Here is a 109900-nt window from a genome sequence, read left to right as displayed (position 1 = left end):
AACCGAAGCGGCGCCGCGGTTCACTCCGCCGCCGGTGCACCCGTGCCCGCCGCCGAGTCCAGCGGTCCGTCGGCCGGCCGACGCCGCCCGGCGGGATCCGTGTACAGGTCGTTCAGCCGCTGCACGTGCGCGGCCACCGCCTGGCGGATGCCGAAGACACGCTTGCGGGCCCGCGCGCCCCATCCCGCCGGGGTCTTGCGGAACAGCGGCCGGAACAGGCCGGTGTTCTTCAAGAAGGCGTTGCGCGGGTTGAGGTCGGCCTCGCCCATGCGATCGGGCAGCCCAGCGGCGATGCGCCGGGCCACGGCCCGGCGCAACCACACGTGACCGGCCAGGAAGATCCCGGCCACCGCCAGCACCGCGACCAGCAACCGCACCGGCAGCCCGGAGGCCCAGTCCGGCTGCTCCTCGACCAGCCAGGTTCCGAGCGCCGGAAGCGCCTCCGCACCGGCGAGGTAGACGACGCCCCCCGCCAGCAGGGCCAGCACCGCCGCCCACACCGCGTCGCCGATCAGCACGCCGCGGCGCCAGCGGGCCATCGCCGCCTGGATGAACGGCACCAGCTCCCCCTCGACCTCCTTGGTCAGCGCGTCGAGGATGCCGACGATGCGGTAGCCACGACCGATCTCGACCTCGGAGATGCGGCCATAGATCTCCGCGAGGTCGGCGTCCGCCTTGGCTTCGTAGCGGGCCCGGCGCGCCTCGTCCTCGATCGTCCCCGCCGACGCGCGGTCGTAGGTGCCGTAGAAGCGGCCGCTCACCAGCCCGGCCTGGGCGACGGCACGCTGCCACGCCCCGAACACGGCCTCGGCGTTGTCCTCCTTGGCCGTCGTGTCGATCTGGTTAAGGATGTAGAGGAACTTGCGGGCGTCGGCACGCCGCACCGTCTTGGACACCAGCAGGCGCAGCGTGTCCTGCATGGCCCCCGGCTCGGGGTGCCGGGCGTCGAAGAACACCAGCACGAGGTCGGACAGGTCGATGATGTGATCGACCAGCCGCAGCACCGACCGGCGCTGGTCGTCGGCATCGAAGCCGGGTGAGTCGATGATGATCTTGCCGCGGACCCGCTCGCTCATCAGCGTTTTGAGCTGGAGGTAGCTGTCGATCCGCTTGCCCTCGCCGGCCGCCACCTTCTCCACCTCGTCGGAGATCCGGTAGAAGGGGAAGCGCGGATCGGCGTTCAGGGCGGTTCCGGGCAGCGCCTCGTGCTTGGTGTCGGCGCCGTAGCAGATGACGGTGAACTTGTCGTCGACCGCCTGGTTGCCGGTGCCTTGCAGGGGATGGCGCAGGTAGCTGTTGATGAACGTCGACTTGCCAGCCGAAAAGGTGCCGAGGATGGCGATCATCGGCCACCACGGAATGCGCGTCGCCAGCGATTCCTCGCGCGTCAGGAGACCCAAGCCATGGAGCAGCCGGTCGAACTCCCGATAGGTCGGAATGACCGGCAGGAGGTTCGGGTTTTCCGTCTTGAGATGCGCTTCCAGGCCGGATAGGCGGTGCTGCAGTGCTTGCCTCGGGGTCATACGGACCTACGCGTCCTCTTGGTTGCGCCCTTGCGTGCGACCGGCCGCGCGGCCGGGCCTACGATTTAGCACGGCCGGCCTGCCCGCGCCGGGGAAATCTGCTGTGACGACGGCGCCGCCGCGGTGTGCGGACGGTGGCCCCGCCACGCCCGGCGGCGCCGGAGGACACCCGTTCCCCCGGCGCCCCGGGCAATGCCGCCCCCCGGCCGGCCCGGGCACAAAGCCCGCCGGCCGGCGAGGAGCGCGCCCGACCGGGGTGGCGCGAACGGGAGGCGTGGGTGGTGGCGTGTCAGTTGGTGGCGGGCGGCAGCACCGCGGCGACGCGGCGTCCCACCTGGGCGGTGGCCTCGTCGGCCGCGAGACGGGCCCGCGCATCGGCCAGCCAGGGCGCCGCGGCCTCCGCGGCCGGCCCCGTCAGCAGCGACACGAGGTCCGCGGCGGCGGCCAGTTCCCCGCGGTCCAGCATGGTGCCGGCGCGCGCCACCAGGGCCGGTGTGCTCTGGGCGTCCGCCGGGGTCTGGGCCACCGGCAGGCGCAGCACTCCGGCCACCCCGGTCATCCAGCCCATCATGCGGCGGCCGAGGCCGCTGGTCCCGCCGTCGGCGAGGTCGGCGCCGACGATGTCGGGCACCATCCAGGCGAATCGCTCGGACAGATCGGACCGTGTCGGGATGCCCGACGCGGCGTGCGACGCCAGCGGCTCGAGCGCCTTCGCGGTCGCCTCGTCGGCGATTCCGGACACCTTGACCGCGGCCAGCTCCGCGGCGAACGGACCCGACCCGGCCAGCGCGCTGCGCAACTGGTTGGCGGCCACCGCCCCTGCCACCTGGGCGGCCGGCAGCGCGGCGAACTTCTCGTCGATCGCGCCCACCGAGGCCTCGATCTTGGCGATGCGGTCGCTGAGAGAGGCGTCGGCCGACGCGGTCACACCCAGAGACTTCTCCAGAGCGCCCACCCGGGCCTGGATCACGTCCACCTGAACCGATTTGGCCAGGAAGTCCGGCGACCACAGCGGCGCGGTGACCGCGACCCCGGCCCCCAGGATCGCCAGGAGCGCCGCCGCCACGGCGACCGCCCCGGCGCCGCCGCCGGACGACGGGGCGGCGGGGGGAACGGGGGCCGCACCAACGGGCATGGCGGCGGGCATGGCGGCAGGGCGCGCGTCGGGTTCGGCCGCGGAGCTGGCCATCGAGATCTCGGAGGAGGTCATGTCGGGCTGGGCCTTCTGTTCGATGGGCGGTTGGACCGCCGCCGCCACCGCGTCCGGGACGGCCGGGGTGGCCGCCGCCGCGCCGGAATCCGGCGAGTCGGAGGGGGAGGCGGTGGTCGGTGTGTCGGTGGAGACGGCCGCGGGCTCGACCGCAGCGTCGACCGCGGGGTCCTCGGCCGGGAGGTCGGCCGGATCCAGGGCGGGCGCGCCGGTCGCGGCCGCGGGGGGCTCGGCACCGTCGGTTTCGAGGGGCGCCGGGGGGGGCGCCGGGGGGGCCGCCTCGACCGGCGCCGTGGCGGCCTCGTCCGACACCGGCGCCGCGGCGGCGTCGGTGGCCGGCGGGAAGGCGGCGTCGAGATCGGCGCCGTCGACGGCCAGGCCCAGGCGATCCGCCGCCGCCCGCACCTCGGCCTCCCGCGAGGCCGGGATCGAGGCTCGCTTCTTCCATCCCTGCACGGTGCTGACCGGAACGCCGAGCTTGTCGGCCATCGGGCGGATGCCGCCGAAGCGCTCGATCACCCGCTCCACCGCGGCGGCGGCCGGGCTGGCGGCGCCGGCGGTGCCGTCCGTCTGATCCTGATCGGTATGGGCGGTCATGGGTCACCTGTTCGGTCTGTTTGCACAAGGGCCGTATGATGACGAGCACGACCCGACCGCCGCTCCGCCACCCGGCGTGCTCCAGCGACGCCCCGCGCCGCAGGGCGCGACGGGGGTGTCACCGGCGCTCGCCGCGCCGTACCGACCGCGTCGGTCGCCATGGCGATCCGGGCGCGGGCATCGGATGGGGACAGGTGTACCGTACGGGCATGAAGTGTAACAGCGCACCCGTCCCTAGGGGAGAGGAAAATACATGCAAACACCGATGTTTCGGCCCGACATTCCAATACACGTGACGGTCCGCGATGACGGGGCCTGAGATCAATATCACAGGGAGCAACCGCCTCCGGCCTCGCGCATACACCCCTGTTCACGTATCCTCGGCACCATGGGTGCGGAGGGGCCGGGGATCGCCACGCCGTGGTTGAGTTCGCGCCGTTGCCTCTGTATTTGTCGCGCCGAGGCCAGAGGCGCTGTTCACACCTCACTACGGAGCGGACCGATGAGCGAGACCGAGAATCTGACCACCACCGGCCCGACGGACACCTCCGCCACCGCGGCCAGCCCGGCGGCCACCCCGGCGCCCGCGCCGCAGCCCGCACCGCGCAGCGGCGGCGGCGCCGGCACCGTGGTGGTGTCGCTGCTGTTCGCCGTGGTGGTGAGCGCCGCGACCGTCGCCACCGCGCCGCAGTGGTCGCCGGAGGTGTTCCGAGCGCTGGGCGTGCCCGACCCCATCGCCGCCCCGTTCCAGCGGCTCGACGCCGCCGACGCCAAGTTGGCGGAGTCGTTGGGCGCACTGGAGGCCCGGGTTGCCGCCATGGGCAGCAAGCTCGACGGTCTGGCCGGTGCCACCGACGGCGAGGTGACCGCGGGCGCCGACCTCCGCTCGGCCGCCCTGGCGCTGGCGGTGGGCGAACTGCGCACGGCGCTGCGCCGTCCCGCCCCCTTCGACGTCGAGCTGGCGACCCTGCGCGCCATCGCCGGCGGTGACGCCGAGGTCGAGGCGATCGTCGCCGGCTTCGCCGACCGGGCCACCGGGGGAATTCCCGTGCACAGCCAGCTCCGTGAGCAATTCCCCCAGGCCGCCGCGGCCATCGTCGCGCCGTCACCGGCGGCCGGCGATGTCGCCCGCGAGGCGAACTGGTACGCGCCGTGGCAATCGGTGGTCAGCCAGCTCCGCTACCTCGTGCGCCTCGACACGCCGCCGGTCGACAGCGCCTTCGCGACGGTGCAGCGGGCCCGCGCCCGGCTGATCGCCGACGACCTCCCCGGCGCCGTCGACGAGCTGTCGTTGCTGCCGGTGGCCGACGGACCGGCCAAGGAGTGGTTCGAGGCCGCCACCGCCCGCGTCGCCGCCGACCGCGGCGCCAACGCGCTGACGACCCTCGCCCTCGCCCGGATGACGGCGAAGTAAGCAAGCCGCCCGATCGCGCAACGGCAAAAGAGCCGCCGGACGCCCCGGCGGCTCTTTTGTCCGTGTCTTCTCTTGCTGGTCTTGCTGCGATCTCCCGGGCGGGACCGCCCGTCAGTCGGCGTCGACCCGGGTGAACCAGCGCCGGCTGCGCAGCCAGCCGCTGCGGCGGGGCTTCCAGCCATTGGCCAGCATGATCTTCTTCACGCGTTTGCGGGCCTCGTCCTCGCTCAAGCCGTTGGCACAGAACTTTCGCAGGAACGCGACGCTGTCGGTGAACTCCCGCTTGTCGATCTTGCCGTCTTCGGCGAATCCATCAAGAATGTCGCGGATGCGCTTCTCGGCTTCGGTTTCAAAGACGTAGCCGGAATCCTGAGCCACGCCCAGCATGATCTGCCGGCCGTCGTCGAGACCGATCTCAAACCGCATCACGCCGTCTTCGAGGATCTTCTTTTCGGTGTCTCGGGCGATGAATCGGTTGTCGAGCGCCTGCACCTTCACGTACTCGGCGAACCGTTTCCTCACCTCGTCAGGAACCGCCATAACTGCCCTCGATCGAATTACCGCAACCGCGGTCTTGCTATACCCCGAAAGCCTGCTGCGTCGCGAGCGATAAGTTTGGGGCCGTGGCGCAGGCTTTGCCGTGATAGGCACGCATCCCGGCGGTGTCAAGGCACGGCGTATGCCCCGTCGTACGCAGCCGGCGTATGCACGCCGGCCCATGGTTGTCTCCGCACATACACCCCCCCCCTTTGCTCCCGCCACGGAGCAACCGGCGGAGACGCCTTCTCCCAATGCGCGTTGGCGCGGCGGCGCCCGCGGACGCATCTGCAAGGGCAGGCATGCACCAAGGCAAGGGGAACGGCATGGCCCATCGGCTCTGCGCAGCTTTCGTCATCGCGACCGGCGTGGCCCTGGCGGCGCCCCCGGCCCGCGCCGCGGCGTCGGAGGACCGCTTCGAGGCGTTCAATCGGACGATGTTCGCCTTCAACGGCGCCGTCCAGGACGCGCTCCTCGTTCCCGCCGCCGATGCCTACCGGAGCCTGGTGCCGGCGGCGGTGCGGCGGTCCGTGGCCAACGCCTTCGCCAACCTGCGCGAGCCGGTCACCGCCGTGAACAGCGGCTTCCAGGGCGACGGCGCCAACGCCGCGGCGGCGGCGGCCCGCTTCGTCATCAACAGCACCGTCGGGGTGCTCGGCCTGTTCGACGCGGCGACCGGGATGGGCGTGACCAGCCGCCCGGAGGATCTCGGCCAGACCCTGTGCGCCCACGGCGTTCCCGAGGGCGGCTATCTGGTGCTGCCGCTCGCCGGCCCGACGACCCTGCGCGATCTCGCGGGATCGGCGATCACCCTGGCCGCCGGGGCGTCGCTGTTCGGCGACGGCTATCTCGGATTCGTGGCCGCCGACCGCTCCCTGGAGTCGGCGGACGCCATCGCCGCCGTGCGCCGCGAGGAGCAGTTCGCCCTCGACCCCTACGTGTGGCAGAGGAGCGCCTACCGGCAGCTTCGCCATGCACGCTGCCAGGCCGGAGCCGAGGCGCCGTTCGCCATCGCCGGGGACGGCGACGTCGGCGCGCCGGTGATGCCCTGACGCCGCTCCCCGGCGCGGCCCCCCCCCGAGGGGCCGCCCCCCGCCCTGCGCCGGCGGTGCCGCCCGCTCAGATCGCCGGATCGTAGGTGATGCGGCTGACCCGGGAGCTGCCGGGCCCGACCTCGTGGGTGCCGAACCACCAGCTGCCGATCAGCCCGCCGGCGATGGCACCGATCACCGTTCCGCGCCCGGCCAGGACGTCCATGGCCAGCGCGCCGGCAATGATGCCGACGCCGACCGCCAGCGCATGGTCCGGCGACAGGCCGAAGATGCTGGGCGGGTCGGCCTCGATCGGGGCCTGGACCGGAGCGGGCGCCTGCTGCGCCTGGACGGCGACGGGGGCGATGGCCAGGGCGCCGGCGACGGCAAGGGCAAGAACGCTGCGCATGATTGGGTCTCCCGTGTTCGTTGGCGCGTCCGATCCTAGCACGTGCACGTGAAACCGCCATGTCCTCACCGCCATGCCCTCGCTGGCGCTCGCGGAGTCGCCGGGCGCCCGCCGCCGCTCACAGGCGGGTGGCGCCATCGGGCGCGGGCGGCGCTCCGGGTGGCGCTCCGGGGGACGCGCCGGGAGGGGGCGGCGGGGCGGGCTTGTCGAGGCGCCGGATGATGATGTCGCCGTCGGGCGTCACTTCAGGCGGGGCATAGGAGGGGAGCTGGTTGATCCATCCTTGCAGGGCCTGAAGCAGCAGGTCGAGGGCCCGCCGCGCCTTATCGCCGGGGGAGTCGTCGCCGGGCGGCGCGCCGACGGGGGGCCCGCCGTGCCCGTCGGTCCCGGGCGCCACGGCGGGCGGTGCCGGCGGCGGCCCCCCGGGTTCCACGGCGCCGGTCGGCGCCGCCGTCGTCAGCAGGATGCCGATGGTCAGGATGGACAGCGTGCGCATGGTCGCCTCCTTCTCGCGATTCCCTTGCAACAGCCGGTGAAACAGCCGGGCACGGCGTCCGATCCCCACCCACGCCGCCCCCGGCACCGGCCACCGGCGCGAGCCCCCCGTCCACCGACCCTACATCAAAGTAGAACCGGCGCGCAGCTTTGGGCGCGCGGCGGCTCTGCTTGCGTTCCCTTGACCGGTGCTTGCGCCCGGCCCCGGCCACGGGACGATCGCGGCGCGTTCTCCACGGAAACCTTGACGGCCCGGCGCCTGGCGCGGCGCCGGTTGCCCGCCCCCGCGCCCCTGGCCGTCCGGCCCCAGGCAAGAGCCCGCCGACCGTTTCCCTTTGGTTGGTCAATGAATTGTTATAGATTTTCCTTGCTTGCGCGCAAAGGCTGTGCCAATAATCATCGGGATAAATGATAATCGTCCTGATTGTGGTTCAAGCATTGGGGATGCGCAGTCGATGAGCGACTCATCCGTGCGGAAGCGGGGACGGCGCGGATCGCCGGAATCTTGGTCTGTCGATGCCCATGTGGGGCAGCGGGTCCGCATGCGCCGCACGCTCCAGGGCATGAGTCAGGAGAAACTCGGCGAAGCCATCGGCCTGACCTTTCAGCAGGTGCAGAAGTACGAGCGCGGCTCCAACCGGATTTCAGCCGGAACTCTCTATCGCCTGAGCCAGGTTCTGGACGTCCCCGTCAGCTTCTTCTTCGACTGCTACGACGATCCCCGCGCCCCCGCCACCGGCGGCGCGGTCGAGCCGGCGGTCACCGCGCACAACGGAGAGATCAGCCGGCGCGAGGCCCGTCTGCTGCGCCTGTGGCGGTCGGCGCCGCCGGCCGTGGCCGACGAGATGCTGGCCCTTCTCTCCGCCCTCTCGCCGGATGGCCGCGAGGGCGCCGAAGGCGCGGGCGGCGGCGGCGAGGTCGCCGACGATCTGGTTCCCACCTTCCCCACCCGCGCCTCCGGCCGCCGCGCCGACGGGTCCGGCAAGCCCGCCGCCAAGAGTCAGCGCGACGCCGGCAAGCCACGCCGCCGCCATGGCGCCGTCTGGGACCCGGCCGACATCTACCGCGCGTCGAAGTCCCCCGCCGCCAGCGAGTGACGCCGCGGCGGCCGGGCGCCGGCCGGGCCGGTCAGGAGCGGGCCGGTCAGTAGCGCAGGATGGCCGCCACCGTGGCCTCGGGCGGGAGGTCCGCCTTGGCCACCGCGTGCACCGTCCCACCATGCAGCAGCGTGTCCGCGGTCGCCTTCTCCAGCAGATCGACGACGTCGCCGTCCGGCGCCCCGACCGCCGTGACGACCCGCCCCGCGGCCTCGTCGTAGCGCCCCCACATCCGGCTCCCCTCCTTCGCCAGCAGAAGCGTGGCGACGCGCCCTTCCACGCCGACCCGCACCACCTCCTCCGGCCGTGTGACGGCGCGGCCGCGCTCCCCGGCATCGGCCGCCACCGCGCGGTACCGCTCGAGCGCATCCTGCCGGTCGCGGTCGAACAACGGCTCGACCAGGCGGTACGCGCGGCGGTGGATCTCGCCGAGGTCCAGGGCATCGGGGTTCACCTCGATCCCCCCCTCCAGCAGGGCCGGACCGCTCATCGCCTTGCGGACGTGGCCCTGGACCTCGGCGTCGCCCACCAGCACCAGGGGCCCCTTGAAGCCGGTGGCGTCGAGGTGGCGCTGCACGGCGCCGGCCAGCCGGCGCAGATACTCCACCTGGTGGGCCTGCCGCAGCGCCTCGGGCGATTCGCCGAAATTGTGGGTCTTGACGGAGTTGACGGCGACGTTGCGGCGGTCGTGGTGGCGCATGTGGCCGGGGGAGTTGACGATGTTCTTGTCGTAGTCGGACTCCGCGTCGACGGCGGCGGCACCGGCGGGCAGGTCCGCCGCCTCCTCGCACACACCGTGGCGGGTCGCCGTGTAGAGGCGCGCACCGTCGGCGGTGGCGGCCAGGATCATGAAGCTGCCATCGGCCGCCAGCAGAGGCAGCAGCGGCCGGACCGACAACGCGGTCGAGACCACCACCTCCTCCGGCAGGCCCATGGGGACGCGGTGCGCCTCGAACAGGTCGCGGGCCACGAACAGGGCCAGCCCGTCGTTCTGGTGGCGCCAGAAGGCGGCGTCGTCCAGCAGCCGGGCGGCCGGGGCGAGCAACGCCTCCGCATCGGGCCGCCGCACGCCCCGCTCGATCAGGCGTTGCACGGCATCCCCCAGCAGGTTCTTCAGGCGGATCGTGTCCTGGCGCGTCTCACGGCCCGCCGCGTGGGTGGGAAGGAACACCGACACCGCCGGGGCGGCGTCGACGGCGACCAGGCGGCCGAGGTCGTTCTTGGTGAACATGGGCATTCCCGTTGATCTGCGTGGGACCTGCCGCCTGCAACCGGCCGGCTTTCCTTTTGGTTCCGCCACCCAGACCGACGCGGTACGCCGATCGGCGGAGCGCTCGGGAGATTCCCGTTGCCCCACGCCCCCCGGCGCGGCAGGATCGAGCCCCGGGTGCATCCAGCGCCTTCCGGAGAACGACGGCTTGAGCCCGCGATGACCGACCGCCTCGACCTGCGCCTCTCCAACGACTTGGCGGAGATCCCGCGCCTCGCCGACGCGCTCGACGCGTTCTTCGAGGCGAACGCCCTGCCCGCGGCGCTGGCGTTCAATTTCAATCTGGCGTTGGACGAGCTGCTGACGAACGTGATTTCCTACGCGTTCCCGGCCGGCGGTCCGCACGAGATCATGGTCCGCGTGGCGCTCGACGGCGGCGTCGTCACCGCCGAGCTCAGCGACGACGGCCGGGCCTTCGATCCGCTCACCGAGGCCCGGCCGCCGGTGCTCGAGGGCGACATCGACGACCGCCCGATCGGCGGCCTCGGCATCCATTTCGTGAAAACCATGATGGACAGCGTGCGCTACGAGCGCCGCGGCGGGCGCAACCACCTGACCCTGACCAAGCGGGCGCACCAGGACCAGGCGGTGCCGGACTAGCCGGCGCCCGGGGGGGCCGCCCGCGGCTGGGGGCGGCCCGTGAGCGGTGACGAACCTACCAGGTCCGCACGGGGCCCACGTCGACGTGGACGAAACCGGAGCGCGGGTAGACCCCGACGCCGCCCGCCTTCATGGCCTTGGCCTCCTTGGCCAGCCCGCTGAGGCTGCGCCCGGGAAGCGCCAGGTCAACGGCCATCGCCTTGGTGTGGTAGCTTTCCTTCGCCACCCCGCGGGAGCGGCGGCGCGCCAGCGCGTTGGTGCGGCGCGACCGGTAGCCGCAGATCACCTTGAACGGCTCGTCGGTCCCCATGCGGCGGTGCAGGTCGGACATCACGGTGAGCAGCCGCGGGTCCATCCGGGTGACCAGGCCGGCCCGATGGTCCCGCAGGAAATGGTCGAGGCGCCGCAGGACGTCCTGCCGATAGGCCCCGTCGGCCCAGAACACGCCGTCAAAGTGTTCGCCGGTGTTGATGTTGTGCAACACCAGCCGCCGCTTCGACGGCACGGCCATTGCGGCGTCCGCCGGACTGGCCGAGAATAGCACCGGTGACGCCACGGCCCCCGCCGCGGCAAGGCCAACCATCAGGAATCGGCGACGCCCCATGGCCGGATCGACAAGATCCCCCCCCGCAAAGCTCATTCCCTTTCCCCTCTTTGTCCGATTGACCGAAGGATTTCCAAGAAAAGGCCTTTTGCCTTGCGTCCCTTCGCCGGGACGTCTTATGACCGTCGATCATGCGCATGGGAAGACACACTCTGACCGAACACCTATCCGTATAGGCGAGGGCATAGGCGGCGATCAACCCATTTTTGTCAAAAATGAAACCGAAGCGGAGGCAGGGCATAGGCCCGGACCGAAAGGGGTGGGGCATGCCGTGCAATGGTGCGAAGTGACGCCTGTCACATCGCAACCGCCATCTTCGACGTATATGTTTGAGAGAGCACGCCCCCGTGCCCAGTGCCGAGTGAGGACCCGATCATGACGCCGACTTCGTCGACGACCCGCTGGAGCCGCATCGCCAAGGCCTGCCTTGTGGTGCTTGCGCTGTCGGCCGCGGCCGCCACCCGGCCGGCGGCCGCCGAGACCTTCCGCGACGCCCTGGACGCCGCGGCGACGCGCCTCGAGCAGCGCGCCGCGGAACTGGAGGTCCTGGCCGTGCCGGCGTCCGTCCATGTCGGCCCCGGGCCGCTGCTGCGCAAGGGCGTGGTCGGCGAACGGGTGGCCCGCCTGTCGGGCCGGCTGGCGGATCTCGGCTATCTGCCGCCCGGCACCGCGACCGACGTCTTCGACGACACCCTGGACCTCGCGGTGCGGACCTTCCAGCTCGCCCAGGGCCTGAAGGCCGACGGGCTGGTCGGTGGGGCGACCCGGGCGGTGCTGGACCGCACCCCGCGCGAGGCGGCGCTGATGATGCGCCAGAGCGCGTCGGGCATGCGCGCCTTCCGCCAGACGGCGCCCGACAGCGTGCTGATCGTCAACCTGCCGAGCCAGACCGTGACCCTGGTGCGCAACGGCCGGTTCGAGCTGACCATGCGCGCCGTCGTCGGCCGTCCCTCGCGCGAGACGCCGCTGCTGGAGGACCGCATCACCCACGTCGTGGTGAACCCGACCTGGACCGTGCCGCCGACCATCCTCAAGCAGGACAAGCTGCCGAACCTGCGCCGCACCGGCAGCACCGGCATCACCGACGCCACCGTCTATCTGGACGGCGAGGCCGTGGTGCCGGAGACGGTGGACTGGACCGAGGTGTCGCCGCGCCGCGTGCGCATCGTCCAGGCGCCGGGCGACCACAACGCCCTGGGCCGCTTCCGCTTCAACCTGACGAACCCGCTCAACATCTATCTGCACGGCACCAACGAGCCGCGGCTGTTCGACCGCGACGTGCGCACCGTCAGTTCGGGCTGCGTGCGGCTGGAGGACGCCCGGCTGCTGGCCGAGCTGCTGCTGGCCGAGGTCGACGTGACGCCGGCGCGCATCGACCGCTACATGGCGCGCGGCGAGCCGATCTGGCTCAAGGTCAACCCGATCGACGTCCGCTTCGTCTATTGGACCGCGACGGTGGACGCCGCCGGCGAGGTGCGCCTGCACCCCGACGTCTACGACATGGTGGATGAGATCGCGGCCGCCACGCCGACGGTCGATCTGGCTCCGCCGCCGGCGTCCTTCCCGTCCACGCTGCCCGGCCCGGCCGGCGCCGGCATCCCCGATCACACGCCGGCGCCCGCGCTGCCAGCCGCCCTGCCGGAACCGGCGTCGCTGACCGCCCCGCCGGCCCCTCTGGACACCGCGCAGCGCCCGTCCTGACTCACGCCTCTCCCTGACTCACGCCTCTCGCGGGCGACGAGCGGCCCGCCCCCCCCTCCTCCGTGAGGGGGAGGCGGCCCTTTTTCAGGGGGCCGGCGGCTTGATCCGCCAGATCGCCGCCGGGTTCACCTGCGGGTCGAGCCAGACCTGCTGGTTCTTGCCGATCCAGGTGAAACGCTGGCCGGTGAACAGGTCCTCCACGTCGACGTGGGCGCCGTCCGGCAGCCCCAGTTCCCACAGCGGGACCTCGAAGGTGCAGCCGTGCCCGTTGTGCGGGTCCAGGTTCACCGCCACCAGCACCACGTTGTCCTTCGCCTCCGTCATCTTCCCGTAGTACAGCACGTTGTCGTCCCAGGCGTTGTAGAATTGCAGGTTCGACAGGAAGTGCAGCGCCGGATTTTCCTTCCGGATCGTGTTCAGGCGGGTGACGTAGTCCTTGATGTTGCCGGGGCGGTCCCAATCCCAGTGGCGGATCTCGTACTTTTCGGAGTGATTGTATTCCTGCTTGCCGGGATAGGGCTCGGCCTCGCAGACGATGTAGGGGCCGTAGAGGCCGTAGGCCGGTGACAGGGTGGCGGCCAGCACGGCGCGCGACATGTGGGCCGGCCGGCCGCCCTCGGTGAGGATCGGCGGCAGGATGTCCGGCGTGTTGGGGAAGAAGTTCGGCCGCATGTAGTCCTTGGCCTCGCCGTGGGCCAGCTCGTTCAGGTAGTCGGTCAGCTCCGGCTTCGTGTTGCGCCAGGTGAAGTAGGTGTAGGACTGGCTGTAGCCGACCTTGGCGAGGCGGCGCATGAGCTTGGGCCGGGTGAAGGCCTCGGACAGGAAGATCGCGTCGGGGAAGCGGTCCTGCACCTCGCGGATCATCCATTCCCAGAACGGGAAGGGCTTGGTGTGCGGGTTGTCGACGCGGAAGATCCGGCAGCCCTCGTTGCACCAGAACAGCACGACGTCGCGCAGCGCGTACCACAGGTCGGGGTAGGAGTCGCGGTAGAAGCTGACGTTGACGATGTCCTGGTACTTCTTCGGCGGGTTTTCGGCGTAGCGGATGGTGCCGTCGGGGCGCCAGTAGAACCATTGCGGGCTCTGCTGGATCCACGGGTGGTCGGGGGCGCACTGGATGGCGAAGTCGAGCGCGATCTCCAGGCCGTGGCCACGGGCCTCCGTCACCAGCCGGCGGAAGTCGTCCAGCGTGCCGATGGTCGGGTCGATGGCGGTGTGGCCGCCCTCGCGCGAGCCGATGGCGTAGGGCACGCCGGGATCGTCCGGCCCGGCGTTGAGGGTGTTGTTGCGGCCCTTGCGGTTGACCTTGCCGATCGGGTGGATGGGCGGGAAGTACAGCACGTCGAAGCCCATGTCCCGCACCATCGGCAGCTGGGCGATGACGTCGTCGAAGGTGCCGGGGCGCGACGGGTCGGGCGAGGCCGAGCGCGGGAAGATCTCGAACCACGCCGAACAGCGCGCCGCCGTGCGGTCGACGAACACCTCGAGCTGGCGGACGTAGCGCGAGAAGTACTGCCGCTCGCCATAGCGGGCCATGGCCTGGCGCGGCTCGTCGGACAGCACGTAGTCGATCACCTCCTGGCCGCGCAGGTCGTTCATGCGCTCGACCACCCGCTCCAGCGCCGCCCGGCCCTCGCCCTCCTGGAGGGTGGCGGAGTGCTCGATGAAGCGGCGGCCCTCGACGATCTCCAGGCCGATGTCGACGCCGGCGTCGTGCTTCTTCTTGAAGTCGGCGCGCCAGCTCTCCCACACGTCGCGCCAGGCGGCGACCGTGTAATAGTAGCGGATGTTGCGGGTCAGCGGCACGCGGCCGACCCAGCGGTCGTTCTCGAACAGGGCCATCGGCGTCTCGCGCCAGTCCGCCTCGTCCGCGGCGCGGTACTGGACGCACGTCCCCAGCACGAAGGTGCCGTCGGTGAAGACGTCGGCCCACACCTCCATGACGTCGCCGACCACGCGCTTGATGGCGAAGCGGCCACCGTCCAGCTCCGGCCACACGTCCTCGATGGCGATGCGGTCGGCCGCCACCTCGTCCATCCAGGCCTTGGCCTGGGGGTCCGGGGCGGCGCTGCCGGGGCCGCGCAGCTCCACTGCGGGGTGATCGACGCCGCGGGCGCGGAACACCCGCAGCTCCAGCGGCTTCAGCTCCAGCGGCCGGCCCGGCTCGAAGGGCTGGGCGGCGCTGTCCGGCGTCACGTCCTCGACCTCCCCGAACAGGCCGCCGGTCTCGGCCAGCAGCGGGCCGGGGTCGATCGGGTGGCTGCGCGACTCGTCGGGGTTGATCAGCACGATGGAGCAGCCGCCGGCGGCCCCGTCGGGCCGCCGCACCAGCCCCAGCACCGGGCTGTGCGGCGCCGTCGCCCGCCACTGCGGCCCCTCGGCGTTGAACGCCGGGGTGTCGCGCTTCATGGCGTTGACCTTGCCGATGAAGTCGCAGAGGTCGACCTTCGGCTCCTCCCAGTGCTCCGGCCGCGTCGTCACCACGTCGAGCTTGCGGGTGAACCCGTACTCGAAGCCCACCGGCATCATGACGCCGGTGGAGAAGCAGGCGGAGAACAGGTAGCTCATCTTCAGGTGGCGGGCCAGGCGCTCGCGGTCCTGGCTGCCCACCTCCGCCGCCAGACGGTCGGTGTCGTGGCTTTCCGGGAAGGCCACGGTGGGGGCGATGCGGCGGTAGGTCTCGTACTGGTCGAGCAGCCAGTCCGCCTTGAAATCCCACCACTTGGCCGAGTTGAAGAGGAAGTCGAAGCCGGCGCCGCAGAGGTCCTCGACCTGCGCCACGGTGCAGCCCAGGGTCTCGGCGAAGAAGGCGATCTCCGGATCAACCTCGTGGGCGGCCTCGATCAGCGCCCGCCACACCTCGGCCGGGACCTGGTAGGCGGCGTCGCAGCGGAAGCCCTTCACCCCCAGCCCGGCGTAATGGCGGACGTAGCGGCTCCAGTAGCCGACCAGCCCGGCGCGGGCCTGCGGCTCGTCGAAGTCCAGCTCCGCCAGGTCGCCCCAGATGGTGACGTGGCTGGGGTCGACGGGGTCGACGGCGCGCGGGCTGTAGAGCTCGCCGGCGGCGTCGCGGCGGTACCAGTCGGGATGCTCACCGGCCAGCGGGGCGTCCTTGGAGGTGTGGTTGACCACCAGGTCCAGCATCACCTTCTGGCCGTGGCGCCCGGCCTCGGCGACGAAGCCGCGGATCAGCGCGTCGGGCGGCGCGGAGTCGCCGCCCTGGAACAGATCGTTCAGCCGGTAGGGGTCCTTGATGGCGTAGAGGCTGCCGGAGAATCCGGGATAGTGGATCGGGTTGAGATAGACCCAGTCGAACCCCATCGCCTGGATGCGCGGCAGATGCCCGGCCCAATCGCGCACAGGCCCGATCAGCGGCGGAAACAGGTTGTAGATGCGCGGTCCGGCGCTGGCCATCGTCGGCGTCCTCCTGGTCCGTTGTCCCTCGTGAGGCTGAACCGCGTTCAGCCGTCGCTCGTGCAGGCGTGGCGCGTCCCGGCTGGGCCCGTCAGGTCGTGGCGGTGCTTAACGCCCCGGTAAGGGCGCGCCGCGATAGTCACGAAAGTGACGCAGAACAGCCCCGCTCGAGGCCCCCCGGTCAAACCCCCGCGACGCGGAGAAGTTCCCCGACCGGCCTCCCCCCGACCCCTCACCGGGAGCAGCCCCCATGGCAGATCGCAGCGACGGCCGCACCAAGGCCGACAGGATAAGGCTCAACGCCCTCGATATGAAGTCGGCTCATCTGCAGAATCGGACGGAGTACGAAAAGCGGCTGGCCTCCCTGCAGAAGGAGCTGCTGAGAATCCAGCAGACCTATTGGCACGAGAAGCGCCGTGCCATTGTGGTTTTCGAGGGCTGGGACGCCGGCGGCAAGGGCGGATGCATACGCCGTCTGACCGAGCCCTTGGACCCCCGGGGCTTTCATGTCTGGCCGATTTCAGCGCCGACTCCGGAGGAGCAGGGCAAGCACTACCTCTACCGGTTCTGGAACAAGCTGCCGGCGCCGGGCACCTTCGCGGTGTTCGACCGCTCCTGGTACGGGCGCGTCCTGGTGGAGCGGGTCGAGGGCTACGCCACCAAGGCGGAGTGGACGCGCGCCTACGACGAGATCGCCGCCTTCGAGCGCATGCTGACCGACGACGGGGTGCGCATCGTCAAGCTGTTCCTGCACATCACCCCGGAGGAGCAGCTCAACCGCTTCCGCGAGCGCCTGGTCAACCCCTACAAGCGCTGGAAGCTGACCGAGGAGGACCTGCGCAACCGCGCCCGCTGGGACGACTACGTCAAGGCCGCGCAGCGGATGTTCGAGCGCACCGCGGCCCCCAAGGCGCCATGGCACGCGGTGCCCGCCAACTCCAAATGGTACGCCCGGGTGCGGGTGCTGGAGCTGGTCACCGCGGCCCTGCGCAAGGGCGTGGACGTCGCCCCGCCGCCCATCGACCCGGCCCTGGCCGAGGCGGCGGCCGCGGTGCTGGGGGTGCGGCTCACGCCCGCGGGCAGCGCCGACGAGGGATGAGGCCTATCCCCCCGCCCCCGCCTCCCACAGGGTGCGGCCCAGCAGGGCCAGGCCGGTGGCGGCCATCACCACGGCGGCCAGCCCGTTGAGGAGGCCCGCCGCCCGCGGCCCCAGCGCCACCCGCGAGCGCGCGGCGGCCACGGCGTAGGCCGCCTTCACACCCCCCACCCCCAGCACGATGGCCACCACCACCAGGGCGACGTCGGCGGCGTCCAGCGAGTCCAGCTCCACGAAGGCCGGCAGGAAGCCCAGGTAGAACAGCACCGCCTTCTGGTCGGCCAGGGTCACCAGCAGCCCGGCCAGGAAGCTGCCGCCGGGGGAGCCCGCCGCCGCCGGGCCGCCCGCCGCGCCCCCGCCGCCCCGCCGCACCCACACCAGCGCCCCCAGCGCCAGCAGGTAGAGCCCGCCGGCGAGTCCCACCAGCGGCGACGCGCCGCCCAGCGCACGGGTCACGGCGCCAAGGCCGAGAATGGCCAGCAGGGCGAAGGCGGTGTCGGCGACGACGATGCCGGCCGCCGCGGCGAGGCCATGGCCCACCCCGCCGGCGGCGGCGCGCGCGGTCACCGTCAGCACGCTGACGCTGGGGGTCAGCGCCAGCACGGCCATGGCGCCGACCAGGGACAGGAAGACCAGCGGGCCCATCGCCGGGGCGGCGCGCTCAGCCCCCGGTGTTGACCACGCCGCCGCCGCGCCCGCCCGGGGCGACGCCGCGGCCGACGCCGTAGCGGCGCAGATGGTCCAGCATCGCCGGCGAGTCCCAGGCGGCCGCCCCCTCCAGCCGGGCGACCTCGCGCCCCTGCTCGTCGATCAAGAGCGTGGTCGGCAGGCCGCGCGGGCGCAGCGCCCCCATGCTGGCGTTGCCGGGGTCGAGGTAGAGGGGAAGGCTGCGCACGCCCAGCCTGTCGAGGAAGGGGGCCACGGTCTCGCGCCCGCCGCGGTCGACCGACAGGGCCACCACCTGGAAGCGCTCGCCGCCCATCATGGCCTGGAGGCGGTCGAGCGCCGGCATCTCCTTGACGCAGGGGGCGCACCAGGTGGCCCACAGGTTCAGCAGCACCACCCGGCCGGCGAAATCGGCGATGGTGACCTTGCGGCCCTGGCCGTCGACGAAGGCGAAGGCCGGCAGCGGCTGCGGCGCCGCCTCCTCCACGAAGGCCTCCGGCCCCTTGTCGCGCTGGGCCACCGGCTGCACGCCGGAGTCGCCGCCCAGGCGCACCACCGGCGGCGCGTCGGGCACGGCCGTCCAGGCGCCGACCGCCATCCAGGCCGCGGCTCCCACCGCCACCGAAAGGGCCACCGAAAGGATTGCGGAGACCGCCAAAGTCCGCATACTCACCGTCCTTGCTCCCTTCCCGACGTGTCCGGTCACCCCATGAGCGCCGAAAGCACCAAGCCGTCCGCCACCCCCTCGGCCGCCACCCCCTCGGCCACCGCCACTTCGGCGGCACCCGCGGCCAGCCAGATGTGGGGCGGCCGCTTCGCCCGCGGCCCGGCCGCCATCATGGAGCGCATCAACGCCTCCATCGGCTTCGACCGGCGCCTGGCCGACCAGGACATCGCCGGGTCGAAGGCCCACGCCGCCATGCTGGCCCAGCAGGGCATCATCACGCAAGCCGATGCCGCCGCCATCCGCGACGGGCTGGACCGCGTGCACCAGGAGATCTTGTCGGGGGCCTTCGTCTTCAAGACGGAGCTGGAGGACATCCACATGAACGTGGAGTCCCGCCTGGCCGAGCTGGTGGGGGAGCCGGCCAAGCGCCTGCACACCGCGCGCTCGCGCAACGACCAGGTGGCGACCGGCTTCCGCCTGTGGGTGCGCGACGCCATCGACCGCACCGACGCCGGGCTGACGGCCCTGCAGGCCGCCCTGATCGACCTTGCCGAGCGCCACGCCGACACGGTGATGCCCGGCTTCACCCACCTGCAGGCGGCCCAGCCCGTCACCTTCGGCCACCACCTGCTGGCCTATGTGGAGATGGTGGGGCGCGACCGCGGCCGCTTCCGCGACGCCCGCGCCCGGCTGAACGAGTGCCCGCTGGGCTCCGCGGCGCTGGCCGGCACCCCCTTCCCCATCGACCGCGCCGCCACCGCCGCGGCGCTGGGCTTCGACCGGCCCACCGCCAACTCGCTGGACGCCGTGTCCGACCGCGACTTCGCCCTGGAGTACCTGGCGGCGGCGTCGCTCTGCGCCATGCACCTCTCGCGCTTCGCCGAGGAGATCGTGCTGTGGTGCTCCGACCAGTTCCGCTTCATCCGGCTGTCGGACGCCTTCACCACCGGCTCCTCGATCATGCCGCAGAAGAAGAACCCCGACGCGGCGGAGCTGGTGCGGGCCAAGGCGGGCCGGGTGATCGGCGCGCTGGCCGGCCTGCTGGTCGTCATGAAGGGCCTGCCGCTGGCCTATTCCAAGGACATGCAGGAGGACAAGGAGCCGGTGTTCGAGACCGACGACACCCTGGCCCTGTGCATCGCCGCCATGGAGGGGATGGTGCGCGACATGACCCCCCAGCCCGCCGCCATGCGCCAGGCGGCCGAGCGCGGCTTCCTCACCGCCACCGACCTGGCCGACTGGCTGGTGCGGGTGCTGGGCATGCCGTTCCGCGAGGCGCACCATGTCACCGGCCGTGCCGTCAAACTGGCGGAGGATGCCGCCAAGGGCCTGTCCGATCTCACCCTGGAGGAGATGCAGAGCGTGGAACCCCGGATCACCGCCGACGTCTTCCAGGTCCTGACCGTGGAGGCCTCCGTCGCCAGCCGCCGCAGCCAGGGCGGCACCGCGCCCGAACGGGTGCGCGAGGCGGCCCGCGCCGCGCGGGAGCGCTTCCTGTGAGGCGCCCCGCCCCCCTGGCGCTGGCCACCGCCACCCTGGCCCTCGCCCTGGCGCTGACGGCCTGCGGCAAGAAGCCGGACTTCGTCGATCCCCCCCAGGGCACGGCGAACGACACCTTCCCGCGCACCTACCCGGCCCCCGCCACCCTCGACCCCAAGCCCGGCGAAGTCGCCCCCGGAGTGAGGTTTCCATGAGCCTGGACGCCTCTGGCGTGAGCCTGGACGCGGCCGGTGCCTTCGTCTACCGGGACGGCGTGCTGCACGCCGAGGGGGTGGCCCTGCCCGCGCTCGCCGCCGCCGTGGGCACGCCCTTCTACTGCTATTCCAGCGCGGCGCTGACCGCCAACTACCAGGCCTACGCCGGGGCGTTCGAGGGCCAGGCGGCCAGCGTGTGCTACGCCGTCAAGGCCAACTCCAACCAGGCGGTGATCCGCACCTTCGCGGCCCTGGGGGCCGGGGCCGACGTGGTGTCGGAGGGCGAGATGCGCCGGGCGCTGGCGGCCGGCGTGCCGGCCGGGCGCATCGTCTTCTCCGGCGTCGGCAAGACGCGGGGCGAGATGCGCGCCGCCCTGGAGGCCGGCATCCACCAGATCAACGTGGAATCGATCCCCGAGCTGGACGCGCTGAACGAGGTGGCGGTGTCGCTGGGGGTGACCGCCCCCATCGCCATCCGCGTCAACCCCGACGTGGACGCCAAGACCCACGCCAAGATCGCGACCGGCAAGAAGGAGAACAAGTTCGGCATCGACTGGGACCACGCGCGGGAGATCTACGGCCGGGCCGCCGCCCTGCCCGGCATCGACCCCGTGGGCATCGCCGTGCACATCGGCTCCCAGCTCACCGACCTCGCCCCGTTCCGCGCCGCGTACGAGCGGGTGGTGGAGCTGCTCCACGCCCTGCGCGCCGACGGCATCGACATCCGCCGCCTCGACCTGGGCGGCGGGCTGGGCATCCGCTACCGCGACGAGACGCCGCCGGCCCTGCCGGCCTACGCCGGCATGGTCCGCTCGATCACCGGCAACCTCGGCTGCCACGTGACGGTGGAGCCCGGCCGCTCCCTGGTCGGCGACGCCGGCATCCTGGTCGCCAGCGTGATCTATGTGAAGCAGGGGCTGCACCGCCGCTTCCTGATCGTCGACGCGGCGATGAACGACCTGATCCGCCCCACCCTCTACGACGCCCACCACGCCATCGTCCCGGTGGCCGAACCCGCCCCGGGGGCGGAGACCGCCCCCATCGACGTGGTCGGCCCGGTGTGCGAGAGCGGCGACACCTTCGCCCTGCAGCGCCCCTTGCCGGCGCTGCCCGCCGACGCCCTGGTCGCCTTCGGCTGCGCCGGCGCCTATGGCGCGGTGATGGCGTCGACCTACAACACCCGCCCCCTGGTGCCCGAGGTGCTGGTCAAGGGCGACCAGTTCGCCGTGGTGCGCCCGCGGCCCAGCATCGCGGAGATGCTGGCGGGGGAGCGGGTGCCGGAGTGGGTGGGGTGAGGGGGAAGGGGCAATCTCGGAGCACCACTTCAAAAAAGCTGGCGGCTTGGTTGTCATCAATGTCGCTACTGAGGCACGCCATCACTGACCTCACAGAAACTGTTTAAGTTCGCGGAGGAAAGACCGATGATTAAGCAAGCAGCTCGCGATATATTCTTCGATAAGCATCCAAGGCAAGCCCAATTAGCAGAGGCTTTGAACGAAGCATTTGACATTACCCACGGTAACATTTCGTTTGGACAATTTTTTTGGCTGTGCTCAGCAAACAATCATACCGCGGAACGATTTGGGTTTGTTCTCGAAGTACTTACTCTGTACTCTCCACACCAGCGGCCAGACGCTCGCTTGCTCACAGCTCTTGGGGAGATTCTGAGTAGTGATGATTTGCGTGACCGGACGGAGAAGGTGGTTGTTCTTATAGTTTATGAAGGTGACCAAGAGTATATGGACGCCCTTGTTGCCAATGAGACAGACCGAATTCTCGTTCCAATCTCTAGCAACGAGCTGTTGGATAAACAACGCGGCCCTTTTTTTGTTCGAAGCCGCATCGCCAAACGAGTTGGTCAATTTGACCTTTTTGGAATGTCTTCCCCAATCAAACATGACCGTTATTTTTACGGTCGTCAGCCGCTTGTTCAGGAACTCATGACTCGCGCGCTCGCGCGCCAGGAACAATCTGGACTTTTTGGACTGCGAAAAACCGGAAAAACATCTGTTCTTTTTGCTATTCAGCGACGTCTTGAAGCCACAAAATCAATATGTGAATATATAGATTGCCAAAATCCTGGCATTTATGGTGGACGTTGGTGGCAAGTTCTGGAGGAAATAACGCGACGCATCGTAGCGGCGGCCAAACGCCGAGCGTCAAATAGCGAATTTTCCTGGAATCCGTATTCATCAACAAATGCGGCAACCGAATTTTCTCGCGTTGCTAAACTGCTTTTGCAAAGCGACGACACGAATCAAATCGTTTTATTGCTTGATGAAGTGGAATTCATTACTCCAGGAATATCTAACAATCTAGGGCAGCACTGGGACTCTGATTTTCAACCACTATGGCAAACTATACGTTCTGTTTCACAGGAAACGGGAGGAAAGCTAACCTTCATTGTCGCCGGGGTAAATCCCTCGAGCGTTGAACAACCGAACTTTGGAGATGTCCCAAACCCGATATTCCAGCTCGCGGTGCCCTATTACCTCGAACCATTAGGAACAAGCAGCGTACGTGATATGGTTCGTTCGATTGGAAAATACTCCGGCGTCGCGTTCGAAGAGTCGTGCTTTAAATACTTGCAATCGGCATATGGTGGCCATCCATACCTAATCCGACTCGCATGCAGCGAAGCCGTCCGGTCGCACAATACTGCTCAAATCAAAACAAGACCGATACTTGACAAAAAGGTATTTGAGTCGAATGCAGCAAATATAAAGTCTAGACTTTCGCAGCCGATAAAAGATATTTTACTTTCTCTAATATGGTGGTATCCAGATGAATATGAGCTTTTGCGAGTTTTGGCTGAAGATCAGAATTTTGCCTCTGATTTTCTTAAAGAACATGAAGACATGAAGATTCGCTTTACAAAGTATGGGATTATTGATGAAAGCACATTAGATTTTTCTATGCTCGATATGCGTGATTTCCTTATTGAACATGGGACGGCATATAAAACGGCAATTTCGCCGTTTAAGAGAGGTGATCTGCCTCCCGAAGTTCTGCCGTCGGTTCCGAATCTTGATGATCTAGCCGCACTGTTCGAGCGACGCACTACTGTTGAAATGGGGCTGCGCACTTTACTTATCACAATTTTTGGATATGCTACGGCCTTCAATGACCATTCAATTACGAAATTAATTACCTCAGGACTGGGTGGCGGGCAAAAATCTAATGATCGGAGGCAATTGTTTGTTGGACGACGGCCACAGGATGCAATCAGTGAACTTTTCTTGTCAGATCTTAAGCCTATTTTCGTCAAAAACTGGAAAATGTTTCAACCATATTTCGGCCAAGATCCTAGCCGATTCGAAATGAATCTGGATACCATAAATATTGCCAGGAGAATTGACGCGCACACAAAACCGCTGACAGATACAGATAAGAGAAACTTCATGAATAGCTTCGAGTGGTTTTTGAATATACTGAGCAATGTTCCTGGCATTATTACAAATTCGACGTAGAGCTCGAATCTTTTCACGCAACTTCGCTGTGTTCTGGACACAGAGTTCGTTGCCATTTGCCGCAACCGGACTCCGGGGCTCCGAATTCAGGTTAACGGATTTTAATGTTGAGGATGGCTTGGAGGTAATCGGTGTCCCAGCCAGCCATCTTGCGGCGGAGTTTTATGCTGGTGGGTCTGGGTGTGGCGGCGGGCTTTTCGTTGGCACGTCGTAACCCGGAGCGTGGCCGGGCGGGTTCGGTGGCCTTGCGGACGAGGTCGGCGACAAAGTGGCGGACGACGGACCTTTTCAGGGCGCTGTGGCGTTTGAGCAGGCGGAACCGGTCTTCGTTGAATACGATGTCGAGCACCCAGTGCAGTTGGTTCTCGATGCCCCAGTGGCCACACACGGCCTCGGCCGCCACCCGGGCGGCAAGCGGGGCAGAAGTGATGTAATAGCGCGTGTCGGTGCGGCAGCGATCCTTCATTTCGGCCTTGCTGACCACCCGAACGATGGCGGCGACGGCGGGCAGGTGGACGTCCTTTCTCGGGCGTCGGTGGAGTCAGCTTCGCGGGCTAGTCTCCATCGAACAGGCTTGAAGGATGTGCTCCCACAAGACACGCAGCTTGCTCAGATTGTAGTCTGCCTTGGTGGCATTCTCAAAAAAGGCGGTAGCGTAACGCTCCTTGCCGACGAGTTCACCCTGATAGGCTTGGCGGCGCGGATTGAAGCCGGTCCAGCGGATTGCACAGGGTTCGCGCGGCCCGAACGCGAGGTCAAGAAAGCACTCGATGGCGACGGCACGCCCATTCACGTCCTCGAAGACCTCGCCGGATGGCCCGAGCGTCGGAAAGCGACTGAACGCGTCGAGATATGGCAGTGACACCGTCCGCATGTTGCGCGGCAGCTTCAGGCTTTGCAGACCTAATAAGGCCTCCTGACCTGCAGTGTCATTATCCAAGACGACGATAATCTTATTTTGTGCGTTTATAGCGGCGAGTCCCTTGCAAAAATTCACTAAGTTGCCGGTGCCAGTGAAGGGATAATTGTCCTTCATGTCCACGAAATTAAAGAAGTCCGCGACGTCAGGTGCGACGAGAGGCAGCGCGATTTTAAGGATATTAGAGTCCGACGAGCCCTCGGTAACAATCAAGAATTTGCTCTCATCGGGCAGTGGCTCGAACACTTCGTCATTCTCGACCCATCCGCCCGCAATGACATCGTGAACTCCCCAAATGAGTTCACGCTCCAAATTAGCGGGATTCTCGCCCAACAACCGAAGGGTCAGGTAAGGATCGAGGTTTTCGAAAAAGATACCGTTGTCACGTGTCGCGCCGCCCGAGAGGGTGGCCCCGATCCGTCTGAATTCTGGGTCGTTCAAGACGTATTGTGCAAATTCACCGAAGTCGAAGTCGCCGTCATATCCGTCGTTGCGGACCCGGTCGAGATCAACGGCGCAGAGCACCTGACGAAATGCATCAAAGTCGATATTCACCTTCGGATAATAGTGCGGTACATGCCGGAGCGCTTCAGCGTAGGCCGTCCGGCAGCCGTCGATGCTGAACCCGAGCAATTCAAGCCGAGGGATGACACGGCTCAGTTTCCGAGCATAAGCCGGAAGCACGACAACTTCGTTTTCCGCGTAGAAATATTCGGCTTCGGCAAGGTCGGCCTTTTCGAACAGCGGGGAGTGATTGCGAAAGAACGTGTTCTTTCCCCAGTCTAGTTCAAGATTCCCAAGGCGCAGTGCAATCATCGACCCCATAGACATTCCTTCGAACGTGGCTTCGAACTTCGGACTGAGTATTTTAACATATGCCACTGCAATACCGACAAGATCCGTTTCCCTCGCTGGGCACCCGATAGTGACGGGCCGCTTTCGGCAGCATCAATGATGCTGCTGAATGTCCGTTCCTAACGAATAGTGTTGAAAAAGTATCCATCAAGAACTTCATAGCCGGCTTGGCGTAACGATGCGTCGCTCCGTCAGGACTATAGGCAGTCTTTTTGCGTGATATGGCCACGGCAAGACGGAAAACTTGTCTTTCCGTCAGGCTCCGGAGCTTTTTCAACACTATCGACGAACAGCCGCCGACCTGTCCAGGCGATTCTGTTCATCCCTTGAAGTAAGGTTGTGATCGCCTCACTTTTGGGTGTGATCTGCCTGAGGGAGAGCACACCATGAGAGTGGAACTAACGGTCACCGCAAAGGGCCAAGTCACCCTCCGCCAAGCCGTGCTCGACCACCTCGGCGTCAAACCCGGGGGGCGGATCGACGTGGAACTGTTGCCGGACGGCCGGGCCGAGTTGCGGCCGGCCGGCGCCCGCGCCAACTTGGCAGAGCTGCGCGGCGCCTTGCGGCGCCCCGGCCAGACGCCGGTGTCGCTGGACGCCATGCAGGACGCCGTCGAGAGGGGCGACGACGCGTGAGGATCGCGGCCGACACCAACGTCCTGGTGCGCTTCCTTACCTGGGACGATCCCGCACAGGCGGCCGAGGCCGCCCGTGTGATCGGAGGCGCCGGGGCGGTGGTCATCCCGACGGTGGTGTTGTGCGAGGTGGTGCGTGGCCTGAAGCGGGCCTACCACACTTCTGCCGCGGACATCGTCCGCGTCCTGCGCCCCCTGGTCGCCAGCCGGACCGTTGAGACGAACCGCGCCGCCGCCGAGGCGGGATTGCGCATGCTCGACTCCGGTGGCGACTTCGCCGACGGCGTCAGTCTTTTCGAGGCGCGCAAGGCCAAGGCCAATCGTCTCGTCACCGTCGACCGCGCACTGGCGGTTCGGGGCGGGACCGACGCGGTGACCGTGCCGGGCGCCGCGTCGAGCTGACGGCCGGACGGGCCGGGCGAAACCTTCCCACGGGCAAACCCTGCCGGGCCAAACACCCTGGAAACCGGCGTCCGGCGCGCCCGACCCCTTGTCCTTCCGCGTCTGCCGCTGGCACACACCTTGCTTCCTTCGCCCACGAACGGCAAGCGCCGCGCGGCGGCAGGGGAGGATGGCCATGCACGTCTCTGATCGCGTTGCCCCCGTGGGCGACACCCGGGTCCCGGATCGGGCCAAGGCGCCAGGGGCGCCCGGGGCGGCGGCGGCCGGCGTGGCCAGCTTCGCCGATGTCCTGTCGGACGGGACCGGGGCCGCCGAGGCCCCGTCCCCGGCGGAGCTGGCGGCGCAGCGGGAGGCCGAGGAGATCGCCCGGATGCAGGGCGAGCTGGCCGCCTACAAGCGCGAGCGCGACGCGGTCGTGCAGGGCCGCACCACGGACCCGCCGGCGTACCAGGTGGCCCTGCCCGTCAACGCCCAGGGATACATGCCCTACGTGACGGTCGACCAGCAGAAGCTGATCGACCGCATCACCGACAGCTACCTCGGCCGGCCCGAACACGAGATGGACGAAATGTGGGAGGAGCTGAAGGCCAACAACGTGGCGCCGGACCAGTTGGCGCGCACGGCCCGCCACTTCATCAATCTCGACGGCGAGGTCGTCAACCGGGCGGTGGCGACGACGCCGCCCCGCCCCGCCCCGGCCCTCGCCGGCACCGCCTGGACGGCGTCCAGCGTCTGACGCCCCCCTTCACCCCGTCCCGCCGGCCCGCGCGAACACCGTGGGCGGCACGCCGACGTGGCGGGAGAAGGCGATGCTGAACGCGCTCGCCGAGCCGTAGCCGACCCGCTCGGCGACCTCGGCGACGCCGGCCCCGTGCCGGCCCAACAGGTCCTTGGCCAGGGCCATGCGCCAGTGCAGCAGGTAGGCCATGGGCGCCAGCCCCACGGCGCGGCGGAAGCGGTCGAAGAACACCGAGCGGGAGAGCCCCGCCTCGCGGGCCAGTTGCGGCACCGTCCAGGGGGCGGTGGGGCGCTCGTGCAGGCGCCGCAGGGCCACGGCCAGGCGCGCGTCGCCCAGCCCGCGCAGCAGGCCGGGCGGACCGGCGTCGCCCGCCCCGGACCGCAGTGCCCCGGAACGCAGCGCCCCGGACCGCAATGCCCCGGACCGCAGCGCCTCGATCAGCAGCACCTCCAGGAGGCGGGCCAGGATGACGTCGCGGCCGGGGCGCCGCTGCCGCGCCTCCTCGTCCACCAGCTGGACCAGGGTGGTGAGCCGCCGGTCGCCGCGCACGTGCACCAGCCGCGGCAGCAGCGACACCAACAGCGCCGCGTCCGGCGCGCCGAAGGCGCAGTAGCCGACCTGCATCCGCACCCCGGCCGGCTCCCCGTCGCCATCGGCGCGGTCCCCGTCGGCGGCCCCCAGGTGGAAGACGCCGGGGGCGACCTCGACCGGCACGCTCACCAGGGGTTCGGGCGGCGGCGCGAGGCTCGACGTCGCGAAGTCCTGGGCGGCGGGGATCAGGACGAAGTCGCCCGCCTCCAGGACGACCGGCGGGTGCCCGTCGGCGGCCAGCCGGCAGGCGCCCTCCAGCACCGCGCAGTAGAAGGGGCGGCCCGCCTCGGCCCGGCGCACCCGCCAGGCGCCGCGGGCCGACACCAGCTTGGAGAAGGCGGCGGCGGGCTGCAGCAGCTCGACCACCTGGGCCAGCGGATCGGTCACTTCCGGACTTTCGCTCATGAAACTCGGATTGTCGATGATAGCGCGTCCGGCCGGCGGCGCCTATCCTTCCTGTCACACGGGGCCGGGATGCCGGCCCCCCTCATTCCGACAGGAAGCGTCATGCCCACCGTCCTCATCACCGGCTGCTCCTCCGGCTTCGGCCTGGAGACCGCACGCCACTTCCTCGACCACGGCTGGTCGGTCGTGGCCACCATGCGCACGCCCCACGACGGCCTGCTGCCGCCGTCGGAGCGGCTGCGCATGCTCCCCCTCGACGTCACCGACGCCGACAGCATCGCCCGCGCCGTGGCGGCGGCCGGGCCGCTCGACGCGCTGGTCAACAACGCCGGCATCGGCGTGCTGAACGCCCTGGAAGGCCTGCCGATGGCGACGGCCCGCGCCGTGTTCGAGACCAACACGCTGGGCACCATCGCCATGACCCGCGCCGTGCTGCCGCAGTTCCGGGAGCGCCGCGGCGGCGTGGTGGTCAACGTCACCTCCAGCGTGACCCTGAAGCCCCTGCACCTGCTGTCGGTCTACACCGCCAGCAAGGCGGCGGTGAACGCCTTCACCGAAAGCCTGGCCCTGGAACTGGAGCCGTTCGGCGTGCGCGTGCGCCTGGTGCTGCCGGGCCGGGCGCCGGAGACCCGCTTCGGCGAGAGCGCCCGCACCCGCATGGCCGAGGGCATCCCCGAGGCCTACGCCGCCCTGGCCCAGAGCGTCTTCGCCGGCTGGCAGCAGGACACCACGGTCACCACGGCGCGCGACGTGGCCCAGGCGGTGTGGCGCGCGGCCACCGACCCCGCCTGCCCCCTGCGCCTGCCCGCCGGGGCCGACGCCGAGGCGCTGGCGGCCTAGGCCGGGAGGGGCGCCGGCCGGGGGGCGCCGGTCAGGGGATGCGGGTCAGCTCGCCTGGCGGACCAGCGCGCCCCAAATGACCAGCAGCATCAGCGCCGCGCCAACCGCCACCGCCGCGGCGAAGGCCGGGCGGGAGACCACCCGCCCGGCCAGCGCCGCCCAGCCCACCGCCACGGACACCGGCAGGTACAGCACCACCGCCGTCACCAGCCCCGGGGAATAGCGGTCGTAGAGCACCGTGGTGGCGAGGTGGAACACGGCGTTCCAGAACAGGTTGCCGCTGGCCCAGCACAGCAGGGCGAAGGCCGACAGGGCCGAGGGCCGCCAGGCCGCCCAGGCGGTGAGGCCCAGCAGGATCGCCATGAACGCGCCGTTGTTGGCCAGGAACTGCCCGCCCGTCATGGCGCTGCCCAGCACATGGGTGACCCAGTCGGGGAAGCCCGCGGCGTACTCCTCGGCGATGTGCGGCGCGAAGGCCGCCGGCATCAACCAGACCAGCCGGTGGAAGCGGGGCGTGGCAACCGGCGCGGACGACACGGACATGACGGCTCCCGACGGGCGGCGCGGATGGCGACGGGGACATGGCTACCGCCGCACCGCCGGACACGCAAGGGGGCCGATCCAGCCGCCGCCGCCCGGCTGGAGGTGCCGTTGCCTCTCACACCCTCTCCCGGGGCGGGAGAGGGCATGCCCTCATGCGATCGCCCTGCCCCTTCCCGAGGCCCCCCTACCCCAGCGCCAGCCGGGCCAGGGCGGCGGCGAGGCGGGCGGAGTCGGCCGGCGTGGCGGGCAGGCCGAGACGCAGGCGGTCGGGGCGGTCGGCGAAGCGGCGCACCAGGATGCCGCGGCGGCCCAGACCGGCGTGGATCTCCGCCGCGCGGGCGTCGCGCACCAGGCGGTACAGCGGCGTGCCGCCCTCCACCGCCAGGCCGGCGGCGGCCAGCTCGCCGTCCAGGGCGTCGGCCGCCGCGGCCAGCCGGGCGCGGGCGGCGTCGGCCCACGCCGCGTCGGCCAGCGCCGCCGTGCCCACCGCCAGGGCCGGGCCGGCCACCGCCCACGGCCCCAGCGCCGCGGCGATGGCCGCCGCCAGGGGCGGGGCCGCGAGCGCGAAGCCCAGGCGCAGCCCGGCCAGCCCGTAGAACTTGCCGAAGGAGCGCAGCACCACCAGACCCGGCCGGCCGGCCGCGGCGGCGACGCTGGCCGCGGGCACCACGTCGGCGAAGGCCTCGTCCACCACCAGCCAGCCGCCGCGCGCCGCCTGCGCCGCCGCGCGGGCCAGCAGCGCGCCGGCGGGCAGCACCCGGCCGTCGGGGTTGTTGGGGTTGACCACCACCACCACGTTGGCGTTCCCGCCGTCCCCGTCGAGCGATCCCACCATGGTCACCGTGTGCCCGGCGGCGGCCCAGCCGCGGGCGTGCTCGGCGTAGGTCGGCCCCAGCACCGCCACCCGGCCCGGCGGGCGCAGCCGCGGCAGGGCCTGGATCAGCGCCTGGGTGCCGGGGGCGGCGGCCACATGGTCGGCGCCCGGGGCGCCGTAGGCGGCGGCCGCGGCGGCGCTGAGCGCGTCCGCCGCGGCGCGGCCGGGCAGCCGGGTCCAGGCCGCGGCCGGCAGGGGCGGCAGGGGGTAGGGCCAGGGGCTGATGCCGGTGGACAGGTCCAGCCACGGTTCCGGCGCGCCGGGAAAGGCGGCACGGGCCGCGTCCAGGTCGCCGCCGTGCGCCACCACTCCCCCCGGCGCCATCTCCTCGGCCGCGCTCATGGCGGGCTTGGTCCCCTCGTCGGTTTGCGCCATCATCCCCCGCTCCTGTCCCCCCTGCCCGTCGCCCGCCCTGCCCCCGTCGCCCTGCCGGAGATCCCGTGGACGCCCACCTGTCCGTGCTCGCCGCCGCCCTCGTCCTGGAGGCGGCGGCGGGCTACCCCGAGCCGGTCCTCGCCCGCATCGGCCATCCCGTCATGTGGATCGGTGCCCTCATAGACCGCCTGGACCGCGCGCTCAACCACGACGGTGCCGCGCCGTGGCGGCGGCGCCTCGCCGGGGTGCTGGCGCTGGGGGTGCTGCTGGCGGTGGTGTGGGCCGCCGCCACCGCCCTGGCCGGGGCGGTCCGCCCCCTGCCCTTCGGCTGGCTGCTGGAGGCGGCGCTGGCCTCCACCCTGCTGGCCCAGCGCAGCCTGCACGACCACGTGTTCGAGGTCGCCCACGCCCTGCGCCTGGGCGGGCTGGAGGCCGGGCGCACGGCGGTGGGGCGGATCGTCGGCCGCGACCCGGCCAGCCTGGACGAGCCGGCGGTGTGCCGGGCGGCGGTGGAGAGCCTGGCCGAGAACTTCTCCGACGGGGTGGTGGCGCCGGCGGTGTGGCTGGCGCTGGGCGGGCTGCCGGGCATCGCGCTTTACAAGGCCATCAACACCGCCGACAGCATGATCGGCCACCGCACGCCGCGCCACGAGGCCTTCGGCTGGGCGGCGGCGCGGCTCGACGACCTGGTGAACCTGCCGGGCTCGCGGCTGGCGGCGCTGCTGATCGCCGCCGGGGCCTGGCTGGCGCCGGGGGCCGACCCCGGCGCGGCGCTGGCCGCGGTGCGCCGCGACGCCCGCCACCACCGCTCGCCCAACGCCGGCTGGCCGGAGGCGGCGATGGCCGGGGCGCTGGACCTGCGCCTGGGCGGCCCGCGCACCTACGGCGCCACCCGGATCGTCGACGCCTGGATGGGGCCGGGCCGCACGGCGGCGACGGCCGAGGACATCGACCGCGCGCTGGCCGTCTACCGGCGCGCCTGCGTGGTCCTGCTGGGGGCGTGCGCGCTGACGGCGCTGGCCGTGTGAACGGTCAGTCCTGGCGGTAGTTGGGCGATTCGTTGGTGATGGTGATGTCGTGGACGTGGCTCTCGCGCAGCCCGGCGTTGGTGATGCGCACGAAGGTGGCGCGCGTCTTCATGTCGGGGATGGTGGCGTTGCCGGTGTAGCCCATGGCCGCGCGCAGGCCGCCGACCAGCTGGTGGATGACCGCCGACACCGGGCCCTTGTAGGGCACCCGGCCCTCGACGCCCTCCGGCACCAGCTTCATGGTCGACACCTCCTGCTGGAAGTAGCGGTCGGCCGAGCCGCGCGCCATCGCCCCCACCGAGCCCATGCCGCGGTAGCTCTTGTAGGAGCGGCCCTGGTAGAGGATGACCTCGCCCGGGCTCTCGTCGGTGCCGGCGAACAGGCTGCCCAGCATGGCGCAGTCGGCGCCGGCGGCGATCGCCTTGGCGAGGTCGCCGGAGAACTTGATGCCGCCGTCGGCGATCACCGGCACCCCGGACGCGCGGCAGGCCTCCACCACGTCCATGATGGCGGTGAGCTGGGGTACGCCCACCCCGGCGATGATGCGGGTGGTGCAGATCGAGCCGGGGCCGATGCCCACCTTGACGCCGTCGGCGCCGGCGTCGATCAGCGCCCGGGCGGCGTCGCCGGTGGCGACGTTGCCGGCGATCACCTGGGTGTAGTTGGACATGTTGCGCGCCGCCCGGACCTGCTCCAGCACCTTGGTCGAGTGGCCGTGGGCGGTGTCGACCACCAGCACGTCGACCCCGGCGTCGAACAGCGCCTCGGCGCGCCGCAGGCCGTCCGTCCCGGTGCCGGTGGCGGCGGCGACGCGCAGGCGGCCCTTCTCGTCCTTGCAGGCGTTGGGGAAGGCCTGGGCCTTCTCGATGTCCTTCACCGTGACCAGGCCGATGCAACGGTAGTCCTCGTCGACCACCAGCAGCTTCTCGATGCGGTGCTGGTGGAGCAGGCGCTTGGCCTCCTCCTGGCTGACCCCCTCGCGCACGGCGACCAGCTCCTTGGTCATCAACTCGCTGACCGGCTGCTTGGGGTCGGTGGCGAAGCGCACGTCGCGGTTGGTGAGGATGCCCACCAGCGTGCCGGTGCCGCGGGCGTCCATGCTGTCGACCACGGGAATGCCGGAGATGCGGTAGGCCGCCATCAGCTGCAGGGCGTCGGCCAGGGTGGCCCCCGGCGTGATGGTGATCGGGTTGACCACCATGCCGCTCTCGTACCGCTTGACCTTGCGGACCTCCTCGGCCTGGCGCTCGACGTCGAGGTTGCGGTGGATGGTGCCGATGCCGCCGGCCTGGGCGAGCGCGATGGCCAGGGCGCTCTCGGTCACCGTGTCCATGGCCGAGGAGATCAGGGGGATGGCCAGTTCGATCGACCGGGTCAGCCGGGTGCGCGTGTCCACGTCACCCGGCAGGACCGAGGATTCCGCCGGAACCAGAAGGACGTCATCGAACGTCAACGCCTCGCGGATCGCCATATCGCGCGCCATTGCCCGTCTCCCCGCTAAATGTTGCGGCACTATACACAAGGAGGTCGGCTTGTGAAGGGCCAAGCCCCGGCCCGCCGCCGCCACCGGCCCGCCGCCGCCGCAGTCCTGCCATGCCGCGGCCCGTCCCCTTATCCTTGGGGCGCATCCCCTTGGGTCAACACCAGCAGCGTCTTTTCCTCCAGCTGTTCCGGCGTGAACGGCTTGGCGATGTAGGCGGACACGTTGCTGGCCAGGGCGCGCTCCACCGCCTTGCGGGTGGCCAGCGCGGTGACCATCAGGAACGGCAGGTCGGGGCGGGTCGCACGCACCTGTTCCAGCACCTCCAGCCCGCTGACCTGGGGCATCATCCAGTCGCAGACGATGAGGTGGTAGCGGTCCGGGTCGGCGGCGAAGCGGTCCAGGGCGTCGCGCCCGTCCACCGCCGTCTCCACGGTGCCGATGCCCAGCTCGCGAAGCACCGACTCCCCGTAGGCGCGCAGCCCCTCCTCGTCGTCGACCAGCAGGACGGTGACCGCGGCGAGGTCCAGGAACGGCAGCCCCAGGGCGGCCAAGACGCCGCGCAGCCAGGCGGCGCGGGGCGCCCGGTCCTTGGCGCCGCCCGCCGACAGCAGGAAGGGCCGCAGGAAGCGCGGCCGGTGGACCTGGCGGTACAGCACCCGGGCCACGGCGACACGGCTCCGGCCCTGGCAGAAGGCGTTGTCGGCGGCCAGCTTCAGCAGATCGAGGACGCGGTCGGGGGGCGGGTCGGCCTTCGCGGCGAAGGGGGCCAGCAGGCGCTGGGTGCGGATGAACGCGCTCTGGATCTCGTCGAGCTGGTCGGCCAGGGCGGCGCGCTCGTCCTCGGGAAAGGGGGAGGCCAGGACCAGCCGCTGCACCCCGGCCAGGCCCTTCAGCTTGCCCACCCGGTCCTTCCAGCAGTCGAGCAGGCGGCCGGCGAAGTCGCGGCTCTCGAAATACTGCTTCAGGTAGGCGTCGACCGCCCGCGCCGAGGTCGCGGCCAGGGGCATCGCCTTGACCATGAACAGGATCTCCAACCTCTCCACATAGCTGCGGCCCTTAACCAGCTCCGGCAGGGTGTCCTCGTTGATCAGCAGGGACATCCGCCGCTCGATCGAGGCCGCGGTGCGCGGCCCGCCCAGAAAGCCATCCGGGCCGCGCAGCCGGTCCGCCAACGCCCCCAGCGCCAGGGCCTCGCGCTGCACCGTCTCCACCACCAGGAGGTCGCCGCGGCTGGTCGTGGTCAGGCGGTCGGGGCGGCCGAGCGTGCGGCGCAGCGCCACCAGCAAGCCGTCGGTCAGGGCGGGCGTCGCCGTCCGGCGCATCAGCCGCTCCAGATCGCGCAGCAGCGCCGGCGCGTCCTCCTCCAGGGCGCGGTCGCCGGTGACCAGGGCGGTGATCGCGTCGACCAGGATGTCGAAGGGCAGGTCGCCGGCGACCGACGCCATGCCGGCCTCGCAGCGCACGATCTCCCCCAGCAGGCGGTCGATCGGGGCGAGGGCGTCGGCGTCTCCGGTGCCGGCGGCCAGTTCGACCAGCAGCGCCGCCTTCTCGGCGAAGGTCCGGCTGGCCTGGAGGTGCTGGGTCAGCGCGGCGTCGGCGACGAAGCGGGCCTGGAACGCCTGCGCCGTCGCCAGAACCCGGCCGATGGTCTCGCCGTAGGACGCCGGGGTCAGCGTCGGCACACTCCACTCCTTGACCCGCTCGCGGGTCAGCCGGGCGACGTCGTTGACCAGGTGGTCGATGGACCCCATGGCGCGCTGCATGGTCCGGTCGACCTGCTGCAGGATGCCGACGAACAGCGGCTGGTTGGACAGGGTGGTCTGGTGGCGCGGCCCGTGCAGCACCTCGGTCGGGGTCAGCGCGTTCTCGTTGAGCAGGCGCTCGCAGAACCGGCCGATGCTCTCCCGGGCCTGGGGCGTGTAGAGGTCGTCCGCCGCGCGGCACTCCAGGGGCTCGCCCGGGCCGTCGGCATCGCGGTCGCCATCGGGCGCCTGGGGCAGGTCGCTGTCCGACGCCATGGTCAGCCTCCACTCGGCGGGTCGAAACGGATCATTGGGCGATCAGGGCTCGGACCGCGGCCACCAGCGCGTCGGGACCGACGGGTTTCATCAGCAGGCGGCGCGACGGCCCGGCGGTGAGCCCGCGGGCGGCGGCGCGCGAGGCGTAGCCGGTGAGGAAGAGGATGGGCAGGTCCGGGTTCCGCTCCGCCAACGCCCGGGCGAGGTCGGCGCCGTTCATCCGCGGCATGGCGACGTCGCTGACCACCAGGTCGAACAGCCCGCCGCCCTCGTCGAAGCGCTCCAGCGCCTCGACCCCGTCGCCCGCCATGGTCACGACACAGCCCGCCTCTTCCAGCACCAGGCGCAGATAGGACCGCACCGACTCCTCGTCGTCGACCAGCAGCACCGCCGCGGTCTCGCCCTCCGCCAGGGTGGCGGTGGTGGCGGCGGCGTCCGCCGCCGGGGCGGGGGCGGCGGCCGGCAGGTACACCGAGAAGGCGGCGCCGCGGCCGGGCTCGCTCTCCAGCTCCACCGCGCCGCCGGCCTGGCGCGCGGTGCCGTAGACCATCCACAGGCCGAGGCCCGTGCCCTTGCCCGGTCCCTTGGTGGTGAAGAACGGCTCCCAGATGCGGTCGCGCAGGTCGGCGGGCACGCCGCCGCCGGTGTCGCTGACGCGGAGCACGGCGTAGCGGCCCGGCCGCACCGCCTCGTGGCGGGCCAGGAAGGCGGCGTCGGGAACGACGCTGTCCAGGGTGACCGTCAGGGTGCCGCCCTCCCCCATGGCGTCGCGGGCGTTGATGGCGAGGTTCAGCAGGGCCTGGTTGAGGGTCACCGGGTTGGCGACGGTGCAGACCGCGGGGTCGCGGATGTCCAGCACGATGTCGATGCCGGCGCCCAGCAGGGGTTTCAGGAAGACCCTGAGGTCGCCGAGCAGCGCCGACAGCCGGACCACCTCGGTTTCCTCGGCCGGCCGGCGCCGGCTGAAGTCCAGCAATTGGCCGGTCAGCGCGGCGGCGCGGTCGGACGCCTTGGCGATCTCGCGTGCGCAGGTCAGCACCCGGACCGGCTCGTCGGGGTGGCGCTCGGCCAGCCGGGCGAAGCCGCCGATCGCGGTCAGCAGGTTGTTGAACTCGTGGGCGACGCCGCCGGCCATCCGGCCCACCGCTTCCATCTTCTGCGCGCGCTGCATCTCCCGCTCGGCGTGCAGGCGGTCGGTGACGTCGGTGAGGGTGGCGACGAATCCGCCCTCCGGGATGGGCGAGCGCCGGACCTCCAGGAAACGGTCCCCCACCGCCAGCGGGGCGCGGCGCCCCGCTTCGGCGCCGGTGTCGGGGTTCGGGCCGGGGTCCAGCGCCGCCGCCACCGCCGGACTTCCGGTGTGGGCCAGGAGGTCGGCCAGCGGCGTGCCGAACACGACCAGCACCTCGGGCACGCCGAGCAGCCGGGCGAAGTCGTCGTTCCAGGCGGCGAGCCGGCCGCCGGCGTCGACCATGCAGATCCCCTGGCTGATGCTGCGCAGGGTCGCCCGCAGCCGTCCCGTCTGCCCCGCCAGCTCCTCCTCGCGCAGCTTCAGCTCGGTGATGTCCATGAGGATCTTGACGATGCCGCCGCTGCCGGTGGCGTGCTCGCTGATGCGGTACCAGCGGCCGTCCGACAGGCGCCGGTCGACCGGCCCGCCCGGGGCGAGGTGGCGGCGCATGCGATCCTCGATCCACGATCCCATGTCCTGGCGCGCGTCCTCGTAGCCGCCGCGCTCCGCCGCCACACGAAGGATCTCCTCGAACGACACGCCCGGCACCAGGACGTCGGCGATGGTCGGGTAGGCCTGGCGGTAGCGCGCGTTGCACAGCAGAAGCCGGCCCTCCGGGTTGAACAGGACGAAACCTTCGGAGACGCTGTCCAGCGCATCGCGCAGCAGGGTCTGCAGGAAGCGCGCCTCGATCTGCGCCAGGGTCTCCGCCGTGACGTCGACCCCGGTCCCGCGGTAGCCGAGAAACCGCCCCTCGGCGTCGTGCACGGGACGCCCGCTGAGGCGCAGGATGCGCGTGCCCGCCGCCCCGCCGGGCAGCGTCACCTCGAGGTCGCGGAAGGGGCGGCGGGCGGCGATGTCGGCGGCGGTCTCCCGCCACGACCGGGCGTCCTCGACCAGCCGGCCGAGGTCCCCCAGCGACCGCCCGAACGCCGCGGCGGGGTCGCCCTCCAGAAGCGCCGCCAGGCGCTCCGACACATAGGTGTAGAGGTGGTCGGGCCCGGTCTCCCAGAACCAGTCGGAGGCGGCCTCGGCGAAGTCGCGCAGGCGCTGCCGGCTCTCCTCCAGATCGCGGCCGGCGGCGGCGACCAGGCCGGCGGCGCGGTCCACCGCAGCCGCCGCCCCCAGCGCCCGGCGGATGATGACGAAGGCCAGCACCGCCATCGCCGCCATGACCAGCAGCACCGACGGCACCATGCGCTCCATCATCAGCGCTCCCGGCTGCGACGGCTCCCACCGGACATGGCCGATCACCGCGCCGTCCGGGCCCGCCAGGGCCACCCCGCCGCGGCTCTCGTCGCCGCTGCCACCGGCCGCCCCGGCCACGAACCGCAGGCCGTCGAATCCGAACGCGGCGCCGACCCCGGCCAGCGCGGCGCCGTCGAGCCGGCGCGCGAGCACCAGGACGGCACCCGGTGCGTGGCCGTCCGACGCGTCCACGGCGGCCAGCAGGACGAGGTCGTCGGCGCCCGCCACCGCCCCGGCCGCACCGGCCGGCGCCGCCACCGTACCGGACACCGCCCCCTGGCCGCCCCGGGCGCGGCCGACCAGCCGCCGCGCCCCGGGGCCGAGTCGCGCGAAGCGGTCGGGGCCGACCGGCCGGCCCAGCCGGGTGGCGGTCAGCACGGCACCGTCATCGCCGATCAGGAAGGTGTCGGTGGCGGCGCGCTCGTGGCCGCCCAGCGGCTCCGTGACGCCGCCGGGCCAACCGGCGTGGTCCGCCGCGGCGACCTCCAGAATCCGGCGCTCGCCGGCGAGGACCGAGCGGACGACCCGCGCCGCGGTCTCCGCGGCGATGCGGTCCTGGCGCTCGGCGGCGAAGGCCAACAGGCCGAGGATGGCCGTCATGCCCAGCACCAGCAGCAACAACCCGGGCAGGACGATGGTCCGGGCGCGCACCCGGCGCGGCGCGGCCGAGCCGGTGCCGAGCCGGTCGCCCTGCCCAAGGGATGAAGTCACGTCCACCGTCCGCTCCGCGTCCGCCGCGTCCTCCCGCCGACTCGCGGGTGTCGCCCGTCTGTAGGGCCCCACCCGTTAACATCGTGTTGCCCGGGCGGACCGGCGCGGCGGTCGGGCGGCGGTGGCGGCGGTGGCGGCGGTCAGGCGGTCAGGCGGTCAGGCGGTCGCCAGCATCGCCGCGGCGGCCTCGACGGCGGCGGCGGCGTAGGGGCGCACCCGCGGCGCGATCTGCGAGGGATGGATGCCCGGGCCGAGGATGCCGACGCCGACCGGTTTCATGAACTCCAGCTGCAGGCCGATCAGGCTGCCGACCACCGCGTGGCCCATCACCAGGCCGTGATCGGTCTCGCCCCGTTCGATGATGCCCAGAGCGACCACCGCGTCGATGTCGTCGCGCATCAGCAGGCGCTTGACCGCCAGTGGCTTTTCCATCGACCCGGGGACCCACACCTCGGCCCCCACCGACAGGCCCAGGCGCCCGGCCACGCCGCGCGCCTCGTCCAGCATTTCCTCACCCTGCGCACGGTGAAACCGGCCGAGCACGATCCCGATGGTCGCCACGTCGTCACTCCCTCTCCAGCCGCGGGCCCGGCGGCCCCCGTCGCCGGGCACTCTAGTCGCCGCACCGGGGCGCGGCAATCGCCCGGACACCGCGCCAGGCGCGGCAATCGCCCGGACACCGCGCCCGCTGTGTTACCGCGCCGACACGCGGCCGGCGGTCGCATTTGCATTCTGCAACGGGCGCTGGACCGAACGTGGACGAAGGACTATGCTCCGCGCCCGGGGAACACCGGACGGGGGGGCGAGCCATGCCGCTGGAGATCGAGCGGAGGTTCCTGGTCGCGCGCGACATCACCCATCTCTGCCACGGGGGCGAACGCATTCTGCAGGGCTATCTGCCCTGCGTCAGCACCCAGACAGTGCGCGTCCGGGTGGTCGGCGCCAAGGCGTTCCTCACCATGAAGACACGCCCGGCCGGGGGCGTCCGCACCGAACTGGAGTGGGAGATCGGCGCGGCGTTCGCGACCGAGGTCCTGCGCCACAGCTGCGCCGAGGCCCGGCTCGAGAAGACCCGCTACCGCATCCCCCACCAGGGGCTGGTGTGGGAGGTCGATGTCTTCCACGGTGCCAACAGCGGCCTGGTGATCGCCGAGGTGGAGCTGGACCGGCCGGACCAGCCGCTGCCCCTGCCCGACTGGGTGGGCCGCGAGATCACCGCCGACCGGCGCTTCGGCAACTCGGCGCTGAGCCGGCGCCCCGTCGACGCCGCCCTGCTGGCGGCCTGATCCTCACGCCGGCGGTGACCCGCGCCGCGCCGCCGCCCACAGGCGGGCGGCGATGGCCACCGCCACCAGCAGCAGCGCGGCGACGAAGCCGGCCACGCCGGTCCATCCCCACGCGCTCCAGAACAGGCCCCCGGCGTAGCCGGCCAGGGTCGATCCCATGTAGTAGCTGAAGAGATAAAGGGCCGTGGCCTGGGCCCGCGCGGTGCGGGCGCGCTGACCGATCCAGCCGCTGGCGATGGCGTGGGCACCGAAGAAGGCGAAGGTGAAGAGCGCCAGCCCGGCGACGACGGCGATGACCGACGGCGGCTCCATCACCACCAGCCCGGCCAGGGTCAGCACGACCGCCGCCAGCAGCACCCGTCCGGTGCCATGGCGGCCGGCCAACGCGCCGAACCAGGGCGAGCCGACCACGCCGGCGACATAGACCAGGAAGATCGCCCCCACCGCCGCCGGGCGCAGGTCGAACGGCGCCGCCATCAGCCGGAACCCGGTGTAATTGTAGATGGTGACGAAGCCGCCCATCATCAGGAAGGCCAGGGCGAACAGGCCGAGCAGGCCGGGGTCGCCGAGATGGGCGCGCCAGCCCGCCGCCAGCTCGCCCAGCCCCGGCGGGCGCCGCACGAATCGGCGCGACGCCGGCAGGCCCCGCCACAGCACGAGCCCCGCCGCCAGCCCCAGCAGACCGACCGCCGCCATCGCCATGCGCCAGTCCGCGAGATCCGCGACGGTGGCGGTGAGCACGCGGCCGGACATCCCGCCCAGCGCCGTCCCGCCGATGTAGAGCCCCATGGTCACCCCGGCAGCCTTGGGGTCGACCTCCTCGCTGACATAGGCCATCGCCACCGCCGGCAGCCCGCTCAACGCCACCCCCTCCAGGGTGCGCACCACCAGCAGCCAGTGCCAGTCCGGGGCCGCCGCCGCGGCCAGCCCCAGCACGCCCGACGCCAGCAGCGAGGCCAGCATCACCGGCTTGCGGCCCCAGGCGTCGGACAGCGCCCCGGCCACGAGCATGGCGAAGGCGAGCGCGCCGGTGGAGAGCGACAGGGCGAGGCTGCTGTCCGCCGGGCTGACCGCGAACTCCTCGGCGAAGGAGGGCATCAGCGGCTGCACGCAGTAGAGCGTGGCGAAGGTCGAGAACCCGGCGACGAACAGGCTGAAGCGGGCGCGGCGGAAGGCCGGGGTGCCAACCGTCAGGTACCCGCCGTCGCGCTCCTCGGCCTCGACGTGATGGCCTCCGTCCACCGGCGCTCTCCCCGCGTGTCGCGATTGTGAGACAGCGATACTGACCATCCGTTCCACGATGCGGAAGCGCCGGCCCTGCAGGGCAGCCATCCCGGCCGGCCATGCCGCACCGGCCTACCCGACGATCATCCGCTCCAAGGTCTCCAGCCGGTCGGCCTCGGCGGCCGGCTTGTCCCAGCGGATGCGGTGGACGCGCGGGAATCGCATGGCCACCCCGCTCTTGTGGCGGCCGGAGCGGTGGACGCTGTCGAAGGCGACCTCCAGGACCAGGCCCGGCGCGACCTCCCGCACCGGACCGAAGCGGCGCACCGTGTTGGCGCGCACCCAGCGGTCCAGTTCCACCAGTTCGGCGTCGGTGAAGCCGAAATAGGCCTTGCCGACGGGCACCAGCGAGTCGCCGCGCCACGCCCCGAAGGTGAAGTCGGAGTAGAAGCTGGAGCGCTTGCCGTGGCCGCGCTGGGCGTACATCAGCACCGCGTCGAGGGTCAGGGCGCCGCGCTTCCACTTGAACCACGGCCCTTTCGGCCGTCCCGCCACGTACGGGCTGTCGCGGCGCTTCAGCATCAACCCCTCGATGCCGGCCTCCCGCGCCCCGTCGCGCAGGGCCGCCAATTCCTCCCACCGCGCGAACGGCACCAGGGGCGACAGGTCCATCCGCCGCGGCCCGGTCGCCACCGCCCAGCGCTCCAGCCGCGCCCGGCGCTCCACGAAGGGCAGCGGCCTCAGGTCGTCGGCACCGTCGAACAGGATGTCGTACAGGCGGACGAAGGCCGGGTACTCGCGCAGGGTCCGGGCCGTGACGGCCTTGCGGTTGAGGCGCTGCTGCAGGTCGTTGAAGGGCGCCACCACCCCGTCGCGGACCACCAGCAGCTCGCCGTCCAGCACGGCGTCGAAGCTCATGTGGTCGGTCACGTCGGGGAACGCGCCGGAGATGTCGTCGCCGGTGCGGCTGTAGATCCGCCGCTCGCCGCCGCGCGCCACCAGTTGCACGCGGATGCCGTCCCACTTCCACTCCGCGCAGTAGGCGGCAGGGTCAACGCCGGCGGTGGCGTCCTCCTCCAGCGGCGTGGCCAGCATCAGCGGCCGGAAGCCGGCGCCACCGGCCGGCACCGGCGGCCCGGCCCGCCCCTCCAGCCAGGCGAACAGGTCCTCGTAGGGCGGGCTCAGGCCATGCCAGCACTCGTCGATGGCGTGGGGCTCCACCCCGCCCCAGCCGGCCAGTGCGGTCTTGGCGAGGCGGGTCGAGACGCCCACCCGCAGGGCCCCGGTGATCAGCTTGAGCAGCGCGAAGCGCCCCGACGCGTCGAGGCGGTCCAGCCAGCCCTCGAGCAGACCGATCACATCGCCGCGGCGGGCCTCGCGCAGCGCCCGCACCACGGTGTCCAGGCTGGGCGGATCGCCGGGCAGGCCATCGGGGTGCCCGTGCTCCGGCCCGCCGGGCCAGATCAACGCCACCGTCTCGGCGAGGTCGCCGACGTAGTCGTAGGACCAGGCGAACAGCTCCGGATCGACCCGCGACAGCACCAGCGCCCGGATCGCCGCCGGCTTCGCCTCGCGGAACACCAGCGTCTCGGTGAGGGCGGCCAGCGCCCAGCCGCGGTCCGGGTCCGGGGTGTGGGCGAAGTGGTCGGCCAGCAGGCGGATCTTGCCGTTGCGCGAGGGCATGAAGACCAGCGCGTCGATCAGCGCGGCGAACCGCTTCACGCCCCCTCCTCCTCGAAGCCGATCAGGGCCAGGGCGCGGGCGCGGATGCCCATGCGGCCGGCCTGGTGGACCAGCGCCTCCTCCCGCCCGTGGGTGACCCACACCTCCGGCGCGCCGACGTCCTCCAGGGTGCGCACCAGCTCGTCCCAGTCGGCGTGGTCGGAGATCACCAGCGGAAGCTCCACGCCGCGCTGGCGCGCCCGCTGGCGCACCCGCATCCAGCCCGACGCCATGGCCACCACCGGATCGCTGAGCCGGCGCGCCCAGCGGTCGGCGATGGCGCCCGGCGGGGCCAGCACCAGGGCGCCGCGCAGCTCGTCCCTGGCGGCGACGGTGGCCGGCCGCAGCTCGCCCAGCGCCACCCCGAACCCGGCGTAGATCTCGCACATGGGCGGCAGCGCGCCGTGCAGGTAGACCGGGCGGTCGTAGCCGGCGGCCCGCAGCAGGCTCAGCACGCGCTGGCATTTCCCGAGCGCGTAGACGCCCACCACGTGGGTGCGCTCCGGGAACACCGTCAGGGAATGCAGCAGGCGCGCGATCTCCCCGGTGTCGGGGGGATGACGGAACACCGGCAGCGCGAAGGTCGCCTCGGTGACGAAGACATCGCAGGGCACCGGCTCGAACGGGGCGCAGGTGCGGTCGGCCACCCGCTTGTAGTCGCCGGACACGACGACCCGCGCGCCGGCGTGCTCGATCACCACCTGGGCGCTGCCCAGCACGTGGCCGGCCGGCATCAGCCGCACCGTGGTGTCGCCGACCCGCAGCGGCACGCCACAGTCCAGCGCCTGCAGGCTGCTCCCCGCCCCCTCGCCCAGGCGCTGGCGCATGATGGCCAGCGTCGGCGGCGTGGCGAGCACATGGCGGTGTCCCGGCCGGGCGTGGTCGGAATGACCGTGGGTGATCACCGCCCGCTCCACCGGCCGCAGCGGGTCCACGTGGAATCCGCCGGGCACCACGAAAAGCCCTTCGGGGGTCACCCGGACCCAGCGCTCGGGATGCGAGTCGGCCGGCCGGACAGTGGACACGACGGGTCGTGCGGCGCTCATGCCGCCACTATGTCACGTGGCGCCCATGGCGCCAACACGGCGCCTCCTAGCGGCCGCTGCCGGCACGGCTGGCCCGCAGATCGCCGGGACGGAACCGGCGGGCGGGCGACCCGGGGGAGTCCCGCCGATCGGCCGCGGCCGCGCCGCCGCCATCGCGGTCGCCGTCGCCGTCGCCGTCGCCGTCGTCGGGGACGTGCCCGAGCAGCCGCAGAACCGCCTCCCATTCCCGGGACTGCGGTCCGGAATAGAACGCCACCATGTCGCGGTACGTCAGCATGGCTTCCTCCCTGGTTGCGTCTGCCGTTGTCGCCCCCACCCGCGCCGCGCCCGCACGCGGGCGCCCGTGCCCCGGCCCTGCACAGGCCACCGTCGCCCCGCCCCCCGCTGACACCGGATCATAGCAAAAACCGCCGGTCCCGGTAAACCGGCGGGGCGTCCGCTCGTCTTGTGGCGTGCCACCCAGTATTTGGACCGCACCGACGGGTATTGTTTGTTGCCCCATATTTCAGATCGCGACGGTGGCGGGCTCTTGCGCAAGGGCGCGGCGACCCGCATTCTGCGCGCGGTGGCACCGCGCCACCCCGCCGACGGGAAGGGACCATGCACGACTATCTGTCCATCGCGCCCGAGGTTGCCGACGCCCTGGCCCGCCGGGCACCGGTGGTCGCCCTGGAATCCACGGTGATCGCCCACGGCATGCCCCACCCCCGCAACCTGGACACCGCACGCGCGCTGGAAGCGGCGGTGCGCGCCGAAGGGGCGGTGCCGGCGACCGTCGCCGTGCTCGACGGCCGCATCCGCATCGGCCTGGACGGCGATGACCTGGAACGGCTCGCCACCGGCGGGCGGGCGGTGCGCAAGCTGAGCCGGCGCGACCTTCCCGTGGCCCTGGCGACGCGGGCCGACGGGGCGACCACGGTGGCGGCGACGATGATCGCGGCCGGGCTCGCCGGCATCGCGGTGTTCGCCACCGGCGGCATCGGCGGCGTGCACCGCGGCGCCGAAACCAGTTTCGACATCTCCGCCGACCTGGAGGAACTGGCGCGCACCGACGTCTGCGTCGTCTGCGCCGGCGCCAAAGCCATCCTCGACCTGCCCAAGACGCTGGAATATCTGGAAACCCGCGGCGTGCCGGTGCTGGGGTTCGGCACCGACACCCTCCCCGCCTTCTACGCCCGCTCCTCCGGCCTGGCGGTGGCGCAGCGCTGCGACAGCGCGGACGAGGTGGCGCGCGTGCTGCACGCCAAGTGGCGCCTCGGCCTCGACGGCGGCGTGCTCGTGGCGGTGCCGGTCCCGGAGGACGCCGCCATCGCCGCCGAGGAGGCGGAACGCGCGATCACCCTGGCACTGGAAGCCGCGGCAGCGGACGGGATCGGCGGCGCCGCGCTCACCCCTTTCCTGCTGGCCCGGGTGACGGACCTCACCGATGGCCGCAGCCTCGACGCCAACGCCGCCCTGATCGCCAACAACGCCCGTGTCGCCGCCCGCATCGCCGCGGCCCACGCCGAGCTTGCGACGCGCGACGGCGCCCTGCCCCCGAGGGCCCCCGCGGCCCGGTTCCGCTATTGACCGCCTCGGTGCTTTGTCATATGCCTTAACTCCGAGGTGGTAAGCCTCCTGCCACCATCCGTCTTAAGCCTGCATTAACGGGCCTTGGACGAATGTGGGGCCGCCCACAACGGAGGTCCCGATGCGCCTGTCGAACTCGTCCAACCTGGTCTCCCGGATGATTGCTCTCGCCACTGCCCCGGAAACCGGCGAGTCCGAGGACGCGCGCCCGGCGACGCCCGTCAAGCGTGTCCTCTGGGCCGCCCAGGCCGCCGACCTGCGGGCCGGCCTGCCCGCCGTGATCGCCCACCAGATCGAGTGCCGCGTGGCCATGGAGCTGGAAGCCATGGCGCTGCCCGAGGTCTTCTTCACCTCGGTGGAGGCCTTCGGCCGCGTCGTCGCCTGCGACCTCGACGCCGAGGGCACCGCCTCCATCTTCGCGCTGATCGACCCCCAGGAATACGACGACCTGGTCGAAGAGGCCGGTGACGACGCCCTGTTCGGGGTCGTCGGTGACGGCGTCTACGTCAACGCGGCCCGCACCCGCCACTGACGCCCGGCACGGCGCCCACGGGACGAGGGCGGACGGGCGCGCATGACGGACGGGCGCGCATGTCGGCGGGCGCCCGTGACGATGACGGGCGCCGTCACAGCGGCGGCGCCCGGTCCGGTCAGCGGAGCACGCGCCCGGCCACCGCGTCGAGTTTCCTCACGAGATCGGCATCCCGTTTGTCGGGCGCCGTCATGACCGCGTTGTCGAGCGCGGTGTGGCAGCCCTTGTCGCAGCACGCGGTGCGCCCGCGCAGGGCCGGCGCCAGCGCCGTCACCAGCGCCCGGGCCCGTTCGGCGTTTGCCACCAGCACCTTGATGACGGCGTCCACGGTCACGTGGTCGTGGTCGGGATGCCAGCAGTCGTAATCGGTGACCATGGCCACCGTCGCGTAGCACATCTCCGCTTCGCGGGCGAGCTTGGCCTCGGGCATGTTGGTCATGCCGATCACGTCGCAGCCCCAGCTCCGGTACAGCTCGGACTCCGCCATGGTCGAGAACTGCGGGCCCTCCATCACCATGTAGGTGCCGCCCCGCTGGTACTTGATGTCGAGGGTCTTCAACGCCCCCTCGATGGCGTCGCCGAGGCGGCCGCAGACCGGGTGGCCGAGCGCCACATGGGCCACGAGGCCGGTGCCGAAGAACGACTTGGGGCGCGCGAAGGTGCGGTCGATGAACTGGTCGACCACCACGAAGGTGCCCGGCGGCAGGTGCTCCTTCAGCGAGCCGACCGCCGACACCGACAGGATCTCGGTCACGCCGGCGCGCTTGAGGACGTCGATGTTGGCCCGCGAGTTCAGTTCCGACGGCGGCACGCGGTGCCCGCGGCCGTGGCGTGGCAGGAAGACCAGCGGCTGGCCGTCCAACTCGCCCATCAGCAGCTCGTCCGACGGCTCGCCGAAGGGGCTGTCGACGCGGACCCAGCGCGTGTTCTCCAGCCCGTCGATGTCGTAGACACCGCTGCCGCCGATCACGCCCAGCACCGGTGGGATCGCCGCATGCACCATGGCCGCCCTCTCTCGTTCCCTCGTGTCGCGGACCGCTGCCGCACGGCGCGCAGTGTCGCCCCTGGCGGCGGACATGGCAACTACAGCGTCCACAGCAGCACGGCGACGACGCCGAAGTAGACCACCGCCTTCGCCGCCGCGGCGGTCCGCCCGGCGATGCCGAATCCCGCGGGAGGGACGTGCGGCCCGGGGAACAGGTCGACGATGACCGTCTGCAGGCGTGGAAAGGGGACGGCCGGGTAGGCCTCGGCCGGCAGGAACAATGGCACGCCGCGCCGCTTGAAGGGCGCCAGCAGAACCATCCCCGCCGCGAATCCGCCGAGATGGGCGCCCCAGGCGACGCCGTCGGCGTCGACGCCCGGCAGCGGCGGCAACAGCACCATCGCCAGGTTCGCGGCGAGGTCGCCGCCGACCACCACGGAGGCCGGCAGCAGCAGCGGAATGCGGAAGAACAGCAGCAGCAGGATCTTGGCGTTGGGGTGCAGCAGGAGGTAGGCGCCCATGACGCCGGAGATCGCGCCGCTGGCCCCCACCACGGGGCGCAGCGGCTCGGCCGCCATCCACCCCTCGGTGAGCGCCCCCACCGCGGCGCAGGCGAAGAAGAACACGAGGTAGCGGAGGTGCCCCAGCGCGTCCTCCACGCTGTCGCCGAACACCCACAGCGCCACCATGTTGGTCAGGAGGTGCAGGAGGTCGCCGTGCACCAGGACATGCCCGAACAGCCCGCGCCAGGCGTCGACCGTCGGCAGCGGCCCCGCCAGCTCGCCGACGCCGTAGACATAGGCCGGCACGAAGGCGAACGGCTCCGGCCGCACCCCCGTCACGAAGAACAGGACGCAGGCCAGGATGAGCGCCCGGTTGACATAGGCGACGGCGATGTGCCGCAGCGGGTTTCCACCCCCCAGAACCAACCCCACGCATGTTCTCCCGAAGCCGCCGCCCTGGATCGGATATGGTAGCGCTTTGGCCGCCGCCCAGCCGGACGGCACCGTCACCGCCAGACCGTACGCCGAATGAACATCGTCCTCGTATCCGTCGGCCGCGACTGGGTCAGTGCCGCCCGCCTCCCCCGGGCGCTGAAGGCGACCGGGGCCACCGTGACCGTGTGCAGCCCGGGCGACAGCCTGGTCGCCCAGAGCCGCTTCGTCGACCGCCGTGCCGACCTGGCCCCTCCGGTGACCACCATCGCACTGTGGGCCGCCCTGCGCGCGATTCACGGGCGCTGGGGACTGGACTTCGTCGTGCCGTGCGACGAGGCGGCGGTCCAGCAACTCCACCACCTCGCCGTCGAGTGCGCGGCCGCACCCGACGAGGAGGCGCGGGCGGTGGGTCAGGCGCTGATGGCGTCGCTGGGCGATCCGCGCCATTACCGCGACACCCGGCGACGGTCCTACTTCGCCGACGCCCCCGCCCTTCCCGGCTGCCTCATCCCCGCGCAACGCGCGGTGCGGCGCGGGGCCGACCTGTGCACGGCGGCCGCCCAGATCGGCTATCCGGTGGCGGTGAAGCGCGACGGCACCGCCGGCGGCGCCGGCGTGCGCCGGGCCGATGATGCCCGCGCCCTGGCGGCGCTGGCCGAGGTGGAGAACGCCTTCGAGCCGCTCGCGCCGGCCGGCGTGACGCTCCGCGGCGAAGGGGTCGCCGTCGTCCAGGCATGGATCGAGGGCGACCCCGCCTCCGTCAGCCTGGTCGCGCAGCGCGGCCGGATGCTGGCCGCGTTCGCGTACGCAAAGCGCGAAGGGCGACCCAACGGGCCGACCACCGTCGCCGAGCCCGTGGACCGCCCCGACCTCCTCGCCGCGGCGCAGGTGGTCGTGGCGCGCTTCGGATTCAGCGGGTTCGGCGGAGTCGACTTCATGCTGGAGCGCGGCACCGCACGGGCCCACCTGCTCGAGTTCAACGCCCGGCCCACGGTCACCACGCATCTCGGCCCGCTGCTGGGTGCGGATCTCTGCGCCGCCCTGCTCGCCGCCCTGGCGGGCACCCCGGCGCCGGCGGGACCACCGCCCCGGGTCGGGCGGATCACCCTGTTTCCCGGGGAATGGCGGCGCGACCCGGCGAGCCCGCACCTGCACGCCGCCCACCACGACGTGCCGTGGGACGACCCGCCTCTGCTGCGGGCGTTGATCCGCAGCGACGGACCATGAGGCCGGCCAGCGACGCGGTCGTCAGCGGCCGCGGGCGCGGTCCACGGTGTTGATGACCGGCGTGGCGCGCAGCGCCGCCATGATGTTGGTGAGGTGCTTCGCGTCCTTGACGTCGATGTCGATCAGCAACTCGAAGAAATCCGTGTTGCGGTTGGTGATCTTCAGGTTGGTGATGTTGCCGCCGTTCTTGCCGATCACCGTGGACAGGGTGCCGAGTCCGCCCGGCTCGTTGGCCACCACCACGTTGATGCGGCCGACGTGGTCGTCGGCGGCGTCACCGACGTCCCAGGCGACGTCGATCCAGCGCTCCGGCGTGTCGTTGAAGCTCTCCAGCGTCTCGCAATCGATGGTGTGGATCGTCACCCCCTTGCCGGTGGTGATGATGCCGACGATGCGGTCGCCCGGCAGGGGGTGGCAGCACCGGGCGTAGTGCACCGCCATCCCCGGGATCAGGCCGCGGATGGGCAGCGGCGCTTCCTTGCCCTTGGTCTTCGGTTTGGGCTTGACCAGGGTGGCCGCCCGCTCCTCGACGTCGCGGGGCGGCGTCTGGTTCTGCGGCTTGTGCCCGGGGAAGACCGCGTGGAACACCTCGCGCCCGGAATGAAGGCCGGACCCGACGGCCGCCATGATGTCCTCGGCCGAGGGCTGCTGGAAGATCTTGAGCGCCCCCTCCAGCGCCTTTTCGGTGAAGTCGTAGCCTTCCTGGCGGAACTGGCGCTGCAGGATGGCGCGGCCCAGCTCCACGTACTGCGAGCGCTGCTGGGTGCGCAGGAACTTGCGGATGCGCGCCCGCGCCTTGCCGGTGACGACGAAGCGCTCCCACCCCGGGACCGGCGACTGCGCCTTGGAGGTGATGATTTCGACCTGGTCGCCGTTCTGGAGCTGCGTGCGCAACGGCAGCATGCGGCCGTTGATCTTCGCCCCCACGCAATGGTCGCCCACCTCGGAATGGACGGCGTAGGCGAAGTCCACCGGCGTGGCGCCGCGCGGCAAGGCGATCAGGTCACCCTTGGGGGTGAAGCAGAAGACCTGGTCCTGGAACAGCTCGAGCTTGGTGTGCTCCAGGAACTCCTCGGGCTTCTGGGCGTGCTCAAGGATGTCCAGCAGCTCGCGCAGCCAGCGGTACTCGCGCGCGCCCTGGCGCGGCTGGCCCTGCTTGTAGGCCCAGTGGGCGGCGACCCCCAGCTCCGACACCTCGTGCATGTCGCGGGTGCGGATCTGCACCTCGATGCGGTTGCGCTCCGGGCCGATGACGCCGCTGTGGATGCTCTTGTAGCCGTTCGGCTTCGGGGTGGAGATGTAGTCCTTGAAGCGGCTGGGCACCACGGGATAGTGGCTGTGGATGATGCCCAGCGCCTGGTAGCACTCGCCCACCGTGTCCACCACGACCCGGAACGCCATGATGTCGGAGAGCTGTTCGAAGCTGACGTTCTTGAGCTGCAGCTTGCGCCAGATGGAATAGGGCGTCTTCTCGCGCCCGGTGATCTGAACCTCGGCCAGCCCGTCCTCGTGCATCACCCGGGTCAGCTCGTCGATGATGCGGACCACCCGGTCCTCGCCCTCCGAGCGCAGACGGGCGAGCTGGGCGAGGATGCTGTCCCGCGCTTCGGGGTTCAGCTCCGCGAACGCCAGATCCTCCAGCTCGTCCTTGACCTGGTGCATGCCGATGCGCTCGGCCAGCGGCGCGTAGATCTCCAGCGTCTCGCGGGCGATGCGGCGGCGCTTCTCCGGCTTCTTCAGGTGGAAGAGCGTGCGCATGTTGTGGAGACGGTCGGCCAGCTTGACCAGCAGGACGCGGATGTCCTCCGACATCGCCAGCACCAGCTTGCGGAAGTTTTCCGCCTGCTTCGCCTGCTCCGAATGCAACTCCAGACGCGACAGCTTGGTCACGCCGTCCACCAGACGCGCGACCTCGCGGCCGAACAGCCGGTTGAGGTCCTCCAGCGTCGCGACCGTATCCTCGACCGTGTCGTGGAGCAGGGCCGTGACGATGGTCGCGGTGTCCAGCTTCAAGGTGGTGAGGATGCCGGCGACTTCGAGGGGATGGGAGAAGTAGGGGTCGCCCGACGCCCGTGTCTGCGACCCGTGGGCCTTCATGGAGAACACGTACGCGCGGTTCAGCAGATCCTCGTCGGCCGAGGGATCGTACGCCTTCACGCGTTCCACGAGTTCGTATTGCCGGATCATCGGCTCCGACCCGGCGCCACACGCGCCATCAGGTTCGAATCGTCAGGATTGGTCGATGCGGAAATGGTCGGTGTCGCACACGGTGTCGCAGCCGGGGCCCCGCGGGGCGCTCCACGTGGGCGCCCGCCGCCGTGGAGCGCCCCGCGGGGCCCCCGTCTCAGCCGGCGTCCTTGTCGGCGTCCTCGCCAACCACGTCGCCCTCGGTCATCTCGAAAGCCTCACCGGGCTCGGCGTCCATCTCGCCCATCATGTCGTCCTCGGCGGCCAGCTCCTCCGCCTCGCCCTCGATGTCGTCGTCGCGCATCGACGACCCGTCGGCGGCGCCGGCCCAGCCGTGCTCGCCCGCCATCAGCTCGACGATCTCCTCCTCCGGCTCCTCGCTCTCGACCCGCTTCTGGTGCCCCTTGATCAGCGAATTCTGCAGCGTGTCGACCGACACCGTCTCGTCGGCGATCTCGCGCAGCGCCACCACCGGGTTCTTGTCGTTGTCGCGGTCGACCGACAGGGGCGCGCCGGACGCGATCTCGCGGGCGCGCTGAGCGGCCACCATCACCAGATCGAACCGGTTGGGAACCCTGAGGACGCAATCTTCGACGGTAACGCGTGCCATGCCGAGCCAACTCCGGAAACAAAGAGGGATTAGACTATATGGACCGGCCCGCATGCGATCAAGGCCAAAGCGGCCTGAACCCGGGGCATTGCCGGCCACACCGGGCCGCGGTGCACCGCGCCGGACGCTTCGTGTGAGATAGGCCGCCCCCTTGCCGCTGGCAAGCCCGCACCTTATTTTCCAGAGGTCCCGCATTTCGTAGAAGTGGGTCCCCTCAATTACCAGCCAAACTCATAGAGAAGGATCGTCAGCGTTGGAACGCACGATATTTCCGAAGGAAATCAGTCGTTTGTTTTATAAGGAAGAGCGGGTCGCCATGTTCATCGATGGCGCCAACCTCTACGCCGCGGCACGCTCGCTCGGCTTCGACATCGACTACAAGCGCCTGCGCGACGGCTTCGCCGCCGAGGGGCGGCTGATGCGGGCGTTCTATTACACGGCCCTGGTGGAAGATCAGGAGTATTCGCCGATCCGGCCGCTCGTCGACTGGCTGGACTACAACGGCTACACCATGGTCACCAAGCCGACCAAGGAGTTCACCGACGCGTCCGGGCGCCGCAAGATCAAGGGCAACATGGACATCGAGCTGGCCATCGACGTGATGGAGATGGCCGAGCACGTCGACCACATCCTGTTGTTCTCCGGCGATGGCGACTTCCGCCGCCTGGTCGAGGCGGTGCAGCGCAAGGGCGTGCGCGTCAGCGTCGTCAGCACCGTCAAATCGCAGCCGCCAATGGTGGCCGACGAACTGCGCCGCCAGGCCGACAACTTCATCGAGCTGCAGGACCTCGCCAACTTCATCGCGCGTGTGCACCATCACCGCGAGCCGCCGCCGCTCCCCGGCGGGGTCCAGCCGTCGCGCGATGACGACGACGGCAACGATTTCGACCCGATCTGAGCCCGCCGGCGGGCCCGCTGGCGAGCCCGCCTCCGGGTCCGCTGGCGAGCCCGGCGCCGACTGCCCGTTGTGCCCGCGGCTGGTGGCGCTGCGGACGCGCAACCGGCTGACGTTTCCGGCGTTCCACAACGCGCCGGTGCCGTCCTGCGGCGCCGATCGGCCGCGGCTGCTGGTCGTCGGCCTTGCCCCGGCGCTGAAGGGCGCCAACCGCACGGGCGTTCCGTTCGTCGGCGACCGCTCCGGGCTGTGGCTGCGCGGAGCGCTCGACCGCTTCGCCCTGGGCGAGGACCGCGTGCGGATCGCCAACGCCGTGCGCTGCGTGCCCCCGGCCAACCGCCCGACGGCGCGGGAGGTCGCCACCTGCCGCCGCTTCCTGGCGGGCGAGATCGCCGCCCGGCCGACCCTGCGCGCGGTGCTGGCGCTGGGCCGGGTCGCCCATGATGCCTGCCTGGCCGCGCTCGGCCTCGCCCCCCGCGCCCTGCCCTTCGCCCATGGGGCGGTCCATCGGCTTCCCGGCGCCCTGGTGCTGATCGACTGCTACCACCCCAGTCCGCAGAACACCAACACAGGGCGTCTCACCCCGGCGATGTTCGACGCCGTGTTCGCCCGTCTGGCGGCGCTGCTCGACGGGGCCGCCCCGCCGCCCGCCCCTTAGCCGCGCCGCCGCATGGCCGCCATCTCGCCGGCCATGCGCAGGGCGGCCACCAGGCTGGTCGCGTCGGCCCGGCCGGTGCCGGCGATGTCCAACGCCGTGCCGTGGTCCGGCGAGGTGCGGACGAACGGCAGCCCCAGGGTCACGTTGACGCCGTTGTCGAAGGCAAGCGTCTTCACCGGGATCAGCGCCTGGTCGTGGTACATGCACAGCGCCGCGTCGTAGCGCGCCCGCGCCGCGGCGTGGAACATGGTGTCCGCCGGCAGCGGGCCGACCGCGGCGATGCCGTCCGCCTGCAGCACCGCGACGGCGGGGGCGACGACCTCGATGTCCTCCCGCCCCATGGCCCCGCCTTCCCCGGCGTGGGGGTTGAGGGCGGCCACCGCCAGACGCGGCGCGGCGATGCCGAACTCCCGCACCAGCGCCGCCGCCGTCACCCGTCCGCAATGCACGATGGCGTCGGTGGTCAGGCTCTCCGCCGCGTGGCGCACGCTGACGTGGACGGTCACCGGCACCACCTTGAGGTCGGCGCCCACCAGCATCATCACCGGCGCGCCGGTGCCCCCGGCCAGATGGGCCAGGTACTCGGTGTGGCCGGGGTGGCGGAAGCCGGCGGCGTAGAGCACCGATTTCTGGATCGGGCAGGTCACCACCGCGGCGGCCCGGCCGGCCTGGACCAGGGCCACGGCGCGGTCGATGCTGGCGATCACCGCGGCGCCGTTCGCCGGATCCGGCGCGCCGGGATGCACCGGCGCGGCGAGGCGCAGCGGCAGCACCGGCAGAGCCGTGGCGAAGGCGCTGCCGGCCTCCTCGGGGGTCGCCAGGGCATGCACCGGCACGGCGACGCCGAGCCGCGCGGCCAGCGCGGCGAGGCGTGCGGGGTCGTCGATCACGAAGAAGGGCGGAACCCCGGTGTCCCGGCGCCCCGCCCATGCCTTCAGCACGATCTCGCCGCCGATCCCCGCCGGCTCACCCATGGTGACGGCGAGGGCCGGCCGGAGGGTCACACCCGGAACTCCACGAAGGCGGCGCGGCGCAGGTCGCGCAGGTAGCGGCGCGACAGCAACTCCGCCCGCTCGCCCACCAGGTCCTGCTGCATCTCCTCACGGCTCGGCATGCGGGCCGGCTTGGCCTCGACCCGCGGCGGCGGCGGCGGCGCGGCGGCCGGCTTGCCCGGGATCATCGGAACGTTGCGCTTGCACACCATCAGGATGATGGCGCCGCCCGGGCTGGTCAGCACCGGGCTCGGCTCGCCCAGGGGAATGCTGACCACCAGCTGCTGCAGCCCCTTGGGCATGTCGCTGACCTTCAAGGTGCCCATGTCGCCGGAGGCCTCGTTGCCGATCGCCCTGGCCTTCGCCTCGAAGGCGCTGCAGCCCTTGAGCCCCTTGCGCAGGTCCTCGGCCTGTTTGGCGATGGCCTTGGCCGCCTCGGGATTCGGCGCCATCAGCACGATCTGCTTGAGGTCCACCGTGGCGCGCTTGAGATCGGGCCGCGGCGGCACCTCGGGCTGGGGCGGCGGCGGCGGGTTCAGCTCCATCTCGGTGGCGCCGGACCCGATGGCGCGACGGTCGCGCAGCAACAGGATGTGATAGCCGCCGGCACTGCGGATCGGCGGCGACATTTCGCCCAGGCGCAGCTTGGGCAGCGCCTCGGCCAGCTCGTTGGTCAGTTCGCCCGGCTGCACCCAGCCGATGTCGCCGCCGTTGGCGGCGCCGGCCGACTGGGAGAATTGCCGGGCCACGGCGAAGAAGTTGCCACCCCGGCGGATCTCGTCGTAGAGCCGTTCGGCGACGCGGCGCACCTCGGCCTCCTGGCCGGGCCGGTCGATCGACAGGAAGATCTCGGCGACCCGGAACTCCGGCTTGCCGATGTTCGCCTTCATGCGCTCCATCGCCGCGTCGATCTCGTCGTCGCCGACGATGATCTCCTGGCGGATGCGGCGCTGCATGACCTTCTGCCAGGCCAGCGCGGCCCGCACCTGGTCGCTCAGCGTCGACAGCGGCACGCCGCGCTGGGACAGGAACGCCCGCAGGCGGTCGGGCGGCATGCGCACCTGCTCGGCGATGCGGGCGACGCCCTCGTCGATCTCGCCATCGGTCACGGTGATGCCCAGGCGTTCCGCCTCCTGGAGTTGCAGCCGCTCGTCCACCAACTGGCGCAGCACCTGGGGCAGGACGCGCTGGCGCGTCTCCTCTGTGTCGGGAACCCCGGCGTTCAGCAGGGCCAGCCGCACGCGGGACTGCACGTCCGACATGGACACCGCCTCGTCGTTGACGACGGCGGCGATGCCCTCCACGGCGCCGCCACGCCCCGCGCTCTGCGCGGCCGCGCCGAGCGAGATGAACACACAGGCGGTCGCCACGGCGACGGCAGACCGGACGGCACGCAGATGTCCCATAGAAGCTCCTGAACTCCCCGATTCCCGGCCCTTGATACGGCCTCGCGGCGGTGGTTGCAACCGCCACCTCTCCGGCCCCGGCGGTTGTCCCGGATCAGCCATCCTCCAGATGGAGGAGGGCGGCGACGCCGAGCAGGAGGCTGATGCCCGTCGGCATCCACGCCGCCATCAGCACCGGGATGGTTTCCGACATGCCGAAGGTCTGGATCACGTCGCTCATGACGAACAGAACGAAGCCGGTGACCACGCCGCCGGTGACCATCAGCATGGTCCCGCCGCGCCGCGGCATGCGCAAGGAGAAGGCGGCGGCGAACAGCACCATCGAGCAGAACAGCAGCGGCTGCGCCAGCAGCGCCTGGTAGTGCAGGCGGTGGCGGGCCGCCGGGAAGCCGGTGCTTTCCAAGGTGGCGATGAAGCGTGGCAGCTCCCAGAACGAGATGGTGTCGGGGCGCGCGAAGCTCTCCTCGATGGTGGCGCGGTCCAGCTCCGTGGGAATGGTGTAGGTCGCGGCCCGCTCCGGATCGTGCCGCGGCCGGTTGATCACCGCGTCCACCAGCTCCCATTGGCCGTCCTTCAGACGCGCCCGCGACGCATCGACACGGGCGCGGTAGTCCATCGCCTCGTCGAACTCGAAGACCACCACCTCGCTCAGGGTGAAGCTCTGCGGCTGCACGGCGTCGGCGTGGATGAAGAACGCCCGCCCATCCGCCGCCCCCTGGCGCAGCCACAGCCCGGCCCCCGAGATGTCCAGGGTGGACGACCGCAGGCGCAGGTAGCGGTTCTCCAGGTGCTCGTAGCGGGCGACGAAGACCGCCCCCAGCGGGTTGATCACCGTCACCTTGAAGACGCCGATGAGCGCCGCGGCCAGCAGCACCGGCATCAGGAACTGCCACGCCGACACGCCGACCGCCCGGGCCACCACCAGCTCATGGCTCCGCGTCAACCGCCAATAGGTGAACATGGCGCTGAACAGCACGACGAAGGGGAAGATCTGCTGACCGATCTCGGGCAGCTTCAGCAGCGCCATCTGGACCACCAACCCGAAGGTGACGTTCGGCTTGGAGGCGGCGCGGCGCAGCAGCTCGACGATGTCGAGCAGGACGATGATGCCGAGCAGCATCAGCAGCAGCAGCAGGAACCAGACGACGAACTGCCGTCCGATGTAGCGCGACAGTGTGGGCGATGAGTACATGTCCGCGGGCGCCGGCGTGATCGTCGAAGGCGCTGTGTACCGCCTGGGCGCGGGCAAGGCAACCACGGACGCCGCCGGGCGGCGAACGGGGCGTTGACACGGCGTCCGTGCCCGACCCCAATGGCCGCACCGCAACGACCGTCCGTGACGAAGGGGTGCGATGGTGACCACCGAGACCGCGGCCGCGCGGTTCTGGAACCGGGCCGCACGGAAATACGCCGCCTCCCGGATTGCCGACGCCGCCGGCTACGAGCGCACGCTCGACCGCACGCGCAGCCACCTGCGCGGCACCGACACCGTTCTGGAGATCGGCTGCGGCACCGGCACCACGGCGCTGCGCCTGGCCCCGCACGTGGCGCGGGTGGTGGGGACGGACGTGGCGGCGGGCATGATCGCCATCGCCCGGGAACGGGCGGCCACCGATCGATGCGAAACCGCAACGTTCGAGGTCGCGGCCGCCGACGACGCCCGCTGGCCGGACGGGAGCTTCGACGCCGTGCTCGCCTTCAACCTGCTGCATCTGGTGTCCGACCGCCAGGCGGTGCTGCGCACCATACACCGGTTGTTGGCGCCGGGTGGTCATTTCGTTTCCAAAACGGTGTGCATTGGCGACCTGCCCTCGGTGATCCGCGCCGGGATCCGGGGGGCGGTCACGGCGATGCGGGCGATCGGCAAGGCCCCGCCGGTCGCGTTCGTGTCGGCGGACCGGATCGAGCGGGAGATCGAGGCGGCCGGTTTTACCATCGTCGAGCGCGGCCGCCACGCGTCGAAGGGGCGGGACATCCGCCCCTTCCTGGTCGCCCGGCGGTAGCGCCGCGCCCCTACAGCGCGTCCCGGAAGATCCCCTGCACCCAGTCGAGGAACACCGACAGCCGGCGCGAGACCTGGCGGTTCTGCGGATAGAGCGCGTTGAGGGGCATCGGCTCCGGCGGGGTGTCGGCGAGAACCTCGACCAGCGTTCCGCGCCGCAGGTCCCCCTCGAAACGGTAACGCGGCGCCTGGATCAGGCCGAAGCCCTGGCGGGCGAGGTCGGCGGCGGTGTCGGAATTGTCGGTCAGCACCCGGGCCGGGATCAGGCGCGTCTCGGTCCGGCCGGCGCGCACGAACTCCAGCGGCATCGCCTCGCCGGTGCGCGACGAGACGAATCCCACCATGGCGTGCCCGTCGAGGTCGTCGATGCCGCGGGGCACGCCGCGTGACTCCAGGTACGCCGGGCTGGCGCAGGTGATCTCCGGGAGCGCGCCCAGGCGCCGCTGGATCAGGCTGCTGTCGTCGGGCGTGCCCGCCCGCAGGGCGCAGTCGATGCCCTCGCGCACCAGGTCGACCAGGCGGTCCGTCTGGCCGAACCGCACGCGCAGCTCGGGATGGCGGGTCAGCAGCGCCGGCAGCCGCGGCACCAGGAAGGTGCGGGTCAGCAACCCCGAGGCGTCGATGCGCAGCAGGCCGCGCGGCGTTTCCCCGCGGTAGGCACCGCAGGCATCCTCCACCTCGGCCAGGATGGTGCGGACGCGCCGGTGGAAGTCGCGGCCCTCCGGCGTCGCCGCGACGTGGCGCGTGGTGCGGTCCAGCAGGCGTGCGCCGACGTCCTCCTCCAGCGCCCGGATCGCCTCGGTCGCGGTGGACCGCGCCAGTCCCAGCTCGCGGGCTGCGAGGGCGAAGCTGCCGCCCTCGACGATCCGGGCGAACAGCCGCATCCGGTCCAACCGATCCATCGCTGTGTTCGCTCTTGCCGAATTGTGAAGTCAGAATAGGACGGATTGTTCGGAAACGCCAGCCGGTCCATCTTCCGACCACCACGAGCACAGGAGGCCGCCATGGCCGACACCACCACCAGGGTTGCCATCGTCACCGGCGCGTCCCGCGGGATCGGCGCCGCGATCGCCAAATCCCTGGCCGCCGACGGCATCGCCGTCGCCATCACCTTCGCCCACAACCCGGCCGACGCCGACGCGGTGGTCGACGCCATCACCGAGGCCGGCGGCCGTGCCACGGCGCTGCGCGCCGACCTGGCCGACCCCGCCGCCGCCGGGGCGCTGTTCGACGGCACCGAAGCGGCCTTCGGTGGGGTGGACATCCTCGTCAACAACGCCGGCATCATGTCGCTGGCGCCGATCGCCGAGGCCGAGGATGCGGCGTTCGACGCGCAGATCGCGGTGAACCTCGGCGGCCCCTTCCGCACCATGCGCGAAGCGGCGCGCCGGCTGCGCGACGGCGGCCGGATCGTCAACTTCTCCTCCAGCGTCGTCGGGCTCTACCAGCCGACCTATGGCGTCTATGCCGCCACCAAGGCGGCGGTCGAGGCGATGACCAAGGTGCTGGCCAAGGAATTGGGGCCGCGCCGCATCACCGTGAACGCCGTGGCGCCCGGCCCGGTGGCGACCAGCCTGTTCCTCGACGGAAAGAGCGAGGAGCTGGTGGCCCGCATCGCGGGGATGAACCCCTTCGGCCGGCTGGGCGAGCCGGCGGACATCGCCCGCGTCGTGCGGTTCCTGGCGGGCGACGAGAGCGGCTGGATCAACGGCCAGACCATCCGCGCCAACGGCGGAGTCGTTTGATGGCCCGCAGCGCCCATCGCCACGCCGGCCCGGACTCCCACCCCGTCGTCCGTCGTTTTGCTATTGCAACGATATCCGTGATGCCCGGGTCGGTCACCCGCGGGGTGGAGCGCGCCGGGCCAGCGGGGCTGGAGCCGGCGGGCGCCGGCTGAGCCGATCCCCTCCGCCCCAACACCTGAACACCCTTCCCCCTGTCCAGTCCCAACCGGAGACAACCATGCCCTTCGTGAACATCAAGACCCCCGAAGCCGCGCTGAGCGCCAGCCAGAAGGCCGAGATCGGCCACCGCGTGACCGCCTTGCTGGTGGAGTATTTTTCCGAGGCCGCCCGTCCCCACACCATGGTCCTGATCGAGGAGGTGAAGGATGGCGGCTATTACCGGGCCGACGAGGTGTTCGTCATTCCGGATGCGTATCGGGCCGCGCCATCCCCCTGACCGGCGGAGCCTACATCTGGGCGAGGATGCCGTTGACGCCGGCCTCGTATTGCTCCTGGGAGATCAGCCGCTGTTGCCGCTGCGCGTCGAGGTCCTTCAGCCTCGCTGCCGCGTCAGCGCGGCTGATCCGGGGCGACAGCGGCGCCGCCGGACCCGGCGCGACAGCGGCCGAGGCCAAAGGGGGCACCGGGCCTGGTGGCACGGTGGCTGGTGGCACGGTGGCTGGCGGCACGGTGGCGGAACCCGCCGCCATGGGCACCGGTGCGGACAGGCCCGGCGCCGCCGGCCGGGATAAAGCCACGGACGCGGTCGCCGGATAGACGTAGGCGGCCCCGCTGCCCATGTCGATCGCCGCACCGACGAGACCGCCGGCGATGATGTTGCCGAAGGCCGCACCGGCCGTCGTCGACGTCAGGGTGGCCGCGCCGGTGTCGCCCTCGGGATGCAGGCAGGTCACGCTCAGGGCACCATACGCCTTGGTGATCGTGGCCGATCCCGGCGTGCTCGGCACCGACCACTGCCCTTTCTCGTTGGCGAGCGTGCACGCGGCGCCGGCCTTGGGGGCCGTGTCGACGGCGACGGCCTGTGTGCTTCCCTCGGTGATCGACGCGCAGGCGGAACTCGCCAGCAGCGCCAGCAGGCAGGCCCATTTCTTGACCGTCATGGCCGTTCATCCGTTGCAACGAATCCAAGCCGTGCGGCGCGGAGCATGAACCCTGGGTAGGCCTTGCCACGCCGGCACAACCAAGGCAAGCATCGTGCAGACGCCGCGGGAGTCAACCGCCGGACATAGGCCGAACGGCATGACGCCCGCCCGCCCGGCGCTGCCAGTGGAGCCACACCCCGCTGACCGCGAAGGCCCCGGGCATCAGGGCGAGGATCAGCCACAGCGGGCGGAGCGCGCCGCCGGCAATGTCACCCATGTGCAGGTGGTAGCGCATCTCCCAGAACCATGTGGCGGCGTTGGCCGTGCGACCGTCATAGACCTCGAGCACGCGCAGCGGATCGTCGCCCACCACCACCCGGCTGAGCGTCGCCACCCCCGGCACCTCCAGGGCGACCAGAAGCGGGGCGCCCGGCCGTCCCGGGACGCGCATGTGGCGGACCCGCGCCCCCGGCACCGCCTGGAGCGCGTGCGCCACCGCGGCGTCGAGGTCGGCCACCGGCGCCAGGCCGCCGTGGCGGTCCGGCGAGGGGACGCGGTCCACCTCCCCCGCCGCCGCCCACTCCACCAGCGCGCGGGTCGGAGCGGTCCAGTGCATGGAGATGCCGGTGAACGCGATGAGCAGCATCAGGAGCGCCGTGGCCAGGCCGCTGGCCTGGTGCAGCCGCAGGATGGCGACCCGCAGGCCCCGGTCGAACACCGGGGTGGCGTTGCGCCACCGCCCGGAGGGCAGCCACCACAGCCACAGCCCGACCACCACCTGCACCATGGTCACGAGCGCGCACACCGACACCAGCGTCCGCGCCGCCCAGCGTGCCGGCCCGTCCACCAGCAGCCAGCGGTGCAGGGCGATCAGGGCGCCGTGCAGGGTGGAGTGGGGATGGTAGCGGTCGAGGACGGCGCCGGTGTAGGGGTCGAGGTTGATGACCCCGGCTCCGTCCGCCAGCCACAAGGTCCAGGCGTCCTCCGGTCCGGTCCCGCGCCCCAGCGACCACACCCGCACGTCGGGCTCGGCGTCGGCGACGCGGGCCAGCAGCTCGCCATAGGGCAGCGGCGCGGCGCCCGCCTCGACCCGCCAGGCCGCCGGATCGAGGGCGGCCTGGAGGTCGTGGCCGTACACCAGCACCGCCCCGGTCAGGCTCGACACCAGCAGCGGCGCGCCGACCAGCAGCGTCAGCCAGAAATGGACGCGCCGCAGCCCCTTGTAGACCTGCGCCGCCGTCGGGCGGCGCAGCCGGCGGACCCCGGCCGGCCGTGCGTCGGGCGGCGCCGTCCGGGCCTCAGAAGACATAGTCGGTGCCGACCCAGAAGACCCGGCCCAGCTTGCCCTCGTCGTTCACCGTCGCCCCCTTGACGGTGGCGCCGAAGTCGCGCTCGTCGAGCACGTTCTCGACGCGCATGCGCAGCGCCCAGTCCGGCCGGACCCAATAGCCGACGCCGAGGTCGAGGCGCACGAAGCCGTCACGCTCGACCACGGTGCCGTTCTGATCGACCGCCTCGTAGCCGGTGGAGTAGTAGGCGGCGCCCCACAGGTTCCAGTCCTCGTGGGGCCGGTAGGTCACCCGGGCGTTGAACTGGTTCTCCGGCACCGAGGCCGCCTGCCCGTCCCAATAGATGCTGCCGTTGAGGTCGCGTCCGTCGGCGCCGGTCGTGGTCAGGTCGATCACCCGCATGTAGCCGGCCGACACCGACAGTTCGGGTGTCAGGTCGGCCGCCACCTCGAGTTCCAGGCCGGTCTGGTCGACCTCGACGCTCTCGATGGCGCCGTTGCGCTGGCGCGGCACCCCGTCCTGGAGGATGTTGTAGAGAGCCGCGTCGAACCAACCCCCGGTCCAGCTCTGGCGCACGCCGATCTCCAGGGTGCGGGATTCCACGATGTCGTCGCCGTCGCCGGCGCTGTTCAGGGCCATCGTGCCGAAGTTGCCGTATTTTTCAAAGAAGCGGTTGTAGCCGCTGGCCAGCGAGGCCCGCACGCGGGTCTGCTCGAGCACGGAATAGGAGACACCGGCCTCGTAGGACCACACCGTGTCGTCCTTCAGGGTGTCCGGCTGCTCCACCCCGTTGTAGGTGATCGCGTTGTCGAACCGGGTGTAGCGCAGGCCGCCGGTGAGGGTCAGGTTGCCGCCGAAGGTCAGCGCGTTGCGCGACTTCAGCGCGAGGTCCGTGAAGTCGGCGTCCCAGGCCTTGTCGCGCAGGTAGTCGGTGTGCTTGTACTCCGCGCCCAGCGCCCCCTCATACGCCACCCCGTCGGCGACCTCCACGGACACGTAGTGGTCGACGAACCCGATGGTGTTGTCGACGCTGCGGTCGCGGGACCGTGCCGGCCACTGGGAGCGGGTGTCGGTGTGCAGGACTCCGGCACGCACGCTGTTCCAGTCGGTGAAGCGGTGATCGACGGTCAGGGACGCCATGCGGCTGTCGACGGTGATCTCGTTGAGGGCGCCGTTGCGGTAGATGTCGGGGCGGCTCCGGTCGATGATCCCCAGCACTTCGAAGCGGGTGGAGTCGCTGGGGTTGATGCCGATCTTGGCCAGCCCTCCGAGCACCCGCTGCCCTTCCAGGTTCTCCGGCTCCCGGTTGTAGGCCGCCTCCAGCCAGTTGCCGGCGACGTAATAATCCCAGCCCTCGCCGCTGTCGGCCGCCTCGCCCTGGAGAAACCCCTCGCGCGCGGTGGAGGCGTCGAAGGACAGGGCCTGGTGGTCCTTGTAGCCGCGCCCCGACTTGATCGTCGTCTCGACCACGCCGCCGTCGCTGCCGTCGCCGTAGCCCACCGCACGCCCGCCCTTGAGGACGCCGATCCGTTCGATGGCGATGGAGGGAATGACCGAGTTGCTGTAGCCACCCCCCTCCTCCCCGGCGGACTTGAAGGCGGGCAGACCGTCGATGGATTCCGCCGCGCCCCAGTCGCCGAAGGTGCGGATCTTGGTGCCGCCGCCGAAACGGTCGCCGCCGCCGGGCTCGTTGACAAGGCCGGTCGCGGTGTAGCGCAGCGCATCGCCCTTGTTGACGGGGTTGAGGTTCTGGATGACGCCGCCGGGCACGTAGGAGGAGGACCGGCTGCTGCCGAACGCCTCGTCGACCGCGGCGCGGGTCTGCTGCGACGGGTGCACCAGCGCCCCTTCCACCACCACCGGGTCCAGGCGGAACTCCTCCGCCCAGACCGCCGGGGCCCAGGCCGCCGGGGCCACCACCATCGCTCCCACCGCCACGGACGATACGCTATTAAGTCTTATTCGCATCTCTTACCCCCGGAACCGCATATGTTTTTCTCACTATGCATGCCGGTCCTTCAAATGCAAACGATTCTCATAATTATTCGCAACACCGATGATGGGCGATCACCGGTGGCCGCGCGGCCAAGCCCGCGGAGTGCTGTTGTCGGGAGCAGAGCCCCACGGATGGAAGGAGTTCCCCATGGCCGACCGACGCACGTCCGCCGACGAGGGCGACTGGAAGGACGTCCGCAAGGAGGAGCCGGCGATGACCAGGCGCGACGAGGCGAAGCCCGGCACGCCGGGCACCGGCGAGGACATCGCCCCCAAGACCGGCGAGCGCTTCACCGAGGGAATCGGCGGGGGGTGACCGCTCCCTTCCCTTCCTGACCCGGCCCGCCCCCGCCCGCCGGGTGCGGCCGGGCCGGGGCGGGCCGGGTCAGTGGCGCACGCGTTCGGTGTGGACCACGTCGTCCTCGCGGCTGATGACCCGCAGCGCGAAGCGCTTGGCCCCGCCGGCGCGGGTGCGCACGTTGATGATGTCCCCCACCCCCAGCATGCGCTCGGCGTCGAGCAGGTCGCCGCCGGACAGCCCCTGGCCCTCCGGCTCGATGACGCTCCAGATGGTGCCGATGGGGGTGGCCGCGTCCTTGTGCAGGCCCGGCATCGGCGCCGGCGTCTTGGCCTTGGTCCGGCGGAACAGCGCCATGCCAGCCCTCCCCCTCCTCACCAGGCGCGGCGCGCGCCGAACCCCATCGGCAGGCGACTCATCAGGCCGATGGGAACCAGGAACAGCGCCAGGTTGGCCCAGGAGACGCGGCCGCCCCGGTCGCGGCGCGGCGCGGCCCAGCCGCCGCTGGTGCCGGCGGGCAGGGCCATGGCACGGCGCACGGCGCCGTCGGTCGGTGCCGCCGGACGGTGGTCGAACATGGCCCGTTCAGAGAAGCGGGCCAGCGCCCACTCGCTGGCCGCCGGGGCCACCGCCTGCTGGATCGCGGCCAACCGCCCCGCCCCGCCGACGAACACCTCCCGGCGCGGCCGCTCGGCCAGGGCGACGATGGCGTCCGCCACCGCCTCGGCGGGGGCCGCCGGGCCGGGCGGGCGGATGGCGCGCCCGGTGTAGTTGGCGGCGTGCTGCCACAACGGCGTGTCCACGGTTCCGGGCAAGACGGTGCAGACATGGATGCCCGGTTCGTCCACCAGTTCCTGGCGCAGTGTCTCGGACAGGCCGCGCACCGCGAACTTCGACGACACGTAGGCGCTGGCGTAGCGCAGCCCCACGGTGGACACCAGGGAGGCGTTGTTGACGATGACCCCTTCGCCGCGCTCCAGAAAATGGGGAAGCACCGCCCGGCAGCCGTGCACGGTGCCGAGAAAATTGGTGGCGACCACCCGGGCGAAGACGTCGTGCGGCAGGTCCTCGAACCGGCCGAGCGCCAGGACGCCCGCGTTGTTCACCCAGACGTCGACGCCACCGTAGGCGCCGATCGCACGGGCCGCCAGACGTTCGACCTGCGCCGGGTCGGTGACGTCGGTCGGCACCACCATGGCCCGCCCGCCCGCCGCCAGACAGTCCTCGGCGACGGCGTGCAGGGCCTCGTCGCGGCGCGCCGCCAGCACCACGGCGGCGCCGCGCGCGGCGAACGCCACCGCCGCCGCGCGGCCGATGCCGCTCGATGCCCCGGTCACCACCACCACCTTGTCGAGTGTCTGATCGGCCATGGTCCGCTTCGCCCCATTCGGTCGCTGTCCCAGGCTGTCAACACCGTGGACAGGGAAAAGAGCACAACGCCCCCCCGATTTCGCGACGGGCCCCGGGCGCTTCGTGCCACCGCCCGTGGGGGCGCGGCCCCGCGGCCCGTGGACCGGCCGGGGCAATGGCGCTACCATCGCCGCCGATCGACACCTGATGGCATGGGGGCACCGGAGTGGCTGCAAGAGAGCTCGACGTGCGGGGGCTGCATTGCCCGTTGCCGATCCTGCGGACGCGCCGCCTGTTGGACACGATGGCCGCCGGCGAGGAGGTCGTCGTCTACGCCACCGACCCCGCGTCGGTCATCGACTTCCGCCATTTCTGCAACACCACGGCGAACGAACTGCTGGCCCACGAGACGCGCGACGACGTCTTCGTCTACCACATCCGCTGCGGCGGTCCGGCCCGGGAGGCCACCCGATGAGCACGCTGCCCGCCGCCGCCCCGCCGACCTTGCGCCCTGGCGCGGTGATCCACGGCCCCGGCTCCCACGACGTGGACCGCCTGCTGGAGGGCTTCGTCTTCGAGCTGAAGCGCCGCGGCTTCCGGGTCGGCGGGGTGATCCAGCGCAACTTCGGCGGCGGCGACGACTGCGCCGACCAGATGGAGCTGGTGGACGTCGCCAGCGGGCGGCGCTTCGGCATCTCCCAGAACCTGGGGCGGGAGTCCCAGGCCTGCCGGGTCGACCCGACGGGGGTGGCCGAGGCCAGCCAGGCGGTGCGCCGGGCCGTGGCGGAGCGCGCCGACCTCATCGTCGTCAACAAGTTCGCCGGTCTGGAGGCGCACGGCAGCGGCCTGTCCCAGGAGATCCTATCCGCCATGGCCGAGGGCATCCCGGTGCTGACCAGCGTCGGCAGCCGCTACCTCAACGAATGGCACGCCTTCACCGGCGGCTACGGCGACCTGCTGGCCCCCGACAGCGAGGCGGTGTGGCGCTGGTGGGGTCCGCACCGCCTGTACGAGGACCTGGCGCTGGGCGTCGCCGCCGGCGAGGGCGGGGGCGACGGTACCGCGCCGGTGGCGCGGGTGGTGGTCGGCCCGAAATGGCTGCTGCTGGAGACGGCGGACGGGCGCATGGGCCTGACCGCCCGTCCCGCCGCGGTGGTCGACGCGCCCCCGCCCGAGGCCTGGGCGGGCGCCGGTCTGGCCGGTCTCGCCGCCCAGGCGGCCCGCTCCTGGGACCCGCTGGAGGCGGCGGTGGGGATGGCCGCCATCAACGCCCACTACAACCGGGCCGACCTGGAGGGCGAGGCGACCAACGGCCTCGACCTGTTCGCCGCCCCCGACAGCCGGGTCGTGGTGGTGGGCGGCTTCCCCCAGATCAAGGAGCGCCTGCCCCACGCCCAGGTGGTGGAGATCGACCCCGCCCCCGGCCAGTACCCGGCGCCGGCGGCCGACTGGCTGCTGCCCGGCGCGGACGGCGCGGCGATCACCGCCTCGACCCTGGCCAACCGGACGCTGCCGCGGCTGCTGGCGGCGGCCCGCGGCGTTCCCGTCGCGCTGATCGGCCCGGGCACGCCGATGAGCGACCGGCTGTTCACCTACGGCATCCACACCCTGTCGGGCTTCGTCGCGGCCGAGAGCGGCGCGGTCTGCCGGGTCATCCAGGCGGGCGGCTCGTCCAAGCAGTTCCACGTCCACGGACGCATGGTCACCCGCCACCGCACCACCCCGTAGAACAAGGGAAGAGACATGGACGAGACGACCCGCACCGAACTGGAGGCGGCGGCCTTCCGCGGCCTGGTGGCGCATCTGCAAAAGCGCACCGACGTGCAGAACATCGACCTGATGAACCTCGCCGGGTTCTGCCGCAACTGCCTGTCGAAATGGTACCTGGCCGCCGCCAAGGAGCGCGGCGTGCCGCTGAGCGACGAGGAGGCGCGCACCGCCGTCTACGGCATGCCCTACGGCGAGTGGAAGACCCTCCACCAGAGGGAGGCCACGGCCGAGCAGCAGCGCGTCTACGAGGAGACCAAGCCGCTGCACGCGGTGATCAGCGGCCACACCAAGGGGTGATGCGCCCCCGCCCCCCTACCCGAACAGCCCGGTGAAGGGCAGGAAGGCCACCATGTCGCCCTCGCGGATGGTGGTCGCCTCGGCGGGCATGTCGACCAGCCCATCGGCCTCGACCATCGAGGTCAGCACGCCGGAGCTGTCGTTGGGGAACTTGCGCGCCACCGGCCGGCCGTCGGCGGCGGTTTCCAGCCGGGCCCGCAGGAACTCCCGCCGGCCCGGCCGGTGGGTGAAGGTGAAGCCGGCCACCACCAGGCAGCGCGCCACCGGGGTCGGCGCCGCCCCGGCCAGGCGCAGCACCAGCGGCCGCCCCACCAGCATGAAGGTGACCATGGCCGACACCGGGTTGCCCGGCAGGCCGAGGAACACCGCCCCGCCGATGCGGCCCAGCGCCAGCGGCTTGCCCGGCTTGATGGCGAGGCGCCACAGGTCGACGCCGCCCAACTCGTTCACCACCGCCTTGACGTGGTCCTCGCCGCCCACCGACACGCCGCCCGAGGTGATCACCAGGTCGCCGCGCCCGGCGGCGTCGGCCAGGGCGGCGCGCACCGCGTCGGGCCGGTCGGGCAGGATGCCCAGGTCCTCGACCTCCACGCCCAGGGTGGCGAGCTGGGCCCCCACCGTGTAGCGGTTGGCGTCGTAGATGGCGCCGGCCGGCTTGTCCGTCCCCGGCTCGCGCAGCTCGTCGCCGGTGGAGAACAGAACCACCTTGAGCCGCTGGCGCACCTGAAGGCGGGCCCGCCCCACCGCCGCGGCCAGCCCGACCTCCTGGGCGCGCAGGCGCCGGCCCGGGGCCAGCACCGCCGCGCCGGCCCGCATGTCCTCGCCGGCGGGCCGGATGTTGGCGCCCCGGGGCGGCGGATCGGCGACGGTGACGACGTCGCCGTCCTGGGTGCAGTCCTCCTGCATGGCGATGGTGTCGACGCCCGGCGGGACTGGCGCGCCGGTGAAGATGCGCACCGCCGTGTCCGGCGCCACCGTGCCCGGGAAGACCGTGCCGGCCGGCACCCGGCCGACCACCGGCAGGCGGAGCGGGCCGGCGCCGTCGGCCGGCGTGGCGTAGCCGTATCCGTCCATCGCCGAGACCGCGGCCGGCGGCACGTCCATCGCAGCGCTCACCGGCTCGGCCAGGACGCGGCCGACGGCGTCGGCCAGCGCCACGGTTTCCACCCCGGTGACCGGCCCGTAGGCGGCGGCCACCCGGGCCAGGGCGTCGTCGAGAGGCATCGGGCCGGGGCCCGGTGCGGTGTCGCAGTCCATGGCAGATCGTCCTCTGTCCGCGGGCGTGGCGCCGCGTTTGCCCCATGGTCGCCGCCGCCACGGCGCTTGGCAACCGTCAAGGCGCCGCGGGCGCGCCGTTCCGCCCCGCCCCCGGGGAATGCGGGGCTGCCATGCGGCTGTTGGCGGCGGCCCCGGCTGCGGCATACCGTCGCCCATGCCCGACGCCCCGCCCGTGGCCGACGCCGCCACCGCCCCCGCCACCAGTGCCGCCACCACGGCCCCCGCCACAATGGCCCCGCCCCCGCACACCCTGTCGGCCCGCCCGCTGCTGGTCCTGGCCTGCGCCGGCTTCGCGTCGGCGACGACGCTGCGGGTGGCCGACCCCTTGTTGCCCCAGGTCGCGGAGGAGTTCGGGGCCAGCGTCGCCGACGCGTCGGTGATCGCCACCGCGTACACCCTGTCCTACGGCCTGTGCCAGATCGTCTTCGGTCCGCTCGGCGACCGCTGGGGCAAATACGGAACGATCACGGTGGCCACCTTCCTCGGCGCCTTCGCCACCCTCGCCGCGGCGTTCGCGGCCGACCTCGCCACCCTGGGGCTGCTGCGGCTGGCCGGCGGGGCCACGGCGGCGGCGCTGATCCCGCTCTCCATGGCCTACATCGGCGACCACGTTCCGTACGAGCAGCGCCAGCCGGTGCTGGCCCGCTTCATCTCCGGCCAGATCCTCGGCATCATCGCCGGCCAGTCCCTGGGCGGCATCCTCGGCGAGTTCGTGGGCTGGCGCGGCGTGTTCGTCCTGTTCGCCGCCGCCTATTTCGTCATCGCCGGCCTGCTGCTGGTGGAGTGGCGCTCGCCGCGGGTGGTGGAGACCCGCCAGCGCACCGGCATCGCCGGCCTGGTGTGCGCCTACCGCGGCCTCGCCGCCTCGCCCACGGTGCGCCGGGTGCTGGGCACGGTGTTCATCGAGGGCATGCTGTTCTTCGGCGCCTTCTCCTACCTCGGCGCGTTCCTGCGACTCGATTACGGCTTCGACTACGCCACCATCGGCCTGCTGCTGACGACCTTCGGCGCGGGCGCGCTGGCCTACACCCTGTTCGCCGCCCAGGTCGTGCGCCGGCTGGGCCAGCCCGGCATGGTGCTGACAGGCGGCCTGCTGCTGGCCGCCGGCTACGGCCTGTTCGCCCTGGTGCCGGCGTGGTGGCTGGTGGTGCCGGGGATCGTCGCCTGCGGCACCGGATTCTACCTGTTCCACAACACCCTGCAGACCCGGGCGACGCAGATGGCCCCGCACGCCCGCGGCCTCGCAGTGTCGGTGTTCGCAAGCTGCCTGTTCCTGGGCCAGGCCGCCGGCGTGGCGATCGCCGGCCATGTGGCGGAAACCGCCGGCTTCCCCACCCTGTTCGCCGCGGTCGGCCTGCTGCTGCTGGCCTTGGCCGCGTGGTTCCGCTCGCGCATCCTGTAAGGTGGACGGCGCCGCCTCCGCTCCCTCTACGCGCCGCCGCCGCCGGGCCGCCCCGCGCCATGGTCGGCGGCCGCGGGGCCGGCCAGCCGCCGCTCCCAGTCCTCCACCGCCCCCGTGGCGAGGCGGCGTTCGGCCAGCCGCCGCCACCCCTCGGGGAGCCGCGTCAGGGCGGCCATGGCGGCCAGTTCGTCGCGGTCCAGGGTGCCGGCGTAGAGCACCCGCCACAGCCGCGACAGCGGCCAGTCCGGCGCCCGCCGGTCGAGACGCCGCAGGGCGTCGCCGGGCGTCACCGTCCCCTCCTCGATGACCCGGCAGTACCAGCCGGTGCGCCCGCTGGCCTGGACGCGGCGCGCCATGTCGGCCACACCGAATCGGTGGTTCAGCTTCCAGCAGGGCTGGCGGCCCTGGGACACCTCGATGACCGCCCCGCCCAGGCGGAACACGTCGCCGATCGCCACGTCGGCCTCGGTCAGGCCCAGGGTGGACAGGTTCTCGCCGAAGGCGCCGGGCCGCTCCAGCAGGGCGGTGCCGCCGATCTCCCCGGCCCAGGCCGCGTAGTGGTCGCGCGGGTAGTGGTGCACCGCCTTGTCCGGCCCGCCGTGATGACGCCGGTCGCCCTGGGCGTCGCCGGCGAAGCCCTCGCGCCCGAGATGGATCGGACCGGCCACCGGGCGCTTGGCGATGGCGCTGGGCACGCCCCGGGGGCCGAACGGCGCCACCGCGCCGACGAGGACGGCGTCGACGGGCACGGTCATCGCCGCAGCCCCTCCAGCCACTCCGCCAGCATCGCCCGCCCGGCGTCCCGCAGCCCGGCGCCGTGCACGGCGGCGTCGGCGCGCAGGCGGCGGGGATCGACGCCGTTCGCCGCCAGTTCATGGGCGTGGCCGATCAGCCAGCGCTCGAACCCGGCGCCCGTTTCGGCCTCGGGATGGAATTGCAGGCCGAGGATGGCGGGCCCGCGGGCGAACGCCTGGTTGGCGCACAGCTCGGTGTGCGCCAGCCGGTCCGCCCCCGGCGGCAGCGCGAAGGCGTCGCCGTGCCAGTGCAGCACCGGCACCCCGTCGAGATGCCGGAGTGGCCCGGACCGGCCCGCCGGCGTCAGCGCCACCGGCGCGAATCCGATCTCCGCCGCACCCGTCGGCGCGACCGCCGCGCCCAGCGCCGCCGCCATCAGCTGGGCCCCAAGGCAGATGCCCAAGGTCGGGCGGTCGCCGGCGAGGCGGTCGCGCAGCGCATCGCGCGCCGCGTCCAGCACGGGGTAGCGGTCGCCGTCGTAGACCGCGACGGGGCCGCCCAGCACGACCACCAGGTCGGCGTCGAGCATCTCCGCCGGGGTCGGGGTGTCGACGCCCGCGTCGTACAGGCGGATGGCGTAGCCCGCCGCCTCCAGCACCGGCCGGAAGGTGCCGAGATCCTCGAAGTGGACGTGGCGGAGGGCCAGGGCGGTGCGGGGCATGGGGCGGTCTCCGGTCTTGATCGGCGCTGTCCTCCTCCCATACAGAACACGTGGCCGGTCTACCATGGCCAGGTTCACGAATATCGGTAGGCCAGTTGATGCAGGACATCGCCTTCGAACTGGACGGGGCGTCGGGCCGCCCGGTGTTCCTGCAACTGGCCCACGCGATCATCGCCGCCGTCGAGCGCGGCCGCCTGAAGCCGGGCCAGCGCCTGCCCGGCACCCGCACCCTGGCCCGCGCCCTGGCCCTTCATCGCAACACGGTGGACGCGGCCTATCACGAGGCGGCCATGCAGGGTTGGCTGGTGGCGCGCCCGGCGCGCGGCACCTTCGTCGCCCACGACCTGCCGGTCGACCGGGCGACGGTCCGCCGCGACCGTCCACCACGGCCCGGCCAGCCCTGCATGGACGCCGCCACCCCGCCCGCCCCCACCCCGGCCACGCCGCTGGACGAAAGGCCCCTGCTGCGGGTCTCCGACGGCGCCCCGGACGCCCGGCTGCTGCCGGTGGCGGAGCTGGCGCGGGCGCTGCGGCGGGCGTTGCGCCGTCCCGATTTCCTCCACGCCGGCGGGTATGGCGACGCCCGGGGCGCCCCGACCCTGCGGGCGGCGCTGGCCGACCACCTCGCGGCGGAGCGCGCGATGGCCGTGGGGCCGGACGCGATCATGGTGACCCGGGGCAGCCAGATGGCCCTGTTTCTCGCCGCATCCGCTCTGCTGGCCCCGGGCGAGTCGATCGCCGTCGAGGACCCGGGCTACCCGTTGGCCGCCGCGGCCTTCCGGGCGGCCGGGGCCCGCGTCGTCCCGGTCCCGGTCGACGCCGACGGCCTCTCGCTGGACCATCTCGACGCCGTGCGGCGGACCACGCCCGGGCTGCGGGTGGTCTATGTGACGCCCCACCACCAGTACCCGACGACGGTGACCATGGGGGCCGCGCGGCGCATCGGACTGATGGAGGTGGCGCGCCGCCACGGCCTGGCCATCGTCGAGGACGATTACGACCACGAGTACCGCTTCGACGGCCGTCCCGTCCTACCCCTGGCGGCGCGAGCGGACGGCGGGCTGGATCTGGTCTATGTCGGGTCGCTGTCCAAGGTTCTGGCGCCGGGCCTGCGGCTGGGCTACGCGGCGGGATCCCCGGCGCTGGTGGCGCGCATGGCGGCGCTGCGGCAGGCCATCGACCGCCAGGGCGACGTTCCGCTAGAGAACGCCGTGGCCGAACTGCTGCGCGACGGCGACCTCGGCCGCCACGTCCGCAAGACCCGGCGCGTCTACCACGCGCGGCGGGACCGCCTGGTGGCGGCACTGCGGGAGGCTCTTGGCGACCACCTGTCCTGCGCCGTTCCGGCCGGCGGCCTGGCGCTGTGGGCGCGGCTGGCGGACGGGCTGGACGCGGTGGCGTGGAGTGCCGCCGCCCGCGGCCACGGCCTCGCCGTCACGCCGGGGGCCGCCCTCTGCCTGGACCCGGCGGCGGCCCCGCAGGCCTTCCGCCTGGGCTTCGCCACCCTGGACGAGGACGACATGGCGCGCGCGGTGAAAATCCTGGCGGCAACCGCAGGGGACGCCATGCGGCCTGCGGCCGGCTGAGCCGGCCCGTCGGCGCGGCCCTGTTTCAAACCCGCGGGGGATGATTTTGAAATGGCGGAGCGGGGGGGATTCGAACCCCCGGTACGGTTTAACCCGTACGACAGTTTAGCAAACTGCTGGTTTAAGCCACTCACCCACCGCTCCACCGGCGGACGCCCTGGGGCGTCGTGGCTGGAGAGGGTTCTAGCGGGCGGCATGCGCCGTTGTCAACGTCTACCGCTCCAGCCACGACGCCCTTTCGAACGAATGATGAGATAAATATGTGTAAAATTTTATCGACATTTTAGCCTGATGCCTTATGATGGCCGGGCACAGCGGTGAACGCCGCAGAACCTGGTCGGACCGTCGGAGAGGGGGGCAAGCCATGGCCATGTCGAAGCGCTGCGTGGAGACGCTGATCGACCTCGTCGAGAACAAGCTGAGCTGCCTGGAGATCACCGACCGCGAGGACATGCGGGAGAAGGAGCTGCTGGAGCGCTGCATCGCCGAGCTGCGGGCCGAGGCGGACGGGCAGGACGGCAACGGCGTCGCCTTCGCGGCACCCAAGCGGCGCGGCCGGCGGCCCAAGCACCTGCAGTTCCACGAGCTGCACGCCGCCTGAGCCCCCGGACCCGCCGGCGCGATCAGGGAACGGCCATGCCCCGCTGCACCGCCGGGCGGGCGCCCACGGCGTCCATCCAGCGCGTCACGTTGGGAAAGGCCGTGAGATCGATGCCCTGCCACTCCCAGCGCTGCAGCCAGGGATAGATGGCGATGTCGGCGATGGAGTAGGGGCCGGCGAAGTGCTCGGCCTCGGCCAGCCGGGCGTCCATCACCCGGTAGAGCCGCGCCGCCTCGGTGGAGAAGCGGTCGATGGCGTAGGGCACCGGTTCCGGGGCGAAGCGCCGGAAATGGTGGGCCTGGCCCAGCATCGGGCCAACGCCGCCCATCTGGAACATCAGCCACTGCAGGGACGTCATCCGGCCGCGGGGGTCCTGGGGCAGCAGGGTCCCGGCCTTCTCCGCCAGGTAGATCAGGATCGCCCCCGATTCGAACAGGGACAGCGGGGCGCCGCCCGGCCCGTCGGGGTCGACGATCGCCGGGATCTTGTTGTTGGGGTTGATGGCCAGGAAGGCGGGGTCGAACTGCTCGTCCTTGGCGATGTTCACCGGGTGCACACGGTAGGGCAGCCCGATCTCTTCCAGCATAATGGAAACCTTGCGGCCGTTGGGCGTGCCGAAGGTGTACAGCTCGATCATCCCGTCATTCCCCGTTCCGGTCGTTGCACCGGCCTCAGGATGCCGAGAGTTCGCCGGCCGGGTCCAGCGCGGTCGGCGCCGTGCATGGCAGGGTCAAGAGAAAACGGGTACCCTCCCCCACCGTCGACTCGACGCTCACCGTCCCGCCCAGCGCTCCCGCCACCGTGCTGCGGACGATGTGCAGGCCCAGTCCGCTGCCTCCCTCGTCGCGCTTGGTGGTGAAGAACGGGTCGAAGATCCGCTCCAGATGGTCGCGGCCGATGCCGGCCCCGTCGTCGGCGACCTCGATCTCCACCCCGTCCGGGGCGGTGCGGCGCACCGCGATCCGCAGCCGCCCGCCACCGCCGGGAAAGGCATGGACCACGGCGTTGATCGCCAGATTCGACACCACCTGGGCGAGGGCGCCGGGGTAGCTGTCCATGACGATGCCCTCCGGACAGGCCACCTCCACCGCCACCCCGGTGCGGCGCAGGCGGGGGCGCAGGCTGAACAGCACCTCGCCAATGTAGACGCCGAGATCGAACGTCCGGCGCTCGCTCGAGCTCTGGTCCACCGCCACCCGCTTGAACCCCTGGACCAGCTCGGCGGCGCGGTTGACGTTGGCGACCAGCAGGCGTGCCGCCTCCTCGACCGCGTCCAGGTAGAGGGAGAGGTCGGAGCGGCGCATCGTGCCCTCGGCGAATCGGGCGCGCAGGGCGCGCGTCTGCTCGGCCAGGTGGGTCGCGGCGGTCAGCCCGATGCCGACGGGGGTGTTGATCTCGTGGGCCACGCCGGCGACGAGCTGGCCGAGGGACGCCATGGTCTCGGCCTGGACCAGCCCCTCCTGGGCGACCCTCAGGTCGGCCAGCGCCCGCTCCGCCGCATCCTTGGCGGCGCGCAGCTCCGCCTCGCCGGCCTTGCGGTCGGTGATGTCGTAGAGCCAGGTGAGCAGCGCCCGCTGCCCCTCGAACACGATCTCGTCCCAGGACGCGAGCACCCACACGGTGCCGCCGTCGCCCCGGCGGAAGGCCACCTCGGCGTCGCGGAACGCGCCCTCGCGGCGCAGCCGCGCCAGCAGGCGCGCGCGGTCCTGCGGGTCGGCGTAGAGGAGCGGCGCCCGGGTCGCCAGCAGCTCCTCCCGCCCGCGGCCCAGCACGCGGGCCGATTGCGCATTGCAGAACAGCCAGTGGCCGTCGTGGGTGGTCACGTTGCAGGCGATCGGGCTGACCTCCAGCACGCGGCGGAGCTGGGCCTCGCTGCGCCGCACCTGCTCCTCCTGGCGGCGCCGCTCCGACACGTCGGCCATGATGCCGACGTAGCGCACGGCGCGCCCGGCCTGGTCGTGGATGATGGCGCGCCCCTTGGCCTCGACCCACAGCCAGGAGCCGTCCTCGTGGCGCAGGCGGTAGGTGTAGTCGTAGCCGTCGGTCTCGCCGCGGAGGTGGGCGTCGATGGTGCCCAGCACCCGCTCGCGGTCGTCCGGGTGCAGCCGCCGCTCCCAGAAATCCGGGGGCATCTCCGGCGTGTCATCGAAGCCCAGCATCCGCGGGAAGCTGTCCGACCACCAGCACGTGGCGTTGACCAGGTCGGCGTCCCACGCCGCGGCGTTGGTCGCCTTCAGGGCCACCTCCAGCCGCTCCGCCAGGGCCCGGCGGTCGGCGTCGGCCCGCTTCAGCGGGGTCAGGTCATGGAACCAGGTGACGTGCGCCGTGCCGCCTCCATAGGTGGTCACCGCCGACGTCATGCTGCCCAGGTGGATGGCGCCGTCGCCGCTGCGGACCAGGACCTCCTCCTCGGCGACGGAGCCGTCGCGGTAGAGCCGCTCCAGGTAGGCGCGACGGTCCTCGGGACGGGCATAGAGGGCCATCGCGCCGCCCGTCGCGAACGCGTCGTCGCTCTTGCGGAAGAAGTGGCGCGCCCGCGCGTTGTGGTAGAGGTTGACGCCCGCGCGGGTGTTGACGACCACGCCGACCGGGGCGGTGTCGAGGACCGTGCGCAGGCGCCGGTCGACGATCGCCGCGGCCGGATGGCGCCGCCCCACCAGGACGCCGCCCGCCGCACCGGCAAGCAACGCCACGACCGCCACGATCAGGGTCAGTGCACTCACCTCGGCCTCCCGTCCCACTGGACACAGGCAGCGAGGAAAATGCAACGTCGACGAAGCCTCGGGGACGCGTCCCCGCGGCCCCTGGCGCCGGGGGCGCCGGCCCCCCCGGGCGCCGGCACCCTGGCGCCGGGCCGGCGTCAGCCCGCGAGCTTGGCCTTCAGGATCTCGTTGACCAGCGCCGGGTTGGCCTTGCCCTGGGTGGCCTTCATGGTCTGGCCGACGAAGAAGCCGAACAGCTTGTCCTTGCCGCCGCGGTATTCCTCGACCTTGTCGGCGTTGGCGGCGAGCACCGCGTCGATGGCGGACTCGATGGCGCCGGTGTCGGTGACCTGGCGCAGCCCCTTCTGCTCGACGATGTCGCCGGGCTTGCCGCCGGTCTCGAACATGGTCTCGAAGACGTCCTTGGCGATGCGTCCCGAGATCGTGTCGTCGGCGATCAGGTCCAGCAGCGCGCCGAGGTCGGCGGCGGCCACCGGGCTGTCCTCGATGTCCTTGCCGGCCCGGTTCAGGGCGCCGAACAGCTCCCCCGTCACCCAGTTGGAGGCGATCTTGGGATCGCGCCCCTTGGCCACCGTCTCGAAGTAGTCGGCCTTGGCCCGCTCGTTCACCAGCACGTTGGCGTCGTAGGGCGACAGCCTGTAGTCGCGGATGAAGCGCGCCTTCTTCTCGTCCGGCAGCTCCGGCAGGTCGGCCTTGATCGCCTCGACCCAGGCGGGGTCGAGCTCCAGGGGCAGCAGGTCGGGATCGGGGAAGTAGCGGTAGTCGTGCGCCTCCTCCTTGGAGCGCATCGAGCGGGTGACCAGGCGCGTGGTGTCCCACAGCCGGGTCTCCTGGACGATGGTGCCGCCCTCCTCGATCACCTCGATCTGGCGGCGCGCCTCGAACTCGATGGCGGCATGGACGAAGCGGATGGAGTTGACGTTCTTGATCTCGCAGCGCGTGGCCAGCGGTCCGCCGGGACGGCGCACCGAGACGTTGCAGTCGCAGCGCATGGAGCCTTCCTCCATGTTGCCGTCGCAGGTGCCGAGGTAGCGCAGGATCGAGCGCAGCTTGCGCAGATAGGCCGCGGCCTCGTCGGCCGAGCGCAGGTCGGGCTCCGACACGATCTCCATCAGCGCCACGCCGGACCGGTTGAGGTCGATGAAGGTCTTGGACGGGTGCAGGTCGTGGATCGACTTGCCGGCGTCCTGCTCCAGGTGCAGGCGGGTGATGCCGACCGAGCGGCTCGACCCGTCGGGCAGGTCGAGCACCAGTTCGCCGCGGCCGACCACCGGCTGCAGGAACTGGCTGATCTGATAGCCCTGGGGCAGGTCGGCGTAGAAGTAGTTCTTCCGGTCGAACACCGAGTGGTGGTTGATTTCGGCCTTCAGCCCCAGCCCGGTGCGCACCGCCTGCTCGACGCAATAGGCGTTGATCACCGGCAGCATGCCGGGGAACGCCGCGTCGACCAGGCTGACCTGGCTGTTGGCGGCCGAGCCGAAGTCGGTGGCGGCGCCGGAGAACAGCTTGGCCTTGGAGATGATCTGGGCGTGGACCTCAAGCCCGATCACCACTTCCCATTCGCCCGTGTCACCCTGGATGTAGGTCATCGCTCTGCTCTTCTTCTCGGGCTCAGGCCATGAACGGCGGGGTCGCGGTGAACTGCGCCGCCTCTTCCAGCACGCCGCCGACCCGGAACAGGGTCTCCTCGTCGAACGGCTTGGCGATGAGCTGCAGGCCCAGCGGCAGGCCGTTGGCGTCGAGGCCGGCCGGCAGGCTCATGCCGGGCAGGCCGGCGAGGTTCACCGGGACCGTGAAGACGTCGTTCAGGTACATCTGGATCGGGTCATCCATGTTCTCGCCGATGGCGAAGGCACCGGACGGCGCGGTCGGCGTCAGGATGACGTCGCATTGGCCGAACGCCGCGTCGAAGTCCTGCTTGATGCGCGTGCGCACCTTCTGAGCCTTGAGGTAGTACGCGTCGTAATAGCCGGCCGACAGCACGTAGGTGCCGATGAGGATGCGCCGCTGCACCTCGCGGCCGAAGCCGGCGGCACGGGTGTTCTCGTACATCTCCTTCAGGCTGCCGCCGTCGACCCGCAAACCGTAGCGCACGCCGTCGTAGCGGGCGAGGTTCGACGACGCCTCGGCCGGCGCCACGATGTAGTAGGTGGGCAGCGCGTACTTGGTGTGCGGCAGGGTGATCTCCACCGGTACGGCTCCGGCGGCCTTCAGCCACTCCACGCCGCGCTGCCACATCGCCTCGATCTCGGCGGGCATGCCGTCGATCCGGTACTCCTTGGGGATGCCGACGCGCAGGCCACGCACGTCGCCGGTCAACGCCGCCTCGAAATCGGGGACCGGCATGTCGACGCTGGTCGAATCCTTGGCGTCGAAGCCGGCCATGGAGCGCAGCATGATCGCGCTGTCGCGCACCGTGCGGGTCATCGGCCCGGCCTGGTCCAGCGACGAGGCGAAGGCGACCACGCCCCAGCGCGAGCACCGGCCGTAGGTCGGCTTGGTGCCGACGATGCCGGTCAGCGCCGCGGGCTGGCGGATGGAGCCGCCGGTGTCGGTCCCGGTGGCGCCCAGCGCGCAGCGCGCCGCCACCGCCGCGGCCGAGCCGCCGGACGAGCCGCCGGGCACCAGCCGGCGCGACCAGGCGCCGGGCGCGCCGGGGCTCCACGGGCTGACCACCTCGCCGTAATAGGAGGTGATGTTGGCCGACCCCATGGCGAACTCGTCGAGGTTCACCTTGCCCAGCATCACCGCGCCGTCGCGCCACAAATTGGCGGTCACGGTGGACTCGTAGGGCGGTTCGAAGCCGTCGAGGATGTGGCTGGCCGCGGTGGTCAGCGTGCCCTTGGTGCAGAACAGGTCCTTGACCGCGATGGGCAGGCCGTCCATCGGCCCGGCCTCGCCCTTGGCGCGGCGCGCGTCGGAGGCGCGCGCCATGTCCAGGGCGATCTCCGGCGTCTCGGTGATGAAGGCGTTCAGCGGGCGGGCTGCCTCCACCGCGCGAACATGGGCCTCGGCCAGCTCGACCGCGGTGAACTCCTTGGCGGCGAGGCCGGTCAGCGCCTCGGCCATGGTCAGGCGGGTCAGGTTGCTCATCACTCGACCACCTTGGGCACGCAGAAATGGCCTTCGGCCGTATCCGGTCCGTTCTTCAGCACCGCCTCGGCGTAGCCGCCATCGGTGACCTCGTCCTGGCGCCAGCGCAGCTTCTGCGCGGCGACGCTGGCCATGGGCGCCACACCGTCGGTGTCGACCTCGCCCAGCTGCTCGACGAAATCCAGGATCCGGCTGAGTTCGCCGGCCAGGTTCTCGAGTTCCTCGTCCGGCACCTTGATGTGGGCCAGATGCGCGATCTTGGCCACGGCGGCCTTGTCGAGCGACATCCCTACTCTCTTCCGCGACGTCTTGGACAAAAAGCGGATCGGAAGCTAGCACCCGGTGGGCGGCGCCGCAACGAACTATGCCGCGCCGCTCTTGCCGGCGCGGCGCGGCCGGCCTATGAGTCGCGCCATGATCCACGACCTGCGCGACCTCGCCGCCGCCCTGCCCCGGGGGGCCCGCCTGCTGGGCCTCGACGTCGGCTCCAAGACCATCGGCCTCGCCGTGTCCGACCCCGGGCTGGTGGTCGCCTCGCCCATCGGCACGGTGCGCCGCACCCGGCTGGCCGAGGACGTGCGCGAGCTGGCCCGGCCGATCCGCGAGTACGGCGTCGGCGGCCTGGTGATCGGGATGCCCCTCAACATGGACGGGTCGAGCGGACCGCGCGCCCAGTCCACCCGCCAGTTCGCCGAGAACCTGCTGGCCCGCGCCGACCTGCTGGGCTGGGCCCCGGTGATCGCGTTCTGGGACGAGCGGCTGTCAACCGCGGCGGTGCAGCGCTTCATGACCGGGGAGGCCGACATGACGCGCAAGCGCCGCGGCGAGGTCGTGGACAAGATGGCCGCCGCCTACATCCTGCAAGGCGCCCTCGATTCGCTGGCCCACCAGCGCCGCCTCGCCGCCGAGCGCGATGAGGACGAGGGCGGGGATGGGGCGCAAGAGGGGGGCACGGGCGGCGACGCCTAGATCGCCGCCTCCGGTCCGGACCGCCCGATGCTCCCCGTCTTCGCCGCGCTCGCTCCGATCTTCCTGCTGATCCTGCTGGGCCACGGCCTGTGCCGGCGCGCATTCCTTCCGGCCACCGTCTGGGCGGGGCTGGACCGGCTGACCTACGTCGTCCTCTTTCCCGCCCTGATCGTCGGCGAACTGGCCCGCGCCGACCTCGGCCGCCCCGACATGGCACCGATGGCGCTGGCCATGGCCGCCGGCATCCTCGCCGCGGCGCTCCTGATGGTCGCGGCACGCCGGGCGCTGCGCCTCGACGGGCCGGCCTTCGCCTCGGTGTTCCAGGGCTCCATGCGCATGAACACCTATGTCGGGCTGGCCGCGGCGGGCGCCCTCTACGGCAGCGCCGGGCTCACCCTGATCGCGGTGGGCATCGCCCTCATCATCCCGCTGGTCAACGTGCTGGCCGTGCTGGCCCACGCCCGCTGGGGGCGCGACAGCCAGGGGGTGTCGGCGGCGGCGGTCCTCAAGGGGCTCGCCACCAACCCGATCATCCTGGCGGCATTGTGCGGCGCTGCGCTGAACCTGTCCGGCCTGGGCGCCCCGCCGGTGATCGGCGGTGTCGTCGAGATCCTGGCCCGCGCCGCCCTGCCGGTCGGCCTGCTGTCGGTGGGCGCCGGCCTCGACCTCGCCGCGGCGCGGGCCGCCGGGCTGGGCGTCGCCATCGCCACCGCGACCAAGCTGCTGCTGGTGCCGGCGATCACCGCCGCGGCCGGGATGGCGCTGGGCGTCGAGGGTCTGGCGCTGACGGTGGCGGTGCTGTTCAACGCCCTGCCCTGCTCGGCCAGCGCCTACGCCCTGGCCCGCCAGATGGGCGGCGACCACGTGCTGATCGCCGCGGTCATCACGGTGCAGACCTTGCTGGCCGCCCTGACCCTGCCCCTGGTGCTGGCGGCGGTGGGGTAGACCGCCAGCCTCAATCCGCCGTCCAGGTCTTCATGGCGGGATCGGAGGTCTCCAACTGGTGCAGGCCGTCGCGACCGATGGTCTCCCAGTCGGCCTTGGAGGTCACGTAGATGTGGCGGTCGGCCACCAGCCCGGTCGGCTCGTCCAGGGTGCCAGCCGCGGCATCCATGTCACCCCCGTCCAGCGGCTGCCAGAACAGCCCGGACCCGCAGCGCGCGCAGAACCCGCGCCGGGCCATGTCGGACGAATGGAACCAGGTCAGGGTGCCGTCGGCGTCCGCGACGGTGAGCCACGCCTGGGGAAAAGAGGTGTAGGCGCCGACGTGGCTGTGCTGGCGCCGGCACTGGCTGCAGTGGCACAGCGAGATCGGGCTGGGCCGCCCGCCGGCGATGGTGTAGCGGACGGCGCCGCAGAGGCAGCCGCCCGTCCACTCCGTCTTGGCATCAGTGCCACTCATGGGATCACCCCTGCCAGAACGGCTTGTCGGCCTCGCGCTCGACGTCGACGCGCGTCACCCCGATGTCGTGCAGCAGGTGGTCGGGAAGCGACAGCAGGGCGGCGCGCTGGCGCCGGCGCTCGTTCCAGGTGGCCACCGCGTCGGCCGCCGTGAGCAGAACGCTGCCGAGGCTCTGGGCGAGGCCCGCCGCGGTGCGCGCCGGCGTGCCATTGGCGATGTGCGAAGTGCGCATGGTCCCGTCTCCCTCTGTCCGATGTGCGGGTCCGCCGCCCTCGGCGGCCCGTGCTCACTGTCGTCTCAAGAGGGAAGATGGCCGACCCGCTTCTTGCGGACAAACGATGCTTTCTCATAGAATCGATTAGCAAAGCTAATGCAGGGGACCGCCACGCCATGAGCCGCCGCCTGCCGCCGCTGAACGCGCTGCGCACCTTCGAGGCGGCGGCCCGCCACCTCTCCTTCACCAAGGCGGCCACGGAGCTGCACGTCACCCAGGCCGCGGTCAGCCACCAGATCAAGGCGCTGGAGGAGTGGCTGGGCATGCCGCTGTTCCGCCGCCTCAATCGCTGCCTGATCCTGACCGAGGCCGGGCAGGCCTACCTGCCGGCCCTGCGCGAGGCCTTCGACGCCGTCGCCGAGGCCACGGAGCGGCTCTACCGCAACGACTCCGCGGGATCGCTGACGATCTCGACCATGCCGTCCTTCGCGGCGAAATGGCTGGTGATGCGGCTCGGCCGCTTCCAGGCGGCCTATCCCGACCTGGAGCTGCGCCTGCTGACGACCTCGCAGATGGCCGATTTCGCGCAGCAGGACGTCGACCTGGCGATCCGTTTCGGCCGCCCGCCCTGGCCCGGGGTCGAGGCGCAATGGCTGATGAACGACCCGGTGTTCCCGGTGTGCGCGCCCTGCCGGCTCGCCCGCGGCCCGGCCATCGAGCGGCCGGCCGACCTGCTCAAGCACACGCTGCTGCACGACGACTACGAGATCACCTGGGGCACCTGGTTCTCGGCCGCCGGGGTCGAGGGCGCCGACACCCGGCGCGGCCCCCGCTACGTCGATTCCGCCCTGACCCTGCAGGCGGCCACCGAGGGCCAGGGGGTGGCGCTGGCCCGCGAGGTGCTGGTGGCCGACGACCTCGCCGCCGGCCGCCTGGTGCGCCTGTTCGACACGGTGCTGCCGGGATCCCACGCCTACTACGTCGTGGCCCCGCCGCACTACTTCACGCGGCCCAAGGTGAAGGCGTTCCGCGACTGGCTGTTCGCCGAGGTCGGCACCGCCGTTCCCCGCCCTCCCGAACCGGTCGGGCCGGGAGGGTGACGGCGGCCCGGCTCAGCGGGCCGACTCGTCGTCGCCCAGCCCCTTGATGCGCGACGCCAGCGCCGCCTCGAGGAAGGCGTCGAGGTCGCCGTTGAGCACCGCGTCGGTCTGCGAGGTCTCCACGCCGGTGCGCAGGTCCTTGACCATCTGGTAGGGGTGCAGGACGTAGCTGCGGATCTGGTGGCCCCAGCCGATGTCCGACTTCTGGGCCTCCAGGGCGGCCGCCGCGTCCTCGCGCTTCTTCAGCTCCATCTCGTAGAGGCGGGCGCGCAGCATGTCCCACGCCTTGGCGCGGTTCTTGTGCTGCGAGCGCTCCTGCTGGCAGGCCACGGCGATGCCGGTCGGCAGGTGGGTGATGCGGACCGCCGAGTCGGTCTTGTTGATGTGCTGCCCGCCCGCGCCCGACGCCCGGAAGGTGTCGATGCGGCAGTCCTTCTCGTTGACCTCGATGTCGATCTTATCGTCGATCACCGGGGACACCGAGACGGCGGCGAAGCTGGTCTGGCGGCGCGCCTGGCTGTCGAACGGGCTGATGCGGACCAGCCGGTGCACGCCGGCCTCGGTCTTCAGCCAGCCATAGGCGTTGTGGCCCTTGACCTGGATGGTCGCCGACTTCAGCCCGGCCTCTTCCCCCGGGCTCTCGTCCAGCCACTCCACCTTGTAGTCGTGCTGCTCGGCCCAGCGCTGGTACATGCGGGCCAGCATCAGCGCCCAGTCCTGGGCCTCGGTGCCGCCGGCCCCGGCGTTGACCTCGACGTAGCAGTCGTTGGCGTCGGCCTCCCCGGACAGCAGGCTCTCCAACTGCAGCTTGGCGGCGCGGTCGCGCAGGGCGTAGAGCTGGGTTTCGGCGTCGGCGACCACGGTCGCGTCCGCCTCCTCCTCGCCCATCTCGATCAGGTCCAGGCTGTCGGAGAGGTCGCGCTCCAGGGCGCGGTAGCCGGTGACGGAGGTCTCCAGCTGGGTGCGCTCGCGCATGATCTTCTGCGCCTTGTCGGGGTCGTCCCACAGCTTGGGATCCTCCGACAGGGCGTTCAGCTCATCGAGACGACGAAGTGCGTTGTCCCAGTCAAAGATGCCTCCTCAGCAGCGCCAGCGATTCACGTATCTCGCCGGCGGCCGCCTCGATCTCGGCTCGCATCGCGTGCCTCCTCGTCAGCCAGGGTTTCGGGAAAAGTCGGGGGGTTATGTAGCGGCTCCGGGCCGGCGATGCGACCCTTTATTGCCGTCAGTAGAGGCCGCCGGTGCCCAGCGTCGCCGCCGCCGGCGGCGTGCCGGGCGACGCCGGCGCGGCCATGGACGGCGACGACACCGTGCCGTAGGGGGCGTCGGACATGGGGTAGCCGTACTCCGCCCCCGGCACGCTGCCCTGCCACGACCAGGCGCCGCCGGACTGGCCGGAGCCGTCCAGAATCGCCACGGGCTGGCCGGGCTGCGGCTCGGTGCCCGGCAGGAACGCCTCCCAGATGGCCCGGCTGCCCGGCTCGGCCAGCCGGCCGGTGGCCGGATCGACGCGCACCTGGCGCAGCCCCGGCGGCACGCGGAACGGCGTCGCCGGCTGGTCCTTCAACGCCTCCTCCATGACCATCTTGAAGATCGGCACGGCGGCCGATCCGCCGGTCTCGCGCGCGCCCAGGGAGCGCGGCTGGTCGAACCCGATGTAGGTGCCGACCACCAGGTCGGGCGAGAACCCCATGAACCAGGCGTCCATCGAGTCGTTGGTGGTCCCGGTCTTGCCGGCCAGCGGCTTGCCCAGGGCCGACAGCTTGGCCGCGGTGCCGCGCTGCACGACACCCTGCAGCATCGAGACGATCTGGTAGGCGGTGCGCGGGTCGGCCACCTGCTCGCGGGTGTCCGGCACGGACGGCACGACGTCCGCGTCGTTCCAGGCGACGCCGCGGCAGCCCTCGCACGGGCGGTCGTCGTGGCGGAAGATGGTGCGGCCGTGGCGGTCCTGGATGCGGTCGATGAAGGTCGGGACGATGCGCTTGCCGCCGTTGGCCAGCATGCCGTACGCCGCCGCCATGCGCAGCACCGTCGTCTCGCCGGCGCCCAGCGACATCGGCAGATAGGGCTGGAAGTCGTCGACGATGCCCAGGCGCTCCACCGTCTCCTTGACCTTGTCCATGCCGATGTGCTGGGCCAGGCGCACCGTCATGACGTTGCGGGACTTCTCGATGCCCACGCGCAGCGGAGTCGGCCCGTAGAATTCGTGGCTGTAGTTGGCCGGACGCCAGATCGGCTGGCCGTGGCCGGGGTCGTATTCGAAGGGCGCGTCCATCACCAGCGACGCCGGGGTGAAGCCGTTGTCGAGCGCGGTGAGGTAGACGAACGGCTTGAACGACGACCCGGGCTGGCGCAGCGCCTGGGTGGCCCGGTTGAACACGCTCATCTGCGGCGAGAAGCCGCCGACCATGGCGAGCACGCGCCCGGTGTGGGGGTCCAGCGCCACCAGCCCGCCCTGCACCGCCGGGATCTGGCGCAGGGCGTAGGTGGCCGGCGGGTGCTCCTTGCCCTTCTCGTCGGTCGCCACCGGCTCGACCAGCACCACGTCGCCCAGCGCCACCACGTCGGTGGCCTTGCGCACCGCCGGCCCCAGGCGCTCGCCCTCCTGCCAGGCGCGCGCCCAGCGCATCTCCTCCAGCGGAAGCCGCCCGCGCGAGCCGTCGGCGAAGCCGATGTCGACGCCCCCCGCGCTCTCGGTGTCGAGCACCAGGGCGAGGTGCCACGCCTCGCCGCCCGGCGGCATGGGGAACGCCGCCAGGGTCTTGGCCCAGCCGTCGAATTTGTCGACGTGGCCGACCGGGCCGCGCCAGCCGTGGCGGCGGTCGTAGTCGATCAGGCCCTGGCGCAGCGCCTTCGTGGCGATGCCCTGCAGGCCGGGATCGACCGACGCGCGCACCGACAGCCCGCCCTCGTAGAGCGCCTCCTCGCCGTAGAGCTTGACGATCTCCCGGCGCACCTCCTCGGCGAAATACTCCGCGGTGTAGGTCTGGGTGTCGTCGCGCCGGCGGGTCACCAGCGGCTCGGCGCGCGCCTGGGAGGCCTCGTCGGGCGTGATGTTGCCATCCTCCAGCATGCGGCCGATGACCCAGTTGCGGCGCGCCACCGCAGCGTCGTGGCTGCGTTCGGGGTGGTAGTTGTTGGGCGCCTTGGGCAGCGCCGCCAGATAGGCGGCCTCGGCCACCGTCAGCTCGTCGAGCGCCTTGTTGAAGTAGTTCATCGCCGCCGCCGCCACGCCGTAGGAGCGGAAGCCCAGAAAGATCTCGTTCAGGTACAGCTCGAGGATGCGGTCCTTGGTGAAGGTCCGCTCGATGCGGATGGCGAGGATCGCCTCCTTGATCTTGCGGGCGAACGACACCTCGTTCGTCAGCAGCATGTTCTTGGCGACCTGCTGGGTGATGGTCGAGGCGCCGACCATGCGGCGGTCGGACCCCAGGTTCTCCACGTTGGTCAGCACCGCGCGGATGATGCCGATGGGGTCGATGCCCTTGTGCTCGTAGAAGTTCTTGTCCTCGGCCGCGAGGAAGGCGGCGACCACCGGCCGGGGAATCGATTCGAAGGGCACGAAGACGCGCTTCTCCGCCGCGAACTCGGCCATCAGGCGGCCGTCGCCGGCGTACACCCGCGTCGTCACCGGGGGATCGTAGTTGGCCAGCCGGGTGTAGTCCGGCAGATCGCGGTCGTAGTAGTCGATCACGTAGACCAGCGCCCCGGCTCCCGCCAGCGCCAGCAGCACCAGACCCATCAGCACCGACAGCAGAACACGCATTTTCGACCCCACCCCCACTGCCGCGAGCGCGCCCCCGACCCCCGTGGCCCGTCGCGCGGCGCATCCTACACAGGCCCCCGGTGCTTGCAACGCCGGGGAGCGGACGCTTCCGATTGTCAGGAAAATGTGACGCCGGGAAGGCGGCTGCAACCCGCCGCCGGGCACGAGGACGACGGTTCCCGCGGGGAGGACGACGGGTGTGGCGTGCCGATCACGGCGCCAGGACGACGATGTCGGCGTGGGACAGGGTACGGACGTTGAGGGTGACGAGCGCCACCGCGGCGCCGGAGCCGCTGCCGTCGGCGTCGAACGACAGCAGGCCGGTGGCGGTGTCGAAGACGAACCAGTCGTCGCCGTCGGCCGGCCCGCCCAGGGCGAAATGCCGGGACTCCAGCCGGCCGGTGGCGACGGCGCCGAAGTTCGGGCCGACCACCCCGACGCGGTCGGTGCCGGACTCGAAGTCGAGCACCGTGTCGCCGGCCTCGGCCGGGGTGGCGAGCCGGAACACGTCGGCCCCGGCTCCGCCATGCAGCGAGTCGGTCCCCGGCCCGCCGTCCAGGGTGTCGTCGCCGAGGTTGCCGAACAGCAGGTCGCCGTCGCGGTTGCCGAAGACGAGATCGTCGCCCTGGCCGCCGAACAGGGTGTCGTCCCCCTGCCCGCCGAACAGGGTGTCGGCGGCGATCTGCCCGTACACCGCGTCCGCGGCGATCTGCCCGTACACGGCGTCGCCGTCCTGGCCGCCGAACAGGGTGTCCGTGCCCTGCCCGCCGAACAGGGTGTCGCGGCCCGGATTGCCGTAGAGCTGGTCGCCGTCGGTGTTGCCGTAGAGCACGTCGTCGCCGATCCCGCCTGTCAGCGTGTCGTTTCCGGAATCGCCGTAGAGCACGTCGTCGCCCTCCCGCGAGCCGACGAAATCGTCGCCGCCGCCGCCCCGCAGGGTGTCGTCGTCGTCGCCCAGCACCATGATCTGGCCGGCATCATCGCCGACCGCCACCTGCGAGCCCCGGCCGCCGTCGATGCGGGCGCTGCCGATCACCGCGACGAATCCGACGAAGTCGACCTGAACCGTGGCACCCGCCGGCAGCGCCCGGGCGTCGAGCACCAACGCCTCGGTGTCGCCGCCACCGGACACCACGATCGGCGTGGCCGGTACGGCGCCGTCGCCGCTGGCCGGCCTCACCGTGCGCACGGTCACCACGTCCTGGGGATGGCGGGCGGCGGTGTACGCATCGATGGCCAGGGCCGTGCCGGTGCCCGGGGCGGCGGACAGCCCGGCCGCGCCGACGGCGTCGGCCAGCGTCAGGCCGGCGGAATCGCGCAGCACCGAGCGCGGCGCCGCGGTCACGGCGACCGAGACGCCGGTCGGCGTCTCGACGGCGAGCCCGGCGATGACCGCCGTCGTCGTCGTGACCGGCACGGCGGCGATCACCGCGCCGGCGTAGGACAGGCGCAGGCCGGAACGGGTGGCCGCTGCCGAGAAGCCGGCAGCGGTGTACCCCGCGCCCGGCAGGGTCACCGTCACCGCGCCGGCGCCGTCGCTGACCGTCAGCGCCGTGTCCACCCCGGACGGCGCGACCGACAGCGTGGCCGCCGGCCCGAAGCCGGGGAAGAGCAGCCGGTCCTCGGCGGAGAGATCGGTGACACGGTCGCCGTCGCCGACCACGAACCAGTCGCCGCCCGCGTCGCCGGCCAGGGTGTCGGCGCCACCGCCGCCATCCAGCGTGTCGTTGCCGGCGCCACCGTCCAGCCGGTTCGCCGCGTCGTTGCCGGTCAACCGGTCAGCGCCGCCGCCGGCGCGGGCGTTCTCCAGCGTGACCCCGGCGGCGATGGTGACGCCGCCGCGCACGCCGCTCGCCTTGCTGACGTAACCGCCGGCGTCGGGTCCGGTGAGGGGGGCCGGCCGCAGGTCGATGACGACGGAGCGGCCACCGCCGTAGGCGACCGTGTCGGTGCCGCCGGCGTCCCAGATCGCCTGGTAGAAGGTGCCGGCGGCGTTGCCGTCGGGCAGCGTGTAGGTGTCGTCCCCGGTGGCGGTCGCCATGTTGGCGCCGTAGATCCTCTGGACCGCGGCGATGTCGAACGCCATCGGCGTACCCTGATTGCCGTAGGTGGTGACCGCCGAACCGTCGGTGTACACCCCTCGGTTGTAGGACATCGTGGTGAAGACGCCCTGGTTCCGGTTGCCGTCGCCCAGGTCGTACGCGTCGGACACACCGGGAAAGATGGACGACCCGCCCCCCCGGTCGTGCGGATGGGCGAGGCCGACGGCGTGTCCGGCCTCGTGGATCAGGGTGACGAATCCATACCCGCCCTGGGCCAACCCGGTGGCCGTCCAGCCACGCCCGTCCCGGTTGAACCAGCCCTGGCCGGCGCGGTCGCCGCCGTCGGGGCCGATCTGCCGCCCCAGGGTCGACGAGCCGCCGAAATACACGCTGTCGACGGAGAAGAAGGTCAGATCGCCGCTGCCCGAGGAGTCCTCGACGAAGGTCACCGCGGCGACCGCCGACCAGGTCGCCAGCGCCGCCCGCATGGCGTTCCGTTCCCCGGCGCTCCAGGTGTAGTAACGGTCACCGTCCCCGTCGGGATCGTCGATGAAGCTGTAGGTGATGGAGACAGGCTGGCCACCGCCCCAGGAATTGCCCCACAGCAGGGCGTCGAGATAAACGTTGCCGCTGTCCGGGACGGTGCCAGGCAGTTGCACCGCGGCGCTGGCGCCCTCCGGCACGCGGGCCGACGCCGCGCTGCACAGGGCGCACCCGCACCGCCACGCCAGGGTGGCGCCCACGCCTGCACCTTCGCCGCTCATCCGCCCCCGCTCCCACGCCCGTGCGCGGACGTCCCGCGCGCCGCCACTATATCCCGAAAGGGTGGCGGCGGGGTGACAGCCGCATCCTATGCGTGGACATCCTGCGCCGGTTCGGTCCGGAACCGGCGGTCAGCGCACGCCGCCCAGCCACTGGAAGTAAGCGTCGATCGAGCGGGTCATCGCCCGCGCCAGCGCCGTCTGGTGCTTGGCCGAGGTGAGCAGGTTGGCGTCCTGCGGGCTCGACAGGAATCCCATCTCGACCAGGACGGACGGCACGTCCGGGGCGGTCAGCACGGCGAATCCGGCCTGCCGGTGCGGCTTGGCGGGAAGCAGCTTGACGTCCTTGCCCAGGTGATCCAGGGCCATCTTCGCGAAGCGTTTGGACTGGTTCATGGTGTCGCGCTGCGCCAGGTCGATCAGGATGCTGACCACCAGGTCGTTTTCGGCGGTGAGGTCGAGGCCGCCGATCGCATCGGCGCGGTTCTCCTTGGCCGCCAGCATCTCCGCTTCGCGGTCCGATGCCTTGTCCGACAGGGTGTAGACGGACAGCCCGCGGATGGCATTGCTGCCGATGCTGTCGGCGTGCAGCGACACGAACAGGTCGGCCCCGGCGTCGCGCCCCAGGGCGACACGGTCGCGCAGGCGCACGAAGACGTCCTTCTCGCGGGTCAGCAGGACGCGGTAGCGGCCCGTCGCCTCCAGCGCCGTCTTCAGGGCCCGGGCGGTGGCCAGGGTGATGTCCTTCTCGAACACCCCGCCGACCCCCACCGCGCCGGGGTCGACCCCGCCGTGGCCGGGGTCGACGACGACCAGCGGCTTGCCCGCCGGCGCGCGATCCGGCTTCACCGCCGGACGCGGCGGCGCCGGCACGGGGGCCAGCATGGCGACGGCCTGGGCCGGCGGCGTCACCACCGTGGTGCCGGTGGCCACCACCTCACGCACCGCCTCGGCCTTGCTGTCGGCGGCGGCCGCCGTGGCGGGCGGCGGTGCCAGAACCGGCAGCGGCAGCGGCGGTGGCGCGGCGGCCTTCTGCAGGCGCGCGAAGGTGGCGCGGTCCACCCGTTCCAGATCGATCACCAGACGGGTGAGATGGCCCTCGCGCGGCGGGATGACGAAGGCCCCCGCGACCCGGACCGGGCCGCTGGTGTCGAAGACCACGCGCAGGGTGCCCGTCTGGAAATGCCCGTAGCGGTAGCGTTCCACCAGGCCCTTGCCCGGCACCGTCTCGGCACCGCCGGGCCAGTGCAGGGCTGGAAGATCGAGGATCACGCGGTAGGGGTCGGCCAGCGTGGACACGCTGAACGGCACCGACTCGCTGAGTTCCAGCACGAAGCGGGTCTTGTCGGGATGGACGCCAAGCCGCGCATCGATGACCGAGGGCGGCGTTTCCGGCGGCGTCAGCAGGGCGGTCGTGGTCGGCGGCGGGGCGGCGTGCGCGGCCGGCACCGCCGGCCCGAAGGCCGCCAGCGTCACAGCGATCGCCATCGCGACGGCCACCGCCAGCGCGACGACCCCTGCGGGAATGCGAGGCATACCACCCATCCAGACCGGACCAGACCCTTCCATTCCCCTACCCTTAGCTTAGGGGAATCAAAGCGTTCAACGGAAAAGGCGAGACATTACCTTATCTCGCCCGGGTGTGGGAGTTCGGCAACGATGGGCACCCGAGATCGCGGGTGCCGCGGGTTTCCCTTGCCGGCCGCGCGCCGGCGGTTCGCAATAGGCCGGACATCGCCCATTGCGCCGGGTTTATGCCTTCTTATGCCCCCGGGGGGCGTTGCAATGCCGTCCCCGCTGGGCTATGAGGGCGCCACTTTGCCCAAGAATGCCCCACGGGAGTCGTGACCATGAAGATCACCCGCAAAGTCAAAGACATTCTCGCCAACTACGAGAGCGACAATCCCGGCGTCAAGGCCAACCTTGCCCGCATCCTCATGGAAGGCAAGCTCGGCGGCTCCGGCAAGCTGGTGATCCTGCCCGTCGACCAGGGCTTCGAGCACGGGCCGGCGCGCAGCTTCGCGCCGAACCCGGCGGGCTACGACCCCCATTACCACTACCAGCTCGCCGTCGACGCCGGCTGCAGCGCCTACGCCGCTCCGCTGGGCTCGCTGGAGGCCGGTGCCGACAGCTTCGCCGGGGCCATTCCGACCATCCTCAAGATGAACAGCGCCAACAGCCTGTCGACCCAGAAGGAGGCCGCGGACCAGGCGGTGACCGCCTCGATCGACGACGCGCTGCGCCTCGGCTGCTCGGCCATCGGATTCACCATCTACCCCGGCTCGGAAGCGATGTACGAGCAGTACGAGGAGATCCGCGAGCTGTCGGCCGAGGCCAAGTCGGTGGGCATCGCCACCGTCATCTGGTCCTACCCGCGCGGCGGCAACATCTCCAAGGACGGCGAGCTGGCGATGGACGTCATCGGCTACGGCGCCCACATGGCCGCCCTGCTCGGCGCCCACATCATCAAGGTGAAGCTGCCGACCGCCCATCTCGAGCAGGCCGAGGCCAAGAAGGTCTACGAGGCCAAGGGCGTGGTCATCGAGAGCCTGGCCGACCGCGTCCGCCACGTCATGCAGTGCACCTTCAACGGCCGCCGCATCGTGGTGTTCTCCGGCGGCGCCGCCAAGGGCGAGGACGCGGTGTTCGAGGACGCCCGGGCGATCCGCGACGGCGGCGGCAACGGCTCGATCATCGGCCGCAACGCCTTCCAGCGCCCGCGCGAGGAGGCCCTGGCCCTGCTCGACCGCATCATGAAGATCTACCAGAACAAGGAGTGAGCCCTCGTTGGCTGACTGCCGTCTCTACCTGGTGACGCCGCCGGCCCTGGAGCCGGCGGCGTTCGCCATCCGATTGGCCGAGGCGCTGGACGCCGGCGACGTGGCCTGCGTCCAGTTGCGCCTCAAGGACTGCGACGACGACGCGGTGCGCCGTGCCGTCGACGCGCTGCGCCCGATCGCGCAGGATCGCGGCGTCGCCTTCATCCTGAACGACCACCCCGGCCTGGCCCGGGACACCGGCTGCGACGGCGTCCATGTCGGCCAGACCGACACGCCGTACCGCACGGCCCGGCAGATCGTCGGTCCCGACGCCATCGTCGGCGTCACCTGCCACGACAGCCGTCACCTCGCCATGGTCGCCGCCGAGGACGGCGCCGACTACGTGGCCTTCGGCTCGTTCTTCCCCACCGACACCAAGCGGGTCGAGCACAGCGCCGAGGCCGACCTGCTGTCCTGGTGGTCGGAGCTGATGGAGGTGCCCAGCGTCGCCATCGGCGGCATCACGCCCGCCAACTGCGCGCCGCTGGTGACCGCCGGCGCCGACTTCCTGGCGGTGGTCGGCGCGGTGTGGAACCATCCCGACGGGCCGGCCGCCGGCGTCGCCGCCTTCACCCGTGCCATCGCGGAGGCCGCGGCCGGCTGACGCCGGCGCCCCCCGCCATGGACGCTTTCCTTCCCGACATCTCCCCGGCGCTGTGGAGCGCCCTTCTGGCGGTCGGCCTGGTCGCCGGCTTCGTCGATTCCGTGGCCGGCGGCGGCGGGCTGCTGAGCGTCCCGGCGCTGCTGTGGGCCGGCCTCACCCCCGCCCAGGCGCTGGCCACCAACAAGCTGCAGTCGAGCTTTGGCTCCCTGTCGGCCACGGTCCGTTTCGTGCGCGGCGGCGAGGTCGAGCCGCGGACGATGGTCCGTATGATCGCCTGCACTTTCGCCGGCGCGGCGGCCGGCGCCACGGCGGTGCAGCTGCTGGCCGGCGATTTCCTGCGCGACGTCATCCCGCTGCTGCTGGTGGGCATCGCCCTCTACCTGCTGACCTCGCCCAAGGCCGGCGACCTCGACGCCCACCGCCGGGTGTCGGAGCCGCTGTTCGCCGTCACGGTGGGCACCGCCATCGGCTTCTACGACGGGTTCTTCGGCCCCGGCACCGGAACCTTCTTCGCCATCGCCTTCGTGTCGCTGCTGGGCTTCAACCTGCGCCGCGCCACCGCCCACACCAAGGTGTTGAACTTCACCAGCAACATCGCCGCCCTGCTGTTCTTCCTGCTGGGCGGCCAGCTGCAGTGGGCGATCGGGCTGACCATGGCGGTGGGGCAGATCGTCGGCGCCCAGCTCGGCGCGCACCTGGTGATGCGCGACGGCGCGCGGGTGGTGCGGCCGATGCTGGTGGTGGCGTCCCTGGCGATCACCGCCAAGCTGGTGGCCACCGACGACGACAACCTGCTGCGCCGGGCGGCCCTGGCCGCCCTCGACCTGGTCACCTGAACGGCCCCGGGTCGCGCAGCCGGCGCAGCACCAGGGGCGAGCCGGTCAGCGGGTCGCGCAGCTCGGCCGTGTCGCCGTCGATCATGCGGACCTCCAGGGTCGGGCCGAAGCTCCCGGGGATCACCATGACGCGGTCGCCGTCCACCGCGTAGTCGACCGCCGTCTCCACGCCCAGCAGGTCCATGCTGTCCCGGCGGAAGGTGTAGGTCCCGAGCGCGAAGCGGGTGCCCATTACCGGCGCCGTGAGGGTCCAGCGCCCCTGCAGCGGGTTGCCGGGGTCGTAGGTGGCGCAGGCCGCCGGCACCAGCCCCAGCACCAGCACCACCGCGGCAACGCACCGCAGCGTCCGTCCTCGTCCCGGTGACACCGGCATGTCCCGTCCTTTCGTGCGTTTCCGGCCGCTCCGCCGGCCCTGCCCGCATGAACACCCGCCGGCGCCTTTCGGCACCGTGGGCTCCCGTGCCATAGTGCCGGTCCAAGCAGCGCACCTGCACCCCGGGAGGACACCCGAACCATGACCGAGAGCTTCACCGCCTTCGTGATCGCGGATGCCGAAGGCAAGCCCAAGGGCGCGTTCCAGGAGCTGACCCGCGACGCCCTGCCCGACAACGACGTCCTGGTCGAAATCGCCTATTCCACCGTCAACTACAAGGACGGGCTGGCGGTCACCGGAAAGGGGCGGATCGCCCGCAAGCTGCCGATGGTCGCCGGCATCGACCTCGCCGGGACGGTGGTGGACTCGCGGTCTCCGGACTGGGCCCCCGGCGACCGGGTGGTGGTCAATGGATGGGGCCTGTCGGAGACGGCCTGGGGCGGCTACAGCCGCTACCAGCGCCTGAAGCCGGAGTGGCTGATCCGCCTGCCCGATGCCTTCACGCCCGAGGAGGCCATGGCCATCGGCACCGCCGGCTACACCGCGGCGCTGTGCGTCGAGGCCCTGGAGCGCTGGGGCGCCATCGCCCCCGGCGGAAAGGAGGTGCTGGTCACCGGCGCGGCCGGCGGCGTCGGCTCGGTGGCCGTCGCCCTGCTCGCCCGGCGTGGCTACACGGTGACCGCCTCCACCGGACGCCCGGAGACCCACGACTACCTCCGCGGCCTCGGCGCGACCGGCTTCGTCGACCGCGCCGCCCTGCTGGAGGCGGGGGCTCCCCTGCAAAAGGAGCGCTGGGCCGGCGGCGTCGATTCCGTGGGCGGCCAGACCCTGGTCACCGCCCTCTCGCAGACCGTGTGGGGCGGCGCCGTCGCAGCCTGCGGCCTCGCCGGGTCCGCGGACCTGCCGGGCACGGTGCTTCCCTTCATCCTGCGCTCGGTGGCGCTGCTGGGCGTGGATTCGGTGATGGCGCCCAGGGCGCGCCGCGATGCCGCGTGGAGCCGGCTGGCCCGCGACCTCGACCGCGACACCCTGAAGACGATGTACCGGGTCGAACCCTTCGCCAAGCTGCCGGACCTGGCCGCCGACATCCTGGCCGGCACCATCCGCGGCCGCGTCGTGCTGGACATGACCCCGTGACCGCCCGGCCCGCCCCCCCCGCCGGGTTCCCCGGGACGGCCGGCGCCGCGCTGCTCGCCGCGCTGCTGGGGTGCGGCGGGCCGGCGCTTGCGGCGGAGCCGGCGGCGGGCGACCGGCCGATGGCCAAGACCCTCAGCTACATCGGGCTGTCGGCGCTGGGCGATTACGCGGCCGGCGCGGCGCAGTACGGCGGCTGGGCCGCCGGCGGCGTCTACGCCCTGGTGGCGCTCAGCACCGAGCCGGTGGTCTACTACGCCCACGAGACGGTGTGGTCCGCCATCCTGCCCCACACCGGCTGGTCGGAGCACGACGCCATCGGCGTGAAGACCGCCAGCTACGCCGTCACCGACACCGCACGGGTGCTGGCCAGCGGCTGGGTGCTGATGGGCACGCCGGCCGGCGCGCTGGGGGCGCTGGCCGCCACCGTCGCCGGCAACGCCGCGGTGTCCGCGATCAACGACCTGGGCTGGGCCAGCCTGTCGCCGCTGGCCGCGCCCGTCACGCCGTGACCACCGGCACCCACAGCACGTCCTCGATGCGCGCGACCCCGGCGCACAGCATGACCAGGCGGTCGAAGCCCAGCGCGATCCCCGCGCTCTCGGGCATGCCGTGCTCCAGGGCGGCCAGGAAGTCCTCGTCGACCGGGACGCGTTCGCCGTAGAGCCGCTCCTTCAGGTCCATGTCGGCGGCGAAGCGGGCGCGCTGCGCCGCCGCGTCGGTCAGTTCGCCGAAGGCGTTGGCCAGTTCCAGCCCGCAGGCGTAGAGCTCGAACCGCTCGGCCAGCCGCGGGTCGTCCGGCTTGGGGCGCGACAACGCGGCCATGCACAGGGGATAATCCGTCAGCACGCAGGGCACGCCGGCGCCGAGGTGCGGCTCGATGCGCTCGAACATCACGCGGAAGAAGACGTCCTCCCAGCGGTCGCCGTCATGGGGCGCCACCCCGGCGGCGGCGGCGGCGGCGGCCAGCGGCGCCGCCGCCGGCTCGTGGCTGCCGTCATAGGCGGCCAGCAGGTCGATGCCGGCGTATTCGGCGAAGGCGTCCGCCACCGTCAGCACCCGCCACGGCGCGAAGGGATCGCACGCCATGCCGCCGAAGGCGAAGCCCGTCCGCCCCGCCGCCGCCGCCGCCGCCCGCACCAGGGCCACGCAGTCCTCGACCAGGGCGCCGTAGCCCGCACCGGCCCGGTACCACTCCAGCATCGTGAATTCGGGATGGTGGGTGGCCGACCGCTCGCCGTTGCGGAAGACCCGGGCGAGCTGGAACAGGCGCGGCACCCCGGCCACCAGCAGCTTCTTCATGGCGAATTCGGGGCTGGTGTGCAGGTGCAGCCGCCGCCGGTCCTCGGGATGGGGGCCGAGGAGGTCGGTGGCGAAGGCCTGGAGGTGCGGCTCCATGCCCGGCGACACCTGGAGCGCCGGGGTCTCCACCTCGACGAAGCCGCGCTCCTCGAAGAAGCGGCGGGTCGCCGCCAGGACACGGCCGCGGACGGCGAGGTGGGGGACGCGGGCGGCGAAGACGGCGGGGTGCCAGAAGGGGGGCGCGGTCATCGGTCACACCGGGTTGGCGAAGGGAAGCGGCACGCCCTATAGCACGCTTCACCGCCCCGCGCAGACCCCGGCGCCGCCACCTCCCCGGGCGTGCGCCGGGCGGCGGCGGGAAACAGTTGCGCATGGCCGCCGGACGGGGCATATCCGGGGGCTCGCGGCGTTGCCTCGGTCCGGCCAAGCTGGTAGGGTCCGCGCCGCTCGTCTCTTGGAAATACGGATCGTGCCATGAAGGTCAACGCCAACACGATGCGCCCCGGCCACGTGCTGGAGCACAACGGAAAGCTCTGGGTCATTCAGAAGACCGCCATCGTCCAGCCCGGCAAGGGCGGCGCCTTCATCCAGCTCGAAATGAAGGACGTGCGGACGGGCACGAAGTCGATCGAACGCTTCCGCACCCAGGAGACGGTTGAGCGCGCGCGCCTCGACGAGCACGAGATGACCTATCTCTTCTCCGACGGCGACATGCACACCTTCATGGACAAGGAATCCTACGAGCAGATCGGCATTCCCGGCGACATCGTCGGCGAGCAGGCCGTCTTCCTGCAGGACGGCATGGAGGTGACGGTGCAGAGCTTCGAGAGCGCGCCCCTGTCGGTGGAGCTGCCGCCCAAGGTGACGCTGCAGATCGTCGAGGCCGATCCGGTGGTGAAGGGGCAGACCGCGTCCTCCTCCTACAAGCCGGCCAAGCTGGAGAACGGCGTTTCCATCCTGGTGCCGCCGCACATCGAAGCGGGAACCCGCGTGGTCGTCGACACCTCGTCGGGCGAGTACGTCGAGCGCGCGAAGGACTGAACCCCCTCTCATGGCCACCCGTTCGGCACTCATCAACGTCATGGCCCGCGCCGCCGAGAAGGCGGGGCGTGGCCTCGTGCGCGACTTCGGCGAAGTCGAGCAGCTCCAGGTCTCGCGCAAGGGCCCGGCCGACTTCGTGTCGGCCGCCGACCTCCGCGCGGAGAAGACGCTGCGCGAGGAACTGCAGAAGGCGCGTCCCGATTTCGGCTTCCTGATGGAGGAGTCCGGCGGCTCGGCCGGGCGCGACAGCACCACCCGGTGGATCGTCGATCCCCTCGACGGCACCACCAATTTCCTGCACGGCCTGCCCCATTTCGCCGTCTCCATCGCCGTTGAGAAGAACGGCGAGATCATCGCCGGCGTGGTCTACGAGCCGATCCACGACGAGATGTTCTGGGCCGAGAAGGGCCAGGGCGCCTGGCTCAACCACAAGCGCCTGCGCGTCTCGGAGCGTCGCGCGCTGGCCGATGCCCTGATCGCCACGGGCATTCCGTTCAAGGGGCGCGGCGACCACCCCGGCTTCCTCGGCGAGGCCGAGGCGATCATGGGCGAGGTGGCCGGCATCCGCCGCTTCGGCGCCGCCGCCCTCGACCTGGCGTATGTCGCCGCCGGCCGCTTCGACGGCTACTGGGAGCGCGGTCTGTCGCCGTGGGACGGCGCGGCCGGCGTCGTGCTGGTCACCGAGGCCGGTGGCTTCGTCTCCGAGATCGGCGGCGGCCGCAACCCGGTGTTCGGCAGCTCGATTCTCGCCGCGAACGCCCATCTCCACCTGCCCCTGGCCACGATCCTGCGGGGCGTGGAGCGCAAAAAGGCCGCCGCGACCGGGACCCCGCCCGCGAAACCGGCTTCAACCTGAGCGTTTGCGCCTTGCTCACCCGCCGGAAGGGGGTCCACCCCCCTTCCGCGCCGAGGGAAATTGTACCTACGCCCATCGATGGGCTATGGTGCGGACTGGTTTCCGCGTAAAAGGAACGCCGCTCTGCTCACCAAAGGTCGTCTCGGAGGCATGATCCGGTTGTCGAAGGCACCCACCGCCCGGCCTGCGGCCGTCTGGGGGTTCGCCATCGCTGTGGTTGTGGCCGGGTCCGCCGTGACGGCGACGGCCCCGCTGGCGGCCGCCCTCTCGCTGGAGACGGCGACGCCGCTGGCCGTGCCGCCGCCGCCCCGCCTGAGCACGCCCGGCCGTGTCGCCGCCCCGCCGCGGTTCACCGCCCCCGCCCCGCTGGAGGCGCCGCCGCCACCGACGATCGCGACCCTGCCGGCGGTGCCCCCGCCGGCGGCGCCGGTCGGTGCGCCGCCGATCCCGGAGCCGGCGCGGGTGGACAGCGCCGCCGCCGCGCCGGAGCCGCCCGACACGGCCCCGTCTCAGGACAGCGCGGCGGCGCAGGACACGGCGGCGCAGGACACGGCGGCGCCCGAACCGGCGGCGCCCGAACCCGCGGAGCGCGATACAGCGGCGGCCGAAGCGGCACCGGCCGAAGCGGCACCGGTGGAGACCGCGGCCTTGCCGCCCCCCGCACCCGAGACGCGGCTCCCAGCGGAGGACTTCAGCATCCTTTTCCCCGGCGGGTCGGCCGACCTGCCGGCATCGGCCGCCGCGCGGGTCGACGCGGCGGCCGCGGTCCTGCGGGCCGACGAGCGGCTGCGCCTGCAGCTTCGCTCCTACGCCAGCGGCACCGCGGAGACCGAGCGGGACTCGCGCCGGCTGTCGCTCCAGCGTGCCCTGGCCCTGCGCGAGCGGCTGGCGGCGCTGGGGGTTCGCAGCACCCGCGTCGACATCCGCGCCCTCGGCGCGGGTCCCGGTGACAGCGCCGGCGATCGCATCGACGTGGAGTACCTGAACGATTGAGCACGCACACCCCCGATCGTCCCGATGACCCCAGGAGGTCCCTGCCGATGACGCGCCCCGAGCGCTTTCTGACCCGGATGATCGTCTTCCTGGTGATCGTGCTCGTGGTCGCGGCGCTGCTCTTTCCCGCCCTTCAGAACGCGTTCGTCACCAACCCCGCGCTCAACGGGATGATCCTCGCCACGCTGCTGGTCGGCATCATCTACATCTTCCGCCAGGTGTGGACGCTGCGCCGCGAGGTGGCGTGGCTGGAGCATTTCCGGCAGGAGCAGCCGCGCGCCGCCGCCGAGGTGGCGGAGCCGGTGCTGCTGGCCCCGATGAACCGCATGCTGGGCGAGCGCAAGGGGCGGCTGATGCTGTCGGCGCTGTCGATGCGCTCGCTGCTCGACGGCATCGCCGCGCGCCTCGACGAATCGCGGGAGCTGTCGCGCTACCTCATCGGCCTGCTGATCTTCCTGGGCCTGCTCGGCACCTTCTGGGGCCTGCTGCACACGGTGCGCTCCGTGGGCTCGGTCATCGGCAGCCTGTCCGTGCAGGGCGGCGACGTGGCCAACATGTTCACCAACCTCCAGGCCGGACTGGAGGCACCGCTCACCGGCATGGGAACGGCGTTCAGCTCGTCCCTGTTCGGCCTCGCCGGTTCGCTCGTCCTGGGCTTCCTGGAGTTGCAGGCGACCCAGGCGCAGCACCGCTTCTTTCAGGACGTGGAGGATTGGCTGTCCGGGGCCACGCGGCTGTCGACCGGGGCCGCCGGCAGCCTGGAGACGGGCGACCAGTCGGTGCCCGTCTACGTCCAGGCGCTGCTGGAGCAGACGGCGGAGAACCTGGAATCCCTGCAGCGCACGGTGGCCAACGCCGAGGAGGGGCGGCGCGCCGCCAACGCCCAGGTGATCGCCCTGACCGAGCGGCTGGCCACCCTGACCGACCAGATGCGCGCCGAACAGCAGCTGATGCTCAAGATGGGCGAGAGCCAGGTCCAGATGAAGGCGCTGCTGACCCGGTTGACGGAGGCCGCGACGACCGGCTTCGGCATGGACGACGCGTCGCGCCAGCACCTGCGCAACATCGACATCTACCTCGCGCGCCTGGTCGAGGAATCGGCCAGTGGGCGGATCCAGTCGGTCCAGGAGATCCGCAGCGAGATCAAGGTCCTCACCCGCACCATCGCCGCCCTGGCCGAAGAGGCCGAGCGGGCCGATGGGCGTTGACCGGCGGACGGCCACAGCAACGGGCAGCGGGTAGCAGGTCATGGCAAGCTTGAGCCGCCGCAACGGGTACCGGGAGATCAACGCCTGGCCGGGATGGGTCGACGCGCTGTCGTCGCTCATCATGGTGGTGATGTTCCTGCTGATGGTGTTCGTGGTCACCCAGTTCTACCTGGCCAACGTCATCACCGGGCGCGACGAGCAGCTTCAGCGCCTCAACACCAAGATCGCCGAGTTGAACGACCTCCTGACCCTGGAGCGCGACGCCAACGCCGATCTGCGCCTCAACATCACCCAGCTGTCCGACGAGCTGCAGTCGTCGATCGGCGCGCGCGAGGACATGACCTCGCAGATGCTGGAGATGCAGGACGACCGGGACCGGCTGGAGCGCCTGGCGGCGGAGTTGGACCGCACCGTGCGGGCCGACCGCGAGACCATCGAGGTGAAGCTGCGCGAGGTCGCCAGCCTGGAGGAGGACCTCCGGGCGCTGCGCGTGGCGCGCCAGAAACTCGAGGGCGAGCTGGCGGAGATGGGCACCTCGCTGCGCCTGACCGAGGAGCAGCGCAGCCAGTTGCTGGCCCAGCTCGGCGCGGTGCGCGACCGCGCCCAGGCGCTGGAGACCGACCTGGCCGGCGCCAACGAGAAGACCATGCTGGCGCAGCGCGAGATCGACCGCCGCGACATCCGCATCGACGAGCTGCTGACCACCCTCGACGCCGCGCGGGCGGCCCTCGACGAGGAGCAGGAGCTGACCGCCCAGAACCAGGAACAGGTCGATGTCCTCAACCGCCAGATGGCGGCCCTGCGCGAGGAGCTGGCGCGCCTAAACGCTGTGCTGGAGGCGTCGGAGGCGGAATCCGCCGAACAGCGGGTGCAGATCGCCGACCTCGGCAACCGCCTCAACCAGGCGCTCGCCAGCAAGGTCCAGGAGTTGGCGCGCTACCGTTCGGAGTTCTTCGGCCGGGTGCGCGAGGCCCTGGGCAACCGGCCGGACGTGCGCATCGTCGGCGACCGCTTCGTCTTCCAGTCCGAACTGCTGTTCCCGTCGGGCTCGGCGACCTTGCAGGACACCGGCAAGGAGCGCCTGGCGGAGCTCGCCAACACCCTCATCGCGATCGGCAACCGCATCCCCTCCGAGATCAACTGGGTGCTGCGGGTGGACGGGCACACCGACGCCCGGCCGATCGCCACCTACCAGTTCCCCTCGAACTGGGAGCTGTCGGCGGCGCGCGCCATCTCGGTGGTGAAGTTCCTGATCGAGCAGGGAATCCCCGCCGATCGCCTGGTGGCCGCCGGTTTCGGCGAGAACCAACCCCTCGACACCAGCGGGACCGAGGAGGCGATGGCCCGCAACCGCCGCATCGAGATCAAGCTCGACCAGCGGTGACCGCGCGGGCCGGGCTTCCTGCATCGCGGAAAACTTTACCCCACTCGGAACCCGGCTATGCGCCTATGCCGTTTGTCGGGGTACGCTGGTGGGAGCACACTCCCGTCCAGAACCCAAGACGGAGGTCCGGAATGGACACCAAAGCCAATGTCAACGACCGCGCCAGCATCGAGGCGGTCTATCCCAAGGACGCCTTCGACCAGGACGCGCACCAGAACACGCGCGACCGGGCGACGGTCCACCACGGCGTGGCCGTGCTCTCCGCGCCCGACGCGACCGGCAGCTTCTCGATCGCCCGCGAGCACCGCCACGTCGCCGAGACGACGGAAGGCAACCACTCCTACTTCCTGTTCCCCCTGCTCGACCCGGCGCAGTACGGCGCCACCCTGCGCACCGTCAACGGCTATGACGGGCCGTTCAAGCCGGTGACGCCGCCGACCGACCCGGACGCGCACTACCACCAGTTCATCGACGACGTCATCGCCACGGCGGGCACGGCGACCTTCCCGCCGGCCTTCCCGGCGCAGACCCTGAAGAACTTCCTGGGCGGCTGAGCCCAGGGAGGCGGGTCATCCCGCCTTGATGGCGGCGAACTGGTCGAACGCCTCGACCGCCTGGGCGGCGTACATGACCGAGGGGCCGGCGCCCATGTAGATCGCCATGCCCATCGCCTCCATCACCTCCTCGCGCGACGCCCCGTGCTCGACGGCTGCCTTGGCGTGGAAGCCCACGCAGCCGTCGCAGCGGGTGGCGACGGCGATGGCGAGCGCGATCAGCTCCTTGGTCTTGGTGTCGAGGGCCTGGGTGGAGGTGGCCTGCCGGGCCATCTCGGAAAACGCCTTCATGACGTCGGGCGTGCCGCCGCGCAGCTCCCTCATGGCGGCAGTCAGGTCCTTGGTCATCTGCGACCAGTCGTGAACCATCGAACGCTCCCCTGCACTCAGTATGTTAGCATTCCCTAAAATACAGGGCGTGCCGTCCCCGCGCCACCCTCGCGCCGCGCAACCCAGCCTTGCCGGCGGCGGCGCCTGCGGCATCCCGCCGCATGGCGGGATGCACCGGGTCCGCTAGAAGCAGGCGGTGCATCGCCACCGGCTGGACAGGGATGACGGATGATCCTCTACGCGCTGCGCTGCGCCTGCGGCCACGAGTTCGACGGCTGGTTCGACAACATGGCGGACTACGACCACCGCGCCGGCACCATCGCCTGCCCGTCCTGCGGCGGCACCCGGGTCGCCAAGGCGATCATGGCGCCGCGCGTGGGCACGGCCGCCGCGTCGGCACCGCCGGTGTGCGCGCCGGCGGGCTGTGCCAACGCCGGCTGCCCGATGGCCCGGATGGGCTGACGCCCCCGATCGGCCCTCACCACCCGCGCGGTTGCGCGGTCAGCGACCACCACCGCGCGGATGCGCGGTGAGCGGCGGCAGACGGCCGGTGGCGAGATCCTCGCGGCGCGGCGCGAAGCTCGGTTCGCGGCGCTCGGCGAAGCCGGGCTCGACCCGCGCCGGCGCCTCGGCCACCGGGCGGGCGCGACCGCTTCGCCACCAGGCGAGACCAAGCATTGCGACGGTCGCCGCCAGCACCCCCATCACCAGGAACCGCATCCAGTTCGCCGGGACGAATCCGTCGCCGCCGCGGGACAGGGCGTCGGCGGGAACCGACCGGCCGTCCGCGGTGGTCGCCGACACGGCTCCGGCGGGCGCGGCCAGCGGCGCGGCCCCATCGCCCACCACGGTTCCCATGCCCACGTCGCCGCCGCCCGTCGTCTCGACGTCACCGGTGCGGTTGGCCGCCCGTGGCGTCACCTCCCGCTCGGGCGCCCTGGGCGCCTGGCCGGCGCCGCCGCCGCCCGGCTTCTGGGTCGCCAGATTGCCGACGGTGCTCGGCGTCTTGGTGGCGCGCTCCGCCATCATGCGGTCGATGGTGGCGCGGTCGAGGGCGCCGGTGGCGGGAAGCCCCGCCGCCGTCTGGTAGGCGCTCAGCGCCGCCCGGGTCTGCGCCGTCATCTGTCCGTTGGGTCGGCCGAGCTTGAATCCCTTGTCCCGCAGAATCGACTGCGCCCACTGGATGTCGGCCGCGGACGGCTGTTGCGCCACCGCCGGCGCCGCCACGGTCAGCCAGAGGCCGGCCACCGCGGCGGCGGCCACCGCTCGACCCGTCACTCCCGCTCGCCGCATCGCGTCCGCCATCGCCATCCTCCGTCCCGCCCGTGCCGAAGCCCGTCCACGGAGGGATTTGTTACCAGATTGCGGCGCTTTTACGGGCGGGATTTTTTGCGATTGCGCACGGGGTGTCCCCGGTCCGCCACACCGGCTGCACGGCGACCGTGCGGTCGGTCGCCAGGGCCGGATCGAAGCGTCCGATCACGGCGCTGCCGCGGCGGCGCGCCTGCCCGATCAGCCGCCGCACGGTGGTCGCCGTCCCGGCGTCGAGACCGGCCGTGGGCCGGTCCAGCAGCAGCACCGGCCATTCCGCCACGAAGGCGCGGGCGACCGCGACCCGGCGCCGATCGGCCGGGGGCAGACGCCCCACGGGGAGGGTCCACAGCGCGCCCCCCAGTCCCAGCGTGGCCAGCAGGCGCGCCGCGGCGTCCCTGGCCACGCCGGGGCAGCGGCCGATGGCCAGCGCCGGAGCGGCCACCGCGTCGAGCGCCGCCACCCCCGCCGGTGCCCGCGCCCCACCGGGGCGCAGGGTGGCGACCGTGAGCCGCCGAATGGCCGCGAGTCGTCCGGGGTCGGCCGGGTCGAGAACCACCGCCTCGCCACCATGGAGCAGCCGCACCCGCCCGCCGTCGGCCGGCAGGTCGCCGGCCAGGAGGGCGATCAGGGTCGCGGTGGCCGCCACCGGGCCGTCCAGACCGACGCATTCCCCGCCGGCCACCGCCAGGTCCAGCGCCGCCACTCCGGGCGAGGCCGGTCCCGGCGCCTTGCGCAGACCGTCCGCTTCGATCACAACAGCGTCCATTTCGGCGTCTTCTCCCAACTCCGGCCTTCGGCGTGTCCTTGCGGCGTGTTCTTGCGGCGGGTGCGGTGTCGGAAAGGAAACTGCGCCAGACGCCCGCCCGGCGCAATGATCAGCTATGCCGGATCGCCGGGGCACGCCGATGACAGGCCGGTGAACCTTCCATGACGCGGGCCGCCCGGCGCGCTACCGCGCCCGCGCACACCGCCTCCCCAGCGGCGCACGGACAATCGATAAAATGCGTGGTATTGTCGGCCGGTTCGCGGCGCGGAGAGGAGAGACGTCATGGCGGGTGCCGGGAGAGGTGTTGCCATCGCGGCCGGACTGATGCTGCTGGCCGGCTGCAGCAATCCCAACCATCGGGAGTACACGGCGACCGACGGGTCGGCGATGCTGGCCTTCGACGAGTGCGACTACGAGATCGACACCGTCATGCGGCTGCGCGGCTATCCCCCCAGCCCGCTTCCCGAGACGCCCCAGGCCGACTACCGCAAGGTGGTGTTCGACCAGTGCATGCGCCGAAAGGGATACGACGCGGACTGAGCGTCACCGGACCGCCGGGCCGAGGGCCGCCCCCAGGCCCGGCCCCAGGGTGAGGTAGAGGGCAAGCCCGATCAAGGCCCCCGCGAGCACCACGCCGGCGTAGACGCGCAGGGGCAGCGGAACCCTCTCCCTGGCCCGCCGGCGGCGCCGCCGGGTGGTGCCCGCGGCGGCGGCGGCGCGCCCCCGCCCCCCGGGTTTCGAAGGGTCGTGAAGCCGCAGGAGCTTCCAGTTGAACTCCATCCCCTCATAGGCCGAATCGGGGTTGAGCTCCAACTCGATCAGGCGGAAATAGGCGCGCGGGTTGACCTTCACCATCAGGGCGAAGCGGGCCTCGGCCTGGGCCAAGGTCTCGCCGACCTCCAGGGTCGTCCAGCCCTTGCCGCGCGCCTTCTGGATGGCGAAGCGGGTGGGCGGGGTGGCGCTGGCGGGGGGCATGGCGGGGGGCGGCGGCGGCAAGGGCGGGAGGGACGGGCAGTGTAGCACGCCGCGCCACCGCCCGGGTCCAGTCCCGCGCGGCGCCATGCTACGCTGCGCGTTCCCCCGCCGCCGGAGATCCCATGCGCGTCCAGGCCGTCCTCGCCCATCCCCTGCCCGACAGCTTCGCCGCCGCCGTGCACCGAACCGCCGTCGCCGCGCTGCGCACCGCCGGCCACGAGGTGGTCGAGACCGACCTCTACGGCGCCGGCTTCGATGCCGCCCTGACCCCGGCGGAACGCGCCAGCTACGACAGCGGCGCCTACGACACCGCGGCGGTCCGCCCGCTGGTCGACCGCCTCCTGTGGTCGCAGGCCCTCGTGCTGACCTATCCCCACTGGTGGTTCGACCAGCCGGCCATCCTCAAGGGCTGGTTCGACCGGGTCTGGGGACCGGGCATCGCCTTCCGCCACGACGCCGCCCACGGCCGCATCGAGCCGCTGCTGACCGACCTCCGCCGCGTCGTGGCGCTGACCTCCTTCGGTTCGCCGTGGTGGCTGGCCGAACTGGTGATGCGCAACCCGGCGCGACGCATCCTGCGCCGAGGCGTCCTGGCGGCCTGCGCACCGCGGGCGCGGCTGCGCTGGCTCGCTCTCTACGACATGGACCGGGCGACGGCCGGCGCGCGCGCCGCCCACCTCGCCCGGGTCACGGCCGCGATGGGGCGCCTATAGGGCGACCCCGTTGCGGCGGATCACGTCGGCGAACCAGTGGTAGCTGGCCTTGGGCGTGCGCCGCAAGGTCGTGCGGTCCACCTGGACCAGCCCGAAATGGCGGGCGTAGCCCTCCGCCCACTCGAAGTTGTCGAGCAGCGTCCACACCAGCCAGCCCCGGAGGTTCGCCCCCTGGAGCAGCGCCGTGTGCCCGGCCAGCAGATGGGCACGGATGAAGGCGATGCGCTCGCCGTCCTCGGCCTTCCCCTCGGGCCCGATCCAGTCGTAGTAGTCCGCCCCGTTCTCGGTGAGCACGACCGGCGGGTTTCCGTAGCGGTCCCGCAGCTCCATCAGCACCTCGGCCAAGCCGTCCGGCTCCACCGGCCAGCCCATGCCGGTGGCCGGGGTGCCGGGCGGCGCCGCGCCGTAGCCGGTGCCGAACAGGCCGCCGGGATCGGGCTGCTGGTGCATGCGGCTGTAGTAGTTGAGACCGAGCCAGTCGACCGGCTGACGGATCGTCTCGAGGTCCCCCGGCCGCAGCAGCGGTGCCACGTCCGCCTCCAGCCGCCCGGGGTAGCGGCCATGGAACAGCGGGTCGAGGCAGGACCGGTTCCACACCGCGTCCCACATGGCCGCGGCCTCCGCGTTCTCCGGCCGCCCCCCGGCCGGCCGCGAGGGCTGCACGGACAGCACCGTGCCGAGTTGCCAGCGCCCCCCGCCGGCGGCGCGCAGGGCCTGGAGGGCGGCCCCTTGCGCCAGGTTCTGGTGGTGCAGCGCGGCGACGCAGGTCGCCCGTCCGGTCAGTCCCGGGGCGTGGCCGCCGGTGCCGTGGCCGAAGATGGCGACGACGCTGGGCTCGTTCAGCATGGCCCAGCGGGTGGCACGGTCGCCGAGGCGCCCGGCCACCGCCAGGGCGTAGTCGGTGAACCACCCGGCGATGTCGCGGTTGGTCCAACCACCCCGGTCCTGCAGCGCCTGGGGCAGGTCCCAGTGGTAGAGGCACGGCCAGGGGTCGATGCCGCGCCCGAGCAGCGCGTCGACCAGCCGGTCGTAGAAGTCCAACCCCGCCGGGTTGACGGGGCCGACGCCGTCCGGCATCACCCGCGGCCAGGCGACCGAGAAGCGGTAGGCCGCCATCCCGGCCCGCGCCATGAGCGCCACGTCCTCGGGGTAGCGGGTGTAATGGTCGCAGGCGACGTCGCCGGTGGCGCCGTCCAGCACCCGGCCCGGCGTCCGGGCGAAGGTGTCCCAGACGCTGGGCCGCCGGCCGTCGGCCGCGGCGGCCCCCTCGATCTGGTAGGACGAGGTGGAGCATCCCCAGACGAAGCCGTCGGGAAACCGCGCCACGGCGACCGGGGCCGCCACCGGGGCCGCCCCTGGAGTCGCCGCCGGGGCCGCCGCCAAGGCCGGGCCCCGGGTGGGGCCGGCCAGGGCGGCGCCCGCCGCCGCCGCCTGGAGAAAGGACCGTCGCCGCATGCCGCCTCCGTCGCGCCGGGATGATGGTGGGGCGGTGTGCGCGGGCTGGCGCCACCGCCGGTTTCGCCCTATATCGGAACGATGAGTGGAATCTTCATGGTCCTGTTGATGCTGGCGATGCTGGCGGTGCTCGCCTCGCTGCTGGCCGGCGTCTTCCTGATGGCGCGCGGGGGCGAGGCCAACCTGCGCCATTCCAACACGCTGATGCGGCTGCGCGTCGGGCTCCAGGGTGTGGCGCTGGTCCTTTTCCTGCTTGCCGTGGCGACGGCGTCGTGATGCCCGAGGGGGAAAGGCGACCGACATGGTCAAGCTGACGCGCATCTACACCCGCGGCGGCGACAAGGGGCAGACCTCCCTTGGCAACGGCGCACGGGTGCCCAAGCACGCACTGCGGGTGGAGGCCTACGGCACGGTGGACGAGGCCAACGCGGTGCTCGGCACCGCCCGGCTGGGCACCGGCGACCGGCCGGACGAGGACGCCATGCTCGCGCGCATCCAGAACGACCTGTTCGACCTGGGCGCCGACCTGTGCACACCCCACCAGGACCACCCCGACCACCCCCCGTTGCGAATCGTCGAGTCCCAGGTGGACCGGCTGGAGCGCGAGATCGACGCGATGAACGCCGCCCTGGCGCCGCTCAATTCGTTCATCCTGCCCGGCGGCACCGCGGCGGCGGCCGGCGTCCACCTCGCCCGCACGGTGGTGCGCCGCGCCGAGCGCCTGATGACGGAGCTGGCGGAGCATGAGGCGGTGGGCGAGCCGGCGTTGAAATACGTCAACCGCCTGTCCGACCACCTGTTCGTCCTGGCCCGGCGGTTGAACGGAAACGGCGCCGGCGACGTGCTGTGGGTGCCCGGCGGCAACCGCTGAGCGTACGGGCCGGCGGCCGAGGCGGCGTTGACAGCCCTTTCGGCAAATCCTATGGTCCGACGCACTGCACAACGCACGGCCGAATTCCGGTGCTCGGCAGGGTCCGGCGGGCGCCGCGGCGACGGCGTCGGCGCGCTCCGGGCCCCGGGAGCCCAAACCTGACAAGGGTCGGACATGAAAATCCTGGTCCCCGTGAAGCGGGTGGTCGACTACAACGTGAAGGTCCGCGTGAAGGCGGACGGGTCCGGCGTCGAGACCGCCAACGTGAAGTTTTCCATGAACCCGTTCGACGAGATCGCGGTGGAGGAGGCGGTGCGCCTGAAGGAGGGCGGCACGGCGACGGAGGTGGTGGCGGTGAGCCTGGGCGTGGCGCAGTGCCAGGAGACGCTGCGCACGGCGCTGGCGATGGGTGCGGACCGGGCGATCCTGGTGCAGAGCGAGGCGGAGCTGCAGCCGCTGGCGGTGGCCAAGGCGCTCACG

The 109900-nt window shown here is 71.7% G+C and carries 107 protein-coding genes, 1 tRNA gene and 1 pseudogene; 51 read left to right on the top strand and 58 right to left on the bottom strand.

Translation table 11 applies throughout. From position 1 onward, the window contains the following. Positions 1-20: 20 nt before the first annotated feature. Positions 21-1523 carry a dynamin family protein gene (locus tag AC6H2I_RS03140; RefSeq protein ID WP_497499115.1) on the bottom strand — a complete coding sequence of 501 codons (1503 nt, stop codon included), beginning with the start codon at positions 1521-1523 and terminating at the stop codon, positions 21-23. Between the two features lie 289 nt (positions 1524-1812). Beyond that, positions 1813-3330 (bottom strand): carph-isopro domain-containing protein, encoded by a 1518-nt coding sequence (locus tag AC6H2I_RS03135; protein WP_497499114.1) that lies wholly within the window; start codon positions 3328-3330, stop codon positions 1813-1815. 502 nt (positions 3331-3832) lie between these two features. Here AC6H2I_RS03135 and AC6H2I_RS03130 point away from each other — a divergent pair. After that, positions 3833-4744: a COG4223 family protein gene (locus AC6H2I_RS03130; RefSeq protein WP_497499113.1), complete on the top strand. Its 912-nt coding sequence runs from the start codon at positions 3833-3835 to the stop codon at positions 4742-4744. Positions 4745-4855: 111 nt separating this feature from the next. On the opposite strand, the gene AC6H2I_RS03125 is transcribed toward AC6H2I_RS03130, so the two are convergent. Continuing rightward, positions 4856-5284 carry a hypothetical protein gene (locus AC6H2I_RS03125; RefSeq protein WP_497499112.1) on the bottom strand — a complete coding sequence of 143 codons (429 nt, stop codon included), beginning with the start codon at positions 5282-5284 and terminating at the stop codon, positions 4856-4858. A 323-nt stretch (positions 5285-5607) separates the two neighbouring features. Between AC6H2I_RS03125 and AC6H2I_RS03120 the strand changes: the two genes are divergently transcribed. Then, positions 5608-6333: an MlaA family lipoprotein gene (locus AC6H2I_RS03120; RefSeq protein ID WP_497499111.1), complete on the top strand. Its 726-nt coding sequence runs from the start codon at positions 5608-5610 to the stop codon at positions 6331-6333. Between the two features lie 67 nt (positions 6334-6400). Here the strand turns inward: AC6H2I_RS03120 and AC6H2I_RS03115 are convergent, their stop codons facing one another. Beyond that, positions 6401-6721 carry a hypothetical protein gene (locus AC6H2I_RS03115; protein ID WP_497499110.1) on the bottom strand — a complete coding sequence of 107 codons (321 nt, stop codon included), beginning with the start codon at positions 6719-6721 and terminating at the stop codon, positions 6401-6403. A gap of 118 nt (positions 6722-6839) precedes the next feature. Next, positions 6840-7217: a hypothetical protein gene (locus AC6H2I_RS03110; RefSeq protein WP_497499109.1), complete on the bottom strand. Its 378-nt coding sequence runs from the start codon at positions 7215-7217 to the stop codon at positions 6840-6842. Between the two features lie 541 nt (positions 7218-7758). On the opposite strand from AC6H2I_RS03110, the gene AC6H2I_RS03105 reads away from it, so the two are divergent. After that, positions 7759-8313: a helix-turn-helix domain-containing protein gene (locus AC6H2I_RS03105; RefSeq protein ID WP_497499108.1), complete on the top strand. Its 555-nt coding sequence runs from the start codon at positions 7759-7761 to the stop codon at positions 8311-8313. Between the two features lie 46 nt (positions 8314-8359). Here AC6H2I_RS03105 and AC6H2I_RS03100 read toward each other — a convergent pair whose 3' ends face one another. After that, positions 8360-9544, bottom strand: a complete 1185-nt coding sequence (locus AC6H2I_RS03100; protein ID WP_497499107.1) for a baeRF3 domain-containing protein — start codon at positions 9542-9544, stop codon at positions 8360-8362. Positions 9545-9742: 198 nt separating this feature from the next. Between AC6H2I_RS03100 and AC6H2I_RS03095 the strand changes: the two genes are divergently transcribed. Further along, the gene (locus AC6H2I_RS03095; protein ID WP_497499106.1) at positions 9743-10183 is read left to right on the top strand and encodes an ATP-binding protein; all 441 of its coding nucleotides are present in this window, start codon (positions 9743-9745) and stop codon (positions 10181-10183) included. 55 nt (positions 10184-10238) lie between these two features. Here AC6H2I_RS03095 and mepK read toward each other — a convergent pair whose 3' ends face one another. Beyond that, positions 10239-10787 carry a peptidoglycan L,D-endopeptidase MepK gene (mepK, locus tag AC6H2I_RS03090; protein WP_497499105.1) on the bottom strand — a complete coding sequence of 183 codons (549 nt, stop codon included), beginning with the start codon at positions 10785-10787 and terminating at the stop codon, positions 10239-10241. Between the two features lie 375 nt (positions 10788-11162). On the opposite strand from mepK, the gene AC6H2I_RS03085 reads away from it, so the two are divergent. Further along, positions 11163-12488, top strand: coding sequence for a L,D-transpeptidase family protein (locus tag AC6H2I_RS03085; RefSeq protein ID WP_497499104.1), 1326 nt, complete (start codon positions 11163-11165; stop codon positions 12486-12488). A gap of 84 nt (positions 12489-12572) precedes the next feature. On the opposite strand, the gene AC6H2I_RS03080 is transcribed toward AC6H2I_RS03085, so the two are convergent. Beyond that, the gene (locus AC6H2I_RS03080) at positions 12573-15902 is read right to left on the bottom strand and encodes a maltotransferase domain-containing protein (RefSeq protein ID WP_497499103.1); all 3330 of its coding nucleotides are present in this window, start codon (positions 15900-15902) and stop codon (positions 12573-12575) included. 250 nt (positions 15903-16152) lie between these two features. On the opposite strand from AC6H2I_RS03080, the gene AC6H2I_RS03075 reads away from it, so the two are divergent. After that, complete coding sequence (locus tag AC6H2I_RS03075) at positions 16153-17001, top strand: polyphosphate kinase 2 family protein (RefSeq protein WP_497499102.1); 849 nt, start codon at positions 16153-16155, stop codon at positions 16999-17001. A 3-nt stretch (positions 17002-17004) separates the two neighbouring features. On the opposite strand, the gene AC6H2I_RS03070 is transcribed toward AC6H2I_RS03075, so the two are convergent. Then, positions 17005-17643, bottom strand: a complete 639-nt coding sequence (locus AC6H2I_RS03070; RefSeq protein ID WP_497499101.1) for a LysE family transporter — start codon at positions 17641-17643, stop codon at positions 17005-17007. A 16-nt stretch (positions 17644-17659) separates the two neighbouring features. Continuing rightward, the gene (locus AC6H2I_RS03065; RefSeq protein ID WP_497499100.1) at positions 17660-18286 is read right to left on the bottom strand and encodes a TlpA family protein disulfide reductase; all 627 of its coding nucleotides are present in this window, start codon (positions 18284-18286) and stop codon (positions 17660-17662) included. 87 nt (positions 18287-18373) lie between these two features. Between AC6H2I_RS03065 and argH the strand changes: the two genes are divergently transcribed. From argH to AC6H2I_RS03045, 4 genes are all read left to right on the top strand, one after another. Next, positions 18374-19831 carry an argininosuccinate lyase gene (gene argH / locus AC6H2I_RS03060; RefSeq protein ID WP_497499099.1) on the top strand — a complete coding sequence of 486 codons (1458 nt, stop codon included), beginning with the start codon at positions 18374-18376 and terminating at the stop codon, positions 19829-19831. Then, the gene (locus AC6H2I_RS03055) at positions 19828-20025 is read left to right on the top strand and encodes a hypothetical protein (RefSeq protein ID WP_497499098.1); all 198 of its coding nucleotides are present in this window, start codon (positions 19828-19830) and stop codon (positions 20023-20025) included. The genes argH and AC6H2I_RS03055 overlap by 4 nt, the downstream gene beginning before the upstream one ends. Then, a complete protein-coding gene (gene lysA, locus AC6H2I_RS03050) occupies positions 20022-21320 on the top strand; it encodes a diaminopimelate decarboxylase (RefSeq protein WP_497499097.1) in 1299 nt (432 codons plus the stop codon). The genes AC6H2I_RS03055 and lysA overlap by 4 nt, the downstream gene beginning before the upstream one ends. A 126-nt stretch (positions 21321-21446) precedes the next feature. After that, positions 21447-23495, top strand: coding sequence for an ATP-binding protein (locus AC6H2I_RS03045; protein WP_497499096.1), 2049 nt, complete (start codon positions 21447-21449; stop codon positions 23493-23495). Between the two features lie 91 nt (positions 23496-23586). On the opposite strand, the pseudogene AC6H2I_RS03040 reads toward AC6H2I_RS03045, so the two are convergent. Continuing rightward, positions 23587-24012 (bottom strand): annotated as a pseudogene (locus AC6H2I_RS03040) (ISAs1 family transposase); the annotation flags it as partial. 24 nt (positions 24013-24036) lie between these two features. Then, entirely contained in the window at positions 24037-25239 is a 1203-nt protein-coding gene (locus AC6H2I_RS03035) for a HEPN/Toprim-associated domain-containing protein (protein WP_497499095.1), read from the bottom strand. Between the two features lie 416 nt (positions 25240-25655). On the opposite strand from AC6H2I_RS03035, the gene AC6H2I_RS03030 reads away from it, so the two are divergent. From AC6H2I_RS03030 to AC6H2I_RS03020, 3 genes are all read left to right on the top strand, one after another. Then, positions 25656-25904: an AbrB/MazE/SpoVT family DNA-binding domain-containing protein gene (locus AC6H2I_RS03030; RefSeq protein ID WP_497499094.1), complete on the top strand. Its 249-nt coding sequence runs from the start codon at positions 25656-25658 to the stop codon at positions 25902-25904. Next, the gene (locus tag AC6H2I_RS03025; protein WP_497499093.1) at positions 25901-26305 is read left to right on the top strand and encodes a type II toxin-antitoxin system VapC family toxin; all 405 of its coding nucleotides are present in this window, start codon (positions 25901-25903) and stop codon (positions 26303-26305) included. The genes AC6H2I_RS03030 and AC6H2I_RS03025 overlap by 4 nt, the downstream gene beginning before the upstream one ends. 175 nt (positions 26306-26480) lie before the next feature. Beyond that, positions 26481-27041, top strand: a complete 561-nt coding sequence (locus tag AC6H2I_RS03020; RefSeq protein WP_497499092.1) for a hypothetical protein — start codon at positions 26481-26483, stop codon at positions 27039-27041. 9 nt (positions 27042-27050) lie between these two features. Here the strand turns inward: AC6H2I_RS03020 and AC6H2I_RS03015 are convergent, their stop codons facing one another. Then, complete coding sequence (locus AC6H2I_RS03015; RefSeq protein ID WP_497499091.1) at positions 27051-28040, bottom strand: AraC family transcriptional regulator; 990 nt, start codon at positions 28038-28040, stop codon at positions 27051-27053. A 102-nt stretch (positions 28041-28142) separates the two neighbouring features. Here AC6H2I_RS03015 and AC6H2I_RS03010 point away from each other — a divergent pair, with 102 nt between their 5' ends. Then, on the top strand, positions 28143-28880 hold the full coding sequence (locus tag AC6H2I_RS03010) for an SDR family oxidoreductase (protein WP_497499090.1): 738 nt from the start codon (positions 28143-28145) through the stop codon (positions 28878-28880). A 45-nt stretch (positions 28881-28925) separates the two neighbouring features. On the opposite strand, the gene AC6H2I_RS03005 is transcribed toward AC6H2I_RS03010, so the two are convergent. Together AC6H2I_RS03005 and cobD are read right to left on the bottom strand one after the other, a co-directional pair. Next, positions 28926-29423, bottom strand: coding sequence for an HXXEE domain-containing protein (locus tag AC6H2I_RS03005; RefSeq protein ID WP_497499089.1), 498 nt, complete (start codon positions 29421-29423; stop codon positions 28926-28928). 184 nt (positions 29424-29607) lie between these two features. Beyond that, the gene (gene cobD / locus AC6H2I_RS03000) at positions 29608-30675 is read right to left on the bottom strand and encodes a threonine-phosphate decarboxylase CobD (RefSeq protein ID WP_497499088.1); all 1068 of its coding nucleotides are present in this window, start codon (positions 30673-30675) and stop codon (positions 29608-29610) included. Positions 30676-30737: 62 nt separating this feature from the next. Here cobD and cbiB point away from each other — a divergent pair, with 62 nt between their 5' ends. Beyond that, positions 30738-31700, top strand: a complete 963-nt coding sequence (gene cbiB, locus AC6H2I_RS02995) for an adenosylcobinamide-phosphate synthase CbiB (RefSeq protein WP_497499087.1) — start codon at positions 30738-30740, stop codon at positions 31698-31700. Between the two features lie 4 nt (positions 31701-31704). Here cbiB and guaB read toward each other — a convergent pair whose 3' ends face one another. From guaB to AC6H2I_RS02975, 4 genes are all read right to left on the bottom strand, one after another. Further along, the gene (guaB, locus tag AC6H2I_RS02990) at positions 31705-33183 is read right to left on the bottom strand and encodes an IMP dehydrogenase (RefSeq protein ID WP_497499086.1); all 1479 of its coding nucleotides are present in this window, start codon (positions 33181-33183) and stop codon (positions 31705-31707) included. 128 nt (positions 33184-33311) lie between these two features. Then, complete coding sequence (locus tag AC6H2I_RS02985; protein ID WP_497499085.1) at positions 33312-35201, bottom strand: response regulator; 1890 nt, start codon at positions 35199-35201, stop codon at positions 33312-33314. Between the two features lie 31 nt (positions 35202-35232). Further along, positions 35233-38391, bottom strand: a complete 3159-nt coding sequence (locus AC6H2I_RS02980; protein ID WP_497499084.1) for a PAS domain-containing hybrid sensor histidine kinase/response regulator — start codon at positions 38389-38391, stop codon at positions 35233-35235. A gap of 156 nt (positions 38392-38547) precedes the next feature. Beyond that, positions 38548-38952 carry a 6,7-dimethyl-8-ribityllumazine synthase gene (locus AC6H2I_RS02975; RefSeq protein WP_497499083.1) on the bottom strand — a complete coding sequence of 135 codons (405 nt, stop codon included), beginning with the start codon at positions 38950-38952 and terminating at the stop codon, positions 38548-38550. 248 nt (positions 38953-39200) lie between these two features. On the opposite strand from AC6H2I_RS02975, the gene AC6H2I_RS02970 reads away from it, so the two are divergent. After that, positions 39201-39677, top strand: a complete 477-nt coding sequence (locus tag AC6H2I_RS02970) for a CYTH domain-containing protein (protein WP_497499082.1) — start codon at positions 39201-39203, stop codon at positions 39675-39677. Between the two features lie 3 nt (positions 39678-39680). Here AC6H2I_RS02970 and AC6H2I_RS02965 read toward each other — a convergent pair whose 3' ends face one another. From AC6H2I_RS02965 to AC6H2I_RS02950, 4 genes are all read right to left on the bottom strand, one after another. Beyond that, a complete protein-coding gene (locus AC6H2I_RS02965; RefSeq protein WP_497499081.1) occupies positions 39681-40919 on the bottom strand; it encodes an MFS transporter in 1239 nt (412 codons plus the stop codon). A 114-nt stretch (positions 40920-41033) separates the two neighbouring features. After that, positions 41034-42623 carry a cisplatin damage response ATP-dependent DNA ligase gene (locus tag AC6H2I_RS02960; RefSeq protein WP_497499080.1) on the bottom strand — a complete coding sequence of 530 codons (1590 nt, stop codon included), beginning with the start codon at positions 42621-42623 and terminating at the stop codon, positions 41034-41036. After that, a complete protein-coding gene (locus tag AC6H2I_RS02955; RefSeq protein WP_497499079.1) occupies positions 42620-43669 on the bottom strand; it encodes a ligase-associated DNA damage response exonuclease in 1050 nt (349 codons plus the stop codon). Before AC6H2I_RS02955 ends, AC6H2I_RS02960 begins: the two co-directional genes overlap by 4 nt. Positions 43670-43715: 46 nt before the next feature. Next, positions 43716-43946, bottom strand: coding sequence for a hypothetical protein (locus AC6H2I_RS02950; protein ID WP_497499078.1), 231 nt, complete (start codon positions 43944-43946; stop codon positions 43716-43718). Positions 43947-44269: 323 nt separating this feature from the next. On the opposite strand from AC6H2I_RS02950, the gene AC6H2I_RS02945 reads away from it, so the two are divergent. Together AC6H2I_RS02945 and AC6H2I_RS02940 are read left to right on the top strand one after the other, a co-directional pair. Next, a complete protein-coding gene (locus tag AC6H2I_RS02945) occupies positions 44270-45238 on the top strand; it encodes a pseudouridine-5'-phosphate glycosidase (protein WP_497499077.1) in 969 nt (322 codons plus the stop codon). Between the two features lie 121 nt (positions 45239-45359). Further along, positions 45360-45770, top strand: coding sequence for a hypothetical protein (locus AC6H2I_RS02940; RefSeq protein ID WP_497499076.1), 411 nt, complete (start codon positions 45360-45362; stop codon positions 45768-45770). 118 nt (positions 45771-45888) lie between these two features. On the opposite strand, the gene AC6H2I_RS02935 is transcribed toward AC6H2I_RS02940, so the two are convergent. Together AC6H2I_RS02935 and AC6H2I_RS02930 are read right to left on the bottom strand one after the other, a co-directional pair. Next, positions 45889-46773, bottom strand: a complete 885-nt coding sequence (locus AC6H2I_RS02935) for an S-methyl-5'-thioadenosine phosphorylase (RefSeq protein WP_497499075.1) — start codon at positions 46771-46773, stop codon at positions 45889-45891. An 80-nt stretch (positions 46774-46853) separates the two neighbouring features. Beyond that, the gene (locus tag AC6H2I_RS02930; RefSeq protein ID WP_497499074.1) at positions 46854-47690 is read right to left on the bottom strand and encodes a rhomboid family intramembrane serine protease; all 837 of its coding nucleotides are present in this window, start codon (positions 47688-47690) and stop codon (positions 46854-46856) included. A 96-nt stretch (positions 47691-47786) separates the two neighbouring features. Between AC6H2I_RS02930 and AC6H2I_RS02925 the strand changes: the two genes are divergently transcribed. Further along, positions 47787-48920 carry an ATP-grasp domain-containing protein gene (locus AC6H2I_RS02925; RefSeq protein WP_497499073.1) on the top strand — a complete coding sequence of 378 codons (1134 nt, stop codon included), beginning with the start codon at positions 47787-47789 and terminating at the stop codon, positions 48918-48920. A gap of 21 nt (positions 48921-48941) precedes the next feature. Here the strand turns inward: AC6H2I_RS02925 and AC6H2I_RS02920 are convergent, their stop codons facing one another. Continuing rightward, a complete protein-coding gene (locus AC6H2I_RS02920; RefSeq protein WP_497499072.1) occupies positions 48942-51107 on the bottom strand; it encodes a RelA/SpoT family protein in 2166 nt (721 codons plus the stop codon). Positions 51108-51264: 157 nt separating this feature from the next. Continuing rightward, positions 51265-51717 carry a DNA-directed RNA polymerase subunit omega gene (gene rpoZ / locus AC6H2I_RS02915; RefSeq protein ID WP_497499071.1) on the bottom strand — a complete coding sequence of 151 codons (453 nt, stop codon included), beginning with the start codon at positions 51715-51717 and terminating at the stop codon, positions 51265-51267. A gap of 316 nt (positions 51718-52033) precedes the next feature. Here rpoZ and AC6H2I_RS02910 point away from each other — a divergent pair, with 316 nt between their 5' ends. Next, entirely contained in the window at positions 52034-52615 is a 582-nt protein-coding gene (locus AC6H2I_RS02910) for a LabA-like NYN domain-containing protein (RefSeq protein WP_497499070.1), read from the top strand. Positions 52616-52697: 82 nt separating this feature from the next. After that, entirely contained in the window at positions 52698-53270 is a 573-nt protein-coding gene (locus tag AC6H2I_RS02905) for a uracil-DNA glycosylase family protein (RefSeq protein ID WP_497499069.1), read from the top strand. Here AC6H2I_RS02905 and pdxA read toward each other — a convergent pair. From pdxA to lptG, 3 genes are all read right to left on the bottom strand, one after another. After that, positions 53267-54244, bottom strand: coding sequence for a 4-hydroxythreonine-4-phosphate dehydrogenase PdxA (gene pdxA, locus AC6H2I_RS02900; protein ID WP_497499271.1), 978 nt, complete (start codon positions 54242-54244; stop codon positions 53267-53269). The two genes, AC6H2I_RS02905 and pdxA, sit on opposite strands and share 4 nt — an antisense overlap. A 26-nt stretch (positions 54245-54270) precedes the next feature. Beyond that, positions 54271-55668 carry a peptidylprolyl isomerase gene (locus AC6H2I_RS02895; RefSeq protein ID WP_497499068.1) on the bottom strand — a complete coding sequence of 466 codons (1398 nt, stop codon included), beginning with the start codon at positions 55666-55668 and terminating at the stop codon, positions 54271-54273. A 94-nt stretch (positions 55669-55762) separates the two neighbouring features. Beyond that, on the bottom strand, positions 55763-56860 hold the full coding sequence (lptG, locus tag AC6H2I_RS02890) for an LPS export ABC transporter permease LptG (RefSeq protein WP_497499067.1): 1098 nt from the start codon (positions 56858-56860) through the stop codon (positions 55763-55765). A gap of 160 nt (positions 56861-57020) precedes the next feature. On the opposite strand from lptG, the gene AC6H2I_RS02885 reads away from it, so the two are divergent. Next, a complete protein-coding gene (locus AC6H2I_RS02885) occupies positions 57021-57671 on the top strand; it encodes a class I SAM-dependent methyltransferase (RefSeq protein WP_497499066.1) in 651 nt (216 codons plus the stop codon). A 10-nt stretch (positions 57672-57681) separates the two neighbouring features. On the opposite strand, the gene AC6H2I_RS02880 is transcribed toward AC6H2I_RS02885, so the two are convergent. Next, complete coding sequence (locus AC6H2I_RS02880) at positions 57682-58572, bottom strand: LysR family transcriptional regulator (RefSeq protein WP_497499065.1); 891 nt, start codon at positions 58570-58572, stop codon at positions 57682-57684. A gap of 102 nt (positions 58573-58674) precedes the next feature. Between AC6H2I_RS02880 and AC6H2I_RS02875 the strand changes: the two genes are divergently transcribed. Then, entirely contained in the window at positions 58675-59415 is a 741-nt protein-coding gene (locus AC6H2I_RS02875; RefSeq protein WP_497499064.1) for an SDR family oxidoreductase, read from the top strand. A gap of 217 nt (positions 59416-59632) precedes the next feature. Further along, complete coding sequence (locus AC6H2I_RS02870) at positions 59633-59851, top strand: tautomerase family protein (RefSeq protein ID WP_497499063.1); 219 nt, start codon at positions 59633-59635, stop codon at positions 59849-59851. A 10-nt stretch (positions 59852-59861) separates the two neighbouring features. Here the strand turns inward: AC6H2I_RS02870 and AC6H2I_RS02865 are convergent, their stop codons facing one another. From AC6H2I_RS02865 to AC6H2I_RS02855, 3 genes are all read right to left on the bottom strand, one after another. Then, positions 59862-60515, bottom strand: a complete 654-nt coding sequence (locus AC6H2I_RS02865; RefSeq protein ID WP_497499062.1) for a hypothetical protein — start codon at positions 60513-60515, stop codon at positions 59862-59864. Positions 60516-60627: 112 nt separating this feature from the next. After that, entirely contained in the window at positions 60628-61806 is a 1179-nt protein-coding gene (locus AC6H2I_RS02860) for a PepSY-associated TM helix domain-containing protein (RefSeq protein WP_497499061.1), read from the bottom strand. After that, positions 61796-63709, bottom strand: coding sequence for a TonB-dependent receptor (locus AC6H2I_RS02855; protein WP_497499060.1), 1914 nt, complete (start codon positions 63707-63709; stop codon positions 61796-61798). The genes AC6H2I_RS02860 and AC6H2I_RS02855 overlap by 11 nt, the downstream gene beginning before the upstream one ends. Positions 63710-63929: 220 nt before the next feature. On the opposite strand from AC6H2I_RS02855, the gene AC6H2I_RS02850 reads away from it, so the two are divergent. Next, positions 63930-64097 carry a hypothetical protein gene (locus AC6H2I_RS02850; protein ID WP_497499059.1) on the top strand — a complete coding sequence of 56 codons (168 nt, stop codon included), beginning with the start codon at positions 63930-63932 and terminating at the stop codon, positions 64095-64097. Positions 64098-64166: 69 nt separating this feature from the next. On the opposite strand, the gene AC6H2I_RS02845 is transcribed toward AC6H2I_RS02850, so the two are convergent. Both AC6H2I_RS02845 and AC6H2I_RS02840 read right to left on the bottom strand, forming a co-directional pair. Further along, positions 64167-64436, bottom strand: a complete 270-nt coding sequence (locus tag AC6H2I_RS02845; protein WP_497499058.1) for a hypothetical protein — start codon at positions 64434-64436, stop codon at positions 64167-64169. A gap of 17 nt (positions 64437-64453) precedes the next feature. Continuing rightward, positions 64454-65449: an SDR family NAD(P)-dependent oxidoreductase gene (locus AC6H2I_RS02840; RefSeq protein ID WP_497499057.1), complete on the bottom strand. Its 996-nt coding sequence runs from the start codon at positions 65447-65449 to the stop codon at positions 64454-64456. Between the two features lie 206 nt (positions 65450-65655). Between AC6H2I_RS02840 and AC6H2I_RS02835 the strand changes: the two genes are divergently transcribed. Genes AC6H2I_RS02835 through AC6H2I_RS02825 form a run of 3 tightly spaced genes read left to right on the top strand, consistent with a single transcriptional unit; the run spans position 65656 to position 67496 of the window. Next, the gene (locus AC6H2I_RS02835; RefSeq protein WP_497499056.1) at positions 65656-65904 is read left to right on the top strand and encodes a sulfurtransferase TusA family protein; all 249 of its coding nucleotides are present in this window, start codon (positions 65656-65658) and stop codon (positions 65902-65904) included. After that, complete coding sequence (locus AC6H2I_RS02830; protein WP_497499055.1) at positions 65901-67157, top strand: DUF2478 domain-containing protein; 1257 nt, start codon at positions 65901-65903, stop codon at positions 67155-67157. The genes AC6H2I_RS02835 and AC6H2I_RS02830 overlap by 4 nt, the downstream gene beginning before the upstream one ends. 15 nt (positions 67158-67172) lie before the next feature. Beyond that, positions 67173-67496 (top strand): DUF1244 domain-containing protein, encoded by a 324-nt coding sequence (locus AC6H2I_RS02825; protein ID WP_497499054.1) that lies wholly within the window; start codon positions 67173-67175, stop codon positions 67494-67496. Positions 67497-67511: 15 nt separating this feature from the next. On the opposite strand, the gene AC6H2I_RS02820 is transcribed toward AC6H2I_RS02825, so the two are convergent. Next, positions 67512-68753 carry a molybdopterin molybdotransferase MoeA gene (locus tag AC6H2I_RS02820; RefSeq protein ID WP_497499053.1) on the bottom strand — a complete coding sequence of 414 codons (1242 nt, stop codon included), beginning with the start codon at positions 68751-68753 and terminating at the stop codon, positions 67512-67514. A 175-nt stretch (positions 68754-68928) separates the two neighbouring features. On the opposite strand from AC6H2I_RS02820, the gene AC6H2I_RS02815 reads away from it, so the two are divergent. Then, on the top strand, positions 68929-70176 hold the full coding sequence (locus AC6H2I_RS02815; RefSeq protein ID WP_497499052.1) for an MFS transporter: 1248 nt from the start codon (positions 68929-68931) through the stop codon (positions 70174-70176). Between the two features lie 26 nt (positions 70177-70202). Here AC6H2I_RS02815 and AC6H2I_RS02810 read toward each other — a convergent pair whose 3' ends face one another. Further along, positions 70203-70931, bottom strand: a complete 729-nt coding sequence (locus AC6H2I_RS02810; protein ID WP_497499051.1) for an MOSC domain-containing protein — start codon at positions 70929-70931, stop codon at positions 70203-70205. Next, a complete protein-coding gene (locus AC6H2I_RS02805; RefSeq protein ID WP_497499050.1) occupies positions 70928-71632 on the bottom strand; it encodes a glutamine amidotransferase in 705 nt (234 codons plus the stop codon). Before AC6H2I_RS02805 ends, AC6H2I_RS02810 begins: the two co-directional genes overlap by 4 nt. A gap of 98 nt (positions 71633-71730) precedes the next feature. Here AC6H2I_RS02805 and pdxR point away from each other — a divergent pair, with 98 nt between their 5' ends. Beyond that, a complete protein-coding gene (gene pdxR, locus AC6H2I_RS02800; protein ID WP_497499049.1) occupies positions 71731-73218 on the top strand; it encodes a MocR-like pyridoxine biosynthesis transcription factor PdxR in 1488 nt (495 codons plus the stop codon). A gap of 52 nt (positions 73219-73270) precedes the next feature. Here the strand turns inward: pdxR and AC6H2I_RS02795 are convergent. Continuing rightward, positions 73271-73362: transfer RNA gene (locus AC6H2I_RS02795), tRNA-Ser, on the bottom strand. Positions 73363-73582: 220 nt separating this feature from the next. Between AC6H2I_RS02795 and AC6H2I_RS02790 the strand changes: the two genes are divergently transcribed. Beyond that, positions 73583-73819 (top strand): hypothetical protein, encoded by a 237-nt coding sequence (locus AC6H2I_RS02790; RefSeq protein ID WP_497499048.1) that lies wholly within the window; start codon positions 73583-73585, stop codon positions 73817-73819. Positions 73820-73841: 22 nt separating this feature from the next. Here the strand turns inward: AC6H2I_RS02790 and AC6H2I_RS02785 are convergent, their stop codons facing one another. The 5 genes from AC6H2I_RS02785 to gatC all read right to left on the bottom strand — a co-directional run bounded on the left by AC6H2I_RS02785 (position 73842) and on the right by gatC (position 79922). Next, positions 73842-74456 (bottom strand): glutathione S-transferase family protein, encoded by a 615-nt coding sequence (locus AC6H2I_RS02785; protein WP_497499047.1) that lies wholly within the window; start codon positions 74454-74456, stop codon positions 73842-73844. Positions 74457-74490: 34 nt separating this feature from the next. Then, entirely contained in the window at positions 74491-76542 is a 2052-nt protein-coding gene (locus AC6H2I_RS02780) for a PAS domain S-box protein (RefSeq protein WP_497499046.1), read from the bottom strand. Between the two features lie 137 nt (positions 76543-76679). Further along, positions 76680-78131 carry an Asp-tRNA(Asn)/Glu-tRNA(Gln) amidotransferase subunit GatB gene (gene gatB, locus AC6H2I_RS02775; RefSeq protein ID WP_497499045.1) on the bottom strand — a complete coding sequence of 484 codons (1452 nt, stop codon included), beginning with the start codon at positions 78129-78131 and terminating at the stop codon, positions 76680-76682. A gap of 22 nt (positions 78132-78153) precedes the next feature. Next, positions 78154-79635, bottom strand: coding sequence for an Asp-tRNA(Asn)/Glu-tRNA(Gln) amidotransferase subunit GatA (gene gatA, locus AC6H2I_RS02770; RefSeq protein ID WP_497499044.1), 1482 nt, complete (start codon positions 79633-79635; stop codon positions 78154-78156). Then, positions 79635-79922: an Asp-tRNA(Asn)/Glu-tRNA(Gln) amidotransferase subunit GatC gene (gene gatC, locus AC6H2I_RS02765; RefSeq protein ID WP_497499043.1), complete on the bottom strand. Its 288-nt coding sequence runs from the start codon at positions 79920-79922 to the stop codon at positions 79635-79637. Before gatC ends, gatA begins: the two co-directional genes overlap by 1 nt. Before the next feature lie 127 nt (positions 79923-80049). Between gatC and ruvX the strand changes: the two genes are divergently transcribed. Both ruvX and AC6H2I_RS02755 read left to right on the top strand, forming a co-directional pair. Then, entirely contained in the window at positions 80050-80604 is a 555-nt protein-coding gene (ruvX, locus tag AC6H2I_RS02760) for a Holliday junction resolvase RuvX (RefSeq protein ID WP_497499042.1), read from the top strand. A 27-nt stretch (positions 80605-80631) separates the two neighbouring features. Continuing rightward, the gene (locus tag AC6H2I_RS02755; RefSeq protein WP_497499041.1) at positions 80632-81549 is read left to right on the top strand and encodes an AEC family transporter; all 918 of its coding nucleotides are present in this window, start codon (positions 80632-80634) and stop codon (positions 81547-81549) included. Between the two features lie 10 nt (positions 81550-81559). On the opposite strand, the gene AC6H2I_RS02750 is transcribed toward AC6H2I_RS02755, so the two are convergent. Both AC6H2I_RS02750 and AC6H2I_RS02745 read right to left on the bottom strand, forming a co-directional pair. Next, positions 81560-82006 carry a GFA family protein gene (locus AC6H2I_RS02750; RefSeq protein WP_497499040.1) on the bottom strand — a complete coding sequence of 149 codons (447 nt, stop codon included), beginning with the start codon at positions 82004-82006 and terminating at the stop codon, positions 81560-81562. 4 nt (positions 82007-82010) lie between these two features. Continuing rightward, the gene (locus AC6H2I_RS02745; protein ID WP_497499039.1) at positions 82011-82238 is read right to left on the bottom strand and encodes a DUF1127 domain-containing protein; all 228 of its coding nucleotides are present in this window, start codon (positions 82236-82238) and stop codon (positions 82011-82013) included. A 158-nt stretch (positions 82239-82396) separates the two neighbouring features. Between AC6H2I_RS02745 and AC6H2I_RS02740 the strand changes: the two genes are divergently transcribed. Further along, positions 82397-83320, top strand: coding sequence for a transcriptional regulator GcvA (locus AC6H2I_RS02740; protein WP_497499038.1), 924 nt, complete (start codon positions 82397-82399; stop codon positions 83318-83320). A gap of 12 nt (positions 83321-83332) precedes the next feature. Here the strand turns inward: AC6H2I_RS02740 and prfB are convergent. From prfB to AC6H2I_RS02720, 4 genes are all read right to left on the bottom strand, one after another. After that, positions 83333-84458 (bottom strand): peptide chain release factor 2 gene (gene prfB, locus AC6H2I_RS02735; RefSeq protein ID WP_497499037.1). Its coding sequence is split into 2 segments (ribosomal slippage): positions 83333-84388 and positions 84390-84458, totalling 1125 coding nucleotides; the frame shifts between segments, so codons are not numbered across the junction. A gap of 87 nt (positions 84459-84545) precedes the next feature. After that, positions 84546-87089, bottom strand: coding sequence for a penicillin-binding protein 1A (locus AC6H2I_RS02730; RefSeq protein ID WP_497499036.1), 2544 nt, complete (start codon positions 87087-87089; stop codon positions 84546-84548). A 211-nt stretch (positions 87090-87300) separates the two neighbouring features. Next, complete coding sequence (locus tag AC6H2I_RS02725; RefSeq protein WP_497499035.1) at positions 87301-89895, bottom strand: M10 family metallopeptidase; 2595 nt, start codon at positions 89893-89895, stop codon at positions 87301-87303. A gap of 129 nt (positions 89896-90024) precedes the next feature. Further along, the gene (locus AC6H2I_RS02720; RefSeq protein ID WP_497499034.1) at positions 90025-91428 is read right to left on the bottom strand and encodes an N-acetylmuramoyl-L-alanine amidase; all 1404 of its coding nucleotides are present in this window, start codon (positions 91426-91428) and stop codon (positions 90025-90027) included. Between the two features lie 314 nt (positions 91429-91742). Here AC6H2I_RS02720 and AC6H2I_RS02715 point away from each other — a divergent pair, with 314 nt between their 5' ends. From AC6H2I_RS02715 to AC6H2I_RS02705, 3 genes are read left to right on the top strand one after another with little or no spacing between them, the layout of a single operon-like run. Next, the gene (locus tag AC6H2I_RS02715; RefSeq protein ID WP_497499033.1) at positions 91743-92672 is read left to right on the top strand and encodes a class I fructose-bisphosphate aldolase; all 930 of its coding nucleotides are present in this window, start codon (positions 91743-91745) and stop codon (positions 92670-92672) included. A gap of 7 nt (positions 92673-92679) precedes the next feature. Continuing rightward, complete coding sequence (thiE, locus tag AC6H2I_RS02710; RefSeq protein WP_497499032.1) at positions 92680-93315, top strand: thiamine phosphate synthase; 636 nt, start codon at positions 92680-92682, stop codon at positions 93313-93315. Positions 93316-93332: 17 nt separating this feature from the next. Continuing rightward, the gene (locus AC6H2I_RS02705) at positions 93333-94151 is read left to right on the top strand and encodes a TSUP family transporter (protein ID WP_497499031.1); all 819 of its coding nucleotides are present in this window, start codon (positions 93333-93335) and stop codon (positions 94149-94151) included. Here AC6H2I_RS02705 and AC6H2I_RS02700 read toward each other — a convergent pair. Beyond that, positions 94144-94524 (bottom strand): hypothetical protein, encoded by a 381-nt coding sequence (locus AC6H2I_RS02700; protein WP_497499030.1) that lies wholly within the window; start codon positions 94522-94524, stop codon positions 94144-94146. The two genes, AC6H2I_RS02705 and AC6H2I_RS02700, sit on opposite strands and share 8 nt — an antisense overlap. A 141-nt stretch (positions 94525-94665) precedes the next feature. On the opposite strand from AC6H2I_RS02700, the gene AC6H2I_RS02695 reads away from it, so the two are divergent. After that, on the top strand, positions 94666-95661 hold the full coding sequence (locus tag AC6H2I_RS02695) for an MDR family oxidoreductase (protein WP_497499029.1): 996 nt from the start codon (positions 94666-94668) through the stop codon (positions 95659-95661). Next, positions 95658-96170, top strand: a complete 513-nt coding sequence (locus AC6H2I_RS02690; RefSeq protein WP_497499028.1) for a hypothetical protein — start codon at positions 95658-95660, stop codon at positions 96168-96170. The genes AC6H2I_RS02695 and AC6H2I_RS02690 overlap by 4 nt, the downstream gene beginning before the upstream one ends. On the opposite strand, the gene epmA is transcribed toward AC6H2I_RS02690, so the two are convergent. Further along, complete coding sequence (gene epmA, locus AC6H2I_RS02685) at positions 96160-97209, bottom strand: EF-P lysine aminoacylase EpmA (protein ID WP_497499027.1); 1050 nt, start codon at positions 97207-97209, stop codon at positions 96160-96162. The two genes, AC6H2I_RS02690 and epmA, sit on opposite strands and share 11 nt — an antisense overlap. Positions 97210-97434: 225 nt before the next feature. Between epmA and efp the strand changes: the two genes are divergently transcribed. The 6 genes from efp to AC6H2I_RS02655 all read left to right on the top strand — a co-directional run bounded on the left by efp (position 97435) and on the right by AC6H2I_RS02655 (position 102996). Next, entirely contained in the window at positions 97435-98001 is a 567-nt protein-coding gene (gene efp, locus AC6H2I_RS02680; RefSeq protein ID WP_497499026.1) for an elongation factor P, read from the top strand. Between the two features lie 10 nt (positions 98002-98011). Beyond that, a complete protein-coding gene (locus AC6H2I_RS02675; protein ID WP_497499025.1) occupies positions 98012-98857 on the top strand; it encodes an inositol monophosphatase family protein in 846 nt (281 codons plus the stop codon). 234 nt (positions 98858-99091) lie between these two features. Next, entirely contained in the window at positions 99092-99850 is a 759-nt protein-coding gene (locus tag AC6H2I_RS02670; RefSeq protein WP_497499024.1) for an OmpA family protein, read from the top strand. Between the two features lie 47 nt (positions 99851-99897). Beyond that, on the top strand, positions 99898-101058 hold the full coding sequence (locus AC6H2I_RS02665) for a flagellar motor protein MotA (protein WP_497499023.1): 1161 nt from the start codon (positions 99898-99900) through the stop codon (positions 101056-101058). Between the two features lie 40 nt (positions 101059-101098). Further along, a complete protein-coding gene (locus AC6H2I_RS02660; protein ID WP_497499022.1) occupies positions 101099-102442 on the top strand; it encodes a peptidoglycan -binding protein in 1344 nt (447 codons plus the stop codon). Between the two features lie 131 nt (positions 102443-102573). Next, on the top strand, positions 102574-102996 hold the full coding sequence (locus tag AC6H2I_RS02655; protein ID WP_497499021.1) for a hypothetical protein: 423 nt from the start codon (positions 102574-102576) through the stop codon (positions 102994-102996). Between the two features lie 15 nt (positions 102997-103011). Here the strand turns inward: AC6H2I_RS02655 and AC6H2I_RS02650 are convergent, their stop codons facing one another. Continuing rightward, positions 103012-103365 carry a carboxymuconolactone decarboxylase family protein gene (locus AC6H2I_RS02650; protein ID WP_497499020.1) on the bottom strand — a complete coding sequence of 118 codons (354 nt, stop codon included), beginning with the start codon at positions 103363-103365 and terminating at the stop codon, positions 103012-103014. A 189-nt stretch (positions 103366-103554) separates the two neighbouring features. Here AC6H2I_RS02650 and AC6H2I_RS02645 point away from each other — a divergent pair, with 189 nt between their 5' ends. After that, positions 103555-103788 (top strand): DUF1178 family protein, encoded by a 234-nt coding sequence (locus tag AC6H2I_RS02645; protein WP_497499019.1) that lies wholly within the window; start codon positions 103555-103557, stop codon positions 103786-103788. Between the two features lie 39 nt (positions 103789-103827). Here the strand turns inward: AC6H2I_RS02645 and AC6H2I_RS02640 are convergent, their stop codons facing one another. Then, the gene (locus tag AC6H2I_RS02640; protein WP_497499018.1) at positions 103828-104604 is read right to left on the bottom strand and encodes a peptidoglycan-binding domain-containing protein; all 777 of its coding nucleotides are present in this window, start codon (positions 104602-104604) and stop codon (positions 103828-103830) included. Positions 104605-104680: 76 nt separating this feature from the next. Further along, positions 104681-105406, bottom strand: coding sequence for a phosphonate C-P lyase system PhnL family protein (locus AC6H2I_RS02635; RefSeq protein WP_497499017.1), 726 nt, complete (start codon positions 105404-105406; stop codon positions 104681-104683). A gap of 282 nt (positions 105407-105688) precedes the next feature. Between AC6H2I_RS02635 and AC6H2I_RS02630 the strand changes: the two genes are divergently transcribed. Beyond that, positions 105689-105946 (top strand): hypothetical protein, encoded by a 258-nt coding sequence (locus AC6H2I_RS02630; RefSeq protein ID WP_497499016.1) that lies wholly within the window; start codon positions 105689-105691, stop codon positions 105944-105946. A gap of 3 nt (positions 105947-105949) precedes the next feature. On the opposite strand, the gene AC6H2I_RS02625 is transcribed toward AC6H2I_RS02630, so the two are convergent. Beyond that, positions 105950-106381: a hypothetical protein gene (locus AC6H2I_RS02625; protein WP_497499015.1), complete on the bottom strand. Its 432-nt coding sequence runs from the start codon at positions 106379-106381 to the stop codon at positions 105950-105952. Positions 106382-106503: 122 nt separating this feature from the next. On the opposite strand from AC6H2I_RS02625, the gene AC6H2I_RS02620 reads away from it, so the two are divergent. Beyond that, positions 106504-107094: an NAD(P)H-dependent oxidoreductase gene (locus AC6H2I_RS02620; RefSeq protein ID WP_497499014.1), complete on the top strand. Its 591-nt coding sequence runs from the start codon at positions 106504-106506 to the stop codon at positions 107092-107094. On the opposite strand, the gene AC6H2I_RS02615 is transcribed toward AC6H2I_RS02620, so the two are convergent. Further along, positions 107089-108549 carry a GH1 family beta-glucosidase gene (locus AC6H2I_RS02615; RefSeq protein ID WP_497499013.1) on the bottom strand — a complete coding sequence of 487 codons (1461 nt, stop codon included), beginning with the start codon at positions 108547-108549 and terminating at the stop codon, positions 107089-107091. The genes AC6H2I_RS02620 and AC6H2I_RS02615 overlap by 6 nt on opposite strands. A gap of 96 nt (positions 108550-108645) precedes the next feature. Here AC6H2I_RS02615 and AC6H2I_RS02610 point away from each other — a divergent pair, with 96 nt between their 5' ends. From AC6H2I_RS02610 to AC6H2I_RS02600, 3 genes are all read left to right on the top strand, one after another. Continuing rightward, complete coding sequence (locus AC6H2I_RS02610; RefSeq protein WP_497499012.1) at positions 108646-108825, top strand: twin transmembrane helix small protein; 180 nt, start codon at positions 108646-108648, stop codon at positions 108823-108825. 25 nt (positions 108826-108850) lie between these two features. Continuing rightward, positions 108851-109420, top strand: a complete 570-nt coding sequence (locus AC6H2I_RS02605; protein WP_497499011.1) for a cob(I)yrinic acid a,c-diamide adenosyltransferase — start codon at positions 108851-108853, stop codon at positions 109418-109420. A gap of 174 nt (positions 109421-109594) precedes the next feature. Then, positions 109595-109900, top strand: a 306-nt coding sequence (locus AC6H2I_RS02600) for an electron transfer flavoprotein subunit beta/FixA family protein (protein ID WP_497499010.1), incomplete at its 3' end; no start/stop codon positions are given.

It is taken from the genome of Azospirillum sp. NS33 (genome assembly GCF_059703765.1).
Note: the sequence above shows the minus strand (reverse complement) of the source record. Positions and strands in the feature narration are given on the sequence as shown.

Bases quoted from the DNA above. Each gene is read 5' to 3' on its own strand.
- AC6H2I_RS02810 (WP_497499051.1), bottom strand. From the start codon at position 70,931: ATGACCGTGCCCGTCGACGCCGTCCTCGTCGGCGCGGTGGCGCCGTTC.
- AC6H2I_RS02885 (WP_497499066.1), top strand. From the start codon at position 57,021: ATGGTGACCACCGAGACCGCGGCCGCGCGGTTCTGGAACCGGGCCGCA.
- AC6H2I_RS02860 (WP_497499061.1), bottom strand. From the start codon at position 61,806: ATGTCTTCTGAGGCCCGGACGGCGCCGCCCGACGCACGGCCGGCCGGG.
- AC6H2I_RS02755 (WP_497499041.1), top strand. From the start codon at position 80,632: ATGCTCCCCGTCTTCGCCGCGCTCGCTCCGATCTTCCTGCTGATCCTG.
- AC6H2I_RS02605 (WP_497499011.1), top strand. From the start codon at position 108,851: ATGGTCAAGCTGACGCGCATCTACACCCGCGGCGGCGACAAGGGGCAG.
- lysA (WP_497499097.1), top strand. From the start codon at position 20,022: ATGAGCCTGGACGCCTCTGGCGTGAGCCTGGACGCGGCCGGTGCCTTC.
- AC6H2I_RS03100 (WP_497499107.1), bottom strand. From the start codon at position 9,544: ATGTTCACCAAGAACGACCTCGGCCGCCTGGTCGCCGTCGACGCCGCC.
- AC6H2I_RS02855 (WP_497499060.1), bottom strand. From the start codon at position 63,709: ATGGTGGTGGCCCCGGCGGCCTGGGCCCCGGCGGTCTGGGCGGAGGAG.
- AC6H2I_RS02865 (WP_497499062.1), bottom strand. From the start codon at position 60,515: ATGACGGTCAAGAAATGGGCCTGCCTGCTGGCGCTGCTGGCGAGTTCC.
- AC6H2I_RS02785 (WP_497499047.1), bottom strand. From the start codon at position 74,456: ATGATCGAGCTGTACACCTTCGGCACGCCCAACGGCCGCAAGGTTTCC.
- AC6H2I_RS02850 (WP_497499059.1), top strand. From the start codon at position 63,930: ATGGCCGACCGACGCACGTCCGCCGACGAGGGCGACTGGAAGGACGTC.
- AC6H2I_RS02945 (WP_497499077.1), top strand. From the start codon at position 44,270: ATGCACGACTATCTGTCCATCGCGCCCGAGGTTGCCGACGCCCTGGCC.
- AC6H2I_RS02715 (WP_497499033.1), top strand. From the start codon at position 91,743: ATGAAGATCACCCGCAAAGTCAAAGACATTCTCGCCAACTACGAGAGC.
- AC6H2I_RS02650 (WP_497499020.1), bottom strand. From the start codon at position 103,365: ATGGTTCACGACTGGTCGCAGATGACCAAGGACCTGACTGCCGCCATG.
- AC6H2I_RS02985 (WP_497499085.1), bottom strand. From the start codon at position 35,201: ATGGCGTCGGACAGCGACCTGCCCCAGGCGCCCGATGGCGACCGCGAT.
- efp (WP_497499026.1), top strand. From the start codon at position 97,435: ATGAAGGTCAACGCCAACACGATGCGCCCCGGCCACGTGCTGGAGCAC.
- AC6H2I_RS02925 (WP_497499073.1), top strand. From the start codon at position 47,787: ATGAACATCGTCCTCGTATCCGTCGGCCGCGACTGGGTCAGTGCCGCC.
- AC6H2I_RS03095 (WP_497499106.1), top strand. From the start codon at position 9,743: ATGACCGACCGCCTCGACCTGCGCCTCTCCAACGACTTGGCGGAGATC.
- AC6H2I_RS02635 (WP_497499017.1), bottom strand. From the start codon at position 105,406: ATGGACGCTGTTGTGATCGAAGCGGACGGTCTGCGCAAGGCGCCGGGA.
- epmA (WP_497499027.1), bottom strand. From the start codon at position 97,209: ATGACCGCGCCCCCCTTCTGGCACCCCGCCGTCTTCGCCGCCCGCGTC.
- lptG (WP_497499067.1), bottom strand. From the start codon at position 56,860: ATGTACTCATCGCCCACACTGTCGCGCTACATCGGACGGCAGTTCGTC.
- AC6H2I_RS03085 (WP_497499104.1), top strand. From the start codon at position 11,163: ATGACGCCGACTTCGTCGACGACCCGCTGGAGCCGCATCGCCAAGGCC.
- AC6H2I_RS03015 (WP_497499091.1), bottom strand. From the start codon at position 28,040: ATGAGCGAAAGTCCGGAAGTGACCGATCCGCTGGCCCAGGTGGTCGAG.
- gatC (WP_497499043.1), bottom strand. From the start codon at position 79,922: ATGTCGCTCGACAAGGCCGCCGTGGCCAAGATCGCGCATCTGGCCCAC.
- AC6H2I_RS02940 (WP_497499076.1), top strand. From the start codon at position 45,360: ATGCGCCTGTCGAACTCGTCCAACCTGGTCTCCCGGATGATTGCTCTC.
- AC6H2I_RS02820 (WP_497499053.1), bottom strand. From the start codon at position 68,753: ATGGACTGCGACACCGCACCGGGCCCCGGCCCGATGCCTCTCGACGAC.
- AC6H2I_RS02845 (WP_497499058.1), bottom strand. From the start codon at position 64,436: ATGGCGCTGTTCCGCCGGACCAAGGCCAAGACGCCGGCGCCGATGCCG.
- AC6H2I_RS03010 (WP_497499090.1), top strand. From the start codon at position 28,143: ATGCCCACCGTCCTCATCACCGGCTGCTCCTCCGGCTTCGGCCTGGAG.
- AC6H2I_RS02700 (WP_497499030.1), bottom strand. From the start codon at position 94,524: ATGCCGGTGTCACCGGGACGAGGACGGACGCTGCGGTGCGTTGCCGCG.
- ruvX (WP_497499042.1), top strand. From the start codon at position 80,050: ATGATCCACGACCTGCGCGACCTCGCCGCCGCCCTGCCCCGGGGGGCC.
- gatB (WP_497499045.1), bottom strand. From the start codon at position 78,131: ATGACCTACATCCAGGGTGACACGGGCGAATGGGAAGTGGTGATCGGG.
- AC6H2I_RS02615 (WP_497499013.1), bottom strand. From the start codon at position 108,549: ATGCGGCGACGGTCCTTTCTCCAGGCGGCGGCGGCGGGCGCCGCCCTG.
- AC6H2I_RS03105 (WP_497499108.1), top strand. From the start codon at position 7,759: ATGCGCCGCACGCTCCAGGGCATGAGTCAGGAGAAACTCGGCGAAGCC.
- AC6H2I_RS03045 (WP_497499096.1), top strand. From the start codon at position 21,447: ATGATTAAGCAAGCAGCTCGCGATATATTCTTCGATAAGCATCCAAGG.
- AC6H2I_RS02950 (WP_497499078.1), bottom strand. From the start codon at position 43,946: ATGCTGACGTACCGCGACATGGTGGCGTTCTATTCCGGACCGCAGTCC.
- AC6H2I_RS03140 (WP_497499115.1), bottom strand. From the start codon at position 1,523: ATGACCCCGAGGCAAGCACTGCAGCACCGCCTATCCGGCCTGGAAGCG.
- AC6H2I_RS03120 (WP_497499111.1), top strand. From the start codon at position 5,608: ATGGCCCATCGGCTCTGCGCAGCTTTCGTCATCGCGACCGGCGTGGCC.
- AC6H2I_RS02620 (WP_497499014.1), top strand. From the start codon at position 106,504: ATGCGCGTCCAGGCCGTCCTCGCCCATCCCCTGCCCGACAGCTTCGCC.
- AC6H2I_RS02840 (WP_497499057.1), bottom strand. From the start codon at position 65,449: ATGGCCGATCAGACACTCGACAAGGTGGTGGTGGTGACCGGGGCATCG.
- AC6H2I_RS03005 (WP_497499089.1), bottom strand. From the start codon at position 29,423: ATGTCCGTGTCGTCCGCGCCGGTTGCCACGCCCCGCTTCCACCGGCTG.
- AC6H2I_RS03070 (WP_497499101.1), bottom strand. From the start codon at position 17,643: ATGGGCCCGCTGGTCTTCCTGTCCCTGGTCGGCGCCATGGCCGTGCTG.
- AC6H2I_RS02645 (WP_497499019.1), top strand. From the start codon at position 103,555: ATGATCCTCTACGCGCTGCGCTGCGCCTGCGGCCACGAGTTCGACGGC.
- AC6H2I_RS03030 (WP_497499094.1), top strand. From the start codon at position 25,656: ATGAGAGTGGAACTAACGGTCACCGCAAAGGGCCAAGTCACCCTCCGC.
- AC6H2I_RS03135 (WP_497499114.1), bottom strand. From the start codon at position 3,330: ATGACCGCCCATACCGATCAGGATCAGACGGACGGCACCGCCGGCGCC.
- AC6H2I_RS02955 (WP_497499079.1), bottom strand. From the start codon at position 43,669: ATGAGCGCCGCACGACCCGTCGTGTCCACTGTCCGGCCGGCCGACTCG.
- argH (WP_497499099.1), top strand. From the start codon at position 18,374: ATGAGCGCCGAAAGCACCAAGCCGTCCGCCACCCCCTCGGCCGCCACC.
- AC6H2I_RS03075 (WP_497499102.1), top strand. From the start codon at position 16,153: ATGGCAGATCGCAGCGACGGCCGCACCAAGGCCGACAGGATAAGGCTC.
- AC6H2I_RS03130 (WP_497499113.1), top strand. From the start codon at position 3,833: ATGAGCGAGACCGAGAATCTGACCACCACCGGCCCGACGGACACCTCC.
- pdxA (WP_497499271.1), bottom strand. From the start codon at position 54,244: ATGGGTGAGCCGGCGGGGATCGGCGGCGAGATCGTGCTGAAGGCATGG.
- guaB (WP_497499086.1), bottom strand. From the start codon at position 33,183: ATGGCGCGCGATATGGCGATCCGCGAGGCGTTGACGTTCGATGACGTC.
- AC6H2I_RS02695 (WP_497499029.1), top strand. From the start codon at position 94,666: ATGACCGAGAGCTTCACCGCCTTCGTGATCGCGGATGCCGAAGGCAAG.
- AC6H2I_RS02610 (WP_497499012.1), top strand. From the start codon at position 108,646: ATGGTCCTGTTGATGCTGGCGATGCTGGCGGTGCTCGCCTCGCTGCTG.
- AC6H2I_RS02805 (WP_497499050.1), bottom strand. From the start codon at position 71,632: ATGCCCCGCACCGCCCTGGCCCTCCGCCACGTCCACTTCGAGGATCTC.
- AC6H2I_RS02790 (WP_497499048.1), top strand. From the start codon at position 73,583: ATGGCCATGTCGAAGCGCTGCGTGGAGACGCTGATCGACCTCGTCGAG.
- AC6H2I_RS03035 (WP_497499095.1), bottom strand. From the start codon at position 25,239: ATGGGGTCGATGATTGCACTGCGCCTTGGGAATCTTGAACTAGACTGG.
- AC6H2I_RS03115 (WP_497499110.1), bottom strand. From the start codon at position 6,721: ATGCGCAGCGTTCTTGCCCTTGCCGTCGCCGGCGCCCTGGCCATCGCC.
- AC6H2I_RS03110 (WP_497499109.1), bottom strand. From the start codon at position 7,217: ATGCGCACGCTGTCCATCCTGACCATCGGCATCCTGCTGACGACGGCG.
- AC6H2I_RS02880 (WP_497499065.1), bottom strand. From the start codon at position 58,572: ATGGATCGGTTGGACCGGATGCGGCTGTTCGCCCGGATCGTCGAGGGC.
- AC6H2I_RS02875 (WP_497499064.1), top strand. From the start codon at position 58,675: ATGGCCGACACCACCACCAGGGTTGCCATCGTCACCGGCGCGTCCCGC.
- AC6H2I_RS02750 (WP_497499040.1), bottom strand. From the start codon at position 82,006: ATGAGTGGCACTGATGCCAAGACGGAGTGGACGGGCGGCTGCCTCTGC.
- AC6H2I_RS02660 (WP_497499022.1), top strand. From the start codon at position 101,099: ATGGCAAGCTTGAGCCGCCGCAACGGGTACCGGGAGATCAACGCCTGG.
- AC6H2I_RS02730 (WP_497499036.1), bottom strand. From the start codon at position 87,089: ATGCGTGTTCTGCTGTCGGTGCTGATGGGTCTGGTGCTGCTGGCGCTG.
- AC6H2I_RS02815 (WP_497499052.1), top strand. From the start codon at position 68,929: ATGCCCGACGCCCCGCCCGTGGCCGACGCCGCCACCGCCCCCGCCACC.
- AC6H2I_RS03125 (WP_497499112.1), bottom strand. From the start codon at position 5,284: ATGGCGGTTCCTGACGAGGTGAGGAAACGGTTCGCCGAGTACGTGAAG.
- AC6H2I_RS02830 (WP_497499055.1), top strand. From the start codon at position 65,901: ATGAGCACGCTGCCCGCCGCCGCCCCGCCGACCTTGCGCCCTGGCGCG.
- AC6H2I_RS02720 (WP_497499034.1), bottom strand. From the start codon at position 91,428: ATGCCTCGCATTCCCGCAGGGGTCGTCGCGCTGGCGGTGGCCGTCGCG.
- AC6H2I_RS02870 (WP_497499063.1), top strand. From the start codon at position 59,633: ATGCCCTTCGTGAACATCAAGACCCCCGAAGCCGCGCTGAGCGCCAGC.
- AC6H2I_RS02725 (WP_497499035.1), bottom strand. From the start codon at position 89,895: ATGAGCGGCGAAGGTGCAGGCGTGGGCGCCACCCTGGCGTGGCGGTGC.
- AC6H2I_RS02910 (WP_497499070.1), top strand. From the start codon at position 52,034: ATGTTCATCGATGGCGCCAACCTCTACGCCGCGGCACGCTCGCTCGGC.
- AC6H2I_RS02655 (WP_497499021.1), top strand. From the start codon at position 102,574: ATGGACACCAAAGCCAATGTCAACGACCGCGCCAGCATCGAGGCGGTC.
- AC6H2I_RS02625 (WP_497499015.1), bottom strand. From the start codon at position 106,381: ATGCCCCCCGCCAGCGCCACCCCGCCCACCCGCTTCGCCATCCAGAAG.
- AC6H2I_RS02895 (WP_497499068.1), bottom strand. From the start codon at position 55,668: ATGGGACATCTGCGTGCCGTCCGGTCTGCCGTCGCCGTGGCGACCGCC.
- AC6H2I_RS03020 (WP_497499092.1), top strand. From the start codon at position 26,481: ATGCACGTCTCTGATCGCGTTGCCCCCGTGGGCGACACCCGGGTCCCG.
- cobD (WP_497499088.1), bottom strand. From the start codon at position 30,675: ATGATGGCGCAAACCGACGAGGGGACCAAGCCCGCCATGAGCGCGGCC.
- AC6H2I_RS02630 (WP_497499016.1), top strand. From the start codon at position 105,689: ATGGCGGGTGCCGGGAGAGGTGTTGCCATCGCGGCCGGACTGATGCTG.
- AC6H2I_RS02705 (WP_497499031.1), top strand. From the start codon at position 93,333: ATGGACGCTTTCCTTCCCGACATCTCCCCGGCGCTGTGGAGCGCCCTT.
- AC6H2I_RS02745 (WP_497499039.1), bottom strand. From the start codon at position 82,238: ATGCGCACTTCGCACATCGCCAATGGCACGCCGGCGCGCACCGCGGCG.
- mepK (WP_497499105.1), bottom strand. From the start codon at position 10,787: ATGGGGCGTCGCCGATTCCTGATGGTTGGCCTTGCCGCGGCGGGGGCC.
- AC6H2I_RS02665 (WP_497499023.1), top strand. From the start codon at position 99,898: ATGACGCGCCCCGAGCGCTTTCTGACCCGGATGATCGTCTTCCTGGTG.
- AC6H2I_RS02740 (WP_497499038.1), top strand. From the start codon at position 82,397: ATGAGCCGCCGCCTGCCGCCGCTGAACGCGCTGCGCACCTTCGAGGCG.
- pdxR (WP_497499049.1), top strand. From the start codon at position 71,731: ATGCAGGACATCGCCTTCGAACTGGACGGGGCGTCGGGCCGCCCGGTG.
- AC6H2I_RS02675 (WP_497499025.1), top strand. From the start codon at position 98,012: ATGGCCACCCGTTCGGCACTCATCAACGTCATGGCCCGCGCCGCCGAG.
- gatA (WP_497499044.1), bottom strand. From the start codon at position 79,635: ATGAGCAACCTGACCCGCCTGACCATGGCCGAGGCGCTGACCGGCCTC.
- rpoZ (WP_497499071.1), bottom strand. From the start codon at position 51,717: ATGGCACGCGTTACCGTCGAAGATTGCGTCCTCAGGGTTCCCAACCGG.
- AC6H2I_RS02825 (WP_497499054.1), top strand. From the start codon at position 67,173: ATGGACGAGACGACCCGCACCGAACTGGAGGCGGCGGCCTTCCGCGGC.
- AC6H2I_RS03080 (WP_497499103.1), bottom strand. From the start codon at position 15,902: ATGGCCAGCGCCGGACCGCGCATCTACAACCTGTTTCCGCCGCTGATC.
- AC6H2I_RS02920 (WP_497499072.1), bottom strand. From the start codon at position 51,107: ATGATCCGGCAATACGAACTCGTGGAACGCGTGAAGGCGTACGATCCC.
- AC6H2I_RS02935 (WP_497499075.1), bottom strand. From the start codon at position 46,773: ATGGTGCATGCGGCGATCCCACCGGTGCTGGGCGTGATCGGCGGCAGC.
- AC6H2I_RS02970 (WP_497499082.1), top strand. From the start codon at position 39,201: ATGCCGCTGGAGATCGAGCGGAGGTTCCTGGTCGCGCGCGACATCACC.